The sequence below is a fragment of the Streptomyces sp. LN549 genome (assembly GCF_043203805.1).
GTDB lineage: Bacteria > Actinomycetota > Actinomycetes > Streptomycetales > Streptomycetaceae > Streptomyces.
Map to the genome: position 1 here is coordinate 6,686,089 of NZ_JAZHRI010000002.1, position 115,343 is coordinate 6,801,431.

At 70.7% G+C, this 115,343-nt stretch carries 95 protein-coding genes, 1 pseudogene and 1 riboswitch (2 of these 97 only partly in view); of the genes and pseudogenes, 64 read left to right on the forward strand and 32 right to left on the reverse strand.

What is annotated here, in order from left to right; translation table 11 throughout:
- On the reverse strand, positions 1-239 hold the start of the coding sequence (locus SH922_RS30040; protein WP_393061312.1) for a DNA-formamidopyrimidine glycosylase family protein. Its footprint begins 586 nt before the window's first position; the window shows 239 of its 825 coding nt (coding positions 1-239); its start codon is at positions 237-239; its stop codon lies off the left edge, out of view.
- A 169-nt stretch (positions 240-408) separates the two neighbouring features.
- Complete coding sequence (locus SH922_RS30045; protein WP_393061314.1) at positions 409-5,076, reverse strand: DEAD/DEAH box helicase; 4,668 nt, start codon at positions 5,074-5,076, stop codon at positions 409-411.
- 134 nt (positions 5,077-5,210) lie between these two features.
- On the opposite strand from SH922_RS30045, the gene SH922_RS30050 reads away from it, so the two are divergent.
- Genes SH922_RS30050 through SH922_RS30060 form a run of 3 tightly spaced genes read left to right on the forward strand, consistent with a single transcriptional unit; the run spans position 5,211 to position 7,193 of the window.
- A complete protein-coding gene (locus tag SH922_RS30050) occupies positions 5,211-6,074 on the forward strand; it encodes an AraC family transcriptional regulator (protein ID WP_393061316.1) in 864 nt (287 codons plus the stop codon).
- Between the two features lie 10 nt (positions 6,075-6,084).
- Positions 6,085-6,891 (forward strand): AzlC family ABC transporter permease, encoded by an 807-nt coding sequence (locus SH922_RS30055; RefSeq protein WP_393061318.1) that lies wholly within the window; start codon positions 6,085-6,087, stop codon positions 6,889-6,891.
- Complete coding sequence (locus tag SH922_RS30060) at positions 6,888-7,193, forward strand: AzlD domain-containing protein (protein ID WP_393061320.1); 306 nt, start codon at positions 6,888-6,890, stop codon at positions 7,191-7,193. The genes SH922_RS30055 and SH922_RS30060 overlap by 4 nt, the downstream gene beginning before the upstream one ends.
- Positions 7,194-7,226: 33 nt before the next feature.
- On the opposite strand, the gene SH922_RS30065 is transcribed toward SH922_RS30060, so the two are convergent.
- On the reverse strand, positions 7,227-8,141 hold the full coding sequence (locus SH922_RS30065) for a hypothetical protein (protein WP_393061322.1): 915 nt from the start codon (positions 8,139-8,141) through the stop codon (positions 7,227-7,229).
- Positions 8,142-8,220: 79 nt separating this feature from the next.
- Between SH922_RS30065 and SH922_RS30070 the strand changes: the two genes are divergently transcribed.
- From SH922_RS30070 to recX, 4 genes are all read left to right on the forward strand, one after another.
- Positions 8,221-8,415, forward strand: coding sequence for a DUF3046 domain-containing protein (locus tag SH922_RS30070; protein WP_327708537.1), 195 nt, complete (start codon positions 8,221-8,223; stop codon positions 8,413-8,415).
- 184 nt (positions 8,416-8,599) lie between these two features.
- Positions 8,600-9,781 (forward strand): AI-2E family transporter, encoded by a 1,182-nt coding sequence (locus tag SH922_RS30075; RefSeq protein WP_393063732.1) that lies wholly within the window; start codon positions 8,600-8,602, stop codon positions 9,779-9,781.
- Positions 9,782-10,100: 319 nt separating this feature from the next.
- A complete protein-coding gene (recA, locus tag SH922_RS30080; RefSeq protein WP_393061324.1) occupies positions 10,101-11,231 on the forward strand; it encodes a recombinase RecA in 1,131 nt (376 codons plus the stop codon).
- A gap of 3 nt (positions 11,232-11,234) precedes the next feature.
- Positions 11,235-11,972, forward strand: a complete 738-nt coding sequence (gene recX, locus SH922_RS30085; protein ID WP_393061326.1) for a recombination regulator RecX — start codon at positions 11,235-11,237, stop codon at positions 11,970-11,972.
- Between the two features lie 138 nt (positions 11,973-12,110).
- On the opposite strand, the gene SH922_RS30090 is transcribed toward recX, so the two are convergent.
- A complete protein-coding gene (locus SH922_RS30090; protein WP_393061328.1) occupies positions 12,111-12,764 on the reverse strand; it encodes a hypothetical protein in 654 nt (217 codons plus the stop codon).
- A 372-nt stretch (positions 12,765-13,136) separates the two neighbouring features.
- Here SH922_RS30090 and SH922_RS30095 point away from each other — a divergent pair, with 372 nt between their 5' ends.
- Both SH922_RS30095 and SH922_RS30100 read left to right on the forward strand, forming a co-directional pair.
- Complete coding sequence (locus SH922_RS30095) at positions 13,137-13,790, forward strand: ArsR/SmtB family transcription factor (RefSeq protein WP_393061330.1); 654 nt, start codon at positions 13,137-13,139, stop codon at positions 13,788-13,790.
- On the forward strand, positions 13,787-16,342 hold the full coding sequence (locus tag SH922_RS30100; RefSeq protein ID WP_393061332.1) for an FtsX-like permease family protein: 2,556 nt from the start codon (positions 13,787-13,789) through the stop codon (positions 16,340-16,342). Before SH922_RS30095 ends, SH922_RS30100 begins: the two co-directional genes overlap by 4 nt.
- Positions 16,343-16,373: 31 nt before the next feature.
- Here the strand turns inward: SH922_RS30100 and SH922_RS30105 are convergent, their stop codons facing one another.
- The 8 genes from SH922_RS30105 to SH922_RS30140 all read right to left on the reverse strand — a co-directional run bounded on the left by SH922_RS30105 (position 16,374) and on the right by SH922_RS30140 (position 22,709).
- Positions 16,374-16,784 carry a rhodanese-like domain-containing protein gene (locus SH922_RS30105; protein WP_393061334.1) on the reverse strand — a complete coding sequence of 137 codons (411 nt, stop codon included), beginning with the start codon at positions 16,782-16,784 and terminating at the stop codon, positions 16,374-16,376.
- Positions 16,781-17,317 carry a cysteine dioxygenase gene (locus SH922_RS30110; RefSeq protein WP_393061336.1) on the reverse strand — a complete coding sequence of 179 codons (537 nt, stop codon included), beginning with the start codon at positions 17,315-17,317 and terminating at the stop codon, positions 16,781-16,783. Before SH922_RS30110 ends, SH922_RS30105 begins: the two co-directional genes overlap by 4 nt.
- Positions 17,318-17,391: 74 nt before the next feature.
- Complete coding sequence (locus SH922_RS30115) at positions 17,392-17,478, reverse strand: putative leader peptide (protein WP_362549525.1); 87 nt, start codon at positions 17,476-17,478, stop codon at positions 17,392-17,394.
- 32 nt (positions 17,479-17,510) lie between these two features.
- Positions 17,511-19,124, reverse strand: coding sequence for an FAD-dependent monooxygenase (locus tag SH922_RS30120; RefSeq protein ID WP_393061338.1), 1,614 nt, complete (start codon positions 19,122-19,124; stop codon positions 17,511-17,513).
- A gap of 239 nt (positions 19,125-19,363) precedes the next feature.
- Entirely contained in the window at positions 19,364-20,272 is a 909-nt protein-coding gene (locus SH922_RS30125; RefSeq protein WP_393061340.1) for an amino acid ABC transporter permease, read from the reverse strand.
- Entirely contained in the window at positions 20,269-20,934 is a 666-nt protein-coding gene (locus SH922_RS30130; protein WP_393061342.1) for an amino acid ABC transporter permease, read from the reverse strand. The genes SH922_RS30125 and SH922_RS30130 overlap by 4 nt, the downstream gene beginning before the upstream one ends.
- A gap of 74 nt (positions 20,935-21,008) precedes the next feature.
- Entirely contained in the window at positions 21,009-21,851 is an 843-nt protein-coding gene (locus SH922_RS30135) for a glutamate ABC transporter substrate-binding protein (protein WP_393061343.1), read from the reverse strand.
- A gap of 69 nt (positions 21,852-21,920) precedes the next feature.
- The gene (locus SH922_RS30140) at positions 21,921-22,709 is read right to left on the reverse strand and encodes an amino acid ABC transporter ATP-binding protein (protein WP_350997293.1); all 789 of its coding nucleotides are present in this window, start codon (positions 22,707-22,709) and stop codon (positions 21,921-21,923) included.
- A 316-nt stretch (positions 22,710-23,025) separates the two neighbouring features.
- Here SH922_RS30140 and SH922_RS30145 point away from each other — a divergent pair, with 316 nt between their 5' ends.
- Positions 23,026-23,718, forward strand: coding sequence for a response regulator transcription factor (locus SH922_RS30145; protein WP_393061346.1), 693 nt, complete (start codon positions 23,026-23,028; stop codon positions 23,716-23,718).
- 15 nt (positions 23,719-23,733) lie between these two features.
- Positions 23,734-25,128, forward strand: coding sequence for an ATP-binding protein (locus SH922_RS30150; RefSeq protein ID WP_393061348.1), 1,395 nt, complete (start codon positions 23,734-23,736; stop codon positions 25,126-25,128).
- Between the two features lie 25 nt (positions 25,129-25,153).
- Here the strand turns inward: SH922_RS30150 and SH922_RS30155 are convergent, their stop codons facing one another.
- On the reverse strand, positions 25,154-26,152 hold the full coding sequence (locus tag SH922_RS30155) for a TAXI family TRAP transporter solute-binding subunit (RefSeq protein ID WP_393061350.1): 999 nt from the start codon (positions 26,150-26,152) through the stop codon (positions 25,154-25,156).
- Between the two features lie 134 nt (positions 26,153-26,286).
- On the opposite strand from SH922_RS30155, the gene miaB reads away from it, so the two are divergent.
- Entirely contained in the window at positions 26,287-27,807 is a 1,521-nt protein-coding gene (gene miaB / locus SH922_RS30160) for a tRNA (N6-isopentenyl adenosine(37)-C2)-methylthiotransferase MiaB (RefSeq protein ID WP_393061352.1), read from the forward strand.
- A 50-nt stretch (positions 27,808-27,857) separates the two neighbouring features.
- The gene (locus SH922_RS30165) at positions 27,858-28,571 is read left to right on the forward strand and encodes a class III extradiol dioxygenase subunit B-like domain-containing protein (RefSeq protein ID WP_393061354.1); all 714 of its coding nucleotides are present in this window, start codon (positions 27,858-27,860) and stop codon (positions 28,569-28,571) included.
- 78 nt (positions 28,572-28,649) lie between these two features.
- Here SH922_RS30165 and SH922_RS30170 read toward each other — a convergent pair whose 3' ends face one another.
- Positions 28,650-28,913, reverse strand: coding sequence for an antitoxin (locus SH922_RS30170; protein WP_393061356.1), 264 nt, complete (start codon positions 28,911-28,913; stop codon positions 28,650-28,652).
- A gap of 238 nt (positions 28,914-29,151) precedes the next feature.
- On the opposite strand from SH922_RS30170, the gene miaA reads away from it, so the two are divergent.
- The 6 genes from miaA (at position 29,152) to hflX (ending at position 37,091) form a co-directional block, all read left to right on the forward strand.
- Positions 29,152-30,090 (forward strand): tRNA (adenosine(37)-N6)-dimethylallyltransferase MiaA, encoded by a 939-nt coding sequence (gene miaA, locus SH922_RS30175; RefSeq protein ID WP_393061358.1) that lies wholly within the window; start codon positions 29,152-29,154, stop codon positions 30,088-30,090.
- A 102-nt stretch (positions 30,091-30,192) separates the two neighbouring features.
- Positions 30,193-30,633 carry a hypothetical protein gene (locus SH922_RS30180; protein ID WP_393063733.1) on the forward strand — a complete coding sequence of 147 codons (441 nt, stop codon included), beginning with the start codon at positions 30,193-30,195 and terminating at the stop codon, positions 30,631-30,633.
- 95 nt (positions 30,634-30,728) lie between these two features.
- Positions 30,729-31,601, forward strand: coding sequence for a diaminopimelate epimerase (gene dapF, locus SH922_RS30185; protein ID WP_393061360.1), 873 nt, complete (start codon positions 30,729-30,731; stop codon positions 31,599-31,601).
- Between the two features lie 140 nt (positions 31,602-31,741).
- Complete coding sequence (locus SH922_RS30190) at positions 31,742-33,874, forward strand: RelA/SpoT family protein (protein WP_393061361.1); 2,133 nt, start codon at positions 31,742-31,744, stop codon at positions 33,872-33,874.
- Positions 33,875-33,969: 95 nt separating this feature from the next.
- Positions 33,970-35,424: a M1 family metallopeptidase gene (locus tag SH922_RS30195; protein WP_393061362.1), complete on the forward strand. Its 1,455-nt coding sequence runs from the start codon at positions 33,970-33,972 to the stop codon at positions 35,422-35,424.
- Positions 35,425-35,567: 143 nt separating this feature from the next.
- Positions 35,568-37,091, forward strand: a complete 1,524-nt coding sequence (hflX, locus tag SH922_RS30200; RefSeq protein ID WP_393061363.1) for a GTPase HflX — start codon at positions 35,568-35,570, stop codon at positions 37,089-37,091.
- Between the two features lie 298 nt (positions 37,092-37,389).
- Here hflX and SH922_RS30205 read toward each other — a convergent pair whose 3' ends face one another.
- Positions 37,390-38,619: a trypsin-like serine peptidase gene (locus SH922_RS30205; protein ID WP_393061365.1), complete on the reverse strand. Its 1,230-nt coding sequence runs from the start codon at positions 38,617-38,619 to the stop codon at positions 37,390-37,392.
- 374 nt (positions 38,620-38,993) lie between these two features.
- Here SH922_RS30205 and SH922_RS30210 point away from each other — a divergent pair, with 374 nt between their 5' ends.
- From SH922_RS30210 to SH922_RS30230, 5 genes are all read left to right on the forward strand, one after another.
- Complete coding sequence (locus tag SH922_RS30210; RefSeq protein WP_393061367.1) at positions 38,994-40,373, forward strand: diaminobutyrate--2-oxoglutarate transaminase family protein; 1,380 nt, start codon at positions 38,994-38,996, stop codon at positions 40,371-40,373.
- 29 nt (positions 40,374-40,402) lie between these two features.
- Positions 40,403-42,313 (forward strand): IucA/IucC family protein, encoded by a 1,911-nt coding sequence (locus SH922_RS30215; protein WP_393061369.1) that lies wholly within the window; start codon positions 40,403-40,405, stop codon positions 42,311-42,313.
- Positions 42,314-42,398: 85 nt separating this feature from the next.
- Positions 42,399-43,124 (forward strand): GNAT family N-acetyltransferase, encoded by a 726-nt coding sequence (locus SH922_RS30220; RefSeq protein WP_393061371.1) that lies wholly within the window; start codon positions 42,399-42,401, stop codon positions 43,122-43,124.
- A 60-nt stretch (positions 43,125-43,184) separates the two neighbouring features.
- Positions 43,185-45,125, forward strand: a complete 1,941-nt coding sequence (locus SH922_RS30225) for an IucA/IucC family protein (RefSeq protein ID WP_393061373.1) — start codon at positions 43,185-43,187, stop codon at positions 45,123-45,125.
- 50 nt (positions 45,126-45,175) lie between these two features.
- On the forward strand, positions 45,176-47,146 hold the full coding sequence (locus SH922_RS30230; protein WP_393061375.1) for an ATP-dependent DNA helicase: 1,971 nt from the start codon (positions 45,176-45,178) through the stop codon (positions 47,144-47,146).
- A gap of 73 nt (positions 47,147-47,219) precedes the next feature.
- On the opposite strand, the gene lexA is transcribed toward SH922_RS30230, so the two are convergent.
- A complete protein-coding gene (gene lexA, locus SH922_RS30235) occupies positions 47,220-48,014 on the reverse strand; it encodes a transcriptional repressor LexA (RefSeq protein WP_219573501.1) in 795 nt (264 codons plus the stop codon).
- A 556-nt stretch (positions 48,015-48,570) separates the two neighbouring features.
- Between lexA and nrdR the strand changes: the two genes are divergently transcribed.
- Both nrdR and SH922_RS30245 read left to right on the forward strand, forming a co-directional pair.
- Positions 48,571-49,083: a transcriptional regulator NrdR gene (nrdR, locus tag SH922_RS30240; protein ID WP_148021323.1), complete on the forward strand. Its 513-nt coding sequence runs from the start codon at positions 48,571-48,573 to the stop codon at positions 49,081-49,083.
- A 158-nt stretch (positions 49,084-49,241) separates the two neighbouring features.
- The gene (locus tag SH922_RS30245) at positions 49,242-52,145 is read left to right on the forward strand and encodes a vitamin B12-dependent ribonucleotide reductase (protein WP_393061378.1); all 2,904 of its coding nucleotides are present in this window, start codon (positions 49,242-49,244) and stop codon (positions 52,143-52,145) included.
- Between the two features lie 104 nt (positions 52,146-52,249).
- On the opposite strand, the gene SH922_RS30250 is transcribed toward SH922_RS30245, so the two are convergent.
- The gene (locus tag SH922_RS30250; RefSeq protein ID WP_393061380.1) at positions 52,250-52,786 is read right to left on the reverse strand and encodes a TerD family protein; all 537 of its coding nucleotides are present in this window, start codon (positions 52,784-52,786) and stop codon (positions 52,250-52,252) included.
- Between the two features lie 128 nt (positions 52,787-52,914).
- Positions 52,915-53,871, reverse strand: coding sequence for a DUF1152 domain-containing protein (locus tag SH922_RS30255; RefSeq protein ID WP_393061382.1), 957 nt, complete (start codon positions 53,869-53,871; stop codon positions 52,915-52,917).
- Positions 53,872-53,961: 90 nt separating this feature from the next.
- Here SH922_RS30255 and SH922_RS30260 point away from each other — a divergent pair, with 90 nt between their 5' ends.
- The 4 genes from SH922_RS30260 (at position 53,962) to SH922_RS30275 (ending at position 58,312) form a co-directional block, all read left to right on the forward strand.
- Positions 53,962-54,567 carry a YdbC family protein gene (locus tag SH922_RS30260; protein ID WP_393061384.1) on the forward strand — a complete coding sequence of 202 codons (606 nt, stop codon included), beginning with the start codon at positions 53,962-53,964 and terminating at the stop codon, positions 54,565-54,567.
- A 92-nt stretch (positions 54,568-54,659) separates the two neighbouring features.
- The gene (locus SH922_RS30265; protein ID WP_393061386.1) at positions 54,660-55,319 is read left to right on the forward strand and encodes a histidine phosphatase family protein; all 660 of its coding nucleotides are present in this window, start codon (positions 54,660-54,662) and stop codon (positions 55,317-55,319) included.
- 10 nt (positions 55,320-55,329) lie between these two features.
- Positions 55,330-56,226: an ADP-ribosylglycohydrolase family protein gene (locus SH922_RS30270; RefSeq protein WP_393061388.1), complete on the forward strand. Its 897-nt coding sequence runs from the start codon at positions 55,330-55,332 to the stop codon at positions 56,224-56,226.
- A 193-nt stretch (positions 56,227-56,419) separates the two neighbouring features.
- Positions 56,420-58,312 carry a DUF4153 domain-containing protein gene (locus tag SH922_RS30275; RefSeq protein WP_393061390.1) on the forward strand — a complete coding sequence of 631 codons (1,893 nt, stop codon included), beginning with the start codon at positions 56,420-56,422 and terminating at the stop codon, positions 58,310-58,312.
- A 211-nt stretch (positions 58,313-58,523) separates the two neighbouring features.
- On the opposite strand, the gene SH922_RS30280 is transcribed toward SH922_RS30275, so the two are convergent.
- A complete protein-coding gene (locus tag SH922_RS30280) occupies positions 58,524-60,077 on the reverse strand; it encodes an MFS transporter (RefSeq protein WP_393061392.1) in 1,554 nt (517 codons plus the stop codon).
- Between the two features lie 246 nt (positions 60,078-60,323).
- On the opposite strand from SH922_RS30280, the gene SH922_RS30285 reads away from it, so the two are divergent.
- From SH922_RS30285 to SH922_RS30295, 3 genes are all read left to right on the forward strand, one after another.
- Positions 60,324-60,950: a TetR/AcrR family transcriptional regulator gene (locus tag SH922_RS30285; protein ID WP_393061394.1), complete on the forward strand. Its 627-nt coding sequence runs from the start codon at positions 60,324-60,326 to the stop codon at positions 60,948-60,950.
- Positions 60,951-61,748: 798 nt separating this feature from the next.
- Positions 61,749-62,459, forward strand: coding sequence for a ribonuclease HII (locus tag SH922_RS30290; protein ID WP_393061396.1), 711 nt, complete (start codon positions 61,749-61,751; stop codon positions 62,457-62,459).
- A 60-nt stretch (positions 62,460-62,519) separates the two neighbouring features.
- Positions 62,520-63,140: a hypothetical protein gene (locus SH922_RS30295; RefSeq protein WP_393061398.1), complete on the forward strand. Its 621-nt coding sequence runs from the start codon at positions 62,520-62,522 to the stop codon at positions 63,138-63,140.
- 146 nt (positions 63,141-63,286) lie between these two features.
- Here the strand turns inward: SH922_RS30295 and SH922_RS30300 are convergent.
- Positions 63,287-63,923, reverse strand: a pseudogene (locus SH922_RS30300) (hypothetical protein).
- 585 nt (positions 63,924-64,508) lie between these two features.
- Here SH922_RS30300 and SH922_RS30305 point away from each other — a divergent pair.
- The 8 genes from SH922_RS30305 to SH922_RS30340 all read left to right on the forward strand — a co-directional run bounded on the left by SH922_RS30305 (position 64,509) and on the right by SH922_RS30340 (position 75,131).
- The gene (locus SH922_RS30305; protein ID WP_393061400.1) at positions 64,509-66,668 is read left to right on the forward strand and encodes a RecQ family ATP-dependent DNA helicase; all 2,160 of its coding nucleotides are present in this window, start codon (positions 64,509-64,511) and stop codon (positions 66,666-66,668) included.
- A gap of 118 nt (positions 66,669-66,786) precedes the next feature.
- Positions 66,787-66,909 carry a hypothetical protein gene (locus SH922_RS30310; protein WP_393063734.1) on the forward strand — a complete coding sequence of 41 codons (123 nt, stop codon included), beginning with the start codon at positions 66,787-66,789 and terminating at the stop codon, positions 66,907-66,909.
- A gap of 151 nt (positions 66,910-67,060) precedes the next feature.
- Positions 67,061-68,362, forward strand: a complete 1,302-nt coding sequence (locus SH922_RS30315) for a DUF4192 domain-containing protein (RefSeq protein ID WP_393061402.1) — start codon at positions 67,061-67,063, stop codon at positions 68,360-68,362.
- Between the two features lie 115 nt (positions 68,363-68,477).
- Positions 68,478-69,242 carry an NUDIX domain-containing protein gene (locus SH922_RS30320; RefSeq protein ID WP_393061404.1) on the forward strand — a complete coding sequence of 255 codons (765 nt, stop codon included), beginning with the start codon at positions 68,478-68,480 and terminating at the stop codon, positions 69,240-69,242.
- A 187-nt stretch (positions 69,243-69,429) separates the two neighbouring features.
- On the forward strand, positions 69,430-71,262 hold the full coding sequence (locus SH922_RS30325) for an ATP-binding cassette domain-containing protein (RefSeq protein WP_393061406.1): 1,833 nt from the start codon (positions 69,430-69,432) through the stop codon (positions 71,260-71,262).
- A gap of 181 nt (positions 71,263-71,443) precedes the next feature.
- Positions 71,444-72,304, forward strand: a complete 861-nt coding sequence (locus tag SH922_RS30330) for a FadR/GntR family transcriptional regulator (protein WP_393061408.1) — start codon at positions 71,444-71,446, stop codon at positions 72,302-72,304.
- Between the two features lie 323 nt (positions 72,305-72,627).
- Positions 72,628-74,169: an RNA polymerase sigma factor gene (locus tag SH922_RS30335; RefSeq protein ID WP_351003579.1), complete on the forward strand. Its 1,542-nt coding sequence runs from the start codon at positions 72,628-72,630 to the stop codon at positions 74,167-74,169.
- 131 nt (positions 74,170-74,300) lie between these two features.
- Positions 74,301-75,131 carry a S1 family peptidase gene (locus SH922_RS30340; RefSeq protein WP_393061410.1) on the forward strand — a complete coding sequence of 277 codons (831 nt, stop codon included), beginning with the start codon at positions 74,301-74,303 and terminating at the stop codon, positions 75,129-75,131.
- A gap of 105 nt (positions 75,132-75,236) precedes the next feature.
- Here the strand turns inward: SH922_RS30340 and SH922_RS30345 are convergent, their stop codons facing one another.
- Positions 75,237-75,470 carry a hypothetical protein gene (locus SH922_RS30345; protein WP_024489001.1) on the reverse strand — a complete coding sequence of 78 codons (234 nt, stop codon included), beginning with the start codon at positions 75,468-75,470 and terminating at the stop codon, positions 75,237-75,239.
- A 431-nt stretch (positions 75,471-75,901) separates the two neighbouring features.
- Here SH922_RS30345 and SH922_RS30350 point away from each other — a divergent pair, with 431 nt between their 5' ends.
- The 6 genes from SH922_RS30350 (at position 75,902) to SH922_RS30375 (ending at position 82,696) form a co-directional block, all read left to right on the forward strand.
- Positions 75,902-78,022, forward strand: coding sequence for a type IIA DNA topoisomerase subunit B (locus tag SH922_RS30350; protein ID WP_393061412.1), 2,121 nt, complete (start codon positions 75,902-75,904; stop codon positions 78,020-78,022).
- A 157-nt stretch (positions 78,023-78,179) separates the two neighbouring features.
- On the forward strand, positions 78,180-78,698 hold the full coding sequence (locus SH922_RS30355) for a DUF1453 domain-containing protein (protein WP_393061414.1): 519 nt from the start codon (positions 78,180-78,182) through the stop codon (positions 78,696-78,698).
- Positions 78,695-79,858, forward strand: a complete 1,164-nt coding sequence (locus tag SH922_RS30360) for a sensor histidine kinase (protein ID WP_393061416.1) — start codon at positions 78,695-78,697, stop codon at positions 79,856-79,858. The genes SH922_RS30355 and SH922_RS30360 overlap by 4 nt, the downstream gene beginning before the upstream one ends.
- Positions 79,855-80,532 (forward strand): response regulator, encoded by a 678-nt coding sequence (locus tag SH922_RS30365; RefSeq protein ID WP_393061418.1) that lies wholly within the window; start codon positions 79,855-79,857, stop codon positions 80,530-80,532. Before SH922_RS30360 ends, SH922_RS30365 begins: the two co-directional genes overlap by 4 nt.
- Before the next feature lie 131 nt (positions 80,533-80,663).
- Positions 80,664-81,107 carry a DUF485 domain-containing protein gene (locus tag SH922_RS30370; protein ID WP_393063735.1) on the forward strand — a complete coding sequence of 148 codons (444 nt, stop codon included), beginning with the start codon at positions 80,664-80,666 and terminating at the stop codon, positions 81,105-81,107.
- Positions 81,104-82,696 carry a cation acetate symporter gene (locus tag SH922_RS30375; RefSeq protein WP_393061420.1) on the forward strand — a complete coding sequence of 531 codons (1,593 nt, stop codon included), beginning with the start codon at positions 81,104-81,106 and terminating at the stop codon, positions 82,694-82,696. The genes SH922_RS30370 and SH922_RS30375 overlap by 4 nt, the downstream gene beginning before the upstream one ends.
- 32 nt (positions 82,697-82,728) lie before the next feature.
- On the opposite strand, the gene SH922_RS30380 is transcribed toward SH922_RS30375, so the two are convergent.
- The gene (locus SH922_RS30380) at positions 82,729-83,091 is read right to left on the reverse strand and encodes a DoxX family protein (RefSeq protein ID WP_393061422.1); all 363 of its coding nucleotides are present in this window, start codon (positions 83,089-83,091) and stop codon (positions 82,729-82,731) included.
- Positions 83,092-83,196: 105 nt separating this feature from the next.
- Here SH922_RS30380 and SH922_RS30385 point away from each other — a divergent pair, with 105 nt between their 5' ends.
- Positions 83,197-83,580, forward strand: coding sequence for a winged helix-turn-helix transcriptional regulator (locus SH922_RS30385; RefSeq protein WP_393061424.1), 384 nt, complete (start codon positions 83,197-83,199; stop codon positions 83,578-83,580).
- Between the two features lie 16 nt (positions 83,581-83,596).
- Here the strand turns inward: SH922_RS30385 and SH922_RS30390 are convergent, their stop codons facing one another.
- The gene (locus SH922_RS30390; protein WP_393061426.1) at positions 83,597-84,277 is read right to left on the reverse strand and encodes a response regulator; all 681 of its coding nucleotides are present in this window, start codon (positions 84,275-84,277) and stop codon (positions 83,597-83,599) included.
- Entirely contained in the window at positions 84,274-85,920 is a 1,647-nt protein-coding gene (locus SH922_RS30395) for an ATP-binding protein (RefSeq protein WP_393061428.1), read from the reverse strand. The genes SH922_RS30390 and SH922_RS30395 overlap by 4 nt, the downstream gene beginning before the upstream one ends.
- A 97-nt stretch (positions 85,921-86,017) precedes the next feature.
- Between SH922_RS30395 and SH922_RS30400 the strand changes: the two genes are divergently transcribed.
- Positions 86,018-87,037 carry a LacI family DNA-binding transcriptional regulator gene (locus SH922_RS30400; protein ID WP_393061430.1) on the forward strand — a complete coding sequence of 340 codons (1,020 nt, stop codon included), beginning with the start codon at positions 86,018-86,020 and terminating at the stop codon, positions 87,035-87,037.
- Positions 87,038-87,066: 29 nt separating this feature from the next.
- Here the strand turns inward: SH922_RS30400 and SH922_RS30405 are convergent, their stop codons facing one another.
- Positions 87,067-88,356: a citrate/2-methylcitrate synthase gene (locus SH922_RS30405; protein WP_393061432.1), complete on the reverse strand. Its 1,290-nt coding sequence runs from the start codon at positions 88,354-88,356 to the stop codon at positions 87,067-87,069.
- A 107-nt stretch (positions 88,357-88,463) separates the two neighbouring features.
- Between SH922_RS30405 and SH922_RS30410 the strand changes: the two genes are divergently transcribed.
- Positions 88,464-89,621, forward strand: a complete 1,158-nt coding sequence (locus tag SH922_RS30410; RefSeq protein ID WP_393061434.1) for a citrate/2-methylcitrate synthase — start codon at positions 88,464-88,466, stop codon at positions 89,619-89,621.
- Between the two features lie 41 nt (positions 89,622-89,662).
- On the forward strand, positions 89,663-90,775 hold the full coding sequence (locus SH922_RS30415) for a CobW family GTP-binding protein (protein WP_393061436.1): 1,113 nt from the start codon (positions 89,663-89,665) through the stop codon (positions 90,773-90,775).
- 15 nt (positions 90,776-90,790) lie between these two features.
- On the opposite strand, the gene SH922_RS30420 is transcribed toward SH922_RS30415, so the two are convergent.
- Entirely contained in the window at positions 90,791-93,241 is a 2,451-nt protein-coding gene (locus SH922_RS30420; protein ID WP_393061438.1) for a DNA topoisomerase (ATP-hydrolyzing) subunit A, read from the reverse strand.
- A gap of 247 nt (positions 93,242-93,488) precedes the next feature.
- Between SH922_RS30420 and SH922_RS30425 the strand changes: the two genes are divergently transcribed.
- The 4 genes from SH922_RS30425 to SH922_RS30440 all read left to right on the forward strand — a co-directional run bounded on the left by SH922_RS30425 (position 93,489) and on the right by SH922_RS30440 (position 98,444).
- On the forward strand, positions 93,489-94,862 hold the full coding sequence (locus tag SH922_RS30425; RefSeq protein WP_393061440.1) for a M16 family metallopeptidase: 1,374 nt from the start codon (positions 93,489-93,491) through the stop codon (positions 94,860-94,862).
- 26 nt (positions 94,863-94,888) lie between these two features.
- On the forward strand, positions 94,889-96,271 hold the full coding sequence (locus tag SH922_RS30430) for a M16 family metallopeptidase (RefSeq protein WP_393063736.1): 1,383 nt from the start codon (positions 94,889-94,891) through the stop codon (positions 96,269-96,271).
- A 216-nt stretch (positions 96,272-96,487) separates the two neighbouring features.
- Positions 96,488-96,655: riboswitch (cyclic di-AMP (ydaO/yuaA leader) on the forward strand.
- A gap of 13 nt (positions 96,656-96,668) precedes the next feature.
- Entirely contained in the window at positions 96,669-97,505 is an 837-nt protein-coding gene (locus SH922_RS30435) for a M23 family metallopeptidase (protein ID WP_393061442.1), read from the forward strand.
- Positions 97,506-97,736: 231 nt separating this feature from the next.
- Complete coding sequence (locus SH922_RS30440) at positions 97,737-98,444, forward strand: GntR family transcriptional regulator (RefSeq protein WP_393061444.1); 708 nt, start codon at positions 97,737-97,739, stop codon at positions 98,442-98,444.
- A gap of 219 nt (positions 98,445-98,663) precedes the next feature.
- Here the strand turns inward: SH922_RS30440 and SH922_RS30445 are convergent, their stop codons facing one another.
- Positions 98,664-98,945 (reverse strand): HPr family phosphocarrier protein, encoded by a 282-nt coding sequence (locus tag SH922_RS30445; RefSeq protein ID WP_123462851.1) that lies wholly within the window; start codon positions 98,943-98,945, stop codon positions 98,664-98,666.
- Between the two features lie 175 nt (positions 98,946-99,120).
- Here SH922_RS30445 and SH922_RS30450 point away from each other — a divergent pair, with 175 nt between their 5' ends.
- The 4 genes from SH922_RS30450 (at position 99,121) to SH922_RS30465 (ending at position 104,683) form a co-directional block, all read left to right on the forward strand.
- Complete coding sequence (locus SH922_RS30450; protein WP_393061446.1) at positions 99,121-102,111, forward strand: GNAT family N-acetyltransferase; 2,991 nt, start codon at positions 99,121-99,123, stop codon at positions 102,109-102,111.
- A gap of 79 nt (positions 102,112-102,190) precedes the next feature.
- Entirely contained in the window at positions 102,191-102,787 is a 597-nt protein-coding gene (locus tag SH922_RS30455; RefSeq protein WP_393061448.1) for a DUF5998 family protein, read from the forward strand.
- The gene (locus SH922_RS30460; protein WP_393061450.1) at positions 102,787-103,974 is read left to right on the forward strand and encodes an alkaline phosphatase family protein; all 1,188 of its coding nucleotides are present in this window, start codon (positions 102,787-102,789) and stop codon (positions 103,972-103,974) included. The genes SH922_RS30455 and SH922_RS30460 overlap by 1 nt, the downstream gene beginning before the upstream one ends.
- Before the next feature lie 58 nt (positions 103,975-104,032).
- Positions 104,033-104,683, forward strand: a complete 651-nt coding sequence (locus SH922_RS30465; protein WP_393061452.1) for a thymidine kinase — start codon at positions 104,033-104,035, stop codon at positions 104,681-104,683.
- A gap of 160 nt (positions 104,684-104,843) precedes the next feature.
- Here the strand turns inward: SH922_RS30465 and SH922_RS30470 are convergent, their stop codons facing one another.
- Positions 104,844-104,972: a hypothetical protein gene (locus tag SH922_RS30470; RefSeq protein WP_393061456.1), complete on the reverse strand. Its 129-nt coding sequence runs from the start codon at positions 104,970-104,972 to the stop codon at positions 104,844-104,846.
- A 170-nt stretch (positions 104,973-105,142) separates the two neighbouring features.
- Here SH922_RS30470 and SH922_RS30475 point away from each other — a divergent pair, with 170 nt between their 5' ends.
- Together SH922_RS30475 and SH922_RS30480 are read left to right on the forward strand one after the other, a co-directional pair.
- Positions 105,143-105,379, forward strand: a complete 237-nt coding sequence (locus tag SH922_RS30475; RefSeq protein ID WP_393061458.1) for a hypothetical protein — start codon at positions 105,143-105,145, stop codon at positions 105,377-105,379.
- 90 nt (positions 105,380-105,469) lie between these two features.
- Positions 105,470-107,323 carry a serine/threonine-protein kinase gene (locus SH922_RS30480; RefSeq protein WP_393061460.1) on the forward strand — a complete coding sequence of 618 codons (1,854 nt, stop codon included), beginning with the start codon at positions 105,470-105,472 and terminating at the stop codon, positions 107,321-107,323.
- A gap of 24 nt (positions 107,324-107,347) precedes the next feature.
- On the opposite strand, the gene SH922_RS30485 is transcribed toward SH922_RS30480, so the two are convergent.
- Positions 107,348-108,124 carry a VOC family protein gene (locus SH922_RS30485; RefSeq protein WP_393061462.1) on the reverse strand — a complete coding sequence of 259 codons (777 nt, stop codon included), beginning with the start codon at positions 108,122-108,124 and terminating at the stop codon, positions 107,348-107,350.
- A gap of 232 nt (positions 108,125-108,356) precedes the next feature.
- Between SH922_RS30485 and SH922_RS30490 the strand changes: the two genes are divergently transcribed.
- The gene (locus SH922_RS30490; protein WP_393061464.1) at positions 108,357-109,190 is read left to right on the forward strand and encodes a sulfurtransferase; all 834 of its coding nucleotides are present in this window, start codon (positions 108,357-108,359) and stop codon (positions 109,188-109,190) included.
- Between the two features lie 99 nt (positions 109,191-109,289).
- On the opposite strand, the gene sepH is transcribed toward SH922_RS30490, so the two are convergent.
- On the reverse strand, positions 109,290-110,354 hold the full coding sequence (gene sepH, locus SH922_RS30495; protein WP_393061466.1) for a septation protein SepH: 1,065 nt from the start codon (positions 110,352-110,354) through the stop codon (positions 109,290-109,292).
- A gap of 497 nt (positions 110,355-110,851) precedes the next feature.
- On the opposite strand from sepH, the gene SH922_RS30500 reads away from it, so the two are divergent.
- Complete coding sequence (locus tag SH922_RS30500; RefSeq protein WP_393061468.1) at positions 110,852-111,970, forward strand: hypothetical protein; 1,119 nt, start codon at positions 110,852-110,854, stop codon at positions 111,968-111,970.
- Between the two features lie 88 nt (positions 111,971-112,058).
- On the opposite strand, the gene SH922_RS30505 is transcribed toward SH922_RS30500, so the two are convergent.
- Positions 112,059-113,381: a D-arabinono-1,4-lactone oxidase gene (locus SH922_RS30505; protein WP_393061470.1), complete on the reverse strand. Its 1,323-nt coding sequence runs from the start codon at positions 113,379-113,381 to the stop codon at positions 112,059-112,061.
- Positions 113,338-114,585: an MFS transporter gene (locus tag SH922_RS30510; RefSeq protein WP_393061472.1), complete on the reverse strand. Its 1,248-nt coding sequence runs from the start codon at positions 114,583-114,585 to the stop codon at positions 113,338-113,340. The genes SH922_RS30505 and SH922_RS30510 overlap by 44 nt, the downstream gene beginning before the upstream one ends.
- A gap of 180 nt (positions 114,586-114,765) precedes the next feature.
- Between SH922_RS30510 and SH922_RS30515 the strand changes: the two genes are divergently transcribed.
- On the forward strand, positions 114,766-115,343 hold the 5' portion of the coding sequence (locus SH922_RS30515; RefSeq protein WP_393061474.1) for a ferrochelatase. It continues 550 nt past the right edge of the window; only the first 578 of its 1,128 coding nucleotides appear in the window; the start codon lies at positions 114,766-114,768; the stop codon falls past the right edge of the window.

Sequence of the window (115,343 nt, forward strand, 5' to 3'; positions counted from 1 at the left end):
TCGTCAGGGGCGTAGACACGCCAGGAGCCGTTCATCCTCAGATGGCTGTGGAGGGTGAGGCCGCCCTCGATACGGGTCAGCAGGTGCTTGCCGCGCGCGGAGAAGTCGAGAACGATCCGGCCGGTGAGATCGGCGGTGGCGAACCGGGGGACGCGCAGGTCGGACCGGGTGAGGACCTGACCGGCCAGCGCGCTGTGCAGCCGTTTCGCCGTCTGCAGGACGGTGTCTCCTTCGGGCATACGTCCATGATGCGCGGGGATGGCGGGTGAGGGCGGGGCGACCCTGCGATCTGTGGGAGTGGTGGCTGTGGCGCGTGAGCCCTGAGGCCATGAACGCGTGGGTGTGGTGTGCGGCCCGACGTGCCGGCGTGGAGCGGCGCTCTCGGTGTGGTGGCGTAGGAGCGGGGGCTCAGGCGCGCAGGCGCAGGCCTCTCGGGGTGGCGAGGAAACCCGCCGACTCCAGGGTGCGGCCGAGGGGTGAGGTCAAGGACGAGGCGCCGTTGGTGCGCTCGACCGTGACCGTGCCGAGGGCTCCGGCGCGGGCAGCGGCGGCCAGGGCAGCCGCTGCCGCCCGGAGCGCGGGGTCGTCCGGATCGGTCGGCCAGGCCAGCAGCGTCTTGCCGCCGCGCTCCATGTACAGCGTCAGCTCACCGTCGACCAGGACCACGAGGGAACCTGCCTTGCGGCCGGGTTTGTGCCCGGCCCCGGCCGGCGGCTCCGGCCACGGCAGGGCCGCGCCGTAGGCGTTGGCGGGGTCGGCTGCGGCGAGGACCAGAGCATGGGGATCCGCGCCCGGTTCCGTGCGGTCGCGGGCGGTGGCGGCCGCACGGAGCCGGTCGACCGCGCCGTCCATGGCGAACTGCGCCGCCCCCAGACCCTCCACGACATACCCGCGGCGCGCCTGCCCGTTGTCCTCGAAGGCGGACAGCACTCGGTACGCAGCAGAGAAGCCGCCCTCGACGCCCTCGGCCTGTACCGCGCCGCGGGTCACCACGCCGTGCCGGTCCAGGAGGGTGCGCGCGAGGGCGTGGGCCCGGTGCGTGGGCTCGGGTTCGGCGGGCGGCAGCAGGGACCAGCGGCCCGAGACCGTGGGCGGACCGGTGCGCGAGACGGGGCGTGCCGAGGCGCTCAGAGAGCCGTAACGGCCGCGCGGAACACTGCGTTTGGCGCGGTGCGCGGTCGACCCGGCCGTGCGTCCGGAGCCGAGCAGTGCACGCAGCGGGGCGAGCGTGTCGTTGGTGAGCCGACCCGACCAGGCGAGATCCCAGAGGGCGTCCGCCAGCTGCGGGTCGGTGGAGTCCGGGTGGGTGGTGGCGCGGACCTGATCGGCGATCTGGCGGAAGAAGAGCCCGTACCCACCGCTCAGCGTGGTCAGCACGGATTCGTGCAGCGCGCTGAGTTCGAGCGGACGAGGGGGAGGCAGGAGCAGGGGAGCGCTGTCGGCCGGATACAGGGAGAGCCAGCCGTCCTTGCCGGGGAGGGCGCCCGCACCGGCCCACACGACCTCGCCGGTGGTGGTGAGTTCGTCCAGGAGCGCGGGGGAGTAGCCGCTGACGCGGCTCGGCAGGATGAGCTTCTCCAGAGCGGACGCGGGGACGGGTGCGCCCTGCAACTGCTCGATGGCGCGCGCCAGTCCGTCGATTCCGCGCAGGCCGTTGCTGCCGAGATGCTGCCACTGGGGGAGGAACCCCGCCAGCGCGGCGGGAGGCACCGGCTCCAGCTCATGGCGGAGCGCGGCGAGCGAGCGGCGTCGCAGCCGCCGCAACACCGTGGCGTCGCACCACTCCTGGCCGATGCCGGCGGGGTGGAACTCGCCCTGGACGAGCCGGCCGGAGGCCGCGAGCCGTTGCAGCGCCCCGTCGGTGACGGCGGTGCCGAGGCCGAACCGGGCGGCTGCCGCGGTGGAGGTGAACGGGCCGTGCGTACGGGCGTAGCGGGCGAGGAGGTCGCCGAGGGGATCCTTCACCGGTTCGGTGAACGCCTCGGGGACGCCGACCGGGAGTGCCGTGCCCAGGGCGTCGCGCAGTCGGCCCGCGTCCTCGATGGCCGCCCAGTGATCGCCGCCGGCGATCCGGACCCGGATGGCGCGGCGCGCCGCTGACAGCTCCTGCGCCCACTGAGGCTCGGCGCCGCGCTCGGCCAGTTCCGAATCGGTGAGCGGGCCGAGGACCCGCAGCAGATCGGCGACCCCTTCGATGTCCTTGATGCGGCGGTCCTCGGCCAGCCACTGGAGCTCCTGCTCCAGCTCGGTCAGGACCTCGGCGTCGAGCAGCTCGCGCAACTCCGCGCGGCCGAGCAGTTCGGCCAGGAGATGGGAGTCGAGCGAGAGGGCGGCGGCCCGTCGCTCGGCCAGGGGCGAGTCGCCCTCGTACAGGAACTGTGCGACGTAGCCGAACAGGAGCGAGCGGGCGAACGGGGAGGGTTCCGGGGTGGTCACCTCGACCAGACGGATCCGCCGGGCTTCCAGGTCACTCATCACTTCGGTGAGCCCGGGGACGTCGAAGACGTCCTGGAGGCATTCGCGGACTGCTTCGAGAACGATGGGGAACGAGCCGAACTCGGAGGCGACCTGGAGGAGCTGGGCCGCCCGCTGGCGCTGTTGCCACAGCGGTGTGCGCTTGCCGGGGCTGCGCCGGGGCAGCAGCAGCGCGCGGGCCGCGCACTCGCGGAACCGGGAGGCGAACAGGGCGGAACCGCCGACCTGGTCCGTGACGATCTGCTCGATCTCGCCCTTGTCGAAGGCCACGTCGGCGGCGCCGACCGGGGGCTGGTCGCTGTCGAGGGCGGTGTTGGCCGGGGGGAGCGGCGCGGCGCCGGGATCCTGGGCCGAGTCCTGCGCCGGGTCGAAGTCGAGGAGATCCAGACCCATCATGTCCGCGTCCGGGAGCCTCAGCACGATGCCGTCGTCGGCATGCATGACCTGGGCGTCCATGCCGTACCGCTCGGCGAGGCGGGCACTGAGGGCGAGCGCCCACGGGGCGTGCACCTGGGCGCCGAAGGGGGAGTGCACGACGACGCGCCAGTCGCCCAGCTCGTCGCGGAAACGCTCGACGAGGATGGTCCGGTCGTCCGGCACATGGCCGCAGGCCCGGCGCTGCTCGTCGATGTACGACAGCACGTTGTCCACGGCCCAGGTGTCCAGGCCCGCGGCCAGCAGCCGCTGCCGGACCTCCTCGGGAGACAGCCCGCCGAGCTCGCGCAGGAAGGCGCCCAGCGCACGCCCCAGCTCCAGCGGGCGGCCCAGCTGGTCGCCCTTCCAGAACGGCAGCCGTCCCGGAACGCCGGGGGCAGGCGACACCAGGACCCGGTCGCGGGTGATGTCCTCGATCCGCCACGACGTGGTGCCCAGCGTGAAGACGTCACCGACCCGGGACTCGTAGACCATCTCCTCGTCCAGCTCGCCGACCCGGCCGCCGCCCTTCTTGGGGTCGGCGCCCGCCAGGAAGACCCCGAAGAGTCCGCGGTCGGGGATGGTGCCGCCGGAGGTGACGGCGAGCCGCTGGGCGCCGGGGCGGCCCGTGACAGTACCGGCGACCCGGTCCCAGACGACGCGTGGACGCAGCTCGGCGAAGGCGTCGGACGGATAGCGGCCGGCGAGCATGTCGAGCACGGCGGTGAAGGCCGATTCGGGGAGCGAGGCGAAGGGGGCGGCCCGGCGGGTCACCGCCAGCAGGTCGTCCACCTGCCAGCTGTCCAGGGCGACCATCGCGACCAGCTGCTGGGCCAGCACATCCAGCGGATTGGACGGGATCCGCAGCGCCTCGATGGACCCCTCGCGCATCCGCTCGGTGACCACGGCCGCCTGCACCAGATCGCCCCGGTACTTCGGGAAGACGACCCCGGTGGAGACCGCGCCCACCTGATGCCCGGCACGGCCGACCCGCTGCAGTCCGGAGGCGACCGAGGGCGGTGACTCCACCTGGATCACCAGGTCGACCGCTCCCATGTCGATGCCCAGCTCCAGGCTGGAGGTGGCGACCACTGCGGGCAGCCGGCCCGCCTTGAGGTCCTCCTCGACCTGGGCGCGCTGCTCCTTGGAGACCGATCCGTGGTGGGCCCGGGCGAGCAGCGGAGGCGCGCCCTTCGCCGCGCCGGACTCCGCCATGATCTCGGCGGGGGAGTGGGCCTCGGGCATCGTCTCGCCGGTGGCCCGCTCGTACGCGATCTCGTTGAGCCGGTTGCAGAGTCTCTCGGCGAGACGGCGGGAGTTGGCGAAGACGATCGTGGAGCGGTGGGCCTGGACGAGATCGGCGATCCGCTCCTCCACATGCGGCCAGATCGACGGTTTGTCCGCCTGCCCGGAGGAGTCCGGGTCGGTGGCGGGGGAACCGCCGAGCTCCCCCAGATCCTCGACCGGCACGACGACCGACAGATCGAACTGTTTGGTGGACGGCGGCTGGACGATCTCCACCTTCCGCCGGGGCGAGAGGAAACGCGCGACCTCGTCGACCGGACGGACCGTGGCCGACAGGCCGATCCGCCGGGCCGGCCGGGGCAGCAGCTCGTCGAGCCGCTCGAGCGACACGGCGAGGTGGGCGCCCCGCTTGGTGCCTGCGACCGCGTGCACCTCGTCGAGAATCACCGTTTCGATGCCGGCCAGTGCCTCCCGCGCCGAGGACGTCAGCATCAGGAAGAGGGATTCGGGAGTGGTGATCAGGATGTCCGGCGGCCGCGTCGCCATCGAGCGGCGCTCGGCGGGCGGGGTGTCGCCGGAGCGGATCCCCACCCGGACCTCGGGTTCGGGCAGTCCAAGGCGCGCCGATTCCTGGCGGATTCCGGTCAGCGGCGAGCGGAGATTGCGCTCCACGTCGACGGCGAGGGCCTTGAGGGGCGATACGTAGAGCACACGGCAGCGCTTCTTCGCCTCGGCGGGCGGCGGGACCGCGGTCAGCTGGTCCAGGGCGGCGAGGAAGGCGGCCAGGGTTTTGCCCGATCCGGTCGGCGCGACGACCAGGACGTCCGACCCCTCGCCGATCGCCCGCCAGGCACCTTCCTGCGCGGCCGTGGGCGCGCTGAAGGCACCCGTGAACCAGCTGCGGGTCGCGGGGGAGAACGAATCGAGTGCGGAGCCGGTCATGCCCCCCATCGTGCACCCCGCCACTGACAACGGCTGCGGCAACCGCTGAGGCGGTCGCTGCGCCGATGTACCCGGAATCCGCGGCGGTCGCTGCGCCGATGTCCCCGGGACCTGCGAACTGCGAGAATTCGACCATGGCTGCTGCATCGGGACCGAGGGAGTGGGCGAGGCACTGGCAGTACGCGGAACTGCCCGACCTCGACCTGCTGCGGGCCCGCTACATCCGCCACACCTTCCCGCGCCACAGCCACGAGGGTTATGTGTTCGGAACCATCACCCAGGGTGTCGAGGATGTCGGGCTGCCCGGCGGCACCGTCCACGCGGGGCCCGGCACCGTCGTCATGATCAATCCGGAGGTCCCGCACACCGCCCGCGCCGGTGTGCCCGAAGGGTGGGTGTACGCCACGCTCTACCCGTCCTCCCAGGTGATCAACGACATCGCGGCCGATACGACGAACCTGCGCGGCACGGTCGGCTTCACGGAGACCGGAGTCGTCGATCCGTACGCAGCCCGGCTGATCGGGGAGGTCCACCGCGCGGCGGAGGAGGGCAACGCGCTCGCGGCGGACAGTGTGCTGCGGGTCATGGTCACGCGGCTGCTCACCCGGCACGGCAGTGCCCTGCCCGCCCGTACGGCCGGGGCTGCGGGCGCGCGGGACGCGGCGCGTGCCCGTGCCGTACTGGAGAGCCGGATGACCGAGCCGCCCACACTGGAGGCACTGGCCACCGAGCTCGGCACGAGCCCGTTCGCCCTGCTCCGTGCCTTCAAGAAGCAGTACGGGATGCCGCCGCACACCTGGCTCACCGACGCCCGGGTCCGGCGTGCGCGGCGGATGCTCGACTCTGGCACCGCCCCCGCCGCGGCCGCCGCCGCGGTCGGCTTCACCGACCAGCCGCATCTCAACCGCCACTTCACCCGGATCGTGGGGGTGCCACCCGGCGCCTACCAGCGCGAACGCGCAAGAACGTACAAGACCGGCCCCGACCTGCCCGGGTAGCTTTCCGGACGTGGCAGAACAGACAGCACCCCTTCAGAGCGCGGCCGGCCCGCCCGACGACAGTGTGATCACCGCCGAGGCCAAGCCGGACGCGGCCGTCGTACGTGACGCTCTCGGCGTCGGCATAGCCGTCGGCCTCTCCGGCTTCGCCTTCGGCGTCACCTCGGCCGGTTCGGGACTGAGCCTGCTGCAGACCTGCGCGCTCAGCCTCCTCGTCTTCACCGGCGCCTCCCAGTTCGCTCTGGTGGGCGCCCTTGCCGCCGGCGGCAACCCGTACACAGCGGCGGCCGGCGCCTTCTTCCTCGGCGTACGCAACTCCTTCTACGGCCTGCGGCTGTCGCAGCTCCTCGCGCTCCCGCGTGCCGTGCGCCCCCTCGCCGCTCAGTGGATCATCGACGAGACGACCGCCGTGACCTTGCCCCAGCCCACCCGGCGAGCCGCCCGGATCGGCTTCACCGTCACCGGGCTCACTCTCTACGTGCTGTGGAACCTCACCACGCTGGTCGGCGCGCTGGGTGCCGAGGCGCTCGGCGACACCGCCGCCTGGGGGCTGGACGCGGCAGGCCCCGCCGCCTTCCTCGCCCTGCTCGCACCGATGCTGAAGAGCACGACGGACCGGGTCACCGCCGCGCTCTCCGTTCTGCTCGCCCTCGGTCTGCTGCCGGTACTGCCCGCCGGGCTGCCCGTCCTGCTGTCCGCGCTCGCGGCGCCCGTCGTCCTCTTCCTGACGGGACGCGGCAAGGACATGGCGCCGAGCCCGAAGGAAGCCCGGGAAGGCGGGGCACCGCGCACCACCGTGTCGGAGGACGCCCGATGAACGTCTGGATCGCCATCGCGCTGACCGCCGTCGGCTGCTACCTCGCCAAGCTCGTCGGCCTCCTGGTGCCCGCCGGCGCCCTGGAACGCCCCCTCGTGCAACGTCTCGCCGCCCTTCTGCCGGTGGCTCTGCTGGCTGCCCTGACCGCGCAGCAGACCTTCGGCGTCGGACAGCAGCTGGTGCTCGACGCCAGGGGTGCGGGCCTCGCCGCCGCGGCACTCGCCCTCGTCCTGCGCGCACCCTTCCTCGTCGTCGTGGGTGTGGCCGTGGCCGTCACCGCCGGCGTGCGCGCGCTCGGCTAGCCGGCGCGCACGGACGGCCCTGCGAGGCCGCGGTCATCCCAGGTCACGTCCGTACGCCCGCAGGGTCTGCAGGGCTCTGAGCGTGACCAGGGGGCGTCCCTCCAGGGCGGTTCCCGGGGCCCACTGCCGCCAGGTCACCGGCCAGCCGCCGTCCGTCTCCTGCCCGGCCGCCAGGTGGTCCAGTGCGCGATCCATCTCCGCGTCGGTGAACCAACGCAGGGCGAGGGATTCGGGCGCGCGGGCGTAGTCGTACGGAAAGTGCTGCTCACCCGGTGCGTACCCGGGCGCCACCGGATACTCCGCGCGGCGTTCCGGGTCCAGGACGGCGAGCCGCTGGTCGCGCACCAGGCGTCCGAGCCGGTCGGCCGCGGCCTCGGCCCGCTGCCGGTCCGGCGCACCGTCGAGGAAGGCGACCGCGGCTTCGATCTCGTAGGGGTGGGACACCTCCAGGGCATCGACGGCCGCCCAGCAGAAGTCCGTGGCCCGGAACAGCCAGGCGTGCCACACCGAATTGCGGTGGAGCAGCCCGACGACGGGCCCGGTGACCAGGAGCTCGGCAGGGGGGTGGTCGACGATCGGGATGAACGGCGCGGCCGGGTAGCCGCGTTGCGAGGGAAGCAGGGCGGGTAAGGCTCCCTCCTTGGTGGACACGTCGGTGAGGAATCGGCAGATGCGCTCCACCCGGAGCCCGCCGCAGCGGTCGATGGAGTCGAGGACGCTCAGCGCGTGTGCTGTGTGCAGCGGCTGACTGACGGGGCCGCGCAGATCGGGTTCGAGCGCGTGCCCGTACCCGCCGTCCTCGTTGAGATAGGCGGCGAGCGCCGTTTCCACGGCGTCCGCACCTCCCTTCAGGAAGTGATGGGCGAATCTCCGCTGTTCGAGGACACGGGCCGTGAGCCAGATGAACTGCTCGGCACGGTTGAGGGGGCTTGTTCCGGTTCCAGCCATGGACCGACCGTAGGCCGGTGAGCGCTCCCGGCAGGGCCGGGCGGCCCGGCTGCACTCTCAGGAGCGGGATACTGGTGGCATGCGGTTGACGATTTTCTGGGAACGGATGGCGGACCACTTCGGCGCGGGGTACGCCGATTCCTTCGCGCGTGACCACGTGATGGCGGAGCTCGGCGGGCGTACGGTGTGGCAGGCCCTTGACGAGGGGTGGGAGGCCAAGGACGTCTGGCGCGGGGTCTGCACGGCGGTCGGCATCCCCGCGGACAAACGCTGAGGCGCAGCCCGGCGCGGCACGGCGGCGGGACCTCCTCCGGGGCGCGCGTCCGATCGGCTCAGCAGTAGGCGAGACTTGTTTCGTGGCACCGACAGACGAGACCGCTCAGACCCAACCGCCCTCCACCCCGCCCGTCCCGCCGGCCGCGCCACCCGCCCCGCCGTCCGGCACCGGGACTGGCCGCATGCCCGGCTGGCTGCCGCGTGCCATGGTGCTGGCGCTGGCGCTGTACGCCTGCTTCCGGCTCGGCAGCTGGGCGTTCGACCAGCTCATCGGCCTGTTGATCAATGTGCTGATCGCCTTCTTCCTGGCGCTCGCGATCGAGCCCGCGGTGAGCCGGATGTCGGCTCGCGGCATGCGCCGGGGCTTCGCCACCTTCCTGGTCTTCCTCGGCGTGCTGATCGCCGGCGCCGGTTTCATCGTGCTGCTCGGTTCGATGCTCGCGGGCCAGATCGTCGACATGGTGGAGGATTTCCCGAAGTACCTCGACTCGGTGATCAACTGGGTCAACCAGACCTTCCACACGGAGCTCTCCCGTGTCGAGGTGCAGGACAGCCTGCTGCACTCCGACTGGCTGCAGAAGTACGTCCAGAACAGTGCGACCGGCGTACTCGACGTGTCCACCACGGTCCTCGGCGGCCTGTTCCGACTGCTGACGATCTTCCTGTTCTCGTTCTACTTCGCGGCCGACGGCCCCCGGCTGCGCCGCGCACTGTGCTCCGTCCTGCCTCCCGCCCGCCAAGCGGAAGTGCTGCGGGCCTGGGAGATCGCGGTGGACAAGACGGGCGGATATCTCTACTCGCGTGGCCTGATGGCGCTCATCTCAGGCATCGCGCACTACATCCTGCTGGCTGCCCTCGGCGTGCCGTATGCGCCGGCGCTCGCGGTCTGGGTCGGACTCGTCTCGCAGTTCATCCCCACGATCGGTACGTATCTGGCGGGCGCCCTGCCGATGCTGATCGCGTTCACCGTCGACCCCTGGTACGCGTTGTGGGTCCTCGGATTCGTCGTGGTGTACCAGCAGTTCGAGAACTACATGCTGCAGCCCAAGCTGACATCGAAGACCGTCGACATCCACCCGGCGGTGGCCTTCGGCTCGGTCATCGCCGGTACGGCACTGATGGGGGCCGTCGGTGCGCTGATCGCCATCCCGGCCGTGGCCACGCTGCAGGCCTTCCTCGGCGCCTACGTGAAGCGCTACGACGTCACGGACGACCCCCGGGTGCACGGACGCCATCAGTGGCGGCGCGGTGAGTCGGTGTCCGTGCGGCTGCGTCGGCTCTGGCATGCCCCCGAGACCGAGGATGAGGCCGAGGGCGGGCAGGGCGAGGGCGAGGAAGGGCAGGGCCCTCAGGCGCGCTCCTGAGGCGTGGGGTGCTTCCGGTCCCCGACATCCCCGTTGTCCCTGCTGTCCCTGTGCGGTCGGTATTCGGTATGGCGTCACTCACGTGTCATTGACTCCCCGTGTCTCTGATGCTAGGGCGCTATCCTGGGGGCGAGTCGGTGCGGCGTGGTGCGCTTGACACCAAAATCGAACATCCGTTCTCATGGGATTCCGGCCGGGTTTTCCCGCGCTCGACCGTGGAGTTGTCCACAGGCCGGGAGGACGTCGAGGCCCATTGTCAGTGGCAGGGGTTAGCGTCTTTGACGTGAAGCGATCGACTCAAGCAAATCGGGTGGAACCCATGGCAGGAAACGACCGCGAGAAGGCGCTGGACGCCGCACTCGCACAGATTGAACGGCAATTCGGCAAGGGCGCGGTGATGCGCCTCGGCGAGCGGCCGAACGAGCCCATCGAAGTGATCCCCACCGGCTCGACCGCGCTCGACGTCGCGCTCGGCGTCGGCGGCCTGCCGCGCGGCCGTGTGGTGGAGGTGTACGGGCCGGAGTCCTCCGGCAAGACGACGCTGACGCTGCACGCCGTGGCGAACGCGCAGAAGCTCGGCGGCACGGTGGCCTTCATCGACGCGGAGCACGCCCTCGACCCCGAGTACGCGAAGAGGCTCGGGGTCGACATCGACAACCTCATCCTGTCCCAGCCGGACAACGGTGAGCAGGCTCTCGAGATCGTGGACATGCTGATCCGCTCGGGCGCCCTCGACCTGATCGTCATCGACTCCGTCGCGGCCTTGGTGCCTCGTGCGGAGATCGAGGGCGAGATGGGCGACTCGCACGTCGGTCTGCAGGCCCGCCTGATGAGCCAGGCGCTCCGGAAGATCACCAGCGCGCTCAACCAGTCCAAGACCACTGCGATCTTCATCAACCAGCTCCGCGAGAAGATCGGTGTGATGTTCGGCTCGCCGGAGACCACCACCGGTGGTCGTGCGCTCAAGTTCTACGCCTCGGTGCGCCTCGACATCCGACGGATCGAGACGCTCAAGGACGGCACCGACGCCGTCGGCAACCGCACCCGCGTCAAGGTCGTCAAGAACAAGGTCGCCCCGCCCTTCAAGCAGGCCGAGTTCGACATCCTCTACGGCCACGGGATCAGCCGCGAGGGCGGCCTGATCGACATGGGCGTGGACAACGGCTTCGTACGCAAGGCCGGCGCCTGGTACACGTACGAGGGCGACCAGCTCGGCCAGGGCAAGGAGAACGCCCGCAACTTCCTCAAGGACAACCCCGATCTCGCCAACGAGATCGAGAAGAAGATCTTGGAGAAGCTGGGCGTCGGTGTGCGGCCCGAGGCGACGCCGGCCGAGCCCGGAGCGGACGCGGCCGGAGCCGCGGCGGCTCCGGCAGACGGTGCGGCGAAGTCGGTGCCCGCTCCGGTTGGCAAGACCAAGCCGGCCAAGACGGCGGCGGCCAAGAGCTAGGCCGTGACGCGTCGTACGGAGTGGCCGGGCAGCGGCGCGGGTCCCGGCCCCGAATCCGCCGCCGGACACACCACCGGATCCGATGGCGAACCCGACCTCTTCCATGAGCCGGCAACGGGGGCCGGCTATGGCAGAGGCGCGGGTTCGGGTACGGGATTCGGCGAGGGGGCCGGGCGCCGTTCCCGCTCCCGCTCCAGAAGCAGCGGCTCCCCTTCCTCGTCGAGGGCCGAGAAGGGGGAGCCGCGAGACCCGGCCGAGCAGGCGCGCAACATCTGCCTGCGGCTGCTCACCGGGACCGCACGCACCCGCCGGCAACTTGCGGATGCCTTGCGTAAGCGGGAGATCCCGGACGAGGTGGCCGAAGAAGTGCTGTCGCGCTTCGAGGACGTCGGGCTGATCGACGACGCCGCGTTCGCCGATGCCTGGGTGGAATCCCGGCACCACGGCCGCGGTCTGGCCCGCCGCGCGCTCGTCCGTGAGCTGCGGACCAAGGGCGTGGACGCCTCCGTGATCGACGAGGCCGTCGGTCAGCTCGACTCCGAGCAGGAGGAGGAGACGGCGCATGAGCTCGTCGCACGCAAGCTCCGGTCCACCCGGGGCCTGGAACGCGACAAACGGATTCGCCGGCTTGCGGGCATGCTCGCCCGCAAGGGGTACGGGGAGGGAATGGCCCTGCGCGTGGTGCGCCGGGCCCTGGAGGAGGAGGGTGAGGACATCGAAGGGCTGGACGAACCCTTCTGAGCGTCGGCGTCACTGGTAGCTCGTTCAGCGCGTTGTGGTGCGGCCGGTCCGGACTCGGCGTGCCCGCTCGGGCCGTTCACTCCTTCCGGTTCGACTCGTTGTCTCCCCTCACCGCGTCCCCTCGCCGTTGTCCGGCCGTTACTGCCCGGCGTGGGCCGCACGGCGGATGGTGGCGTCGATCAGGGCTAGGGCGTCTGCGGCTGTGCGCCCCGGGTAGCGGTTCCAGGGCCCGATCAGCCCGGTCCAGCCCTGGGAGCGGAGTTCGGAGATCAGCCAGGCGCCGGCGCGGTCGACGGTGTGCACCGATCCGTGGCCCAGACGGTGCGCAGTGAGCATGGCGCCGCAGATGCACCGGGCCCCCCGGGCGTTGCGGAGCCGGTAGGGGGTGTTCTGCCAGCCCCATTCGGTGAGGATCTGCCGTGCATGGGCGAGATGGACGGAGGGCCGCACCTCCGGCTGTCCGATGCGCCGCCAGGCATGGAGCCGGTCGGGCAGTACCGCACCGAGACGCCCGGGAAGCGGACGCTCGCGTGGCAGGGGCGCGGGCAGTGCGCGCACCGTGTCGGCGATGAGCTGATCCACCGGTACGGACAGCAGACTGCGCCAGTCGCCGGGCGGGGAGGGTTGCTCCTGCACGGCGCCGGGTGAGTCGGGGCGCGGAGGTTCGGGGACGGCGAGGGGTCCGGAGTAGGTGAGCTCCCAGCCTGTGACGATCTGCTGCCAGGCCTCCGTGTCGTGGAGGCGCGCGGCCTGGGCGTCGAGTTCGTCGGGTGTGAGGGCGATGATCGGCATGGGTGCGGGGCTCCCCGTCGTAGCGGTGACAAGGCGATGCCGTCGCGGTGTGGTGGCGATGCCGTGGCGCGCCTTGGTGTTGAGCCGAATGTCCGTCCGCTTCGCGGTTCGCTCCACCGGAGCGAGGCCATACGGGTGTGTCGCCACGGATTCCGGTGATTCCCTCCGGCGATTCGCAGCGGGCGGATCAGGGCTGGGCCCCGAGCCGGGACCACGAGTCGGCAGATCAGGGCCTGGGCCCCGGGCCGGGACCACGAGCCGGGCGGGTCAGGGCCGGGGCGTGCCCGGACGTGGCACGGGGGAAAGCCCCCCTACGAAGACGCCGGAACGCTCCAGTGCACAGGTATCTGTGCACAGAGCAGTGTGTGACGCATGCCAGAGAAGCCCGGTGGTACCGAGATCACGGAGCTGGCCGCCCTCAAGGCCCTCGCCCAGCCGCGACGCCAGCAGATCCTTCAGCACCTCACCCTGCACGGCCCCGCGACGTCGGCGATCCTCGCCCGCGCCCTGGGCCTGAACACCGGAGCCACCAGCTACCACCTGCGTGAACTGGCCCGGTACGGCTTCGTCGCCGACACCGTGGCGCTGGAGCCGGGTGCGCGCAGGGCGCGATGGTGGCGGGCCGTTCCCGGAGACCGCCGGTTTCCGCCGCCGTCCCGCCGGACGCCCGGGATGCGGGTCGTCATGGACGAGCTGAACCGCCATGCGCACGCCGCCGATCTCGCACTGTTCGAGCGGCTCCAGCGCGAAAGCGGTGCTAGGGCGGACGGCCCGGGTGCCGACGAGTGGGGCGACGGTCATGCCTACTCACGCGGCTCGCTGCGGCTCACGCTCCCCGAACTCCACGAGTTCTTCGAGGAGTACATCGCGTTGATGAACCGCTACAAGCGCCCCGACACAGAGACCCCGCCCGGCGCCCGCACGGTCCACACCCGCCTGCTCGCCTTCCCCGGGCCGGGCGATGACGCTCATGGACGTGAGGGCGCCTCCACGGACGACACCAGCAGAGAGACGGACGCATCATGATGCTGCGCTATGCCCTGCGGACGATCCGCCACCGCAAAGGGGGATTCCTCGGAGCGCTGCTCGCCCTCATGTGCGCAGCCGCCCTCGTCACCGCCTGCGGCACCCTTCTCGAGACCGGCCTGCGCGGACGGATCGCCACTGAGCGCTACGCCGCGACACCCCTCGTCGTCTCCGCGGACCAGAACGTCCACCGGACCACCGTGAAGCACAAGGGCAACGGGACGACGAAGGTCAAGCACAGGGCCAAGCCGGTTGCCGAACGTGCCTGGCTCCCCGCCACCGCAGCCGACCGGATCCGCACCCTGGAGGGTGTGCGCGCGGTCGTCCCCGAACTCACCTTCCTCGCCGAGCCCCTGGGCCTGCGCGACCACGAGGGAGGCAGTGCCCTGCCCTCGTACGGCCACTCCTGGGACTCCGCCCCGCTCACCCCGTTCGCCCTCGCCGCAGGCCGCGCCCCGGCTTCCGCCGATGACGTCGTGATCGACCGGGGACTCGCCGAGCGGGCAGGCCTCACGACCGGCGACCGGCTCACCGTGCAGTCGACCCGGGCCCCTCGCACCTACCGCGTCAGCGGCATCGCGGCCCCGGGCGGGCGCAGTGAACTCCGTCGGCAGACCTCACTGTTCTTCTCCACGGCGGAGGCCGAGCGCCTCGCCGCCCGCCCCGGCCAGGTCTCCGCACTGGGGGTGCTGCCCACAGCCGGTACGGACACCGACCGGCTGAAGCAGCAGGTCGCGCAAGCCCTCAAGGGCACCACCGCCCGGGTCTCGACGGGAGACGGGCGCGGCCCGGTCGAGTTCCTGGATGCCGCGGGCGCGCGGATCGAACTGGTCTCCATGGGCGGAGCCATGGGCGGTACCTCGCTGCTGGTCGCGGTACTCGTGGTCGTCGGAACCTTCGCACTCTCCATCCAGCAACGTCATCGCGAGCTGGCCCTGCTGCGTGCCATCGCCGCCACGTCACGGCAGATCCGCCGCCTGCTCGGTCGCGAGGCGTTGGTGGTCGGTGCCGTTGCCGGGGTGCTGGGCGCTCTTGCCGGGCTTCCGCTGGCCGGGTGGCTGCACAGTCGATTCATCGACATGGGTGTGGTTCCGGCGACGCTGGAGCGGACGGTCGGGATCCTTCCCGCGTGCGTCGCCCTTGCCGTCACTCTCCTCGGCGCCTGGGCCGCCGCCCGTATCTCCGGCCGCCGTATCGCCCGCCTCCGGCCTGCCGAGGCCATGGCCGAGTCCGCGGTCGAGCGTCGCCGCCCGGCCCGGGGCCGCATCGCGGCCGGCCTGGTCCTGCTCATCGGCGGCGGGGTGCTCGTCGCCGTACTGGGCATCCTGCACACCGAGGCCGCCTCGACACCGGTCACCTTCCTGGCCGTGGTGGTGCTGGCCACGGCGGTGTCTCTGCTCGGCCCGCTCCTTGTCCGGGCGGCCGCCGTGCTGCTGGCGGGAGTGCTCCGGGCGACCGGCCACGTCGGCGTCCTGGCCACCGCGAACATGCGCGGGAACTCCACCCGGATGGCCTCCGTCGTCACCCCGCTCACCTTGCTCATCGGCATGACCTGCACGGTTCTCTTCGTCCAGCCGACCCTCGGCGACGCCGCCCTCGCCCAGGCCCGTGAGGGCACCCGCGCCACCTGGGTGCTGGGCGCGCAGGGCCCCGGCGTCCCGTCGGAAGCCGCCGAGGCCGTCCGCGCGACGCCCGGGGTCACCGCCGCCACGGAGGTGGTCCGCACCACTGTCCGGGTCGGACTCGCCAAGTACCCGGCCCAGGGAGTCACGACGGCAGGTCTCGCCCGTACCTGGGACCCGGATGTGACGCGGGGGTCGCTCGCCGCGTTCAGTGCGGACTCCCGTACCGCCGCCATCAGCGAACTGGCCGCCGGCCAGCTCGGGCTGCGTCCCGGCGGCGAACTGAAACTGCACCTGGGCGACGGCACCCCCGCCACCCTCACGGTCGCGGCCGTCTACCGCCGCGGGCTGGGCTTCGGCGACCTGACGCTGCCGCACGACCTGCTCGCCCGGCACATGGACAACCCACTCGCGGCGACCGTCCTGGTCGCAGGTGACGCGAGCCGCGGCGAACTGACGGCCGCGGTAAGGAAGTTCCCTGGAGTCGCGGTTGTCCCGCCGGCTGCCGCCGACCGGCTCCAGGCGGACCGGCAGCAGGAGAACGCCGAGGTCAACCTGCTTGCCATGGGCCTGGTCCTGGCCTTCACCGCCATCGCCGTCGTCAACACGCTCGCCATGTCGGTCTCCGAGCGCCTCAAGGAGTTCGCTCTCCTCCGGCTGGCCGGGGCGACCCGCCGCCAGGTGCTGCGGATGCTCCGTATCGAGGCCCTGTCGGTCCTGCTCGTCGCGGCCGCACTCGGCACGGCTGTCGCGATCGCCGTACTGACCGCCTTCAGCATCGGCATGACGGGCGGACCGGCGCCCACCGTGCGGCCGCTGGTGTACGCGGCCGTGGTGGGCGCCGCCGCCCTGCTCGCCCTGATCGCGACGGCACTGCCCGGCCGGCTGGCCCTGAGGGCCAGCCCGGTGGAGGCCGTCACGAGCCGGTGACGGACAGCCTGGCCCCGTGCGGGGTCCCCGGTCACACCTCGACCGGGAACCCCGCAGCGCGCCAGGCCTGGAAGCCGCCGATCAGGTCCGTCGCCCGGTACAGCCCGAGCCGGTGCAGCGACTCGGCGGCGAGGCTCGACGCGTACCCCTCGTTGCAGATCACCACCACCTGCAGACCGTGGCTCACGGCCTCCGCCGCGCGATGGCTGCCCAGCGGGTCCAGCCGCCATTCCAGTTCGTTGCGCTCGACGACCAGCGCCCCCGGAATCAGCCCGTCCCGCGCCCGCAGTTCCGCGTAGCGGATGTCCACGAGCAGGGCGCCCTCCTCGGCCGCAGCCCTCGCCTCCTCGGTGCCGAGCCGCTCGTATCCGTCCCGGACCCGCTCCAGGAGCTCGTCGATCCCGACCCGGTCGTCCCCACCCTCGTGTCGTACGTCGCTCACTGCCAGTCCTCCGGGCGCTCGGTCTGCTCCAGGCGGAGCACCGCGCCGGTACGGCTGTAGCGCCGGATCTGAGGCAGCGGCGGGTAGTACGCGTGGACGGAGACGGCGTGCTCCGTCGTGGACTCGTTCAGCACCTCGTGGACGTGGTGCCGGCCGAACGCCTTGCCCTGACCTGCCGTCAACTCCCTCGACCGGTCGATGTCCTCGGCCAGTTCGAGGGTCTTCCAGCCGTCGGTGGGCAGCCGCGCCGCGAGCGAGTGCTCCTTCAGCGTGCCGGCCGCGGTGAGGAAGGCGCCGATCGAGTCGGCGTGGTCGTGCCAGCCGGTTCCGGTGCCCGGCGGCCATCCGATCAGCCAGGCCTCGCTTCCGCCGGGGCCGTCGAGCCGGATCCAGGTACGGCCCTCGGGGTCGAGGGGCAGTGAGGCGATGAGTGCGGTGTCCGCGGCGGTGCGGCGGGCGAAGTCGAGCAGTTCCGCAGCGGTCGGACCGGGGTCGGACGTACGTACGGGAACAGGGGAGGGGGAGGCAGACACAGGGACCGTCCTGAGAGTTCGCGTGGACGCCCCGGCCGCACGCCACAGCGCGCGACGGAGCAGGAGAAGGCGATTCAGCAGGACGGGCGACAGACACAGCCCGCATAGCGGAGCAGGTCCACATGGACCCTCCGCCACAGGCGCACATCGGTGTCGGTCATGTTCCGGAGTAGACCATGTGCGCCTGCGTCGGTCAATTGACGTCTGCGGTCCGGCCGGAGCGTACGGAGGTGAGGGCCGCGCCGCCGCGCGCCGCGTCCGCTGCCGCGAGGAGGTCCGCCGGCCTGACTCCGCCGAACGACTCCACGAGATGGCCGTCCGGCCGGACCAGCAGGACGGTGTGGGCCGAAGCCCCCGGATAGCTCTCGGTCACCAGGAGTTCGGCCTTCACGGGGAGGGCGTCGACCGTCTCCACGAGCCGCGGCATGATCCCCGCCCGCATCCAGTGCCGCCGGTCCCAGACCCCGGTCCCCGGCGCCACGAGCACCACCAGCAGATGCCCCTGCCCGAGCCGTTCCCTGAGCCGTACGGGCGTTCCGTCGGGCGCGGTGACCCGCACATCCGCGACCGGCGCACCGGGGGGCGTGCCCACGGCGGTGTGCGCCTCGGCGCGTGGGGGCGCAAGGGGGGAATGGGAGTAGGAAGGGGGCGCACCGAGGGGGCCACAACCCAGATGTCCGTCGGTGAGCAGCGAATCGTGCCCCCGTGCGCTCCCCGGGACCAGGGTCCGCAGACCCCCGCCGCCCCGCAGTATCGGCAGCGACTGATCGGCGGCGCGCAGCCGAGAGGCGACCGCCGCCCGGCGCTCGGCCTGGTAGCTGTCGAGGAGCACATCGGACGCGCCGTGATGCCAGGCCAGCGCCAGCTTCCACGCCAGGTTCTCGGCGTCCCGGAGCCCCTCGTCGAGCCCCTGGGTGCCGAGGGCGCCCAGCAGATGCGCGGCGTCCCCGGCGAGGAACGCCCTCTTCACCCGCCACCTCCGGGCCAGCCGGTGGTGGAGCGTGTAGACGCCGGTGTCCAGCAGTTCGTAAGGGGGTGTCTCGCCGCACCAGCCCGCCAGGGTGTCCCGGACCCGGGTGACGAGGGCGTCCGGCGTGACGAGTTCGCCGCGCGGCGGCAGCAGCCAGTCCAGCCGCCAGACACCGTCCGGCAGCGGCCGCGCGGTGACCTCGGCGCCGCCGGTGCGCCAGGGCGGCAGCCGGTGCAGCACGGCTTCGCCGGGCCAGGGCAGTTCGGTGCGCAACGCGGCGACGGCATGCCGCTCCACCGCCGTACGCCCGGGGAACCGAATGTCGAGGAGCTTGCGCACGGTGGAGCGCGCCCCGTCGCAGCCGACCAGGTAACTCCCGCGCCACCAGGTGGAACCGGGCTCACGCGTGTGCACCGTGACCCCGTCGGGGTCCTGCTCCAGGGTGTCGACGCGGCTGAGCCGCGCCGTCTGTACGAGTTCCTGCGCGGCCACCGCGTCCCGCAGTCCACGTACGAGCGCGTGCTGCGGTACGTGGACGGGGGCGGCCGGCGGGTCGCCACCGGGCGCGCCCTCGCCGAGCGGGAGCTCGCGTACCAGCTGCCGGCGCCGCACGGACCGCCAGCCTGTCCAGCGGAGGCCCTCGTCCTGGAGCCTCTTGCAGCCGAGCCGTTCCACCAGGTCGGCGGTGCCCTCGCGCAGCACGACCGAGCGGGCGGGACGTGTCTCGTCCTTGCCGGGGTCCTCGTCGAGGAGCACGGAGGGCACACCCTGCGCTGCGAGGGCGAGCGACAGCACCAGGCCGACGGGCCCGGCACCGACGATGATCACCGGGTCCACGGCGCGGCCCCCGGAACACCTGCGGTCGGACGCGCGGAGGCGCACGGGAGGAGCGAGGAGGCCGGGACGGCCCCAGAGGCGGAGGGCGGTGTCGAAGGAGATGCGGCAGCGGAGGCTCGGGGCGCGATCACAGAACGTATGCAACCTACTGCCGGTGCGCGCGTCAAGTGACACCGGAACGCGGCGAGGGGCGGTGGCGCATGCGCCACCGCCCCTCGCGGACGTCAGTAGACGAGCCGTCAGGTGGAGGACGAGTCCATGACGACCACCGGCGCACCGACCGTCTCCGGCGCGCCCCCCGGGCCGGTGCCCACGACGGTGCCGGTGCTCTTCTTCCTCTGTCGCAGCCGCCGCTCCAGCCAGCTCGCGAACGACGTGAGAGTGAAGTTCAGCGCGATGTAGATCACGGCGATGATCGTGAAGCACGCGATGGTGTTCGAGCCGTAGTTCGCGGCCATCGGCCGGACCGACGCCAGCAGCTCAGGGAAGGTCATCACCGCGCCGCCCAGTGCGGTGTCCTTCACGATCACCACGAGCTGGCTGACGATCGCGGGGAGCATGGCGGTGACCGCCTGCGGCAGCAGCACGAAGACCATGGTCTGGCCCTTGCGCATACCGATGGCCTTCGCTGCGTCGGTCTGCCCCTGGGGGAGGGTCAGGATGCCGGCGCGCACGATCTCGGCGAGCACCGAGGCGTTGTAGAGCACCAGTCCTGTGACCACGGCGTACAGAGGACGGGTTTCGGTGTCGATGTTCGTGTACTCGGAGTACACCGCATTCGCGATGATCATCAGGATCAGCACCGGAATGGCCCGGAAGAACTCCACGACCACGCCGGACGGCACCCGCATCCACCGGTGGTCCGAGAGCCGGCCGATTCCGAACAGGGCGCCGAGGGGCAGCGCGATGATCAGCGCGAAGAACGCCGCCTTGAGCGTGTTCTGGACCCCGGGCCAGATGAACGTCTCCCACGGCTGGGGGCTGGTGAAGAAGGGCTTCCACTTGATCCAGTCGAGCTGGTGCTTCGAGGCGAGACCGTCGTACACCCACCACACCACGGTTGCGGCGACGAGTACGAACAGGACGGTGTAGAGGATGTTCCGCCGCTTGGCGCGCGGTCCCTGGGCGTCGTAGAGGACCGAGGTCATCGCTTCACCGCCACCTTCTTGCTCACCCAGCCGAGGACGAGGCCGGTCGGGAGGGTCAGAACGATGAAGCCGAAGGCGAAGACCGCCGAGATCAGGATCAGTTGCGCTTCCTTCTCGATCATGCCCTTCATCAGGTACGAGGCCTCCGCCACACCGATCGCGGAAGCGACAGTGGTGTTCTTCGTCAGCGCGATCAGCACGTTGGAGAGCGGATTGACGACCGAGCGGAAGGCCTGCGGGAGGATGATCAGCCGCAGGACCTGGGCGAAGCTCAGGCCGAGGGCGCGTGCCGCCTCGGCCTGACCGACCGGCACCGTGTTGATACCCGACCGCAGTGCTTCGCACACGAACGCGGCGGTGTAGGCGCTCAGAGCGAGTACCGCGAGCCGGAAGTTGATACTCGTGAAGCCGTCGCCGCCGAGCTTGACGCCGAGCGTCGAGAACAGACCCAGCGACGAGAAGAGAATGATCACGGTCAACGGAATGTTCCGGACCACGTTCACATAGCCGGTCGCGAAACCGCGCATCAGGGGGACCGGGCTGACCTTCATGCCGGCCAGGAGCGTTCCCCATATGAGGGAGCCGAGGGCGGAGTAGACGGTGAGTTGCACCGTCACCCAGAAGGCCCCCAGCAGGTCGTAACCTTCAAGAAAGTCGAACACGATCTCCCGCGCTTCCGCGTGTAGGAGGGCACGGCGCGCCGCCGTCAGTGGCGGCGCGCCCGGTCAGCCCTGCTTCACTTGACGACGTTGCCGATCTTCGGAGCGGCCTCGTTCTTGTAGCCCGCCGGGCCGAAGTTGGCCTTCACGGCCTTGTCCCACGAACCGTCCGAGACCATCTTGGTGAGCGCGTCGTTGATCTTCTTCTTGAGGTCGGCGTCGCCCTTCTTCAGGCCGATGCCGTAGTTCTCGTTGGTCATCTTGAAGCCGGCCAGCTTGAACTTGCCCTTGTTGGCGTCCTGCGAGGCGTAGCCGGCCAGGATGCTGTCATCGGTGGTCAGCGCGTCAACAGCCTTGTTCTCCAGGCCGGTCAGGCACTCCGAGTAGCCGCCGTACTCCTGGAGCTCAGCCTTCGGGGCCAGCTTGTCGTGGACGTTCTGCGCCGAGGTCGAGCCGGTGACCGAGCAGAGGTTCTTGTTGTTCAGATCCTCGGGCGACTTGATGGAGTTGTCGTCCGCGCGGACCAGGATGTCCTGGTGGGCGAGGAGGTACGGGCCCGCGAAGTCGACCTTCTGCAGCCGCTCGTCGTTGATCGAGTAGGAGGCGGCGATGAACTTCACGTCACCGCGCTCGATCGACGTCTCACGGTCGGCGCTCTTGGTCTCCTTGAAGTTGATGTCCTTGGCGTCGTAGCCCAGTTCCTTGGCTACGTACGTGGCGACATCGACGTCGAAGCCGGTGTACTTGCCGTCCGGGGTCTTCAGGCCGATACCCGGCTGGTCGATCTTGATGCCGATCGTGATCTTCTTGCCGCCGCCCGAACCGGACGCGTCGTCCTTGTCGTCGGAACCACAGGCGGTGGCGGTCAGGGCGAGGGCGAGCACGGCGGCCGAGGCGGCGGTGACCTTACGAAGCTGCATGGTGAAATTCCCTAGAGTTGACGCGATGTGAGTGATCAGCCGGTCCGGAGACCGGCGCTGAAGGCTCCATCAGTGGTGAAGGATCTTCGACAGGAAGTCCTTGGCACGGTCACTGCGCGGGTTGCTGAAGAACTGGTCGGGCGTGGCTTCTTCGACGATCTTCCCGTCCGCCATGAAGACGACCCGGTTGGCCGCGGAACGCGCGAAGCCCATCTCGTGGGTGACGACGACCATGGTCATGCCGTCGCGGGCGAGCTGCTGCATGACCTCCAGCACCTCGTTGATCATCTCCGGGTCGAGCGCGGAGGTCGGCTCGTCGAAGAGCATGACCTTCGGGTCCATCGCCAACGCCCGCGCGATCGCCACACGTTGCTGCTGGCCGCCGGAGAGCTGGGACGGGTACTTGTCGGCCTGGGTCCCGACGCCCACCCGGTCGAGCAGCGAACGCGCCTTGTCCTCGGCCGCCTTCTTGTCCGCCTTGCGGACCTTGAGCTGGCCGAGCGTCACGTTCTCGAGCACCGTCTTGTGCGCGAAGAGATTGAACGACTGGAAGACCATGCCGACATCGGCACGCAGCCTCGCCAGCTCCTTGCCCTCTTCGGGCAGAGGCTTTCCGTCGATCGAGATCGCGCCCGAGTCGATCGTCTCCAAGCGGTTGATCGTGCGGCACAGCGTGGACTTACCGGACCCGGAGGGTCCGATGACGACCACGACCTCGCCACGGGCGATCGTCAGGTCGATGTCCTGGAGCACATGCAGCGCGCCGAAGTGCTTGTTGACGTTGCTCAGCACAACCAGGTCGCCGCCGGGCGCGGGTGCAGCGTCCTCGGCGCCCTTGGTCACTGAAACTCCGCTCATCGGCTTCTTGCTCCGTCCTCCTCGGTTGGGAAGGACCTTAGTGACGCAGTGCGACCAGCGTCATTACATCTGAGCGGAAATTGAGCATAACGATCCGGCGGCAACCGGACACTCCGCGTGAACAGGGCGCCTTGCGGGGCCCCGGGGCGTACCGGGTGCATAACGGAAACCCGGATGTAACGGGCGGGCACTTGACTGGCCCACCGGTCATCGGAGTGGATGCCCTGATACACCCTGACGTGAAACGCCCCGGTACGGGGAAGTGACCGGGGGTGAACGTGACCGTACAGACACCGGACCTTCGGAGAGGGGGGCCATGAGACTGCTGCTCGTCGAGGACGACAACCACGTCGCAGCCGCCCTGTCCGCGATCCTCGCGCGGCACGGATTCCAGGTGGTGCACGCCCGCAGCGGCGAGGAGGCCCTGCAGGCGCTCCTTCCCACCGATACGGAACCCTTCGGTGTCGTGCTCCTCGACCTCGGCCTGCCCGACCAGGACGGGTACGAGGTCTGCGGGAAGATCCGCAAGCGCAGCTCCGTGCCCGTGATCATGGTGACGGCGCGGGCCGATGTCCGCTCACGGATCCACGGACTCAACCTCGGCGCCGACGACTACGTGACCAAGCCGTACGACACCGGTGAGCTGCTCGCCCGTATCCACGCCGTCAGCCGGCGCAAGACGGGTCCCGAGGACACCGTTCCCACGCCCGTAGCGGCGCTGCGGCTGGGGCATGTGCACATCGAGCTGCCGACGCGCCGGGTCAGTGTCGACGGGAGCGAAGTGCAGCTCACCCGCAAGGAGTTCGACCTGCTCGCGCTGCTCGCCCAGCGCCCCGGGGTGGTGTTCCGCCGGGAGCAGATCATCAGCGAGGTGTGGCGTACGAGCTGGGAGGGGACGGGGCGCACCCTGGAGGTGCATGTCGCCTCCCTGCGCTCCAAGCTGCGGCTGCCCGCCCTGATCGAGACCGTGCGCGGGGTCGGCTACCGCCTCGTCGCGCCGTCCGCGTAGAAGGCGTACGTCCTGTTGCGTACCCGGCTGCTTCCACTCCTCATCGTCCTCATGGCGGCGGTCCTGCTCGCGCTCGGCTTCCCGCTGGCCGTCAGCGTGGCGGCGGCCCGGCAACAGGGCGTCGTGATCGACCGCATCGACGACACGGCGCGCTTCGCCGCACTCGCCCAGTTCATCACCGAGCGCACGAGCGGCCACGACGAGCGGCGCCGCACGCTCCAGGGCGAGCTGGAGACGTACGACTCCGTGTACGGCATACGGGCCGGCGTCTTCTACCGTGACGACTCCGCGATGGCCAAGGCGCCAGGGTCCTGGCGGCTGCCCGTCGAGGGAGAGGGCCGCGAGGCGTTCAACGAGGCGCTGCTCGGCCGCCGCAGCCACGATCCGCCCCAGGTCTGGCCCTGGCAGGACGGCCGGGTGGTCGTCGCCTCGCCCGTCGTGCGGGACGGCGATGTGATCGCCGTCGTCGTCATCGACTCGCCCACCGACCAGATGCGCGCCGCCACGCTCCGCGGCTGGCTGCTGATCGCCGCGGGAGAGGTGATCGCGATGCTGGTGGCCGTCGGCGCCGCCAACCGGCTCACCGGATGGGTCCTGCTCCCCGTGCAGACGCTGGACGCGGCCGCCCACGACATCGCCAGCGGCCGGATGCGGTCCCGGGTGGCGGCGTCGGGCGGACCCCCCGAACTCAGGCGCCTGGCCCGTTCGTTCAACGAGATGGCCGACAACGTCGAGGACGTGCTGGAGCAGCAGCGCGCCTTTGTCGCGGACGCCTCGCACCAGCTGCGCAATCCGCTGGCAGCGCTGCTGCTGCGGATCGAACTGCTCGCCCTCGAACTGCCCGAGGGAAACCAGGAGATCGCCTCCGTGCGTACGGAGGGCAAGCGCCTCGGCCAGGTTCTCGACGACCTGCTCGACCTGGCGCTGGCCGAGCACGCCGGTGCCGATCTGCAGCTCACGGACATAGGCGCACTCAGCTCCGAACGGGTCGCCTCCTGGCGGCCGGTGGCCGAGGAGAAGGGCGTACGGCTGCGGGCGGACGGCATATCGGCCGTCACCGCCTGGGCGGATCCCGTCGCCCTGTCCAGCGCGCTCGACGCCATCATCGACAACGCCCTCAAGTTCACCCCCGAGGACGAGGAGGTCCGGGTCACGGTCGCCTCCGACAGCACGTGCGTCACCGTTGTCGTGGCGGACGGCGGACCGGGGCTCACCGAGCAGGAGATGGAGCGCGTCGGTGACCGGTTCTGGCGCAGTTCCCAGCATCAGAACGTACGGGGGTCCGGCCTCGGCCTCTCCATCTCCAAGGCGCTCCTCGCCGCGAGCGCCGGCTCGCTCTCCTGCGCGCGGAACGAACCGCACGGGCTGCGCGTGACGGTCTCGGTGCCGCGCAACGGGCCGCAGGGCTGAGGCTCCGGGCCACTGGGGCGGGGTCTCAGGGCTTGACCGAGCGGTAGTAGCGCTTGGCCCCTTCGTGGAGCGGCAGCGGATCGGTGTAGATCGCCGTCCGCAGGTCCACCAGCTGCGCGGCGTGCACCTCGCGCCCGATCCGGTCCCGGCTGTCGATCACGGTCCGGGTGAACGCCTCCGTCATCGCCGCGTCGGTGCGGTCCGTGGTCACCAGCACGTTGGCGACCGCCACCGTGGGGACGGCCTGTCCCTGCTGCGCGGTCGCGTAGGCGTCGGCGGGCATCACAGCCGAGCGGTAGTAGCGGGTGGAGCCGCCGGCCGCCTGGAGCTCCTTGATGAGCGGGTCCTCCAGCGGGACCAGCCGGATCGAGAACCGGTCCGAGAGATCCGCCACCGCTGTGGTGGGCAGCCCGCCGGACCAGAAGAACGCGTCGAGCCGGCCGCCCTCCAGCAGTTCCGGCATGGTGTCGATACCGGCCGGCACCGCCGTCACGTCGGCCACGGGGTCCAGGCCCGCTGCCGTCATCAGCCGGTCGGCGACCAGCCGCACCCCCGACCCAGGCTGTCCGACCGCGACCGTCTTGCCGCGCAGATCCGCGACCTTGCGGATGTCCGAGTCCCGCTTCACGACAAGCTGGATGTAGTCGTCGTACAGCCGGACGCAGCCGCGCAGCCGGTCGGCGCCCGGCTTGCGGTCGCGGAGATAGGTGGCGACGGCGTCAGTGGTGGCGATGGTGAAGTCGGCCTTGCCCGTCGCGACCCGGGCGATGTTCTGCTGCGAGCCCTCGCTGGTCTGCAGCTGTATCGACACCTCGGGCAGGTCCTTGGCGAGCGCACCCCTGAGCCGCTCGCCGTAGCGCTCGTAGACGCCGCTGCGGACCCCGGTACTGAACTTCAGCGTCCCGGTCGGCGCCGGGTCGCCGAGGGGGAGCAGCCACCAGAGAAGCAGTCCGAGCACGACGACGAGGGCGGCGCCCGCCCGCAGCGAGCGACGCCGGCCGATTGTGGACAGTGCCGGGAGCATGGCGGCGATCCTGCCAGGTGTTTCCCGGCCCTGGCCAGGGGTGCCCGCGGATCTCACGGCCGCCTCGGCTGCCGGTGCGGGGTCCGGACACCGCCCGCGGCGGGAGGTGTCCGCGCAGCGCCTACCCTTGTCGCATGAGCAGCGGCAACCGGAGCGAAGCAGTGGACGTCAGAAAAAGCTATGAGGTGCGCACCTACGGGTGCCAGATGAACGTCCACGACTCCGAGCGGCTGTCGGGGCTGCTGGAGGACGCCGGCTATGTGCGGGCGCCCGAGGGCTGTGACGGTGACGCCGACGTCGTCGTCTTCAACACCTGCGCGGTGCGGGAGAACGCCGACAACAAGCTCTACGGCAACCTCGGCCGGCTCGCCCCGATGAAGACGAAGCGCCCCGGGATGCAGATCGCCGTCGGCGGCTGCCTCGCGCAGAAGGACCGCGACACCATCGTCGAGCGGGCCCCCTGGGTCGACGTCGTATTCGGTACGCACAACATCGGCAAGCTGCCCGTGCTGCTGGAGCGCGCCCGGATCCAGGAGGAGGCGCAGATCGAGATCGCCGAATCCCTTGAGGCGTTCCCCTCGACGCTGCCCACGCGCCGCGAGTCCGCGTACGCCGCCTGGGTCTCGATCTCCGTCGGCTGCAACAACACCTGCACCTTCTGCATCGTCCCGGCGCTGCGCGGCAAGGAGAAGGACCGCCGTACCGGCGACATCCTGGCCGAGATCGAGGCCCTGGTCGCCGAGGGCGTCTCCGAGATCACCCTGCTCGGCCAGAACGTGAACGCGTACGGCTCCGACATCGGCGACCGCGAGGCCTTCTCCAAGCTGCTGCGCGCCTGCGGACGGATCGAGGGCCTGGAGCGGGTCCGCTTCACCTCGCCGCACCCGCGCGACTTCACCGACGACGTGATCGCCGCCATGGCCGAGACGCCGAACGTGATGCCGCAGCTGCACATGCCCATGCAGTCCGGCTCGGACACGATCCTCAAGGCGATGCGCCGCTCGTACCGGCAGGAACGCTTCCTCGGCATCATCGACAAGGTGCGGGCGGCGATGCCGGACGCGGCGATCTCCACCGACATCATCGTCGGCTTCCCCGGTGAGACCGAGGAGGACTTCGAGCAGACCATGCACGCGGTCCGTGAGGCGCGCTTCGCCAACGCCTTCACCTTCCAGTACTCCAAGCGCCCCGGAACCCCCGCCGCCGACATGGACGGGCAGATCCCCAAGGAGGTCGTCCAGGAGCGGTACATGCGCCTGTCCGTCCTCCAGGAGGAGATCTCCTGGTCGGAGAACAAGAAGCAGGTCGGCCGCACGCTGGACGTCATGGTCGCGGAGGGCGAGGGCCGCAAGGACGGCGCCACCCACCGGCTGTCCGGCCGCGCCCCCGACAACCGCCTGGTCCACTTCACCAAGCCGGACCAGGACGTACGGCCGGGCGACGTGGTGACCGTCGAGATCAGCTACGCGGCCCCGCACCACCTCCTCGCCGAGGGCGCGCCGCTCGGGGTGCGGCGGACCCGTTCGGGCGACGCCTGGGAGAAGCGCACCGCCGCCGCGGCCGCCAAGCCGGCCGGCGTCATGCTGGGCCTGCCGGGGATCGGCGCCCCGGCGCCGCTGCCCGCCGCCTCGGCACCGGGCTGCGGCTGCGACTGACGGGCGTACCGCTCCCGGAGCGGCCGAGCCCAGCCAGTACGCTGCCCACCATGCTTGTCGCCGCCGCTGTCTGCCCCTGTCCGCCGCTGCTGGTCCCCGATGTCGCCGCCGGTGCCGCGCCCGAGCTCGATGCCGCCAGGACCGCGTGCACCGACGCCCTGGGCGTGCTCGCGGCCTCCCGTCCCGATCTGCTGATCGTGATCGGCCCGGCGGACCTCGCGGGCCGGGGCCCTCACCCCGAGGGCGCCACCGGTGGCTTCCAGGAGTTCGGTGTGGACCTCGACGTGCGACTGGGGCGGGACCTGGGCACGGTCGCCGAGCGCCCGCTCGCCCCGTCGCTCGCGGTCGGCGCGTGGCTGCTGTCGCGCACCGGATGGGCGGGCACCCCGGTCGAGGCGCTCGGTGTGGGGGAGCCGCTGGAGACCGCCCGCTGCACGGAGACGGGGCGTGCGCTGGCCGCCCGCGCGGACCGGGTCGCGCTGCTGGTGATGGGCGACGGCAGTGCCTGCCGCACCCTGAAGGCGCCCGGCTACCTCGACGAGCGCGCCGCCGGGTTCGACGCGGCGGCATCGCGCGCGCTGGGGGCGGCGGACACGGGTGCGCTGATCGCGCTGGACGAGGCGCTGGCGTACGAACTCAAGGCTGCGGGCCGCGCCCCCTGGCAGGTGCTCGCGGGGGCGGGCGAGGCAGCGGGACTGGACGGCCGGCTGCTGTACGACGACGCGCCGTACGGCGTGGGCTACATGGTCGCCGCCTGGTCCTGACCGTCGTAAGCGCCGCACGCACGACGGCCGTGGAGCGATGCCGCTCCACGGCCGTCGTGCTGTTCTGCCGGCCCGGTGTCAGGAAGCGGGCGGCGGCGGAGTGCTGCCCGGAGCGGGCGGCGTACCGCCCCCGTCCTTCTGGGCCAGCCGGTCCACGGCTCCCTTGGCCTTCTGCGTGCCGGACACGATCTTGTCGCTGTACTTGCCCTTGGTCTTCGCGTCCACCGTCCGCGCGGCCTTGTCGAGCCCCTGGTCGATCTTGTCCCCGTGCTGCTGCGCGAGGCCGCTCACCTTGTCCTTCGCGGGGCTCAGCTTCGCCTTCAAATTGTCCATGAAGCCCATCGGACACCTTCTCTGCTGGGGGCTGCGTGCGCGTGCTCTCTCCGGCCCCGGTACCCGCCCTGCTGCCCCGTACTCTCCCGGTCGCGGCATCGGCGGTTCTGGAGGACAAACGGCGGAACCATGAGAAACCACCCATATATAGACATCACTTTACTCGGCGGTGCGTGACTGGGCGGCCACCCCACGGCCCGCGCATCGCCCATTCGGGAACGGCCCCGAGGTTTGCGAGACTGTGGCAGTGAGAAGTCCAGCTCCCGCACCGCGGGTCATCGCCGTCGTCGGTCCCACCGCAGCCGGAAAGTCCGACCTGGGGGTGTTCCTCGCCCAGCAGCTCGGGGGCGAAGTGGTCAATGCCGACTCCATGCAGCTCTACCGGGGAATGGACATCGGCACCGCCAAGCTGACGCTCGACGAGCGCGGGTCCGTACCCCACCGATTGCTGGACATCTGGGACGTCACCGAGACCGCCAGTGTCGCGGAGTACCAGCGCCTGGCCCGGAACGAGATCGACCGGCTGCTCGCCGAGGGCCGCACGCCCGTCCTGGTGGGCGGTTCCGGTCTGTATGTGAAGGGTGCGATCGACGCACTGGAGTTCCCCGGGACGGACCCCGGCGTCCGCGCCGCGCTGGAGGCGGAGCTGGCCGAGCACGGCTCCGGAGCGCTGCACGAGCGGCTCTCCGCGGCCGACCCCGAGGCGGGCCGTGCCATCCTGCCGAGCAACGGCCGGCGCATCGTGCGGGCCCTTGAGGTCATCGCGATCACCGGCAAGCCCTTCACCGCCAACCTCCCGGGTAACGATGCGGTCTACGACGCCGTCCAGATCGGCGTCGACGTGGCGCGCCCGGAGCTCGACGAGCGCATCGCGGTGCGAGTCGACCGGATGTGGGAGGCCGGACTCGTGGACGAGGTGCGCACCCTGGAGGCGCGGGGTCTACGGGAAGGGCGCACCGCATCCCGGGCGCTCGGCTATCAACAGGTGCTCACCGCCCTGGCAGGGGAGTGCACCGAGGACGAGGCGCGCACCGAGACCGTGCGCGCCACCAAGCGCTTCGCGCGTCGCCAGGACTCCTGGTTCCGCCGCGACCCGCGCGTCCAGTGGCTGAACGGTGCCGTGGAGCATCGCGGGGAACTCCCGGGCCGGGCGCTGGCGTTGGTCGAACGAGCGGTTACAGCCTGATCACGTGATGGCATCGGGAAGCCCCGCCCGTCAATTCGGCGACCTGCGGCGTGCCATCATCGAGCTTCGATCGACCAGTCCGAGTTGGGAGGGCGCGTGGCGATGGAGGCCGGCCCTCGCGACACAGAGCAAGACGCACCGGACACGCAGCACGAAGCAGGAGGCCTGAGCCCCGACGGGCCCGATGAGCTCGCCGTGACCCCCGAGGTCGAGGTGGAGCTGCGTCCCGCCCGGCGGATGCGTATCTGGCAGCTCGCGCCGATCATCATGCTCGCCGCGCTGGGATCGCTGATGTTCGCCTTCCCGCTCGCCTTCGAGGTGGGCGACGGCGGCCCGGTGGTCGCGATGCTGGGACTCCTGATCAGCTGCTGCGCCGCGGGCTGGGGCATGATGGCGGCCCGCCGCGTCGGGTACACCTGGCCGGGACTGCCGTCCCGGGGTTCCGGGGAGCGGGCCGACTGGCGGGTGATCGCGCTGTACGTGGCGGTGTGCGCCGCACTGGTCGCGCTGGCCGTCTGGCGCGTGGCACGACTTCAGAACTGAGGACCGGGCCGGGCCGTGCGTGACGGCCGGGGCGACCCTCGCCTTCCGGCGGGCCGGTTCCCCGAGCTGTCGGAGCGGGCTCGTACAGTTGTCCTGTGACCATCTCGCAGATCGCCTTCCTCAAGGGCCACGGCACCGAGAACGACTTCGTGATCGTTCCCGACCCGGACAACGCCCTCGACCTGCCCGCGTCCCTCGTCGCAGGGCTGTGCGACCGCCGCGCCGGCATCGGCGGTGACGGTCTGCTGCACGTCGTGAGGTCCGCCGCGCACCCCGAGGCGCAGGCCATGGCCGGCGAGGCCGAGTGGTTCATGGACTACCGCAACGCCGACGGCTCCATCGCCGAGATGTGCGGCAACGGCGTGCGGGTCTTCGCGCGCTACCTGCAGCGCGTCGGTGCCGTGGAGGAGGGCGACCTCGCGGTCGCCACCCGCGGCGGCGTGAAGAAGGTGCACCTCGCCAAGAACGGCGACGTCACGGTCTCGATGGGCCGCGCCCTGCTTCCCGCCGACGGAGTCACCGTCACCGTCGGAGGCCGCAGCTGGGACGCCCTCAACGTGAACATGGGCAATCCGCACGCGATCGCGTTCGTCGACGATCTGGCTCACGCCGGGGACCTCTTCCGCGAGCCGTCCTTCGCACCCGCCGCCGTCTACCCCGACGGGGTCAACATCGAGTTCGTCGTGGACCGCGGGCCCCGGCACGTCGCGATGAGGGTCCACGAGCGGGGCTCGGGCGAGACCCGTTCCTGCGGAACCGGCGCCTGCGCCGTGGCCGTCGCCGCGGCCCGCCGGGACGCGGCGGACCCGGCGGAGACCGGGGCCCCGGTCACGTACACCGTCGACCTGCCGGGTGGCACCCTGGTGATCACCGAGCACCCGGACGGTGAGATCGAGATGACCGGAGCGGCCGTGATCGTCGCCGAGGGCATGATCGATCCGGTCTGGCTCGAAACGCTCAGGGGATAGAGCTTCGCTCGAATGGGTGATCCGTTTCACGCTGGGCGAGAGCCGGACTCCGCCACGTGGTGGGGTCGGTAGCATCAAGCACCGGCCCGGAGGCGCGACCGCACCTCCCCACCGCCGGTCGACGTTGCCGGAGGTGCCCCATGAGCGCAGAGGCCACCAACCCAGGTGCTCCCATCCGCAGGCGGGGCCGTCCCCGGATCGATCTCCGCAGGCTCGGCCGGGTCGCCCTGCTCGGCCCGGTATCCCGGGACCGGCTGCCGGACGCCATCGGCCATGTCGCCGAGGCGCACCGGGCCCACCATCCCGACGCCGATCTCGCCGTGCTGCACCGGGCCTACGTCCTCGCGGAGAGCTCGCACCGCGGACAGATGCGCAAGAGCGGCGAGCCCTACATCACGCACCCGCTCGCGGTCACCCTCATCCTCGCCGAGCTCGGCGCCGAGACCACCACCCTGACCGCCTCCCTCCTCCACGACACGGTCGAGGACACCGAGGTGACCCTCGACCAGGTACGGGACCAGTTCGGCGAGGAGGTCTGCTACCTCGTCGACGGCGTGACCAAGCTGGAGAAGGTCGACTACGGGGCCGCCGCCGAGCCGGAGACCTTCCGCAAGATGCTCGTCGCCACCGGCGACGACGTCCGCGTGATGTCGATCAAGCTCGCCGACCGGCTGCACAACATGCGCACGCTCGGCGTGATGCGCCCCGAGAAACAGGCCAGGATCGCCAAGGTCACCCGCGACGTACTGATCCCCCTCGCCGAACGGCTCGGTGTCCAGGCGCTCAAGACCGAGCTGGAGGATCTCGTCTTCGCCATCCTCCACCCCGAGGAGTACGTGCACACCCGCGCCGTGATCTCCGCCGCGACCGCCGCGGCGGACCCGCTCACCGCCATCGCGGGCAACGTGGCCGCGGTGCTCCGGGATGCCGACATCACCGCCGAAGTGGTCGTCAGACCACGCCACTTCGTCTCCGTGCACCGCGTCCGGATCAAACGCGGCGAACTGCGCGGCAGCGACTTCGGACGCCTGTTGGTGCTCGTGGGCGAGGACGCCGACTGCTACGCCGTCCTCGGCGAGCTCCACACCTGTTTCACCCCGGTGATCTCCGAGTTCAAGGACTTCATCGCCTCACCCAAGTTCAACCTGTACCAGTCGCTGCACACCGCGGTGGTGGGCCCGGACGGCGAGGTCGCCGAAGTCCTCATCCGCACCCACCGCATGCACAGGGTCGCCGAGGCCGGCGTCATCGCGCTCGGCAATCCGTACACCGCGGACGGCACGGCACCGAACGCCGAACCCGCCGACGGCGAACGGGCCGACCCGACCCGCCCCGGCTGGCTCTCCCGGCTCCTCCAGTGGCAGCAGTCCGCCCCCGACCCCGACACCTTCTGGACCACCCTGCGCGCCGACCTCGCCCAGGACCGCGAGATCACCGTCTTCCGCACCGACGGCGGCACGCTCGGCCTGCCCGCCGGCGCCACCTGCGTCGACGCCGCCTACGCGCAGTACGGGGACGCCGCGCACAGCTGTATCGGGGCCCGGGTCAACGGCCGGCTGGCCACGCTCAGCACCGTGCTCGGCGACGGTGACACGGTCCAGCCGCTCCTCGCCGAGGACGCCGCGTCCGGGCCCTCGCCCGACTGGCTCGACCACGCACGGACGCCCACCGCCCGCATCGCCATCACCGGCTGGCTCGACGCCCACCCACAGGACCCGGAAACCGCCGCCGCAACCCCGCCCGACGGCCGCAGGACCGGTCCGCAACCGGCCCGGTACTCCCGGCCAGCGCGACCGGGATCCGCCGGGCCGGCCGGCCGCACCGTGAGCGCAGTGGTCGAGCGGCCCGACACCACCGTGCGGCTCGCGGGCTGCTGCACCCCCGTACCCCCCGACGACGTCACCGGATTCACGGTGCGCGGAGGCGCCGTCACCGTCCACCGGCTGGAGTGTCCCGTCGTGGCCAGGATGGAGGCCGTCGGCCGGGTGCCGGTCGTCGTGAGCTGGGGCGACGCGGCCGAATGCCGGGTGACCCTGGTCGCGGAGTCGTTCGGAAGGCCCCGGCTGTTCGCCGACCTCACCGAGGCGATCGCCGGTGCGGACGCGGCGGTCATTTCCGCCACCGTCGAACCCCCCAGCGAACAGCGCGTACGCCACACGTACACCCTGCAACTCCCCGACGCCGCCGGGCTGCCCGCGCTGATGCGCGCCATGCGTGACGTACCGGGGGTCTACGACGTGAGCCGCGCCCAGCAGCCGGCCGCCGCATTCTGACCGAGGCACGGCACCCTCCGCCACGGCGGATCTCGTTCGGGTGGCGCGGCGCGCGCCGCCCCGTTGCGGCGGGACGGCGCTGGTAGCCGTAGTCCATGCCGTTCCTCTCCCGCCGTCTCCGAGCCGCACTGCTGGCCACCGCATCGGCCACCCTCGTTGCCGCCACCCTGCCCGCACCGGTGCCCCTCGGCATCGGGGACCCGCTCTTCCCGCATCTCGGCAACCCCGGATACGACGTACTCGCCTACGACATCGGCCTCAGCTACGAAGGCCGCAACAGCGAACCGCTGGACGCCGTCACCACGATCGACGCGCGGACGACCGAGCCGCTGGAGCGGATCAACCTCGACTTCACCCGCGGCACCGTGCGCTCCGTCGAAGTCAACGGTCTGCGCGCCGACTTCGCGACCCAGGACGAGGACCTGATCATCGAGCCACGGGGCAGCATCCCCGCAGGAGTGCCCCTGCGCATCACCGTCCGCCACACCAGTGACCCCTCGGGCGAGCGGGACAGCGGGGGCTGGGTGCGGACCGCCGACGGTCTCGCCATGGCCAACCAGGCCGACGCCGGCCACCGGGTCTTCCCCAGCAACGACCACCCCGCCGACAAGGCGTACTTCACCTTCCGCATCACGGCCCCGCAGGATCTGACGGTGGTGGCCAACGGTCTGCGCACCGGGCGGACCAGCCATGGTGACCGCACCACCTGGACCTACCGCACCGGCCACCCCATGGCCACCGAACTGGCCCAGGTCAGCATCGGCCGGTCCGCCGTCGTCGAGCGCACCGGCCCGCACGGGCTGCCCGTGCGCGATGTCGTCCCGGCCGCCGACCGGGAGAAGCTCGAACCCTGGCTGAAGAAGACCCCGGGCCAGCTGGAATGGATGGAACAGCAGGTCGGCCGCTACCCCTTCGAGAACTACGGCGTGCTGGTCGCCGACACCGAGACCGGGTTCGAGCTGGAGACGCAGACCCTCTCCCTCTTCGAGCGGCGCCTGTTCACCGAGGGCGGCTTCCCCGCGTGGTACGTCGACTCGGTCATGGTCCACGAGCTGGCCCACCAGTGGTTCGGCAACAGCGTCTCCCCGCGGACCTGGTCCGATCTCTGGCTCAACGAGGGGCACGCCAGCTGGTACGAGGCGCGCTACGCCGAGGAGCACGCGGACAAGCCGCTGGAGCGCCGGATGCGCGACGCCTACACCGCCTCGGACGGCTGGCGCGCCGAGGGCGGCCCGCCGGCCAGGCCCGCCGCGCCGGCACCGGGCGAGAAGATCAGCCTGTTCCGGCCGGTGGTGTACGACGGAAGCGCGCTGGTCCTGTACGCGCTCCGCCAGGAGATCGGCAGTGGGGCCTTCGACCGGCTGGAGAGGCTCTGGGTGAGGAAGCACCGCGACTCCGACGCCGCCACGGCCGACTTCACCGCTCTGGCGTCCCGGGTGGCCGGACGCGACCTGACCGCGTTCTTCGACGGCTGGCTGTACGGGCGGAAGACGCCGTCCATGCCGGGGCACCCGGACTGGCGCAGTACGACACCGGCGCGGCAGCGGTAAACCCGCGTGACGGGCCGGGCCCGCCGTGCCACTATCGACGAGTCGCCACGGCGGCCGGACCGGAGAATTCCCCCCGAGGGAATCATCCCGGGAGGTCACGCGTTGTGACTGATGCAACCGACTTCTATCGACGTAAGGATCCAATGACCTCCTCTTCTTCCCTTCCCCAGGACGCGCAGGACGCGCAGAGTGCCACGGAGAACGTCACCGAGAGCCTCACCGAAAGCCCCCTTCGGGCCGACGCCCTGATGGAAGAGGACGTCGCCTGGAGCCACGAGATCGACGGAGCGCGGGACGGCGACCAGCTGGATCGCTCCGACCGTGCCGCCCTGCGGCGTGTGGCCGGACTCTCCACCGAGCTCGAGGACGTTACCGAGGTCGAGTACCGGCAGCTGCGCCTGGAGCGCGTGGTGCTGGTCGGTGTCTGGACCTCGGGCACGGTGCACGACGCGGAGATCTCCCTCGCAGAGCTTGCGGCACTCGCCGAGACGGCCGGAGCACAGGTGCTCGACGCCGTCTTCCAGCGTCGCGACAAGCCCGACCCGGCCACCTACATCGGTTCCGGCAAGGCGCTCGAGCTGCGCGACATCGTTCTCGAAACAGGGGCGGACACCGTCGTGTGCGACGGTGAGCTCAGCCCCGGCCAGCTGATCCACCTGGAAGACGTCGTCAAGGTCAAGGTGGTCGACAGGACCGCCCTGATCCTCGACATCTTCGCCCAGCACGCCAAGTCCCGTGAGGGCAAGGCGCAGGTCTCGCTGGCACAGATGCAGTACATGCTGCCGCGCCTGCGCGGCTGGGGTCAGTCGCTCTCCCGTCAGATGGGCGGCGGCGGTTCCAGCGGCGGTGGCGGCATGGCGACCCGTGGTCCCGGTGAGACCAAGATCGAGACCGACCGGCGACGGATCCGCGAGAAGATGGCGAAGATGCGCCGGGAGATCGCGGAGATGAAGACCGGCCGCGAGATCAAGCGCCAGGAACGCAAGCGCAACAAGGTGCCTTCGGTCGCCATCGCGGGCTACACCAACGCGGGTAAGTCCTCGCTGCTCAACCGGCTGACCGGTGCGGGTGTGCTGGTGGAGAACGCACTGTTCGCCACCCTCGACCCGACCGTGCGCCGGGCCGAGACACCGAGCGGACGGATCTACACGCTCGCCGACACCGTCGGGTTCGTACGGCACCTGCCGCACCACCTGGTCGAGGCGTTCCGCTCCACCATGGAGGAGGTCGGCGAGTCCGATCTCATTCTGCACGTGGTGGACGGCTCGCACCCGGTGCCGGAGGAGCAGCTCGCCGCGGTGCGCGAGGTGATCCGCGAGGTGGGCGCGCTGGACGTGCCCGAGATCGTGGTGATCAACAAGGCCGACGCGGCCGACCCGCTGGTCCTCCAGCGGCTGCTGCGCAACGAGAAGCACGCGATCGCGGTGTCGGCACGGACCGGCGCCGGTATCGACGAGCTGCTCGCGCTCATCGACAGTGAGCTGCCGAGGCCGTCGGTCGAGATCGAGGCGCTCGTGCCGTACACCCAGGGTGGACTGGTCTCCCGGGTGCACGCCGAGGGCGAGGTGATCTCCGAGGAGCACACGCCGGAGGGCACGCTGCTCAAGGCGCGGGTCCACGAGGAGCTTGCTTCGGACCTCGCCGCGTTCGTACCCGCGGTGCACTGACCGCGGCACCCACAGACGGACGGCCCGCTCCCCCCTCGGGGGAGCGGGCCGTCCGCCGTTGTCCGGGGGCGTGGGGCGCCACCGGGCGCCGGACTCGTCGCTCGTCATCGTGATGATCTGCTGGGCGCCCCCGGCCCTGACCCCAGGTACGGTCCGGCAGGCCCGCCGGCACCGGTCCGGTGCCGCCGTACGGCTCAGGGGCCCTCGGCGGAAGGTGTCCCGCCGAAGGCCCCTGATATGCAGTCATCCGCACCCGGGTGAAAGACGATCCGTTCCTACCCGGGCGGACGATGACCCGTCACTGTCCCGCGTACTTCTTGCTGACCGAGTCGTAGACGCCCTTGGCCTCCTTGCCGAGGCGGGGTCCGGCCAGCCAGCCGGCCGCCACCGGTCCGATGGAGGTGTTGGAGACCAGCGCGGGCTTGCCGTCCTGCCCCGCCGCGACCCAGCCGCCACCGGAGGAACCGCCGGTCATCGTGCAGCCGATGCGGTACATCGTCGGGTCGTCCTTGGTGAGCGAGAGCCGGCCCGGCTTGTCCTTGCACTGGAAGAGCTTCTGGCCGTCGTACGGCGGAGCGGCCGGGAAGCCGGTGGCCGTCATGTCAGCGATCTTGGGTACGGCCGGGGCGTTGAATTCGACCGGCAGTGCCGAACCGACCGTCTCCTCCAGGGACTTCCCGGTCGAGCCCTTCTCCGGCGTCACGTGCAGCACGGCGAAGTCGTAGGGGGCGCCCAGACCGCCGACCGATGCGCCCTGGTCGATCCACTGCTCGGACGTCTGCGCCCACGAGCCCCACCACACGCCGTACGGGGCGACCTTCTCCTTGGGCGGGTTGTTCCGGAGCTCGTCGGTCGACAGGCCGCTGTTGTTGTACGACGGCACGAAGGCGATGTTGCGGTACCAGCCGCCCTTCTTGCCCGCGTGCACGCAGTGGCCGGCGGTCCACACCATGTTGGACTTGCCGGGGTGCGCCGGGTCCTTCACCACGGTCGCCGAGCAGACCATCGAGCCCTCGGGGCCGTCGAAGAACAGCTTCCCCGACTCGGCGGCGTTGTCGTGGTACGGCGTCTGGACGCCAACGGCCCGGACCGGGGCGGGTGTCGGGTCCGTCACGCCCTCGTCGCCGGAGATGTCGTTGTCGACCGGCTGCTCGGGCGCCTTGTCGGCGTCCCGCATCCGGTCCGGGTCCCAGAGGTCCTCGATGATGGGGTTGATGTAGTCCTTGGCCTCACGCAGCCACTTGTCCTTGTCCCAGTTCTTCCACTCGCCGCTCTTCCACTGGTCGAGGTCGATCCCGTGTTCCTTGAGCCGGTCCTTCAGATCATCCGGAATGGTGATCTTGCCGTCCGACGTCTGGCCCGCGGAACTGCTGCTCGGCTCGGTGCTCGCGTCGTCCTCGCTGGGCCCGCAGGCCGTCGCGGTGAGGGCGAGGACGGCGGTGACCGCCGCGGCGGCAAGCACGGGGGAGGGGAAGCGGCGAGCGCTCCCCCCACGGCGTGCGGTGAATCCTGGTCGAATGAGTCGCATCTGGTGATCCCCCTGGGACTTCGTAACTCAACTTCGTAACTCAACGCTTCTGTACTGCACTTCTGCACTGCCGTACGGCACCCGGGCCGGCTCCGCCGGACGGCGGACCGTGTGCCTTTCCGGGCATGCCGCAGTGGCCGGGATCTTGTCCCGGAGCCACGGCACGGTCCCCCACTATGCCGGTGCGGTTGTGGACGGCGTGCGGCAGGGCCTGGTTCCGGCCCGCAAGGATCTTCGGATTTACCCGTGATCCTCCGCGCCCCGCGTCGTTGGTACATACGGGGGACACGGAGACAGCGTTCACCCCCGCAGTCCGTCCTTGCGGAATCGTGCTGACGTGCAACGCAACTGTTACAGCAGGAGGATCAACAGCCGTGGCCGTGACCGAACCAGCTCCGGCACCACCACTCGCGCCGCACGAAGGCATCCTGCGCCGCCAGTCGCTGCGTGAATCGGCCGCCCGTACCTACGCGCGTTCGCTGCCGATCGTGCCGGTACGGGCCCGGGGACTGACCATCGAGGGAGCGGACGGGCGGCGTTATCTCGACTGCCTGTCCGGAGCCGGGACGCTGGCTCTCGGGCACAACCATCCGGTCGTCCTGGAAGCGATCAAGAAGGTCCTCGACTCGGGTGCACCGCTGCACGTGCTCGATCTGGCCACGCCGGTCAAGGACGCCTTCACCACGGAGCTGTTCGCCACCCTGCCACGGGAGTTCGCGGACAACGCCCGGATCCAGTTCTGCGGGCCGGCCGGCACCGACGCGGTCGAGGCGGCGTTCACCCTGGTCCGCGCCGCCACCGGGCGCAGCGGTCTGCTCGCCTTCACCGGCGCCTACCACGGCATGACGGCGGGCGCCCTCGCCGCTTCGGGCGGTGCCGAGGACGTACGGGTGACCCGGCTTCCCTTCCCGCAGGACTACCGCTGCCCCTTCGGTACCGGCGGCGACCACGGTGCCGAACTCGCCGCACGCTGGACCGAGAGCGTGCTGGACGACCCCAAGAGCGGAACCCCCGCACCGGCCGGCATGATCCTCGAACCCGTCCAGGGCGAAGGCGGGGTCAACCCCGCCCCGGACGCCTGGATGCGCCGCATGCGGGAGATCACCGCAGCCCGGTCCGTCCCCCTGATCGCCGACGAGGTCCAGACGGGTGTCGGCCGGACCGGTGCCTTCTGGGCCGTCGAGCACAGTGGCATCGTGCCCGATGTGATGGTGCTGTCCAAGGCCATCGGGGGCTCCCTTCCGCTCGCAGTGATCGTCTACCGCTCCGAACTCGACACCTGGCAGCCAGGTGCCCACGCCGGCACCTTCCGGGGCAATCAGCTCGCCATGGCCGCAGGCACCGCCACCCTCGCGTACGTGCGGGAGAACCGGCTCGCCGATCGGGCCGCCGACCTCGGCGCCCGGATGCTCGCGAGCCTGCGGGCACTGGCCAGCCACCACCCGAGCATCGGTGACGTCCGCGGGCGGGGCCTGATGATCGGCGTGGAACTCGTCGACCCCGAGGCCGCTCCGGTGGGCGTGGGCGGCGAGGCACCACCGGATCCCGTCCTTGCCACGGCCGTCCAGCAGGAGTGTCTGCGCCGCGGACTCATCGTCGAACTCGGCGGCCGGCATTCCACGGTCGTACGCCTGCTCCCACCCCTCACGCTCACCGACGAACAGGCGACAGCGGTCGTCGACCGCCTCGCCGACGCCCTGGCAGCCGCCGAGCGTTCACCGCACCGACGGACCGCGACCGGGTCGATCCGCTGACCCCGGAAACCATCACAGGAAAGACCGCCGTGAACCCCACCCCCGCGCCCGAGGCCGACGGCCCTCCCTCCAGCCACCACCGGGGAGAGGCCGGGACCTCCGGCCACCTCGCCGTCGAGGCGTCGACCGTGCCACGCCAGAAGGAGGTGCCGCACGGTCAGTGGCACGCCCACCGGACGGCGACCGCCTGTCCCGCACCGGCGCCCGGCCCGCTGGCCCACCCCGATCCCCTGGACCACCCCGACCCGCTTCGCGCCGCCGATGTGGCGGGCATCGAGAACCTGCTGCGCTGCTGGGTCCGCGAATGCGACCTGCCCCGCCCGGAGGGGGAGACCCTCCGCATCCCGCTCCCCGCGAGCGGCACCGCCCTGCTCGTCCCCGTCCGCCACTGGTCCGCCACCGGCTGGCACCGTTTCGGACCGCCCCTCCTGGAGCAGGCCCCCGAGGACGCTCCGGCCGCCGACGCCGTCACCGTCGCCGCCCTCCTGGGCCGCGAGGCAGGCCACCACGAGGGCGCCGACATGGTCGCCAGGGTGGCCGACTCGGTACGGCGGACGGCCGGGTTCATCGACGAACAACGGCGCCGGCCCGCCGCGCCCGCCGGGGCGGACCTCTTCCTCACCGCGGAGCAGTCACTCCTTCTCGGCCACCCGCTCCACCCTTCGCCCAAGAGCCGGGAAGGCATCTCCGACTCCGAGTCCCGTCGCTACTCACCCGAGTCGCACGGCTCCTTCCCGCTCCACTGGATGGCCGTCGACCGGTCCGTACTGGCCACCGACTCCGCCTGGACCGACCACGGCCGACCGGTCCCGGCCGTGGAACTGGTGGCCCGTCACGCCGAAGGCCTCCGGCTGCCCGCGCACACCGCGCCGATCCCGCTCCACCCCTGGCAGGCCCGCGAACTGGCGATGCGGCCCGAAGTCGCCGCCCTGGCCGACTCCGGACTGCTGCACGACCTCGGTCCGTACGGCGAGCGCTGGCACCCCACCTCCTCGGTGCGCACCGTGCAAAGGCCCGGCGTCGACCTCATGCTGAAGCTCTCCCTCGGCGTACGCATCACCAACTCCCGCCGGGAGAACCTCCGCAAGGAACTCCACCGGGGCGTGGAGGTCCACCGGCTGCTGCGCAGCGGACTGGCCCGGCAGTGGCACGCGGTCCACCCCGGATTCGACATCGTCCGTGACCCCGCATGGCTCGCGGTCGACACCCCCGAGGGCGAACACATCCCCGGCTTCGACGTCATGCTGCGCCACAACCCCTTCGACCGGTACGACGACGCGGTCTGCATCGCCGGGCTCACCGCGCCGCGCCCCTGGCCCGACCGGGCGGGCATGCGGTCCCGCCTCGCCGACATCGTCCGCCGCCTCGGTGCTGCCACCGGCCGGACCACGACCGCCGTCGCGGCCGAGTGGTTCCTGCGCTACCTGGACCGTGTGGTGCGGCCGGTCCTCTGGCTCGACGGCAACGCGGGGGTCGCCCTCGAAGCCCATCAGCAGAACACCCTGGTCCTGCTCGACGCCGAGGGCTGGCCGGTCGGCGGCCGCTACCGCGACAATCAGGGCTACTACTTCCGTGAGTCCCACCGCGCCGCTCTCGACCGCAGGCTCCCCGGCATCGGATCGGTCAGCGACACCTTCGTCTCCGACGCCGTCACCGACGAACGCTTCGCGTACTACCTCGGCATCAACAACGTGTTCGGACTGATCGGGGCGTTCGGCGCCCAGCAGCTCGCCGACGAACAGGTGCTCCTCGCCGCCTTCCGGCGGTTCCTGGGATCGGCCACCGCGCTGGGATCCCCGCTCCCCGAGCAGCTGCTGGAAACCCCCCGCCTGCGCTGCAAGGCCAACATGCTGACGCGCCTGCGCGGCCTCGACGAACTCGTCGGGCCGGTGGACACCCAGTCCGTCTACGTCACCATCACCAACCCCCTGTGCGGCTGAGGAACCCACCTCGTCCCAGCCGGGACACCGACTGTCGAGCCCGTCCCGGCCGGGACGCCGACCGACGAGAGAGGAGAGCGTCACCGTGCCTCCCGCCGATGCGCCCACCGACCCCGGGCCCGGCCCCGCTCCACAGGCCGGCCCGGGCAACGAGGACACGCTGGATCTGCGGCTCACCGCCGAACTGCTCGTGCTCCTGGGGGAGGAGGCCCTCGCACACGGGTACGGACCGGAGCCCTCCGGTCTGCTCGACCGGCCGGCGGAGTGGAAGCCCGTCACCACCCCGCTCGGGGTGTTCCAGCTCGTCCCCGTGCGGCTGGAGCGCGACCTCGCCGTGATCAGCCGCTGGATGAACGATCCCGCCGTCGCGGCCTTCTGGGAACTCGCCGGGGCCGAGACCGTCACCGCGGCGCACCTGATGCCCCAGCTCGAAGGCGACGGACGCAGCATTCCCTGTCTGGGAGTGCTCTCCGGCGTCCCGATGAGCTACTGGGAGATCTACCGGGCCGACCTCGACCCCCTGGCCCGACATTGCCGGGTCCGGCCGCACGACACCGGGATCCACCTCCTCATCGGCGACGTGGAACAGCGGGGCCACGGGATCGGGACGACGCTGCTCCGGGCCGTCTCCGATCTCGTCCTCGACAACCGCCCTCGGTGCACGCGGGTCGTCGCCGAGCCCGACCTCCGTAACACCCCGTCCGTCTCCGCCTTCCTGAGCGCCGGATTCCGCTACTCCGCCGAGGTCGAACTCCCGGAGAAGCGGGCCGCGCTGATGGTCCGCGACCGAGCCCACCGTGCCCAGCTGTGAACGATCCGCTGTCCTGCCCCCGCCGCTCGAACCCCGTCGGTTCCCTCCCGAGGAGTCCCTGTGCCGAAATATCCCGCGAGCAGTGATGCAGCCCAGTCGCCCGCGCTGCTCAGCACCCCGGAACTGAACCGTGCGGTCTGGGACCGGGCCGCTGCCCGGCTGCTCGCCAAGATGCTCGGCGAATTCGCCTACGAGGAAGTGGTCCAGCCCGTTCCACGATGCGCCGGGGGCGACACGTACATCCTCGTGCTCGACGACGGCGGCAGCCTGATCTTCACCGCCCGGCGGGGGGTCTACGGCAGCTGGCGCGTCGCCCCCGACTCGATCCGCGAGGCGAGCAGCGCGGCGACGGAGGCGGACGAGACCGCCCGTGGGGCGGACAGCGCGGCGGCGACGGATGCGACCGCCGGGTCCGGCAGCGAGGCGGGGACAGCGGCGCCGGCTCCGGACCAGGTCGTGGGCAGCGTCCCCTTCCGCGACCCGCTGCTGTTCCTCGCCCGCGCCCGCCGCCTGCTCGGGCTGGACGGTGCCACCCTCGGCCACCTAGTCCGCGAACTCACCACCACGCTCACCGCCGACGCCCGCCTCGACCACGGCGCACTCAGCGCCGCGGAGCTGGCCGATCTCGACTACGCCGAACTCGAGGGCCACCAGACGGGCCACCCCTGGATCGTCGCCAACAAGGGGCGGCTCGGCTTCTCCGCCAGTGACGCCGCCCGCTTCACCCCCGAGGCCCGCACACCGGTCACGCTGCCGTGGATCGCCGTGTCCTCCCGGATCGCCGCCTACCGGGGAGTGGGTGCGCTCGCCGACGCCGGCCGGCTCTACGCCCAGGAGCTGGACCCCGCCGTTCGCGCGTCCTTCGCCGCCACTCTGCGCGGCCGGGGCCTCGACCCGGACGACTACTACTGCCTGCCCGTCCACCCCTGGCAGTGGGACGAGTGGATCGTGCCCCTGTTCGCCCCGGCCATCGCCGCCGGCGACATCGTCCCCCTGCACGCCGACCCGGACCTGCGGCTGCCGCAGCAGTCCATCCGTACCTTCGCCAACCTGGCACGGCCCGACCGGCACACGGTCAAGCTCCCGCTGTCCATCCTCAACACGCTGGTCTGGCGGGGCCTGCCGACCGAACGGACCCTCGCCGCACCCGCCGTCACCAGCTGGGTGCAGGGGATGCGCGACAACGATCCGTTCCTGCGCGACACCTGCGGCGTCATCCTTCTCGGCGAGGTCGCCTCGGTCACGGTCGAGCATCCGCTCTACGACCACCTTCCGGAGACGCCGTACCAGTTCAAGGAGATCCTCGGAGCGATCTGGCGCGAGCCCCTCCTGCCGCGCCTCGCGCCCCGTGAGCGGGCCCGCACCCTCGCCTCGCTCCTCCACACCGATCCGCAGGGCCGCGCCTTCACCGCCGAGCTGGTCGCCCGCTCCGGACTGACGCCCACCGCCTGGCTCACCCGGCTCTTCGCCGCGCTGCTCCCGCCGCTGCTGCACTTCCTGTACCGCTACGGCACCGTCTTCTCCCCGCACGGCGAGAACGCCATCGTCGTCTTCGACGACCACGACGTCCCGGTACGCCTGGCGATCAAGGACTTCGTCGACGACGTGAACGTCAGCGCCCGCCCGCTGCCCGAGCACGACACGATGCCGCAGGACGTGCGTCGCGTCCTGCTCACCGAGGAGCCCGCCTTCCTCACCCAGTTCATCCACTCCGGTCTCTTCACCGGAGTCTTCCGCTTCCTGTCCCCGCTCTGCGAGGAACAGCTCGGGGTCCCGGAGAGCGAATTCTGGTCACTCGTCCGGGCGGAGATCCTGCGCCACCACGTCCGGTTCCCGGAGCTGAAGGAGCGGTTCGAGATGTTCGACATGCTGACGCCCCGCATCGAACGCCTCTGTCTGAACCGCAACCGCCTGCACCTGGACGGCTACCGTGACCGGCCCGAGCGCCCGCACGCGGCGGTCCACGGCACGGTGGCCAATCCGCTCCACGCCTCCGCCTGAGTCCGGGAGTGACCGTCGTTGTCAGTGGCGCCCCGTAGGCTGGTCGGGCTATGACGAAGCCATCCCTCCCCGAGCTCCTGCACGCCGCCGTGACCGCCGTCGGCGGTACGGAGCGACCCGGCCAGGCCGCCATGGCCGACGCCGTCGCCGAGGCGGTAGACGACCACTCCCACCTGCTCGTCCAGGCGGGCACCGGCACGGGCAAATCGCTCGGCTACCTGGTGCCCGCCCTGGCACACGGCGAGCGCGTCGTGGTGGCCACGGCGACCCTGGCCCTCCAGCGCCAGCTCGTGGAGCGCGATCTTCCGCGTACGGTCGACGCCCTGCATCCGCTGCTGCGCCGCCGCCCGCAGTTCGCCATGCTCAAGGGCCGGTCGAACTACCTCTGTCTGCACCGCCTCCACGAAGGCGTGCCGCAGGAGGAGGAAGAGGGGCTCTTCGACCAGTTCGAGGCGGCCGCCCCGTCCAGCAAGCTCGGCCAGGACCTGCTGCGCATGCGGGACTGGGCGGACGAGACGGAGACGGGCGACCGGGACGACCTCACCCCCGGTGTCTCGGACCGGGCCTGGGCACAGATCTCCGTCTCCTCCCGGGAGTGCCTGGGCGCCACCAAGTGCGCGTACGGGGCCGAGTGCTTCGCCGAGCAGGCCCGGGAGCGTGCCAAGCTCGCCGACGTGGTGGTGACGAACCACGCGCTCCTGGCCATCGACGCCATCGAGGGCGCCCCGGTGCTCCCGCAGCACGAGGTACTCATCGTCGACGAGGCGCACGAGCTGGTCTCCCGGGTCACCGGAGTGGCCACAGGCGAGCTCACCCCCGGCCAGGTCAACCGTGCCGTGCGCCGCGCGGCGAAGCTGGTCAACGAGAAGGCCGCCGACGCCCTGCAGACGGCTTCGGAGGGTTTCGAGCGGGTGATGGAGCTGGCACTGCCCGGCCGTCTGGAGGAGGTGCCGGAGGACCTCGGGTATGCCCTGATGGCGCTGCGCGACGCCGCTCGTACGGTGATCACCGCACTCGGCTCCACCCGCGACAAGTCCGTCCAGGACGAGGACGCGGTCCGTAAGCAGGCGATGGCCTCGATCGAGACGATCCACGGTGTCGCCGAGCGCATCACGCAGGGCTCCGAGTACGACGTCGTCTGGTTCGAGCGCCACGACCGCTTCGGTGCCTCCGTGCGGGTCGCCCCGCTCTCGGTCTCCGGGCTGCTGCGCGAGAAGCTCTTCGCCGACCGCTCCGTGGTCCTCACCTCGGCGACGCTCAAGCTCGGCGGGGACTTCAACGGGGTGGGGGCGTCCCTCGGGCTCTCTCCGGAGGGCATCGCGGGCGATGACGTCCCGCAGTGGAAGGGCCTCGACGTCGGCTCGCCCTTCGACTACCCGAAGCAGGGGATCCTGTACGTCGCCCGGCATCTGGCGACCCCCGGCCGGGAGGGGTCCCGCACCGACATGCTGGACGAGCTCGCCGAGCTGGTGGAGGCCGCCGGCGGGCGCACGCTCGGACTGTTCTCCTCCATGCGGGCGGCCCAGGCCGCCGCCGAGGAGCTGCGGGGCCGGCTGGAGAAGCCGATCCTGCTCCAGGGCGAAGAGACCCTGGGGGAACTGATCAAGAATTTCGCGGCCGACCCGGAGACCTGTCTCTTCGGCACGCTCTCGCTCTGGCAGGGCGTCGACGTTCCGGGCGCGAGCTGCCAGCTGGTGATCATGGACCGGATTCCGTTCCCGCGGCCCGACGATCCATTGATGAGCGCACGCCAGAAGGCGGTCGAGGAGGCCGGGGGCAACGGCTTCATGGCCGTGGCCGCCACGCATGCGGCACTGCTGATGGCCCAGGGAGCCGGCCGTCTCGTCCGTGCCACCGGGGACAAGGGTGTCGTCGCGGTCCTCGACCCGCGCCTGGCCAATGCCAGGTACGGCAGCTATCTGCGCGCCTCGCTCCCCGACTTCTGGTACACGACCGACCCGAACCAGGCACGGCGCTCGCTCGCCGCGATCGACGCGGCGGCCAGGGCCGACGCGAAGTAGTCCCGGGGAAACGGTCAGGGCCCCTGGTATCCGTACAGCGGATACCAGGGGCCCTGTAGGACCGAGCGGGGCTTCACACCCGCCGGAGCACCGCCACGACCTTGCCGAGGATCGTCGCCTCGTCGCCGGGGATCGGCTGGTACGCGGAGTTGTGCGGGAGCAGCCACACATGGCCGTCCTCGCGCTTGAAGCGCTTGACCGTGGCCTCGCCGTCCAGCATGGCGGCCACGATGTCGCCGTTCTCCGCCACGGGCTGGCGTCGCACGGTGACCCAGTCCCCGTCACAGATCGCCGCTTCGATCATCGAGTCACCGACGACCTTCAGCACGAAGAGCTCTCCGTCCCCGACCAGCTGGCGGGGGAGGGGGAACACGTCCTCGACCGATTCCTCGGCGAGGATCGGACCACCGGCGGCGATCCGGCCGACCAGCGGCACGTAGGACGCCGCGGGCTTCCCCGTGGTGTCCGTGGGCTGCGTGCTGGGCTGGTCCGAGCCGCGCACCTCGTACGCCCGCGGGCGATGGGGGTCGCGGCGCAGGAAGCCCTTGCGCTCCAGGGCCATCAGCTGATGTGCGACGGAGGACGTGCTGGAAAGGCCCACCGCCTGACCGATCTCCCGCATCGACGGGGGGTAACCCCGCCGTTGTACGGAGTCCCGGATGACCTCGATCACTCGCCGCTGCCGGTCCGTGAGCCCCGAGCTGTCCGCCCGGATTCCGGGAGGTCGTCCGGGCAGCGAGCGCGCTGGGCGCGCGGGCTCCGGCCCCTCCGTGTTCGTGACTGAGTCATTCATGGCATGCACCGGCTCGAGTCGGCTCTGGGAGCGGTCCTGGGCAGTGATGATGGCACTGTCTGCGGTGGTGGTCACGTCGGCCCCTCTCGAATGGTCTCCCTAGCTGGACAACGGTAGTAGCTTTCGAAAGGTTGCGCCAAACACACGTTCGAGTGAAAAACGAATAAAAGTCTGTTGAGTGCTCAGTGCCGGGTGTATGAGCGAAGTCGGGAGGGGTGTTCCGTCGCCGCGTCGGGCTCTCGCCTTCGCGCGCGAACCGTCCGGCATTTCGGACCATTACGGTAGCGTCCGCACCTGCGACGCCGGTGCGCGGGGTGGCCTTGCGTGCGCCCGTGCGGTCGCTCGTGCGTCCCTGGGGCGGCCGCCCCCGCACTCGGTGGCGCCGTCCGCTTCCCGTACCCTCTTGGTCGGCCGTACGCTGCCTTCCGGCCGCCCGGGGCGCGCGACACGCGCTAGGGCCAAATGCGCGGCCAAACCCAAGATCTAGTGGTTGGATTGCTACAGCCGCCCAGAAGTTGTGGTCCCCGTCCATCGGGGGTGTGGTCATCGCCTATGCTTGAGACCGCTTCGAAGGCCCCTCACCGGGCCTGAAGAGGCTATTCAGTCGTGCTGTGAAGGAGGGTTGGGAGCCATGCACTGCCCCTTCTGCAGGCACCCCGACAGCCGGGTCGTCGACAGTCGCACCACCGACGACGGGACCTCGATCCGCCGGCGTCGCCAGTGCCCCGACTGCTCCCGCCGTTTCACGACGGTGGAGACCTGCTCGCTCATGGTGGTCAAGCGCAGCGGTGTCACCGAGCCCTTCAGCCGCACCAAGGTCATCTCCGGCGTGCGCAAGGCGTGTCAGGGGCGGCCGGTCACCGAGGACGCCCTCGCCAAACTCGGCCAGCGGGTCGAGGAGGCGGTGCGCGCCACCGGCAGCGCCGAGCTGACCACCCACGACGTGGGTCTGGCCATCCTCGGCCCCCTGCAGGAACTCGACCTCGTCGCGTACCTGCGGTTCGCGTCCGTCTACCGGGCGTTCGACAGCCTCGAAGACTTCGAGGCCGCCATCGTGGAACTCCGCGAGCGGCGGCCTCCCGTACAAGGATGCGGGACCGGCGAGACCCTTGAGGTCCCCGTTCCCGCCGTCGCCGCCGACTGAGCGGCACTCGTCGGCCCCGCTGATCCGAAGATCGGCTGCGGGCCGGCACCTGGACCTGCTCCGGACGATGTACGTGGCGTCCGAAGCATCAGACACACACTGTGCCCGGGGAAGTTCTCGGCACTTCAGGGCGTTTTTGCCCACATATGGGAGGCGGCATGACAGAGACGGCGAGCGGCCCGGCACGAGGTTCCCGCACCAAGGGGACCAAGTCGACTGCGACCAAGCAGGGCCTGCGTATCGAGCGCATCCACACCACCCCCGGCGTGCATCCGTACGACGAGGTGGCGTGGGAGCGCCGTGACGTCGTCATGACCAACTGGCGCGACGGCTCGATCAACTTCGAGCAGCGTGGCGTCGAGTTCCCCGACTTCTGGTCGGTGAACGCGGTCAACATCGTCACCAGCAAGTACTTCCGCGGGGCTGTCGGCACCCCCCAGCGCGAGACCGGTCTGCGACAGCTGATCGACCGGATCGTGAAGACGTACCGGAAGGCCGGCGAGGACTACAACTACTTCGCCTCTCCCGCGGACGCCGAGATCTTCGAGCACGAGCTGGCGTACGCCCTCCTGCACCAGGTCTTCAGCTTCAACTCCCCGGTCTGGTTCAACGTCGGCACCCCCCAGCCGCAGCAGGTCTCCGCCTGCTTCATCCTGGCCGTCGACGACTCCATGGAGTCGATCCTCGACTGGTACAAGGAAGAGGGGATGATCTTCAAGGGCGGCTCAGGTGCCGGCCTGAACCTCTCCCGCATCCGCTCCTCCAAGGAGCTCCTCTCCTCCGGCGGCAACGCTTCCGGACCGGTCTCCTTCATGCGCGGCGCCGACGCGTCCGCCGGGACGATCAAGTCCGGTGGCGCCACCCGCCGTGCGGCCAAGATGGTCATTCTCGACGTCGACCACCCCGACATCGAGAACTTCATCGAGACCAAGGTGAAGGAGGAGGAGAAGATCCGGGCCCTGCGTGACGCGGGCTTCGACATGGACCTGGGCGGCGACGACATCACGTCCGTCCAGTACCAGAACGCCAACAACTCGGTCCGCGTGAACGACGAGTTCATGAAGGCCGTCGAGTCCGGCGGCAAGTTCGGGCTGCGCGCCCGAATGACCGGCGACGTCATCGAAGAGGTCGAGGCCAAGTCCCTCTTCCGCAAGATGGCCGAGGCGGCCTGGGCCTGTGCCGACCCCGGCATCCAGTACGACGACACGATCAACCAGTGGCACACCTGCCCCGAGTCCGGCCGGATCAACGGCTCGAACCCGTGCAGCGAGTACATGCACCTGGACAACACCTCGTGCAACCTCGCCTCGCTGAACCTGATGAAGTTCCTCAAGGACGACGGCAAGGGCAACCAGTCCTTCGAGTCCGAGCGCTTCGCCAAGGTCGTCGAGCTGGTCATCACCGCGATGGACATCTCCATCTGCTTCGCCGACTTCCCGACCGAGAAGATCGGCGAGAACACCCGCGCCTTCCGTCAGCTGGGCATCGGTTACGCCAACCTCGGCGCCCTGCTGATGGCGACCGGCCACGCGTACGACAGCGACGGCGGCCGCGCGCTCGCCGGTGCCATCACCTCGCTGATGACCGGCACCTCGTACAAGCGCTCCGCCGAGCTGGCCGCCGTCGTCGGCCCGTACGACGGCTACGCCCGCAACGCCGAGCCGCACCAGCGCGTCATGAAGCAGCACGCCGACGCCAACGCCGTGGCCGTGCACGCCGACGACCTGGACAACCCGATCTGGGCCGCCGCGACGGAGGCCTGGCAGGACGTCATCCGCCTCGGCGCGAAGAACGGTTTCCGCAACGCGCAGGCCTCGGTCATCGCGCCCACCGGCACCATCGGTCTCGCGATGTCCTGCGACACCACCGGCCTTGAGCCCGACCTCGCCCTGGTCAAGTTCAAGAAGCTGGTCGGCGGCGGCTCGATGCAGATCGTCAACGGCACCGTCCCGCAGGCCCTGCGCCGCCTGGGCTACCAGGAGGAGCAGATCGAGGCGGTCGTCGCCCACATCGCCGAGAACGGCAACGTGATCGACGCCCCCGGTCTGAAGACCGAGCACTACGAGGTCTTCGACTGCGCGATGGGCGAGCGTTCCATCTCCGCGATGGGCCACGTGCGCATGATGGCGGCCATCCAGCCGTGGATCTCCGGCGCGCTCTCCAAGACGGTGAACCTGCCGGAGACGGCCACCGTCGAGGACGTCGAAGAGGTCTACTTCGAGGCGTGGAAGATGGGCGTCAAGGCGCTCGCGATCTACCGCGACAACTGCAAGGTCGGCCAGCCCCTCTCCGCGAAGACCAAGGAGAAGGAGAAGGAGGCCGTCACGGCCAAGGCCGAGGACACCATCCGTACCGCGGTCGAGAAGGTCGTCGAGTACCGCCCGGTCCGCAAGCGTCTGCCCAAGGGCCGTCCCGGCATCACCACCTCGTTCACGGTGGGTGGCGCCGAGGGTTACATGACCGCCAACTCCTACCCGGACGACGGTCTCGGCGAGGTCTTCCTGAAGATGTCCAAGCAGGGCTCGACCCTCGCGGGCATGATGGACGCCTTCTCCATCGCCGTCTCGGTCGGCCTGCAGTACGGCGTTCCGCTGGAGACGTACGTCTCGAAGTTCACCAACATGCGCTTCGAGCCGGCCGGTATGACGGACGACCCGGACGTGCGGATGGCGCAGTCGATCGTCGACTACATCTTCCGCCGCCTGGCGCTGGACTTCCTGCCCTTCGAGACCCGCTCCGCCCTCGGCATCCACTCCGCCGAGGAGCGTCAGCGCCACCTCGACACCGGCTCCTACGAGCCGACGTTCGAGGAGGAGCAGCTGGAGGCCGAGAGCCTGGCCCAGTCCGCTCCCGTACGGACGGAGCCGCTGAAGGCGGTCGCCCCCGTCCAGGCGGCCGAGAAGGCCGAGCCGAAGACGGCGCACACCTCGGCCGAGCTCGTCGAGATGCAGCTCGGCATCAGCGCCGACGCCCCGCTCTGCTTCTCCTGCGGTACGAAGATGCAGCGCGCCGGTTCCTGCTACATCTGCGAGGGCTGCGGCTCGACCAGCGGCTGCAGCTGACCGAACCGGGTGCCCCGAGAGGGGCTACGGCCTTGCCGAAGGGGGCGGGCAGGACTCCGATCGAGGAGTTCCTGCCCGCCCCCTTCGCTTGTCCGCCCGCCGCGTCACGCTCCGGGCGGACGGCTTCCCATGGCCGCGGCGAACGAGTCGGCGTCCCCGTCGAATCCACGCACCGTGTCGTGGAAGTTCCAGACACCGGAGGAGTCCCGCACGAACTCGGCGACGACGGCCGCCGTCGCCGCGCCGACCGCCGTGAAGTCGTCCTCGGAGAGGATGGTGTACCCCTCACGGATCTGCACGGCGGTGTTCTCTATCGCCCCGAACGTCTTGCGGCCGTCGCGCTGCTGAATGGCGACACCGACGACGACCCGGGAGTACGTCTCCGAGAGCCGGTCCAGCTCCAGCGTCATGACCTCGTCGTACCCCAGGCCCTGGCCGGTCCTGCTGTCGCGGTTGAGCGTGATGGTGCCGTCGGGCGCGCGACTGTCGAAGTGCACGAGATACGCGGGGCTGCCGTACGGCTCCTCGGCCGGATAGGTCGCCGCGATGATGTCGAGGTCGTTGGCGGGCTCGCCGTGCGGACTGGGATCCCACTTGACCCTGACCTCGATCTTCTCGATGTCCTTGTTGGGAGTGCTCATCGGACTTCGCTCCTTCGCGCGGGGCCGTCGGTCCGGTTCTATCACCCGATCGTGTCCGTAACGGCCCCTGGAACCAACCGGCTTCAGGGCGAGGGGCGTAATCGGGCCACCGTGGGGGACCAGGTGTCTCAATGCGGGATCCGACGGGGTGGGCGCTGCCGCACCTCGTCCCGGAACAACTCGATCGCGCTGCTGACCTGACGTATGAGGTGGGTGTGCTCGATGCGGTCGAGATAGAGGCAGTTGCGGGCGATGCCCTCCAGCTCGAAGGCGAAGTACAGCGACATCAGAGGATTGATGAAGAGTTCGCTGTTGATGGTGCGTGAGGTGAACCGGACGTCCCCGAACTCTCCCCGGACCGCCGCGGCGATGGATCCGTTGACGATGCTCGGATGATCGGGCGTGTGCTCCTGGGCGTGGGCCACCGCGTCGACGAACAGGTCGCCCTCGCGGGTCGTGCGAGGCACGGAGAACGCTCCCAGATACGCGCCGTCGCGTTCGAGCGCGGCGATGTTCTCCAGGACGAGGCCGTGGCTCACGCCGTGGTAGGCGTCGACGCCGAAGCCGATCGAGACGACCAGGCGGTCCGGTCCCTCGATCGCGGCGAGTGCCGCGACGCTGGTCAGGTCCTCCTCCGGGGTGCCCAGGCCGGATTCGTCGCCCCGCATCAGGATGTCCGTACCGCCGTCGACGAGGACGACGGCGTCGATGGCGTACTGCTCGATCAGCGCGCGATAGGCGTCGCGCAGCGGCTGGACGCCCGTACGGGACAGGGCATGGACGCGGCCCGGGTAGCCGTGCAGGGCGAGCCACTGCGCGAGGGTCCGTTCCGGGAAGTACGTCTGGTGGAGCGACGTTTCGGGGGTGATGACGGCGAGGCCGGGTGCGAGCCAGGAGTCGAGGGGGAGCCCTTCGAGCGCGCTGAAGGACAGATTGGCGAACTGCACCCGCTTGTTCCGGTGGATCAGGGAGAGCGCGAGGGGGAGCCCGGCGTAGATGTCGAAGCCCCCGCCCGCACCGGCGACGAGGATCCGCTCCGCCGAATCGAGGCGTTCGAACAGCGGGTTGGTGTGCAGCGAGGTCATGGCGATCATTGTGCGATCACCCGTGACCGGTTCTGATGCACTCCGTCGGAGCGTGACCCACGCCACGTCCATCACCCGTACGATGATGCGGTGCTGGTCAAGTGGATTCGCTGCAGTGTGGGGGACCGTCGCGGTTTCGAGCGGGGGCAGCGGAAGTGGGCGGGGCTGCTGGGTGAGCCGGGGTTCAGGGGGCAGGGCGGTGGCTGGAGCCGCAGCCGGCCCGACGTGGCCCATGTCTTCGCTTTCTGGGAGAACAGGGTCTTCTACGACTCGTTCATGGCGCGTGGGCACGACGCCCTGGCCGCTGCGCAGGCCGGTACGTGCAGCGACATCCAGGTCAAGCTGTTCGAGTACCGCTTCGACGTGAAGACCGGCTTCGAACCCCACTTCGGGGACGCGGATGTGGTCAGGGTGGCGCACAGCAGGGTGCACGAGGACCGTGTCGAGCACTTCGCGCTGATGCAGCAGAGGGTGTGGAATCCGGCGATGGCCGGATCGCCCGGGATGCTGCGCGGCGTGTTCGGCGAGGCGCCCGGGCACGAGTTCCTGGTCCTGTCGATGTGGCAGTCGAGCGCTGAGCGCGGGAAGTACCGGCCGGCGAGTGTCGAACGGCTCTCGCAGCGGGCGCAGACCGAGGACGACGTGGCCTCGCTCGCCGGCGATGTCGTCCAGCTCGAATCGGGATGGACCGTGTGACCGGCCGGTACGGCCGCGGTTTCACCAGCGACATGCACCGTCGGGTTCCGGACAATTGCTCGAACGGACGCGACTCGATCTAGGGTCGGTACATGGCAAGACCGCAACGCATTGTCCTCGTCAGGCACGGCGAGTCCGAGGGCAACGCCGACGACACCGTGTACGAGCGCGAGCCCGACCACGCACTGAGGCTCACCCCGACCGGACTGCGGCAGTCCCGCGAGACGGGGGTGCGGCTGCGCGAGCTCTTCGACGGTGAGCGGGTGAGTGTGTACGTATCGCCCTACCGCCGTACGCACGAGACGTTCAGCTCCCTCGGGCTGGATCTCGGTCTTGTCCGGGTCCGCGAGGAGCCCCGGCTGCGCGAGCAGGACTGGGGGAACTGGCAGGACCGGGACGACGTGCGCCTCCAGAAGGCGTACCGGGACGCTTACGGGCACTTCTTCTACCGCTTCGCGCAGGGCGAGTCCGGTGCGGACGTGTACGACCGGGTGGGTGCCTTCCTGGAGAGTCTGTACCGGAGCTTCGAGGACCCCGACCACCCGCAGAACGTCCTGCTCGTCACCCACGGGCTGACGATGCGGCTGTTCTGCATGCGCTGGTTCCACTGGTCCGTGGCCGAATTCGAATCACTCTCCAACCCCGGCAACGGCGAATCCCGGACGCTGGTGCTCGGGAAGGACGGGCGCTACACGCTGGACAGGCCGTTCGAGCGCTGGCGCACTCCTGAGCCGTACGGCATCACCGGATAGAGTGGAAGCGATGACCGAATCCGCTTCCGACCAGCGCTTCGAACGCGCCCTTGCCAGCCTGCGTGGCCTCTCCGTGGGAGACGCCCTGGGCTCCCAGTTCTTTGTGCCCGCCAACTATCCGCTCCTGAAGGACCGCGCCCTGCCCCCCGGGCCCTGGCAGTGGACCGACGACACCGAGATGGCCGCCTCGGTGCTGGCCGTGCTGTCGAAGCACGGCCGTGTCGACCAGGACGCGCTCGCCCGCTCCTTCGCGGTGCACCATGACTTCGACCGGGGATACGGCCCCGCCGTGAACCGCCTGCTCAGGCTCGTACGGGAGGGTGGCGACTGGCGCGAGCTGGCCTCCTCGCTCTTCCAGGGCCAGGGCTCGTGGGGCAACGGCTCGTCGATGCGCATCGCGCCGCTCGGCGCCTGGTACGCGGACGACCCCGAGCAGGCCACGCACCAGGCCGAGATCTCCTCGTACACCACGCACCAGCACCGGGAAGCCGTCGTCGGAGCGATGGCGGTCGCTGCGGCCGCCTCACTCGCGGCCTCGCCCACCGGGCCGCCGACGCCGGCGGACCTCCTGGACGGCGTGATCGCGCTCGTGCCCCGCAGCGCGGTCGGGGCCGGACTGCGCCGGGCCCGCGACATGCTGGACTACAAGGACGCGGGCACGGTCGCCGCGGTCCTCGGCAACGGGCGCCGCACGAGCGCGCACGACACCGTCCCCTTCGCTCTCTGGTCCGCGGCACGCAGTCTCGGCGATTTCGAGCAGGCCTTCTGGGTGACCGCGCAGGCCGGTGGCGACGTCGACACGACGTGCGCGATCGTCGGCGGGGTGGTCGCGGCGGGCACGGCGGGCGAGCCACCGGCGGAGTGGACGGCGCAGACGGAGGAGCTGCCCGACTGGATGACGCGGTAGGCCGCCTTCGGCTCCCGACTGTCACGGAACTGCCACAGCGTTGCCCCGTCCGGCTGACGGCCGTCACGGGGGGTTTACTCTTTCGGCCACGCCGCCCTAGGTGATCATCACGACGGGTGTGCACCGAATGAGACGCCGGGGGGCTGCGCTGCCCAGGGCTCGCGTGAGCGGACCTCGGTGGGGGAGGGGTCCCGTGTCAGATCACACGTCAGAATCACCCCGGCCGGAGTCTGCGCCGGGCATACCAGAGGCGGCGGAGCCGTCGGGAGCCGTCCAGCCGGCGCCGGATCCTGCAAGGGCTCCGGCATCCGGGGAGGCCCGGGCGCCGGAGGCGTCGACCGAGCCGGCAGGTACGTCCCGGCCGGAGAACGTCGCCGGGGCGTCGTCGGCCGGTACGGCGAGCTCGCCCGCCGTGGCCCCGCAGCCGCGGGGCCACGTGCAGGAGCCCGGGACCGCCGCCGCCCCGCAGCCACGCGACACCGCACCGCAGCCTCCGAGGATTCCGGCCTACGCGCAGCAGGCGCGGCCGCCGCAGCCCAACCCGTGGGGGCAGCCCGGACGGACGTCTCCGGAGCGCTCGCCACTCCGCCCGGTCAAGCCGGGAACCATCCCGGGCGCCACGCTCTGGGCCGTACTCGCGACGGGACTGCTCAGCGCCCTGCTGCTCGGCGACGGCATCGGCCTGAACCTGCTCCTCGTGGCGGTCCCCGCGGCGCTTGCGGCGCATTTCGCCGCCCGTGCGGCGGCTCGCCGGCTGCGCCCCTGGACCGCTGTGTGGGCGGTCGGCGGGCTTGCCCTGCTCGTCATCCCCGCACTCCGAGACGCCGGCTGGCCGAGCTTCCTCGCCATCGTGTCCGCTTTCGCGCTCGGCTCGCTCGCGCTGCACGGCAGCCGCAGCTGGCTCGGGATGTTCCTCGGCTCGCTGGGCCTGCTCACATCCGTCGCCGAATCACTGGGCTGGGGCGCCCGCGGCGTACGCGACCGGATGGCGGGTTCCCGCGGCCGCTGGGGTGTGGCCTTCCGGTCCACGGTCGTGGCAGTCGTCCTGCTCGTCGTGTTCGGGGCACTCTTCGCGAGCGCCGACGCAGCGTTCGCCGATGTGCTCGGCAGCCTGATGCCCGATGTGTCCGTCGGTGACAGCCCGTGGCGGCTGTTCCTCGGCGCGCTCGGCCTCGTCGGCGCGCTCGCCGCCGCGTACACCGCCGCCGCCCCCGTGCGCTGGGACGGACTGACCGTGCGCCCGGGCAAGGCGCGCGGGCGACTGGAATGGGCGCTGCCGCTGGTCGTCCTGAACCTGCTCTTCGCCGCCTTCCTCGCCATTCAGCTCACGGTGCTGCTCGGCGGGTACGACAAGGTGATGGCCGAGACCGATCTCAGCTACTCCCAGTACGCCCGTGAGGGATTCTGGCAGCTGCTCTGGGCCACCCTCCTCACCCTGTTGGTGATCGCGCTCGCTCTCCGCTGGGCGCCGCGCGGCGGAGCACGCGACCGTACGCTCGTACGCGGCGTCCTCGGCACGTTGTGCCTGCTCACGCTTGTCGTCGTCGCCTCCGCGCTGCGACGCATGGACCTCTATGTCGATGCGTACGGCCTGACCAGGCTGCGGATCTCCGTGGCGGGGGTCGAGCTGTGGCTGGGCGTGGTCCTCGTACTGATCATGGCTGCCGGTGCCTTCGGCGCGAAGCTGCTGCCGCGCGCCGTCGCTGCGAGCGCGGCCGTCGGCGTCCTGGTGTTCGGACTCATCTCGCCCGACGGGCTGATCGCGCAACAGAACGTCGAGCGCTACAGCCGCCATCACTCGATCGACATCGAGTACCTGCGTGGCCTCTCGGCCGATGCCGTACCGGCCCTCGACACCCTCCCGGAGCCCCTGCGCTCCTGCGCCCTGGAGGAGATCCAGCGGTCACTGCGGAACTCGGACGAACCCTGGTACGCCACGAGTTGGGGAGAGGCGAGGGCTCGGGACATCCTCGGGGACTGGGACCCCGGTTACCGTACGCGCGACTGCCGCGGTCTCGGGTCGGGGGACAACGGGAGCGAACGCGGCGACGTGGACGATCCGTACGACCCCTACGACCCGTACTGATCGCCTTGACACGTATCGCACCGGAAGCGGGTCGTCCCCTCAGGGGCGGCCCGCTTCCGTTCGTACGTACTGCTTCCGTCGGTGCTGCTTCCCGTCACCGGCAGGGACTCGTCCGCACCCGCAAGCCTCTGCACGGCGACCGTCCGCGCTAGGGTTTTTCGTTTGGATCAGGCCGGAGCCCGCGAGCCCGGCATGATCCAAACGAGAGGCCCTAGGCGGCGGGTCCTCCCGCCGACGCCTTTCCGCTCAGTGCCTCGAGATCGCTCTTGCGTACCCGGATCACCAGCAGTGCCGTGAGCAGGGCGAGGCCCGCCATGGCCACCGCGGCGAGGAACGCGGTCGAGATGCCCTGGGAGAGCACCGCGTGGCCCCAGCTCCCGGGCAGCTCCTGCGTCTTGGCGAATTCCGCCTTCTGCTCCGGTGACGCCTGCGCCAGGAACTGCGGAACCTGTTTCTCCGCCTCGTTGCGGCTCGCCGTACCGAAGACCGTGACCAGAATGGAGAGTCCCAGCGAACCGCCCACCTGCTGGCTCGCGTTGAGCAGGCTGGAGGCGGCCCCGGCCTCGTGCTGGGCGACTCCGGAGACCGCAGTCAACGTGAGGGTCACGAAGTTCAGCCCCATGCCGAAGCCGAACACGAGCATCGGGCCCAGGACCCCGGACACGTAGGAACTGTCGGGGGAGATGAACGTGAGCCAGATCAGACCCACGCCGGTGAACGCCGAGCCCGTGACCATGAACGGCTTCGGCCCCAGGACCGGCAGGAACCGCTGCGAGAGCCCCGCTCCCACGATGATCGCGACGGTCACGGGCAGGAACGCCAGGCCCGACTCGATGGGGCTGTACGCCAGTACGTTCTGCACGAAGAGGACGATGAAGAAGAACATGCCGAACATGGCCGCTGCCAGGCTGAGCATGATCACGTACGTTCCGGAACGGTTGCGGTCGGCGAACATCCGCAGCGGAGTGATCGGCTCCCTGGCACGCATCTCGATGAGGACGAACGACGCGAGGAGGATCACCGCGGCGCCGAACGAACCCAGGGTCAGGGAGTCCCGCCAGCCCTCCTCGGACGCGCGGATGAACCCGTACACGAGCGAGGCCATGCCGAGCGTCGAGGTCAGGGCGCCCGAGATGTCGAAGCGGCCCGGATGCTTCTCGGACTCGTTGATGTACAGCGGCGCCAGGACGGCGATCAGCACACCGATCGGCACGTTGACGAAGAAGACCCAGCGCCAGTCGAGCCATTCGGTGAGCAGCCCGCCGGCCAGCAGGCCGATGGCTCCGCCGCCCGCGGACACCGCGGCGAAGACGCCGAACGCGCGGTTGCGTTCGGGACCTTCCGGGAATGTGGTCGTGATCAGGGCCAGCGAAGTCGGTGAGGCGATTGCGCCACCGATGCCCTGGAGGGCGCGGGCCGCGAGCAACTGCCAGGGTTCCTGGGCGAATCCGCCCAGCAGCGAGGCCAGGGTGAAGACCAGGATGCCCGTCATGAAGACGCGGCGGCGGCCCAGAATGTCCCCGGCCCGGCCGCCGAGCAGCAGCAGACCGCCGAAGGTGAGCGTGTAGGCGCTGAGGACCCAGGAGAGATCGGTGGTCGAGAAGCTGAGTGCATCCTGGATGTGCGGGAGGGCGATGTTGACGATCGTGGAGTCGAGCACAACCATCAACTGGCAGGCGGCGATGACAGCCAGGGCGATCCCCGGGCGGCCCTGCCGTCGTGCCGCCCCCGGTGCGCTCTGTGCTTCTAACTGAGAGGTTGTCACTATGGGTCCCCCACAAGTGAATTAGTGAACGGATCCGTTCACTGTTGCGTCAACGTTAGTGAGTCCCCTTCAGTGAACGCAAGCGTTCACTGAATCCTCGTTGTCGTACCGCGTCCGGATCCACCGTCCCGGCCGGGACCTGCTCAGTCCCGCGCCGCCCCGTTACGACGCCCGTCCTGTCACTGCCCACCCGGTTCCGAGCCGGCCGGCGCGGGCGTACCGATCTGTTCCGATGGAGAGAAGCTCATGGTTACTTCGCGATCGGCAGCCGCCGCCCGGCAGCCGGTGGTGTCCCTGCGCCGCCGCGGACCCGTGCTGGAGCGCGCGATCCTCGACGCCGCACTGGAGCGACTGAGTACGGTCGGCTGGAGCGGGCTGACGATGGAGGGTGTCGCGGCCGGTGCCCAGACCGGCAAGGCCGCGATCTACCGGCGATGGCCTTCCAAGGAGGACCTGGTCGCGGACGCGCTGCGCAGCGCCCTGCCGGCGATCGGCGATGCGCCGGACCACGGGAACATCCGCGAGGACCTCTATCAGCTGTGCTGCGGGCTCCGTGACGCCATGCTCTCCAAGTCGGGCTCCGCGCTGCGTGCGGTCCTTCACGAATGTGATTCGGACACGGCCGAACGGTTCCAGTCGGTGATCCTCAGTGGCGTGATCGGGCCGACGACCGCTCTCATCAGAGAAGTGGTGAGCAGGGGGGTCGACCGCGGCGAGGTGCGCGCCGACGCGCTGCGCGGGCTGGCCTTCGACGTCATCCCCGCGATGATGATGTATCGCAGCAAGGTGTGCGGTAGCGAATGGACCGATGGGGACATCGCCGACCTGATCGATCAGGTCGCGGTCCCGTTCTTCCGTGCCGACCCCCGCTGAGGCACCCATGAGGACCTTCCTGTCGCTCTCGGTCAGCAGGTGCTCGACCAGTTGCCGCGGACGCACGTCACAGCCGGCGAGGGGAAGTTCGCCCTCGCCGTACTGCCGGGCCAGGCAGTCGACGACGACATGGTGCAGTGCGGCGTGGCCGCCATGAATTGCAGGGCCCGCGGCGTCGGGATCCGTCAGTGCCTCCCGGAGCGCGTGCGGGAGGGAACGGCGGCCAGCGTGGACGTTTCGAGTGGACCCGAACAGTGCCCAGCCCACGGTCGGATGGGAGGGCGGCTGATGCCGGTGCAGAGCACCGGCCTGGGGTCGTCGAACCCGCTGGTCTCGTACAGTCCGGCCTCGGCGTGGCCGCGTCGGGCATCCGGGGGAGGGCCGTCGGCCAGCCCCGGAACAGGTGCTCCATCGACGGGAGCGCTGTTTGGCGGTCTCGATCGCGGCCTGGTGTCTTCCCCTGTGGGGGGCATGGAGGACGGTCCTTTCTCCCGGCCCTTCAGACGGTGAGCGGGCGGATGCGGTGAGGGCGACGACGCTGATGTTCCGCATGAAGGTGCGGGACTGGAAGACGGAGGCCGCCGAGCCGCTCTTCCGGGCCGAGCCGGGGCATCTCCCCCTGGAAGGGCATCAAGCCCCGGCGTGCCTCGGGGCGGCCTGCGCCTACGGTGTGGTCGGCCCCGCGAGGAGGCCGACGACGCGGTGTTCGGGTGCGGGAGGGCCTGGCCTCGGTGGAGACGGCCCAGGTGCGCCCCGGGGTGTTCTGGACGCGCCCATCGGCGTACGCTTACTGGCGCCATGCCGTACGAACCACCCACGCACACCGTCGAGCGCTCACTGCGCGCCACCACCGGTGCCAGGACCGTCGCCGGTGTCGACGAGGTCGGACGCGGAGCGTGGGCCGGACCGGTCACCGTGTGTGCCGCAGTCACCGGTCTCCGCAAGCCTCCCGCCGGACTCACCGACTCCAAGCTGATCAGCCCGAAGCGCCGCGCGGAGCTCGCGCCGCTGCTGGAGAGCTGGGTCACCGCGTACGCCCTCGGTGACGCCTCACCGCAGGAGATCGACGAGCTCGGCATGACCGCCGCGCTCCGGCTCGCCGCCGTGCGGGCCCTGGAGGCGCTGCCGGTGCGACCCGACGCGGTGATCCTGGACGGCAAGCACGACTACCTGGGCAGGCCCTGGCAGGTGCGTACGGTCATCAAGGGCGACCAGTCCTGCATCGCGGTCGCCGCGGCATCGGTGATCGCGAAGGTCCGCCGGGATGCCGTGATGGCCGAACTCGGCGCGGATTCCGGTGAGTACGCGGACTTCGCATTCGGGGCCAACGCCGGCTACCCGTCGCCTGTGCACAGGGCCGCACTGGAGGAGCGGGGCCCCACGGCCCACCACCGGCTCTCGTGGTCCTACCTCGACGCGCTGCCCAGGTGGCAGCACCTCAAGAAGGTCCGCTTCTCCGCCGAGGCGGCCGCACTGGAAAGCGGGGGCCAGCTCGGCTTCGACTTCTGATCGCGCACATGTGCCCACCCGCTGATGCCTCGCGCGTCGGCGTTTGATAGACAACCACCCATGCCTCTCATCCCCGAGGAGCCTCAGATTCACGAGAGCGCCCAGGGTCCCCGCGCCACGTCGGCCACCGGCCGTACCGCGTCGACCCCTCGTCCCGTACCCGGTCCGCGTTCCGCGGCCATGCCGCGCCCCGGTCGTCCGGGCCCCGGCCCCGCGAGGCCCGCGCCCCCGGCGCCGCGCCCGCACTCCACCTCCGGCCAGTCCCACGCGGCCCGGCCGGAGAATCGTTCCGCACCCCAGCTCCAGGTGATCCCCGCCGCGGCCGACGGTGCGCTCGACGCCGCCGACGAGGCGGTGGACCTGCTGCTCGACTCCGGCCGCGCACCCGGCGACATCCTGGTGCTCACCACCGGTGAGCAGCACCCGTGGGCGACGCACGAGCTCTCCTTCGGCGAAGCCGCGTACTGGGCCCAGCACGAAGCGGGCGACGACGTGTTCTTCGCCGGTGCCGCAGCCGCGGACCGGGTGGCATCACGTCCGGTGGTGATCGTCGCGGTCAACGGTGCCGTCGACGACGCCGCCGCGCGTGCGCTGTCTGAGGCGCAAGGTCGTGCCGGAGCGCTGCTCATCGTCTGTGGCGACCCGCAGCGGATCAACGCCGTGCTCGGCGCGGGTGTCTGAGCCGCGGCGGATGTCACCGTGCTCGGCGTGGACGTCTGAGCTGCGGCGAACCAACGCCGTGCTCGGCGTGGGCGTTTGAGTCGCACTGCCTGCCGGCCCGTGGTGACCCGGCTGCCCGTGAGGGCGGCCGGGGCCCACGGCCCGGGTCAGCGAGCCGCGGTGCGGTGCAGTGCGTGGACCGCACCGCCGCCGGTACGCAGCGGGGCAGGATGCTGGTCCAGTGCGGTGTCGGCGAGAGCGGGCGGCTGCGAGGTGGAGCTGGGGCGACGGCCGCCGCGGCCCTCCCCGAGCACCTGCCATCCACCGCTGGTCAGCGTGATGTACGCGCCACAACGCAGTCCGTGCAGCGTGCAGGCGTCCCGCAGCCCCCACATCCAGGCCCCGTCCTCCTCCGTCCAGCGCTCGTCCCCCTCGCGGCAGTAGAGCAGTACCGCGGTACGGACCGGAGTGCGGCGACGGAGATCGTGCGGGATGACCCGGCGCAGGTGTGCCAGCAGCGAGTTGCGGAATTCCCAGCCGTCCGCCGTCCGCCGTCACCGAACGACGGGCGAAGGAGGCGCTGGCCGTCAGGCGCTCCTCGTGGTCGAGCACGGCGACGACTGCGGTTTGCGGGGTCGGCCGGTGCCTGGCGTGCAGGCCGCTGACCACCTCGCGGGGGCTGCGCAGCAGCGGTATGCCCGCTGCCGCCCATTCGGCCGGTTCGAGCATTCTGGCAAGGCGGTTGGCGGAGTCGGCGGCTGCCGACATCGAAGTGGCTGCGGACGGAGCGAATCCGAAGGTCACGGTCCTCCCTTCGCATACGCGCCCACGATGCGGGCAGGGTCGGGTGAGGGCGCGCCGCGGCACAGCCCTTCCGGGCCCGCGAAAAGACCGTGCGGGGAGCGAGTCCAATTCTTCCTGGCGTATCGGCAGGCGGCAACGAGCAATTGGCTCGGCTGACGGTAATCAGCCGGAATGACGCGGATATCCCTGCCCAGTCCTGCACCGGATGACGCCTTCTGTCACGCCTGAACAGCTAGGACCAGCGGAAACACCTGTCCGCTCCGGCCTGCCGCGGAAACCGGTGCCGGGCAGTCGGCCGCGGGAATCCGGGGTTCTGAGGTCGACAGCCACCGCGGTGAGCCCCGGGTCGGCTCCTGCCCCGGTGATCTAGATGGTTGAGCTACTTGGGCAACCCAACAGGGGAGCCGTGCGAGTTCCTGTTGAGTCACCACTCTGACCTGCGTGAATGTGCGGTCCGGGGTGGTCGCGCCCGGAGAACCTGGCTCTTCTGTTCGCGATCGGTGCGCGCCCTGCCGGCCGTTCGTGAGTCGGTTGTCACGCGAGGTGAAGTCGTCGATTGTCCGAGCCATCGGGTTGCATGGGGGCATGGACAACGTGGAGCTCCGCACTGAAGCCGATGCCGTTCTCGCTGAACTCGTCGGTGACCCCGGGGGCTCGGCGCGGCTGCGGGAGGACCAGTGGCAGGCAGTGGCGGCTCTGGTGCAGGAGCGCCGTCGTGCCCTGGTGGTGCAGCGGACCGGGTGGGGCAAGTCGGCTGTCTACTTCGTGGCCACCGCTCTGCTGCGGCGGCGTGGCTCGGGTCCCACGGTGATCATCTCGCCGCTGCTGGCGCTGATGCGCAACCAGGTCGAGTCGGCGGCGCGGGCGGGGATTCAGGCACGCACGATCAACTCGGCCAACCCCGAGGAGTGGGAAACGATCTACGGGGAGGTGGAACGGGGTGAGACGGACGTTCTCCTGGTGAGCCCGGAGCGTCTCAATTCTGTCGATTTCCGCGATCAGGTGCTGCCGAGGCTTGCCGCTACGACCGGTCTGCTGGTGGTCGACGAGGCGCACTGTATTTCCGACTGGGGTCACGACTTCCGCCCTGACTACCGCCGGTTGCGGGCGATGCTGGCCGAGCTGCCGGCCGGCGTGCCGGTCCTGGCCACCACGGCGACAGCCAACGCGCGTGTGACGGCGGACGTGGCCGAACAGCTGGGCACCGGTGCGGGTGAGGCTCTGGTGCTGCGCGGTCCGCTGGACAGGGAGAGCCTGCGGCTCGGAGTGGTCCAGCTGCCCGACGCCGCCCACCGCCTGGCCTGGCTGGCTGAGCACCTGGACGATCTGCAGGGCTCGGGGATCATCTACACCCTCACTGTCGCTGCGGCCGAGGAGGCCACGGCCTTTCTGCGGCAGCGGGGTTTCCGCGTGGCCTCGTACACGGGAAAGACGGAGAACGCGGACAGGCTGCAGGCCGAGGTCGATCTGCAGGAGAACCGCGTGAAAGCTGTGGTCGCGACTTCGGCGCTGGGCATGGGGTACGACAAGCCGGACCTCGGATTTGTCGTGCACCTGGGTTCGCCCTCCTCGCCCATCGCCTACTACCAGCAGGTGGGGCGTGCGGGGCGTGGTGTGGCCCATGCCGATGTGCTGCTGCTTCCGGGCAAGGAGGACGAGGCCATCTGGCGCTATTTCGCCGATACGGCGTTCCCGCCCGAGGTGCAGGTTCGCCAGACTCTCTCGGCCCTCGCCGGCGCGGGACGACCGCTGTCGGTGCCGGCCCTGGAAGCGGCTGTGGACCTTCGGCGCAGCCGGCTGGAGTCGATGCTGAAAGTGCTGGATGTCGACGGAGCGGTCAAGCGGGTGAAGGGTGGCTGGACAGCCACGGGAGCCGAGTGGGTGTACGAGGCGGAACGCTACGCGTGGGTGGCCAAGCAGCGGGCGGCAGAGCAGCAGGCCATGCGCGAATACGCGAGCACGGACCAGTGCCGGATGGAGTTCCTGCGCCGGCAGCTGGACGACGAGGGAGCGATTCCTTGCGGCCGTTGCGACAACTGCGCGGGAGCCTGGGCCGATTCCTCCGTCTCGACGGACGCGTTGACGGGGGCGACGAAGGAACTGGACCGCCCTGGTGTGGAGGTCGAGCCGCGCCGTATGTGGCCGACGGGGATGCCCGCGCTGGGCATCGAGCTCAAGGGACGCATCCCGGCCAAGGACCAGTGCGCCACCGGGCGGGCGCTGGGCCGGCTCTCAGACATCGGCTGGGGCAACCGGCTGCGCCCGCTGCTGGCCGAGAACGCACCCGACGGACCGGTCCCCGACGATGTCCTTCAGGCCGCGGTGGCCGTCCTCGCCGACTGGGCGCGCTCCTCGGGCGGCTGGGCACCGAATGTCCCGGACGCCATCGCCCGGCCGGTGGGAGTCGTCGCCGTACCGTCCCTGACCCGTCCGCAGCTGGTCGGCTCCCTGGCCGAGGGCATCGCCGCTATCGGCCGCCTCCCCTTCCTGGGCACGCTGACGCACACGGGACCGGACGGCACGCACGCGGCTCGCCGCAGCAACTCCGCCCAGCGCCTCAAGGCGCTGTCCGGCGCCTTCGCCGTCTCGGAGGACCTGGCCGGCGCCCTGGCAGCCGCTCCCGGCCCGGTCCTGCTCGTGGACGACTCCACAGACTCCGGCTGGACCCTCGCGGTCGCAGCCCGTCTGCTCCGCCAGGCAGGCAGCACGCAGGTGCTTCCCCTGGTCCTCGCCGCGGCGGGCTGATCCCGTGGGTGGCTCCCGATGCCTCCCTCGGGGTGACTCCCGACCCGTCTGCCCGGGGTGGTTCCTCAAGTCCGTCCCTGCGGGCCGGCCCGGCCTCCCCGAGGAGGTCGCGGAGTTGGTGCTCTTCCTGCTGTCCGCCAAGGCCGGGTACTGCGTGGGCACGTTGATGTACTGCGACGGCGGCCTGGACGCCCAACTGCGCGGCCTGGATTGGCCCAAGGTACGGACCCCGCAGGCCTGAGCTGAGAGGGTCCGCGGACCCGGTGGGCATGGCTGCCGCGTACCGCCCGCGAATCGGTGGCATCGCGGGCAGACCGCCAGTCCGCGACCCCCTGTGGATAACTTATCCACAGGGGGTCGCGGAATTTCTCCCACTGCGGGACGGTCATCCCATGAACAAGCACCACGAATCCACCGGCCCGTCCGACGAGCAGCAGATCACCTTGCGGGGGCCCGCGGAGTTGGCCGACGCCCTCCCGTATCTCATGGGATTCCATCCGAACGACAGCGTGGTCATGGTCGCCCTGCACGGCGGCCGGGGCCGTTTCGGCGGGCGGCTGAGGCTCGGTATTCCGCAGTCCGCGCACGAGTGGCCATCGGTGGCAGAGCAGTTGGCCGAGTGCCTGATCAAGGGGAGCGAGCGGCGCGGCGGCCGACCCGACGCGATCGTCGTCTTCCTCTGCCAGGATCCGGCCCGAGGAGAAACCGGCAATCAGACCATGGAGCGGCTGCGGCCCTTGGCTCAGCGGCTGCGGACCGCCTGCGGGGCGCTGGACGTGCCCGTGCTCGAAGCTCTCTGCATCTCCGGCAACAGGTTCTGGTCCTACGTCTGCCCCGACGCCCGCTGCTGCCCGGCCGAGGGAAATCCGTTGGCGATGCCCGGCACCTCGGTGATGGCGGCGGCAGCGACGTACGCCGGTGTCCAGGTGCGGGGATCGCTGCGTGAGATGGAAGCCAGGCTGACGCCACAATCGGGCGTGGCAGGCCGGGAGCAGCAACTGGCCCTGGACTCGGCCGGGGCCGCCCTGGTGCCGAAACTCCTCGACGAGGAGAGCCGCAGGGAGGTCAGCGGCACCACCCTGAACCTGGCCCGACGGCTCATGAAGCGCCTCGGCGGGGCCCCGGCGGCAACGCCTTCGCTGTCCGATCTCAACGACGACCGGCTGATCAGCCATGAGGAGGCTGCCGGGGTGATCCTGGGCCTCCAGGACCGGGAGACCCGGGACAGGGCTGCGGAGTGGATGGAAGGGCCCGAGGCGGAGTCCGCGCTGAGACTGTGGCGGGCGCTGGCGCGCCGTTGCGTCGCGCCGTACGAGGAGCATGCGGCGGCTCCGCTCACCCTGGCGGGCTGGGTCTCGTGGTCGACCGGTGACGAGCCGGCGGCAAGGGTGGCACTGGGCCTCGCTCTGCGGCTGGATCCTGGATACACCTTTGCCCAGTTGCTGCACGAGGCCTGCAACCAGGGCCTTGATCCGGAGACGCTGCGACGCTGCCTGCGCGGTGAGCGCAGCACACGGACGGTGCGGCGCGGTCACGGTACGGGACGGGCCGCGGGGGCCCGTTCGGTACGGGCACGGACAGCCGGGCAGCGCCGGGCGCGGACCGGTTCCGCCCGGCCTGGCACGGCGTCCGGCCGGCGCCGCGGCGGACAGCCGCGCACCCAGGACCGTCGCGGGACCAGGACCGGGCGCTGAGTGCGGTGCGGTGCCGGATCCCGGCGCCGCACCGTCGGTCCGGCCAGGCGCGGTGACCGATGAAGAGCAACACGAAGGGAGTGTTTATCGTCAGGCAGACGACTATGATCACGGCATGCCGCCCTACGACCCGTCGACCTTCCCGCCCTTCGCTGTCACCGTCGACCTGGTCGTGCTCACGGTGCGCCGTCACGCGCTCTGCGCCCTGGTCGTGCGCCGAGGCGAGACGCCGTTCCAGGGCAGATGGGCACTGCCCGGCGGTTTCGTCAGGGCCGATGAGGACCTCGGCGCCGCGGCGGCACGCGAACTGGTCGAGGAGACCGGGCTGTGTGCACACGACCCGGCTACTCCCGCGGTCGGCAACGGAGCTCATCTCGAACAGCTCGCCACATACGGGGACCCCGCCCGCGATCCGCGTATGAGGGTCGTCAGCGTCGCCCATCTCGCGTTGGCCCCCGATCTGCCCGCCCCGCGGGCGGGCGGTGACGCCAACAGTGCGCGCTGGGCGCCCGTCGAGGACCTGCTCGGACCGGAGGGGGGTTACGGACGGGACGGTGAGCGCCAGGCGCCTTTGGCCTTCGATCACGCCCGGATCCTCGCCGACGGCGTGGAGCGGGCCCGTTCCAAGATCGAATACTCCTCGCTGGCCACCGCGTTCTGCCCGCCCGAGTTCACCGTCGGCGAGCTGCGCCGGGTGTACGAGGCGGTGTGGGGGGTGGTGCTCGATCCGAGGAACTTCCATCGCAAGGTGACGGGTACGCCCGGCTTCCTGGTGCCCGCCGGCGGCACGACCACCAGGCAGGGGGGCCGCCCCGCCCAGTTGTTCCGGTCGGGTTCGGCCACGGTGCTGAATCCGCCGATGCTGCGGCCTGAGGTCTGACCCTTGAGGTTGGGCGCCCGGGTGACCTTGGCGTAGTTCCTGCCGGGCTGCGCGGGTCCACTCGGACTGCTTGGGTGGTCCGCCGGAACGCCGTGGACTCGGCGTTGCGCAAAAAGTCCGATATGTCGGGTTATCTTGCTGCAGTACCTTCTGCCGTCGAGCGGCCTCACCTCCTGCGAGAGAAGCGATGCTCCAGGCCATCGGACTCACCAGCGCCCGCCACCGCGGACTTCCGCCCGCCGTGGACGACCTCACGTTCGAAGCAGGATCCGGCTGCGTCACCGCACTGCTGGGCCCTCCCGGTTCCGGCAAGACCTCGGCCCTGCGACTGATGCTCGAACTCGAACCGGGACGCGGCATCACCTACTTCCGGGGCAGACCGCTGCACCGCGTGGCCCATCCGGCCCGGGAAGTGGGCGTGCTGCTGGGGGACGTGCCGGGGCACCCCGCCCGCACCGCCCGGGGACAGCTCCGCATGCTCTGCGCCGCTGCCGGAGTACCCGCGTCCCGGGCCGATGCCCTGCTCGACACCGTCGGGCTCGCCGAGCTGGGGGACCAGCGCATCGGCATGCTCTCCCCAGGCATGGACCGCAGACTGGCGCTCGCATCCGCTCTGCTCGGCGACCCGCACACGCTGATCCTCGACGAACCCGTGGAAGGGCTCGCCACGCGGGAGGCCGACTGGCTGCACGGGATGCTCAGGTCCCATGCGGATCAGGGCGGCACGGTTCTGTACACCACGCAGGATCCCAAGGAGGCCGCTCGGTCGGCCGGTCACGTGGTGACCATCGACGCCGGACGTCTTGTCGCCGATCAGGCCGTCGCCGACTTCTCCCGCACCCGCCTGCGTCCTCGTGTCGCGGTCCGTTCCCCGCATGCCGCCCGCCTCGCTGCGATCGTCACCCGCGAGGCGCGAGCTGCCCGGCGCTCCGTCGAAGTCGTCACCGAGGCCAGCAGCAGCCGCCTCTCCGTCTATGGCAGCAGCTGCGCGGAGATCGGAGACGCGGCGTTCCGCCACGGGCTTCCCGTTCATCAGCTCGCAGACGAGGTCGGCGACGACCGGCCCGACGGCGGCCCCGGCCCCGTTGGCCCCGTCGACACGCCCCGACCCCTCCGTGACGGTCCGGGCGCCGCTGTGGGAGCCGGTGCGGCCCCCATCGCCGCTGCCGACGTTCCCGAGCCCGACGCACGCCCGGCCGCGAACTCGGGCGCGGCGCACCTGCCGCCGCCGATCAGGCGGCGACCGGCCCGTGGCCCGCTGCGCCCGGTGCGATATGAACTGCGCCGCCTCTTCGGCGTCAGGACGACGACGCTGATCGTTGTCGTCGGCCTCGTGGCCTCGGCCGTGCTCTCCGTCCTGCTCGCCCGCGACGGCCGTACCCCGCTGCCGAACGTACTGGCCGCCTGGCCTTCGTTGTTGCCGCTGCCCCCCGCCGCGCTGGGTGCCGGGCTGCTCGGCGCCCTCTCCTTCGGCGACGAGTTCCGCTATCCCGCACTCGCCGCCGGGCGCGGAACCGTCCCCCGCCGGCTAGGGCTGCTGCTCGCCAAACTGGCCGTCTCGGCGGGCGTCGCGCTGCTGCTGGCACTGCTTGCCGTGCTGGTCTCGGCCGAGTCTCTCCGCCTCGTGTACGGCGGGGAATTGGTCCGGGTCCCCCCGAATGCGGTGCCATTGGCCGTGAGTTGGTCGGGCCTGACAGTCGGCTGCGCCTGGGCCGGGTTGCTGGCTGCCGGGATCTTCCGTGTGACGGCGGCCGGCGTCGCCGCGGTACTTGCCGTTCCGGTGCTGATGGTTCCGCTTCTCCAGGCGATGCCGAAGGCGCCGACCGCCCGTTCGGTGAGCGGACTTCCGGCCCGGCTCAGGGAACTGACATGGCTGCAGTGGCCGCACGAGGTGGACCGCTGGGTGCTGGCCGTGGTGAAGGTCGTGGCGCACCCCGTGGGAACCGCGCTGACCCTGTCGTTGTCGGTCCTTGTCTGCGCGTATCTGTTCACGAGCCTCCGCGGCAGAGTGCGTTGGTGATCGCCGAAGAGACTCTGGACGTACCGGGAACCACAACTCCATTTAAAATGCCCGTTTTATACCAATAAGGCGTCAATTGCGAGGCGAGTGCCGATCACCCTTTCGTGTGCTTTTCACCAAAGACCTCAAGGGGTGGCTGAGACGCGCCGACAAAGGATGCGTGAGTACCCTTGCGCACACCATGATGACCGCCGCCCGCACCGCCGACACCGGCATCACCGGCCCGGGCGAACTCGACCGTTACACCTATGCGGAGGCGCCGGCCGGCGAACGTGCCGCCGTCCGGCCCTGGGACGGCCCGGATACCGAGCTCGGCCGCATGAGCCGACGGGGATCGGCCAGCCGGGGCCGCGGCCTGCATGGCCAACTTGTTCAGCAGCTGGGTCAGATGATCGTTTCCGGTGACCTCGGCGCCGACCGGCCCCTGGTTCCGGAGGAGATCGGTCAGCGGTTCGAGGTCTCTCGCACCGTTGTCCGGGAATCACTGCGTGTACTGGAGGCCAAGGGCCTGGTCAGCGCCCGGCCCAATGTGGGCACCCGGGTCCGGCCGGTCAGTGACTGGAATCTGCTCGATCCCGACATCATCGAATGGCGCGCGTTCGGCCCGCAGCGCGACGACCAGCGTCGTGAGCTTGGCGAGCTCCGGTGGACGATCGAACCTCTGGCCGCCCGGCTGGCCGCCGGTCACGGACGTGAGGATCTTCAGCAGCGGCTCGGGGACATGGTCGAGATCATGGGGCACGCCCTTGGGCAGGGTGACGCGATCACCTGTGCGCGCGCCGACGCGGAATTCCACTCCCTGCTCATCCAGGCCGCCGGCAATCGCATGCTGGAGCACCTTTCCGGCATCGTTTCCGCCGCTCTGCAGGTCTCGGGCGGTCCCGTCACTGGTTGTGACCGGCCCAACGAGGCGTCTCTCGGCCACCACGCGCGCATCGTCGAGGCCCTGGCGACAGGCGACTCCGCGGGCGCCGAGGCGGCCATGCGGCAGCTGCTCGTGGTCCACCCCGACCGAGTGGTGCCGGCGCCGCGCGAGCACTGACTGCGGCGCGGTCAGGGTGTACGAACCATGTGTCGTCGGACCCCCGCGGTCCGGCGGCACAATTGTGGAGGGATGTCACCCCTGGTCTGGTTCGCCGTAAATGAGGTGTGACTCGGGCCACGCGGATTGGGCGTAACACTCCTCGAAACAGCGCGATGACTTAAGAGGTGACCGCCGCGGAAGGAATACAGCAGCCATTGAGGGCGCTGTGCAGTTCTGAGGCCTAGCCCGCGCCGTCGGTACATACCCAGCCCGACGGTCGTCGGTTCCAGCCCTCTCCGGGCCGGGCCGGAAGCCGTTTCCATCGTTCCGAGAGGTTGTTCGTGTCGGCCAGCACATCCCGTACGCTCCCGCCGGAGATCGCCGAGTCCGAATCTGTCATGGCGCTCATCGAGCGGGGAAAGGCTGATGGGCAGATCGCCGGCGATGACGTGCGTCGGGCCTTCGAGGCTGACCAGATTCCGCCAACCCAGTGGAAGAACGTTCTGCGCAGCCTCAACCAGATCCTCGAGGAAGAGGGTGTGACGCTGATGGTCAGTGCCGCGGAGCCGTCAAAGCGCGCCCGCAAGAGCGTCGCAGCGAAGAGCCCGGTCAAGCGCACCGCCACCAAGACCGTCGCGGCCAAGACGACCGTGACACGGACCGTCGCGGCCACTGCCGCCCCGTCGGCCGAGACCGTGGACGCGGTGGCTGATGACGCCGCCGCGCCTGCGAAGAAGGCGGCAGCCAAGAAGACGGCTGCCAAGAAGACCGCCGTGAAGAAGACGGCGGCGAAGAAGACCGCGTCGAAGAAGGCCGGCAAGCAGGACGACGAGATCCTCGACGGCGACGACGCCGCCGAGGAAGTCAAGGCCGGCAAGGGTGAGGAAGAGGAGGGCGAGGGCGAGAACAAGGGCTTCGTCCTCTCCGACGACGACGAGGACGACGCACCTGCGCAGCAGGTCGCCGTCGCCGGCGCCACGGCCGACCCGGTCAAGGACTACCTGAAGCAGATCGGCAAGGTCCCGCTCCTCAACGCCGAGCAGGAGGTCGAGCTCGCCAAGCGCATCGAGGCGGGCCTGTTCGCCGAGGACAAGCTGGCGAATTCCGACAAGCTCGCTCCCAAGCTCAAGCGTGAGCTGGAGATCATCGCCGAGGACGGCCGCCGCGCCAAGAACCACCTGCTGGAGGCCAACCTCCGGCTCGTGGTCTCGCTGGCCAAGCGTTACACCGGCCGCGGCATGCTCTTCCTGGACCTGATCCAGGAGGGCAACCTCGGTCTGATCCGTGCCGTCGAGAAGTTCGACTACACCAAGGGCTACAAGTTCTCCACGTACGCCACCTGGTGGATCCGTCAGGCGATCACCCGCGCCATGGCCGACCAGGCCCGCACCATCCGTATCCCGGTGCACATGGTCGAGGTCATCAACAAGCTCGCGCGCGTGCAGCGTCAGATGCTCCAGGACCTGGGCCGTGAGCCCACCCCGGAGGAGCTGGCCAAGGAACTCGACATGACCCCCGAGAAGGTCATCGAGGTCCAGAAGTACGGCCGCGAGCCGATCTCCCTCCACACCCCGCTGGGTGAGGACGGAGACAGTGAGTTCGGTGACCTGATCGAGGACTCCGAGGCGGTCGTCCCGGCCGACGCGGTCAGCTTCACGCTCCTCCAGGAGCAGCTGCACTCGGTGCTCGACACCCTGTCCGAGCGTGAGGCGGGCGTGGTCTCCATGCGCTTCGGTCTCACCGACGGACAGCCGAAGACGCTGGACGAGATCGGCAAGGTCTACGGCGTGACGCGTGAGCGCATCCGTCAGATCGAGTCCAAGACGATGTCCAAGCTGCGCCACCCGTCGCGTTCGCAGGTGCTGCGCGACTATCTCGACTAGGTCGCGAAGACACGTCGGCCGAGGGCCCGGATCCCATGGGGGATCCGGGCCCTCGGTTCTGTGCGGGTGCGGGTTGGGGGCCGCGGAATGACTCTGGGTGGGCATGGTCCATCACAGAGTCAGGAGTACGCATGTCCCGTACCGTCGTCCGCACCATGACCGGGGCGCTCGCCCTCACTGCCGCAATGGCAGTGATACCGCTGGCTTCCCCCGCCTCGGCAGTCGCGGACAGCATCGTCATCGGCGGCCAGCCCGCTCATGTCAAGGACAGTCCGTGGGTGGTGGCGCTCTCCAGCCGTGACCGGTTCGGAGGTACCCGGGCCGGCCAGTTCTGCGGCGCCGTCGTGGTCGGGCCGAAGAAGGTACTGACGGCCGCGCACTGTCTGACCCGGGAGGCGCTGGGTGTCGATGTCACCCAGGTGCGTGATCTGCGGATCATCTCGGGCCGCGACGAGCTGAACGGCACCGGCGGCGAGGAGATCGCGGTGAGCGGGACGTGGGTCAACCCCGGGTTCGACGCCGCTACCAACAGCGGTGACGTCGCCGTGCTCACCCTCGCCGAGGCGCTGCCCGAACAGAGCGTGATCCCCATGGCGCAGGCCGGTGACTCCGCGTACGCCTCGGGAACACCCGCAGCCGTCTACGGATGGGGCGATACGACCGGCAACGGTGACTACGCGACGTCGCTCCGCTCCGCGAAAGTGACCGTGCTGCCGGACAGCTCGTGCGAGCAGGCCTACCCGGGGGGCAGGGGCGGCACTTACGACGCCTCCGCGATGCTCTGCGCGGGCGAACCCCAAGGCGGCTACGACGCCTGCCAGGGGGACAGTGGAGGGCCTCTGGTGGCCCAGGGGAGGCTCGTCGGCCTCGTGTCCTGGGGGAACGGCTGCGGCCTCGCCGACAGCCCGGGCGTCTACACGCGGATCTCCGCCGCCATCGAGTGGATGGACGGAGCCGCCTGACCGGCACCGGTCAGTCGGGTACGAGAACGGGCGGCTCCCCTCACGTGGGGAGCCGCCCGTCGGCCGGTGCGGGACCGGCCCCTGGCTCGTCGTGGATGCGAGGTGTCAGTGTTGTTCCTCTTCGGCGGCTTGGGCCTGCACGGCCGTCAGCCGGTCCGTCTCATCCTGTATTTCCGCGGCGATCTTCTTGAGTTCCGGCTCGAACTTGCGACCATGGTGGGCGCAGAAGAGCAGTTCACCGCCGCTGATCAGGACGACGCGCAGGTATGCCTGGGCGCCGCAACGGTCACAGCGGTCTGCTGCGGTCAGCGGGCTCGCGGGGGTCAGAACAGTAGTCACGTCGCCTCTTCTCTAGCTCGACGAGCTGTCGTACCAGGGTCAACATCCAACCAGGCCGAAAACGTTCCCGCTCGTGGCATTTCTTCGAAACTTCTTCTCAGGATGGCTGTCTGTTGCCGGTTCGCGGCGAATGTGCCGTATTGCGTAGCGCTACGGTTTCGCGTTGCTTGTGGGTCGGTCCCGCCGGCTGGCTTGCCGGTTGTTCATGAGGACGTGCCCGGAGCCTAAATGGTTCATGCCTGGAAGGGAACGTGATGTACGCGTCACTCCAAGAAGGGATCGAACGTGTATGCGAGGCTGGACTAGTGTGAGGGTTCTCCGAGGGTGGCGGTACACCCGCTCTACCAGGCCTCGGTACCCTCTCAGCGGCGACCGAAGCCGAGCCCGTTACCCACTGGGCCCCAAATGAAATTCAGCGAGGAGCGAACCGCGTGACCGCCGATACGTCCGTGCCGTCCACTGCGCTGCTGACCGGAGCAGACCGAGACGGTTCCAACTACACCGCGCGGCACCTGCTCGTACTCGAGGGGCTCGAAGCGGTTCGCAAGCGCCCCGGCATGTACATCGGGTCCACCGACAGCCGCGGCCTCATGCACTGTCTCTGGGAGATCATCGACAATTCCGTCGACGAGGCCCTCGGCGGGTACTGCGACCACATCGAGGTCATCCTCCACGACGACACCTCCGTCGAGGTCCGCGACAACGGCCGTGGCATCCCCGTCGACGTGGAGCCCAAGACCGGCCTGTCCGGCGTCGAGGTCGTGATGACCAAGCTGCACGCCGGAGGCAAGTTCGGAGGCGGCTCCTACGCGGCCTCCGGCGGTCTGCACGGCGTCGGCGCCTCCGTCGTCAACGCCCTCTCCGCCCGGCTCGACGTCGAGGTCGACCGCAACAGCGCGACCCACTCGATCAGCTTCCGGCGCGGGGTGCCCGGCATGTTCACCGAGCAGGGGCCGGACAGCCCCTTCGACCCGGCGAACGGACTGCTCAAGGGCAAGCGGGTCCCGAAGGCGCGTACTGGTACGAGGGTGCGGTACTGGGCCGACCGGCAGATCTTCCTCAAGGACGCGAAGCTCAACCTGGAGACGCTCTACCAGCGGGCCCGCCAGACGGCCTTCCTCGTCCCCGGCCTCACCATCGTCGTGCGCGACGAGCGGGGCCTGGACGGCGAGGGCAAGACGGAGGAGACGTTCCGCTTCGACGGCGGGATCAGCGAGTTCTGCGAGTACCTCGCCCAGGACAAGGCCGTCTGCGACGTCCTGCGCCTGACCGGTCAGGGCACGTTCAAGGAGACCGTGCCCGTGCTCGACGACCGTGGCCACATGACGGCGACCGAGGTCACCCGCGAGCTGGTCGTCGACATCGCCATGCGTTGGGGCACGGGGTACGACACCAACCTGAAGTCCTTCGTCAACATCATCGCCACCCCCAAGGGCGGCACCCATGTGTCCGGTTTCGAACGCTCCGTGACCAAGACGGTCAACGAGGTCCTCCGGTCCGCGAAGATGCTGCGCGTCGCCGAGGACGACATCGTCAAGGACGACGCACTGGAGGGCCTCACCGCGGTCGTGACCGTACGACTGGCGGAGCCGCAGTTCGAGGGGCAGACCAAGGAGGTGCTGGGCACCTCGGCGGCCAACCGGATCGTCGCGAACGTCGTGGCCAAGGAGCTCAAGGCGTTCCTGACCTCCACCAAGCGGGACGCGAAGGCCCAGGCCAGAGCGGTCCTGGAGAAGGCGGTGGCGGCGGCCCGGACCCGGATCGCCGCTCGTCAGCACAAGGACGCGCAGCGTCGCAAGACGGCTCTGGAGTCCTCCTCCCTGCCGGCGAAGCTCGCCGACTGCCGCAGCGACGACGTGGAGCGCAGCGAGCTGTTCATCGTGGAGGGCGACTCCGCGCTCGGCACCGCCAAGCTGGCACGGAACAGCGAGTTCCAGGCACTGCTGCCGATCCGCGGCAAGATCCTCAACGTTCAGAAGGCATCCGTCTCCGACATGCTGAAGAACGCCGAGTGCGGGGCGATCATCCAGGTCATAGGAGCAGGGTCGGGCCGGACCTTCGACATCGACGCCGCCCGCTACGGCAAGATCGTGCTGCTGGTCGACGCCGACGTGGACGGTGCCCACATCCGCATCCTGCTGCTGACGCTCTTCCAGCGGTACATGCGGCCCATGGTCGAGGCGGGACGGGTCTTCGCCGCTGTTCCCCCGCTGCACCGGATCGAGCTCGTCCAGCCGAAGAAGGGGCAGGACAAGTACATCTACACGTATTCGGACAACGAGCTGCGCCAGCGGCTGCTGGAGCTCCAGCGGAAGAACGTCCGGTACAAGGACTCGATCCAGCGATACAAGGGTCTGGGCGAGATGGACGCCGACCAGCTGGCTGAAACGACGATGGATCCGCGTCACCGCACACTGCGGCGGATCAACATCGGCGATCTGGAATCGTCCGAGAAGGTCTTCGATCTGCTGATGGGCAACGAGGTGGCGCCCCGCAAGGAGTTCATCACCAGCTCGGCGGCCACACTGGACCGCTCTCGCATCGACGTCTGAGCCGCGTCGTGCCCGGCATTCCGCCGGACCGAGCCGTTGTCTCCACCCTTGGGTGGAGACAACGGCTCCACCCTTGATCCACCCCTGAGCCGATCCCTTGAACGGGCTGTTTCCGTAGCGTCGAAGTGGCAGAACTTCCCGCACCTCGGAGGCGCCCATGCCCGGCCTCGTCAATGTCCTGGTGATCATCGCGGTCATCGCTCTCGTCGTCGTCCGCCAGTGCTCGGCGCAGCAGCTCTCGGGCGACCGCCGCTGGTGGATCCTGCCGGGCGTGCTGCTCGTCATGGCTCTGCGCGGGCCCGGACTCGTGGATCCGCGTCACGAGGCGCTGTCGGTCGTCGTCCTGGGGGCCGAACTGGCCGTGGGGGTGGTCACCGGGGCCGGCTGGGCGTGGACCACCCGCCTCTGGCGCGCGGAGGACGGGTCTCTGTGGAGCAAGGGCACCAGGGCGACCGTCTGCGTCTGGACCGGTGGTCTGATACTGCGGGCGGCTCTGTACGGGCTCGCCGTGGCACTGGGCGTACATCAGGACGCCCCCGCCCTGCTGGCGGCTCTCGCGGCCACTTTGCTGGTGCGTAGCGGCGTGCTGGCGCGGCGGGCCGCGGAGATACCTCAGCCGTACCGTGGTCCTGCCGAAGGAGTGCCGTTCCGGCCGGCCGGGAAGGACCGTGTGTGACCCCCGCTGCCTGGACGAGCTGGCCGTCGAGAGAAGCCCTCGCACGGGAGACCCGCACACGGTCACGGACAGTGATCGGGTGGTCGGTGCGGGCCGGGCTGCTCACTCTGATGCTCTGGGGGACCTTCACGGGCGGCCGGTTCGGCCCGTGGGAGATTGTGGTCGGGCTGACCGGGGTGGCTGGATGCGCGGCGGTCGCCGTGGCCTTCTTCCGGACCAGCCTGGAGAACCGACTGTGGCCCTCGCTCGGCCTGCTGTTCCTGCTGATGCTCGCGGCGCTCGGGGCGCAGCAGGCCGGGGCCGACGTGCCGGCGGCGGTTCTCTGGTGCGGCTGCGCCGTCACGGCCCTGGAGCGGTTGCCCCTCTCGGCCGGTGTCCCGTCCACGGCCGTGGCGCTGGGCGCGTACGCCGTGGTGGGCACCGACGACTGGAGGACCACGGCGATGACCACGGCCGGGCTCTGCCTCGCGGGGTATGTGCTGCGTCTGGACGCCGAGGCCCGTGGAAGCGCGCAGCGGCTCCTGGCCCAGGAGCGGGCTGCCCGGGTGGCGGAAGCCGAAACGGCGGCGCTGGACGAACGCTCCAGGATCGCCCGGGAAATCCATGACGTGCTCGCGCACAGCCTGTCCGCGCAGTTGGTGCACCTGGAGGCGGCGCGGCTGCTGATCGAGAGGGAGCCTGCGGGGGAGTTCCGGGACCAGGTCCTGCAGCGGGTGGTCGGGGCCCGCTCCATGGCCCGTGAGGGGCTTGCGGAGACCCGGCAGGCGCTCTCCGCCCTGCGTGGCGAGGTGTCGCCCGTGGAGGATTTCCTGCGGCTGCTGGTGGTGGCCGAGCCGGCCGAGGTCAGAGTGGTGGGGGAGCGGCGGGTGCTGACCGCCGAGGCTTCGCAGACGGTCCGGCGCGTGGCGCAGGAGGCGCTGACCAATGTGCGCAAGCATGCGCCGGGGGCCAGGGTGCTGATCAGGCTGGAGTATCAACCGGACGCAATCGCCCTGGAAGTCAGCGATTCGGGTGGAGACGGTGCCGGGGGAGAGCTCGCTGTCAGTGGATCCGGTTACGGTCTGCTGGGGATGAGGGAGCGTGCCGAACTGCTGGGCGGCAGCCTGGAGGCCGGTCCCGGCGAGGAGGGGTTCGTGGTGAGTCTGCGGGTACCCGCGTGACCGCGCGGGTGGTGGTCGCCGACGACCAGTCGGTGGTGCGTGAGGGAATCGTGATGCTGCTGGGGCTGCTGCCCGGGATCGAGGTGGTCGGATCGGCGAAGGACGGCGAGGAGGCCGTCGCTCTCGTGGCCGAGCACGCCCCGGACGTCGTCCTGATGGACCTGAGGATGCCCCGCTGCGACGGGGTGGAGGCAACGCGCCGCATTCGCACGGATTTCCCTGGCACGCAGGTCGTGGTGCTGACGACCTTCGCCGACGACGACTCGCTCTTTCCGGCACTCAGGGCGGGGGCCCGGGGCTACTTGACGAAGGACGCCGGGGGCGACGAGATCGTAAGGGCCATCCAGGCCGTGCTCTCGGGTGAGGCAGGGCTCTCACCCACGATTCAGCGCCGTCTGCTGGAGCAGGTCACGGCAGGTCCCCTTTCGCGCGCAGTGAGCGGTGAGCCGGAGCTGCCCGACGGGATGACTCCCCGTGAGGCCGAGGTGCTCGTCCTGATCGCCGAGGGGATGTCCAACACGGAGATCGCCCGCAGGCTCCACATCTCGCAGGCCACCGTGAAGAGTCACATCAACAACCTGTTCGCCAAGGCGGGGCTCCGCGATCGAGCCCAGGCGGTTCGCTACGCGTACGTTCGAGGGCTCGCACAGCCGCCCGGGACATCCTTCACCTGAAGAGGTGAAGTCTGGCGAATGAAGTGCCCGGGATCTTCCCGATCTGCCCATTCTTGGGTACGCGGCCGAAGTGGTCCGTGGACAAGGGGAGTTGTTCGGTGGAGAAGGAAGCAGGGCGCGAAGCCGCAGGGATGCGGCTCGACGACCCGTGGTACGACGCACTGGCCTCCGGATGGGGGGAGCTGGACGGTACGGGGAGCTTCGCGCCCGCCGCGGTGCCCGGCCCCGCCGCACCTCGGAGTGGTCACAGCGCGGCGGAGGTCTATCTGGAGGTGCAGCGCAGCGAGGCCTTCCAGGAGGTGCGCCGGCGGTACCGGCGGTTCGTCGTCCCCGCCACCCTCGCCTTCCTCGTCTGGTACCTCGCCTACGTCGTCACGGCGGTCACCGCCCCTGGTCTGATGGCCCGTCCGGTGGCCGGGGCGGTCAACGTCGCCATGGTCGCGGGACTGGGACAGTTCCTCACCACGTTCCTGCTCACCGGGGCGTACGCACGGCATGCGCGGCTGCGCAGGGACCGGGCCGCGCTCGATCTGCGCTGGGACACCCAGGAGATGACACGGGGGATCGGGCGTTGAGCGGGAACCACCAGACCCTGGCGCTCCTGCTGTTCAGCGCCTTCATCGCCGTCACGCTGGGCATCACGACCTGGGTGAGCCGCAACCGGCAGGGTTCGGCCGAGGAGTTCTACGCGGGCGGCCGGCTGTTCTCGCCCATGGAGAACGGTTTCGCGATCGCAGGCGACTACATGTCGGCCGCGTCGTTCCTCGGAATCTCCGGAGTGATCGCCCTCTACGGCTACGACGGCATGCTCTACTCGGTCGGCTTCCTGGTCGCCTGGCTCGTCGTCCTGCTCCTGGTGGCGGAACTCGTACGCAACTGCGGGCGGTTCACCCTCGCCGACGTGGTGGCGGCCCGCATGGCGGAGCGCCCGGTCCGGATCGCTGCCGGGACCTCCTCCGTCACCGTCTCCGTGCTCTACCTGGTGGCACAGATGGTGGGGGCGGGCAGTCTCGTCGCCCTGCTCCTCGGCGGGACGAGCGGAGCCGCGCGGTCATGGACAGTCATCGGTGTGGGCGCGCTCATGGTGGTCTACGTGTCGCTCGGCGGAATGCGCGCCACCACCTGGATCCAGATCGTCAAGGCCGTTCTGCTGATGGCGGGCACCGTGGTCCTCACCGTCCTGGTCCTGGTCCACTTCCACGGCAACATCAATGAGCTGCTCAACTCCGCCGCCGACCGCAGCGGGTACGGCAAGGAGTTCCTCTCGCCCGGACTGCGTTACGGCGGGAGCTGGACGGCCCGCGTCGACTTCATCAGCCTGGGGCTGGCACTGGTGCTCGGCACGGCGGGCCTTCCGCACATCCTGTCGCGCTTCTACACCGTGCCCACGGCCCGTGCCGCCCGCCGGTCGGTCGTCTGGTCCATCGGCCTCATCGGCAGCTTCTACCTGATGACGATCGTGCTCGGCTTCGGGGCGGCGGCACTGGTCGGCTCGGCCGAGGTGCGGGAGTCGAATCCCGCCGGGAACACGGCCGTTCCGCTGCTCGCCCTGGTCCTCGGCGGCGGCGAGGGCTCGACGGGGGGAACGATTCTGTTCGCCGTGGTCGCCGCGGTGGCCTTCGCGACCATCCTCGCCGTCGTCGCCGGCATCACTCTCGCTTCGTCCGCGTCCGTCGCCCACGATCTCTATGCCTCGCTCAGGCGGCCGGGCTCCCGGCAGTACAGCGAAGTCGCCGTGGCCCGGGTTGCCGCGGCCGGGATCGGGCTGGCCGCCATCGGGCTGGGGCTGGTCGCCCAGGACCTGAACGTGGCATTCCTGGTGGGCCTGGCCTTCGCGGTCGCAGCATCGGCGAACCTGCCGGTGCTGCTCTTCTCCCTGTTCTGGCGGAAGTTCACCACCCGCGGGGCGGTCTGGTCGGTCTACGGCGGCCTGATCCCCGCGGTCCTGCTCGTCCTGCTCTCCCCGGTCGTCTCGGGCAGCCCCACCGCTCTGTTCCCCGGGGTGGACTTCCAGCTCTTCCCGTTGGAGAACCCCGGTCTGGTCTCCATCCCGCTGGGCTTCCTCGCCGGCTGGATCGGCACGGTCACCTCGACCGAGCCGTCCGATGACGCCAAGCACGCGGAGACCGAGGTGCGTGCGCTGACCGGAGCCGGCGCGGTGTGACAGGACCGGGGCTCACGGCCTCCGGCGGCGCCTCACCAGGTCGTGGCCAGCCATGCCGTCACCGCGGCGAGCGCGATGAGGGCGGCGTTCAGGCCGGTCTCCCTGACCTCGCCCCGGGACAGGTGCAGGGCAGCTGCCAGCACCTGGAGCACGAGCAGGCCCAGCGCTGTCGCCATCGCGAGGGCGGGCGCGATCCCCGTGAGCGGCGGCAGCACCAGACCGGCAGCGCCAAGGATCTCGACGACGCCGATGACCCGGACCAGCCACATCGGAACCGTGTCCACCCAGCCCATCATGGGCGCCAGCTGCTCCTGGCTCCGGACGGCCTTCTTGCCACCCGCGTACAGGTAGAAGGCCGCCAGGAGCCCGGCGACGATCCAGTAGGCGATCTCCATCTTCGTCCTCCGTCATGGTTACGACTTGTAAGCAGGCACATGATCGGTGACTATCGGAACGCTTACAAAAGGCACACAGGTGTGCCTTGCGAACAGGGGACGCCGATGTCGAAGTACCGCCACAGCTGCCTCATCCGTGGCGACGGAGGCCGGGCGATCCGCGGCATCCTCGACCGCATCGGCGACAAGTGGACCCTGCTGGTGGTTGCCACCCTCGACGGCGAACGCATGCGCTTCACCGAGCTCCAGCAGCGCATCCCCGGCATTTCACAGCGCATGCTCACCCGCACGGTCCGCCACCTGGAGCGCGACGGCCTGGTGTCCCGCACGGTGTTCCCCGAGGTTCCGCCGCGGGTGGAGTACGAACTCACCGCGAGGGGACGCACCCTGATCGAGCCTGCTGTGAAGCTGGCCGAGTGGGCCGTCGACAACAACCCCGGCATCGAGCTGAGCCAGACAACCTACGACTCGGAGCATCCCCGGACGTAGGGCCCGGATGCCGCGGTCATCGACCGCCGGCGACCCACGCATAGCGGTGCTCGGGGCGCCCGGTCTCGCCGTACCGCAGGGTCAGCCGGACGCGCCCGGACCGTTCCAGCAGCTTCAGGTAGCGCTGGGCCGTCTGCCGGCTCATCCCGGCGCTCTCCGCGATCTCCTGGGCGGAGAGCGGGCCGTCCGCGCCGCGGAGTGCCTTGCGGACGAGTTCGGCCGTCGTGGTCGAGTGACCCTTGGGCAGATCGGGCTCGCTCGCCGTCCACAAGGCACCGAAGAGCCGGTCCACCTCGCCCTGCTCGGCCTCGCCGCCGCTCTCCAGGGTGCGGCGCAGTGCGGCGTAGGCCTCCAGCTTGGTCCGCAGTCCCGCGTACGTGAACGGCTTGACCAGGTACTGGAGGGCGCCCTGACGCATGGCCTCCTGGACCGTGGCGATGTCGCGCGCAGCCGTCACCATGATCACGTCGGTGCGATGGCCGAGACCGCGCAGCTCCCGCACCACGGCGAGACCACTGCGGTCGGGCATGTAGTGGTCCAGCAGGATCAGGTCCACGTGGCCCTCCTCGACCGCGGCGATCGCGTCGGCGGCGCAGTGGGCCTGAGCGGCCACCCGGAAACCGGGCACCTTCGAGACGTAGGCCGCATTGATCCGCGCGACACGGACGTCGTCGTCGACGACCAGGACCTCGATCACTGCGCCGCTCCCGCCTTGTCTGATTCCGCTTCGGTCATGGCCTCGGGGAGTACGACGGCGAATTCCGCCCCGCCCTCGTCCGCCGTGTCCACCGCCACGTTCCCGCCCTGCCGCTCGGCCAGCCGCCGCACCAGCGCGAGGCCGAGGCCCCGCTTGCCGTGCGCCGGAAGTTCCTTGGTCGACCAGCCCTCCGTGAAGATCGATTCATGCTGCCCGGGCGGGACGCCGGGGCCGCTGTCGCGGACCCGCAGAACCACCGTACGGCCCTCGGCCCGCAGACCCACCTCGATCAGGGCGCCCTCCGATCCGGCGGCGGCGTCCAGTGCGTTGTCGACCAGGTTGCCGACGATCGTCACGAGCCCGCGCGGGTCGACGAGCCGGTCCGGGAGCAGGGTGCCGGGCGCCATGCGCAGGGCGACGCCGCGTTCAGCGGCGACCGTCGCTTTGCCGACCAGCAACGCGGCGAGCAGCGGGTCACGGACCTTCTCGGTGATCTGTTCCGCGGTGGCCCGGTGAATGCCGACGACCTCGGTGACGAACTCCCTCGCGTCCTCGTGCAGCTCCAGCTCCAGCAGCCCGAGGAGCGTGTGCAGCCGGTTGGCGTGCTCGTGGTCCTGGGCGCGCAGGGCGTCGATCAGTCCCCGGGTGGAGTCGAGCTCCCGGCCGAGGTGTTCGAGCTCCGTGCGGTCGCGGAGGGTGACGACGGCTCCTCCGTCGGCTGTCGGCATTCGGTTGGCGAGCAGCACCCGGCTGCCGCGCACGGTCAGCAGATCCTCGCCCGCGACATCGCCGGCCAGCACATCGGCGGTCCGCCCGGTACCGAACACCTCGCCCAGCGGACGGCCCGACACCTCGGGCCCGACCCCGAGCAGCCGCTGCGCCTCGTCGTTCAGAAGTCGGATGCGGCCGCTGCGGTCGAGCGCGACCACCCCCTCCCGGATGCTGTGCAGCATCGCCTCGCGCTCCGTCAGCAGCGCGGCGATATCGGAGAACGCCAGGTCGTGGGTCTGCCGTTGCAGGCGCCGGGAGATCAGGTAGGCGGCCAGCGCTCCCACGGCGAGCGCTCCGCCCGCGTAGGCGAGCAAGCCGGGAATCGCCCCGAGGAGCCGGGCGCGAACGCTGTCGTACGCGATGCCGACGGAGACCGCACCGGCGATGTGCCCCGACCCGTCGCGCAACGGCACCTTGCCCCGGGCCGAGCGTCCGAGCGTGCCGCTGTCGATCTCCATCACGTCCCGGCCCGCGAGCGCCTTGCCGGGATCGGTGGAGACGACCCGCCCGATCCGGGCAAGGTCGGGATGCGACCAGCGCACCCCGTGGCGGTCCATCACGACGACATACTCGGCGCCCGTGGCACGCCGGATCTGCTCCGCGGCGGTCTGGACGGGGCCCTGGGGCGCCGGGTCCGTGGTGAGCAACGCCTCGGCGATCTGCGGCTGGGCAGCCGTGCTCTGGGCGATGGACAGGGCCCGGCGCATCGCCTGGTCGTCGAGTTGGGCGCTGAGGGGTGCCAGAAAGAGGCCGGTGGCGAGTACGGTGACGCCGGTGGCGATGGCCAGCTGCATCAGCAGCACCTGCGAGAAGACGCGCTGGGGCCAGCCGAGTCGACGCGGTCTCCTGGCCGTGGGCGGTGGGGCGCTCATCGTAGAGACGGTAGAGGGCATTCCGGTGCTTTCCGAAATTCGTCTCGTTTCCAGACCCACGCAATCGGCTTGCGCTTCTTGCGCTAATCTTGCGCGCATGACGCGACGACTTGCTCAGGTGGCACAGAAGGTTGGAGTCAGCGAGGCCACGGTCAGCCGGGTACTCAACGGCAAGCCGGGCGTTTCCGACGCCACGCGGCAGGCCGTCCTGTCCGCGCTGGACGTCCTCGGCTACGAGCGCCCGACCCAGCTCCGCGGTGAACGGGCCAGGCTGGTCGGGCTGGTCCTGCCCGAGCTGCAGAACCCGATCTTCCCCGCCTTCGCCGAGGTGGTCGGCGGTGCGCTCGCGCAGCAGGGCCTGACCCCGGTCCTGTGTACCCAGACCAAGGGCGGGGTCTCCGAGGCGGACTACGTGGAGCTGCTTCTGCAGCAGCAGGTCTCGGGCGTGGTCTTCGCCGGTGGTCTGTACGCCCAGGCCGACGCCCCGCACGATCACTACAAGGTGCTGGCCGACCGCAAGATCCCTGTCGTCCTGATCAACGCGGCCATCGCCCACCTCGGCTTCCCCTGCGTCTCCTGCGACGACTCCGTGGCCGTCGAACAGGCCTGGCGCCACCTGGTCTCGCTCGGCCACGAGCGCATCGGTCTGGTGCTCGGCCCCTCGGACCACATGCCCTCGCAGCGCAAGCTGGCCGCCGCCCGGGTGCTCGCCGAGGCGTCCGGCACCACGATTCCGGACGAGTGGGTGGCCAGGGCGATGTTCTCGCTGGAGGGCGGGCAGGCGGCCGCCACGCGACTGCTGGACGAGGGTGTCACCGGCTTCATCTGCGCCAGTGACCCGCTCGCTCTGGGCGCGGTCCGCGCGGCACGCCGCCGGGGCCTCTCGGTCCCCACGGACGTCTCGGTCGTCGGATACGACGACTCGGCGTTCATGAACTGCACCGAGCCGCCGCTCACCACCGTCCGTCAGCCGATCGAGGCCATGGGGCGGGCCGCCGTCGAGTTGCTCTCCGTGCAGATCGGCGGCCGTACGGTGCCGTCCGACGAGCTGCTCTTCGAGCCTGAGCTCGTGGTGCGGGGTTCGACGGCCCAGCCCCCGCGTGGCGCTTCCCGCTGACCGTCGCTAATTTGCGCTGCGGGAATCGCCTATTGCGATACGACGGTGGGCAGCGGCTGGGGCGGCTGCGGGCCGGTGTACTGCCCGCTGGGACGCATCCGCAGCGGACGCTCCCCGTACTCCTCCAGGGCGTGCGCGATCCAGCCCGCCGTGCGGGCGATCGCGAACACCGTCTCTCCCGCCTCCACGGCCATGCCCGAGGAGACGGAGAGCACGGCGAGCGCCAGATCGACATTGGCGTGCAGCGGGGTGTGGCGGGCGGTCGTGGCGACGACGTCACGGGCGGCGGCCAGGGCCGGTGCGGCATGCGGGATCTCGGCGAGCAGCTCGAAGAGGGTGCGGGCCCGAGGGTCCTCGCCGGTGTAGAGCCGGTGGCCGAGCCCCGGCACCCGGCGTCCGGTACGCAGATGGTCCGCGACCACCGGAGCTGCCCCGCCCCGTTCCAGGACCTCGGTCAGCATGCGGTGCGCCAGCCCGCTCGCGGCGCCGTGCAGGGGGCCCTCCAGTACCCCGAGCCCGGCCGAGACCACGGCGTACGGATGGGCGCGGGCGGAGGCGGCGACCCGTGCCGCCAGGGTGGAGGCGGCCAGATCGTGGTCGATCAGCAGCCCCAGCGCGGTGTCCAGTACGGCCAGTGACGCCTCGTCGGCCGGGCGGCCGGTGAGTTTCGGCCACAGTTGACGGGCCAGGCGGGGAGGCGCCGCCCCGTCCGTCGACTCCCCGTCGTCCTCCGTGGCCGTCGGCAGTGCCGCGACCAGGGTGGGGATCAGGCTCCGGGCGCCACCGAGCACCGCCTCGCGCGACAGGTCGAAGCGCAGTGGATCGGCCGTGGCCGCCGCGACCACCGCCACCCGCAGCCGGTCGGTCGCACCGCAGTGCGACGGCAGCGCACCGACTGCCCGGCGGGCCGAGGCGAGCGCCTCGGCCGGCGCTGTGAAGCGGACGCCGGGCCGCAGCTCCCCGGTCCAGAGCCACTCCGCGACCTCCTCGTACGCATGGCGCCGGGCCAGCTCCGTGGCGTCGACGCCGCGGAAGAAGTACCGGTCGCCCCCGATGAGCGTGATGCCGGTGGGGAAGGACAGCGCGCCGGCCGGGGCGGCAGGCTCCCGGCGTCCCGTACGCCTGGCCAGGGCGTCGACCTCCCCCGCGTCGAAGGTGCTTCCGCGCCCGCCCGGGGCGCGGTTGCTGCTGAGCTGGCCCCGGCTCACGTACGCGTACACCGTCTCGGGCTTCACGCCCAGGCGTTCGGCCGTCTCGCGCGTGGTGAGCCGCTGGGGCGGGGGCTCGGTGAAGCCGGCCTCGCCTGATTGATCCGTCATGCTGTCCACCGTATCCATATTGATTCAATCAACATTGACAGAACTTAAGTCAAGCATGGACAGTCGAATCAATGTCAACAGCAACGGCAATGTCCATGGAGGAAGCAATGACGACCACCACCGGAACACCGCTCGACGTCCCCCGGGGCCTCGCGGGTGTCGTCGTCACGGATACCGCCCTCGGCGATGTCCGGGGCCGCGAGGGCTTCTACCACTACCGGCAGTACTCGGCGATCGAACTGGCGCAGACCCGCAGCTTCGAGGATGTCTGGTACCTGATGACGGAGGGCGAACTGCCCGGCCCGGCCGCCCGCGCCGACTTCGCCACCCGTACCGCCGGGCTGCGCCGGCTGCCCGCCGAGGTCCGCGACGCCCTGCCCGCCATAGCCCGCGCGGGTGCCGCCGCCGGTCCGCTCGCGGGGCTGCGCACGGCGCTCTCCCTGCTCGGCGCCTCGGCCGGTTTCCGGCCGGTGTACGACATCGACGCGGAACGGCGCCGCAGCGACGCACTGACCGCGTGCGCCGCCGTCCCCACGGTGCTGACCGCCCTGTACCGGCTCGGCCAGGGGCTCGAACCCGTGGAGCCGCGCGACGACCTGCCCTACGCGGCCAACTACCTCTACATGCTGACCGGTTCCGTACCGGAGGCCGGCCGGGTCAGGGCCGTCGAGCAGTATCTGATCTCCACCGTCGACCACGGCTTCAACGCCTCGACCTTCACCGGCCGCGTCGTCGCCTCCACCGGAGCGGACATCGCCGCCTGCCTGGTGGCCGCCGTCGGCGCGCTCTCCGGTCCACTGCACGGGGGCGCCCCCAGCCGCGCCCTCGACACCCTGGACGCCATCGGCACCCCCGACCGCATCGACGGCTGGATCCGCGAGCGGGTCCTGGCCGGCGACCGGATCATGGGCTTCGGGCACCCGGTCTACCGCACCGAGGACCCGCGTTCACGCATGCTGCGCTCCATCGCCCAGGGCTTCGGCGGCCCGCTCGTCGACTTCGCCGTGGAGGTGGAACAGCAGGTCGAGGCGATCCTCGCCGAGCTCAAGCCGGGGCGCGAACTGCACACCAACGTGGAGTTCTACGCCGGAGTGGTCATGGAGCTGTGCGGGCTGCCGCGCGAGATGTTCACCCCGACCTTCTGCGCGGCGCGGGTCGTCGGCTGGAGCGCCAATATCCTGGAGCAGGCGGAGGACTCGAAGATCATCCGCCCGGCGGCCCGCTACGCAGGTCCGCCCCCGCCGCAGCCGGTCCCGGCAGTCTGAGAGGCTGCCGGGTCGCCTCTGACACCGCAGGAAGGCCCCCGTTGAACGCGTCGCCCCCGCCCCGAAGCCGGCAGATCCCCGTCATCGTCCTCGCGGGATTTCTGGGATCCGGAAAAACGACGCTGCTCAACCACCTCCTGCGCCATCGCGCGGGAAACCGCATCGGTGTGATCGTCAACGACTTCGGTTCCATCGAGATCGACGCCATGACCGTCTCCGGGCAGGTCGGCTCGACCGTCTCGCTGGGCGGCGGCTGTCTGTGCTGCGCGGTCGACGCGAGCGAACTGGACACCTACCTGGAGACCCTGACCCGGCCCGCCGCCCGCCTCGACGTGATCGTCATCGAGGCGAGCGGGCTCGCGGAGCCCCAGGAACTCGTACGCATGCTCCTGGCCAGCGACAACCCACACATCGTCTACGGGGGACTGATCGAGGTGGTCGATGCCGCCGAGTTCGCCGCCACCGTCGATCGCCACCCGGAGATCGGCCGCCATCTCGCCGTGGCCGACCTCGTCGTGCTGAACAAGACGGACCGGGCCGGGGAGGAGGAACGGGCACTTGTCCGGGAGGCCGTCGCGGCGACCGGCAGCACGGCGGCTGTCATCCCCGCCACGTACGGACGCATCGACCCGGAACTGCTCTTCGACCCGGCGCTGCGGCCCGACGGCGAGGAGAAGGCGCGTCAGCTCACCTTCGAGGACCTGTACCTGGAGGAGCGGGCGCGGGAGACCGGCGAGGAGCACGGGGAGCATCTGCACACGGCGTACGAGAGCCTCGATCACACCTCCGACGTGCCGATGGACCCCCGTCGGCTGATGGAGTTCCTCGACTCCCGGCCCGAGGGCCTCTACCGGATCAAGGGCTACGTCGACTTCGGCGCGGGCGACGCGGACAACGCGTACGCGGTGCACGCCGTCGGCAGGTTCCTGCGGTTCGCCCCCAGGCCCTGGACGCGCGGCGAGCCGCGGCTGACCCGGCTCGTACTGATCGGTTCCGGCATCGACGCACAGGCCCTGCGCAAGGAGCTCGAAGGCTGTCGCGCATCGGGGGAGCCATCAGGGGAGACGGCGCGGGAAACAGCGCAGGACGCCGCACACGAGCGATCCATGTGGGGCGTCCTGCGGTACGTGCAACAGCCCGGCGACGAGACGTAGCGCCGGGCCCGCGGCCTACACGGGGCCGGCGATCACCGCGACCGGGCTCTCCAGCGGTGTCCCCGAACCGTCACGCCGCGGATCGGGCTCGGGCAGCGTGGCCGGTGTGCCGTTCTTCTGCGCGGCCCTGGCCGGCGTCGCACCCGCCCAGGCGAACACCAGCACGTCCTCGCCCTTCAGGAACCGCTGGCAACGCACCCCGCCGGTGGCCCGGCCCTTGCGCGGGTACTGGTCGAACGGGGTGAGCTTGCACGTCAGCACCGAATCGTCCAGCGTGCCGTGCGAACCGGCGACCGTGAACACCATGGCGTCCACCGCCGGATCCACCGCGGCGAACGAGAGCACCTCCGCCCCCGCGGTGATCTTGACGCCCGCCATGCCGCCGGCCGCACGTCCCTGCGGGCGCACCTGCGCCGCCGGGTAGCGCAGCAACTGCGCGTCCGAGGTGATGAAGACCAGGTCCTCCTCACCGGTACGCAGCTCCGCCGCACCGACGATGCGGTCGCCGTCCTTGAGGGTGATGACCTCCAGCTCGTCCTTGTTGGCGGGATAGTCGGGCACCACGCGCTTCACGACGCCCTGCAAGGTGCCGATCGCCAGCCCCGGTGAGGACTCGTCGAGCGTGGTGAGGCAGACGACCTCCTCGTCCGCCTCCAGAGTGAGGAACTCGCCGACCATGGCCCCGCCCGAAAGGCTGGGTGCCGCATGGGTGTCCGGCAGCTGCGGCAGATCGATCACCGCGAGCCGCAACAGCCGCCCGGTGGACGTCACCACGCCGACATCGCCGCGCGCCGTGGCCGGCACTGCCGACACGATGACGTCGTGCTTGGCCCGCTTGGCGTCCTCGGCGAAGGCGATCGGGTCGTCGTTGGCCGTACGTGCCAGCAGACCGGTCGAGGACAGCAGCACCCGGCACGGGTCGTCCGCCACTTCCAGCGGCACCGAGGCGACCTGCGAACCGGCCGACTCCAGCAGCACCGTGCGCCGGTCGGTGCCGAACTTCTTCGCGACCGACGCCAGTTCCGTGGAAACGAGCTTGCGCAGCTCGGTGTCCGACTCGAGGATCGCGGTCAGCTCGGCGATCTCGGCGTTGAGCCGGTCGCGCTCGCTCTCCAGCTCGATCCGGTCGAACCGGGTCAGCCGGCGCAGCGGGGTGTCCAGGATGTACTGGGTCTGGATCTCGCTCAGCGAGAAGTGCTCGATGAGCCGCTCCTTGGCCTGCGCCGAGTTGTCGCTGGAGCGGATGAGGCGGATGACCTCGTCGATGTCGATCAGCGCGACGAGGAGGCCCTCGACCAGGTGGAGCCGGTTGCGGCGCTTGGTCCGGCGGAACTCGCTGCGCCGGCGCACCACGTCGAAGCGGTGGTCGAGATAGACCTCCAGGAGCTCCTTGAGGCCCAGTGTGAGCGGCTGTCCGTCGACCAGTGCCACGTTGTTGATGCCGAAGGACTCCTCCATCGGCGTCAGCTTGTAGAGCTGCTCCAGCACGGCCTCGGGAACGAAGCCGTTCTTGATCTCGATGACCAGACGCAGTCCGTGCGAGCGGTCCGTGAGGTCCTTGACGTCGGCGATGCCCTGCAGCTTCTTCGCCGAGACCAGGTCCTTGATCTTGGCGATCACCTTCTCCGGACCGACGGTGAAAGGAAGTTCGGTGACGACCAGGCCCTTGCGGCGCGGCGTGACGTTCTCCACGGCGACGGTGGAACGGATCTTGAACGAGCCGCGGCCGGCCGTGTAGGCGTCCTTGATGCCGCCCAGGCCCACGATCCGGCCGCCGGTCGGCAGGTCGGGACCGGGGACGAACCGCATCAGGGTCTCCAGGTCCGCACCCGGATGCTTGATGAGATGGCGGGCGGCGGCGATGACCTCGCCCAGGTTGTGCGGCGGCATGTTGGTCGCCATGCCGACCGCGATCCCGGTCGTGCCGTTGACCAGGAGGTTCGGATAGGCGGCCGGGAGGACGACCGGTTCCTGCTCCTGGCCGTCGTAGTTCGACTGGAAGGAGACGGTTTCCTCGTCGATCGACTCCGTCATCAACGACGTCGCGTCGGCCATCCGGCATTCGGTGTACCGCATGGCGGCCGGCGGGTCGTCGTTGCCGAGCGAGCCGAAGTTCCCGTGCCCGTCGACGAGGGGGAGCCGCATGGAGAACGGCTGCGCCATCCGCACCAGCGCGTCGTAGATCGACGCGTCTCCGTGCGGGTGCAACTTACCCATGACCTCGCCGACCACACGGGCGCACTTCACGAAGCCGCGTTCCGGGCGCAGGCCCATCTCGTTCATCTGGTAGACGATGCGGCGGTGCACCGGCTTCAGGCCGTCACGGGCGTCAGGCAGGGCCCGTGAGTAGATCACCGAGTACGCGTACTCGAGGAAGGAGCCCTGCATTTCGTCGACGACGTCGATGTCGAGGATCTTCTCCTCGAAGTCGACCGGCGGCGGGGTCTTCGTGCTGCGGCGGGCCATCGCTGCTGCGACTCCTTCACGGATTCTGTTCGGGCAACCTCAGGTTCTGACGCGCACCATTGTGGACCGCCCCACTGACAACCCGGACCTCGACCCGTCCCAAAGGCCGTTCTCCACCCGTCCCGAAGCGGTCGGGACGCTCTTTTCCGCGAACTTTCGCGGCACGGGAACTTCGCCAGGTGTCGGTGCGCTTGCTTACAGTGGCAGGTCTCGCACCAAATCCAGTATCGCGATCGAAGGGACGTACATGCCCATGGGTCACACGGCCACAGCCCAGGCCGGCTCCGGCGGCTTGACAGCGACCGAGCACCGTCTGGCCAACGGCCTGCGCGTGGTGCTCTCCGAGGACCATCTGACCCCGGTCGCCGCGGTGTGCCTCTGGTACGACGTCGGTTCGCGCCACGAGGTCAAGGGACGCACCGGTCTGGCTCACCTCTTCGAGCACCTGATGTTCCAGGGCTCCGGCCAGGTCAAGGGGAACGGACACTTCGAGCTGGTACAGGGCGCCGGCGGCTCCCTCAACGGGACCACCAGCTTCGAGCGGACCAACTACTTCGAGACGATGCCGACGCACCAGCTGGAGCTGGCTCTGTGGCTCGAGGCCGACCGGATGGGCTCGCTGCTCGCCGCGCTCGACGAGGAGTCCATGGAGAACCAGCGCGACGTCGTCAAGAACGAGCGCCGCCAGCGCTACGACAACGTTCCGTACGGCACCGCGTTCGAGAAACTGACCGCGCTCGCCTACCCCGAGGGCCACCCGTACCACCACACCCCGATCGGTTCCATGGCCGACCTGGATGCCGCGACGCTGGAAGACGCGCAGACCTTCTTCCGTACGTACTACGCGCCGAACAACGCAGTGCTCTCCGTCGTCGGCGACATCGACCCCGAGCAGACGCTCGCCTGGATCGAGAAGTACTTCGGCACCATCCCCTCGCACGACGGCAAGCAGGCGCCGCGCGACGGCGCGCTTCCCGAGGTCATCGGCGGTCAGCTGCGCGAGGAGATCCGCGAGGAGGTCCCGGCGCGTGCGCTGATGGCCGCCTACCGGCTGCCGCACGACGGCACCCGCGAGTGCGACGCCGCGGACCTCGCTCTGACGGTGCTGGGCGGCGGCGAGTCGTCCCGGCTGCACAACCGCCTGGTCCGCCGCGACCGGACGGCCGTCGCGGCCGGATTCGGGCTGCTGCGGCTCGCGGGTGCGCCCTCGCTCGGCTGGCTGGACGTCAAGACGTCCGGTGGTGTCGAGGTGGCGCAGATCGAGACCGCGGTCGACGAGGAGCTGGCCCGGTTCGCCGAGGAAGGCCCCACGCCTGAGGAAATGGAGCGCGCTCAGGCCCAGTTGGAGCGCGAGTGGCTGGATCGTCTCGGTACGGTCGCGGGCCGTGCCGATGAACTGTGCCGGTTCGCCGTGCTGTTCGGTGACCCGCAGCTCGCCCTTACCGCCGTGCACCGGGTGCTCGATGTCACCGCGGAGGAGGTCAAGGCTGCCGCCAGGGCCCAGCTGCGGCCCGACAACAGGGCGGTGCTGGTCTACGAGCCGGTCGAGCCCGCCGAGGCCGCCGAAGAGGCAGATGCCGCCGACACCGACACCGACGCGCACGAAGGAGCGGACAAGTGACCGACGCTGCCGCGACTGGAGTTTCGATGGAGTACCACCCGCAGCCCGTCCCCGGCGTGGCCAGGCCCTGGGCCTTCCCCGCGCCCGAGCGCGGCTCCCTGCCCAACGGGCTCACCGTGCTGCGCTGCCACCGCCCCGGCCAGCAGGTCGTGGCAGTCGAGATCTTCCTCCACGCCCCGCTGGACGCCGAGCCCGAGGGCCTGGACGGGGTCGCCACGATCATGTCGCGCGCCCTGTCCGAGGGCACCGACAAGCACAGCGCCGAGGAGTTCGCCGCCGAGCTGGAACGGTGCGGCGCCACGCTGGACGCCCACGCCGATCACCCCGGTGTCCGGGTCTCCCTGGAGGTTCCGGCCTCCCGGCTGGCCAAGGCGCTCGGCCTGGTCTCCGAGGCGCTGCGGGCGCCGGCCTTCGCCGACAGCGAGATCGAGCGGCTGGTGGGCAACCGGCTGGACGAGATTCCGCACGAGCAGGCCAACCCGGCCCGGCGTGCCGCCAAGCAGCTCTCGAAGGAGCTCTTCCCGGCCACGGCCCGCATGTCGCGCCCCCGCCAGGGCACCGAGGAGACCGTGGCCCGGATCGACTCCGCGGCCGTGCGCGCCTTCTACGACGCCCATGTCCGCCCGTCGACCGCGACCGCCGTGGTCGTCGGCGACCTCACGGGCATCGACCTGGACGCCCTGCTCGCCGACACTGTCGGCGACTGGTCGGGCAACACCGCAGAGCCCCGCCCCGTCCCGCCGATCACCGCCGACGACGCGGGCCGTGTGGTGATCGTGGACCGCCCCGGCGCGGTGCAGACGCAGCTGCTGATCGGCCGCATCGGCGCCGACAGGCACGACAGCGTCTGGCCGGCGCAGGTGCTCGGCACGTACTGCCTGGGCGGCACTCTCACCTCCCGGCTCGACCGGGTGCTGCGCGAGGAGAAGGGCTACACCTACGGCGTGCGGGCCTTCGCCCAGGTGCTGCGCTCCTCGGCCCCGGACTCCGCCTCCGGGGCCACGGGTGCCGCGATGCTCGCCATCAGCGGTTCGGTGGACACGGAGTCCACCGGCCCGGCGCTGGACGACCTGTGGAAGGTCCTGCGGACCCTGGCGGCCGAAGGACTGACGGACGCCGAGCGCGAGACGGCCGTGCAGAACCTCGTGGGTGTCGCCCCGCTCAAGTTCGAGACGGCCGCCTCGGTCGCGGGCACGCTCGCCGACCAGGTCGAGCAGCATCTTCCGGACGACTACCAGGCGCACCTGTACGCACGCCTCGCGGAGACCGGCACGGTCGAGGCGACCGCGGCCGTGGTCAACGCCTTCCCGCAGGACCGGCTGGTCACGGTCCTGGTCGGTGACGCGGCGCAGATCGCCGACCCGGTCAGGGCGCTCGGCATCGGTGAGGTATCGGTCGTGGCCGGCTGAGCCGACCCGCTACTTCACTCGATATCGGGGCAAACGGAAGGTCCTGGCGGAGACGTCTCCGCCAGGACCTTCCGTTTTGTCCGCTTTATGGGGGAGGTTGCCTGTCTGCCCTGTGGGATGTGCTACAAAACGGCCTGTCCGTTTGGTGCAGGGAAGTGCCCCCGTTTAGCGTCGGCTCCGCTGTCCGTCACTCGTATGCCGCATCCGCGACGTACCGGGCAGTCATCGCCGAGTCCCCGTCAGGCGCGAGCCTGGGGAGCCGGGGACCCACGCAGTCCCTGGGGTGAATCGGACGCCCGCGCCTCGTGCGAGGCCGGGGGATCCGTAGGAGACCTTCCTGCTCCGAACCCGTCAGCTAACCCGGTAGGCGAGAAGGAAGGAAAGGACCAGCCACTTCATGGCGTTCACCCGTGCCACCGGGAAGCACCGTGCCCCGGGCCGTCTGACGCGCAGCGGCGCGAAGGCCGTCGGCATCGCGACTCTGGCCACCACCGGCGTCATCGGCGGACTGGCCTCCCCGGCCCTCGCCGCGGGCACCGAGACCCCCGCCGTCAGCGAGACCGGCCTCACCCAGGTCATCGCCATCGAGAACGTCCTCGCCGACCGGATCGGCGCACAGGCGGACGCGCAGCGGCACCAGGCCGACGTCGCGGAGCAGAAGGCCAAGGCCGAGGCGGCCAAGAAGAAGGCCGAGGCGAAGAAGAAGGCGGAGCTCAAGGCGAAGGCGAAGGCCAAGGCGGCCGCGAAGGCGAAGGCCGCCGCCCGCGCCGAGGAGGCCCGCGAGAGCGCCGCCCGCGCCGCCCGTTCCGCCGAGCGCACCCGGCTCGGCTCCTTCCAGCTCCCCGTCGCCGGTTCGTACGTGAGCACCGGCTACAAGTCCAGCGGCTCGCTCTGGTCCTCCGGCAGCCACTCCGGCATCGACTTCCACGCCGCGTCCGGCAGCTCCGTCGTCGCCGTCGGCGCCGGCACGGTCGTCGAGGCCGGCTGGGGCGGCGCGTACGGCAACAACATCGTGCTGCGGATGACGGACGGCACGTACACCCAGTACGGCCACCTCTCCTCGATCGGCGTGTCCGTCGGCCAGAGCGTCGGCGCCGGACAGCAGATCGGCCTCTCCGGCTCCACCGGGAACTCGACCGGCCCGCACCTCCACTTCGAGGCCCGGACCACACCCTCGTACGGCTCCGACGTGGACCCGGTCGCCTACCTGCGCGCCCACGGCGTCACCGTCTGACCAACCCCCAGACACCCGGCGAAGGCCCCGGCACCACGCCGGGGCCTTCGCCGTGCCGCCATGCGGCACCAAGTCCGCGCCGGGTCCGCACCGGTCGTTCCCGAACGGCCGGTGACCAAAAGATATTCATGAATTTCCACCCGCCGTCGGAAATGCGACCGCATTGCAATAGAGTCGCAGGACAGGCGTCGATCGGCCGTGTTTCGCGGGGATTAAGGCGGAGGTTCGGACATGCGCATTCCGGCGCATTCGGTATGCACGGCAATCCGTGAAGACATCGTCTCGGGTGTCTTCGAGCGCGGCAGCCGACTCACCGAGGAGGTGCTCGCGCGCCGTTACGGGGTCTCCCGCGTCCCGGTGCGGGAGGCGCTGCGCACCCTGGAGTCCGAGGGGTTCGTGGTCACTCGCAGGCACGCCGGAGCCTGCGTCGCCGAGCCCACCGAGCAGGAGGCCGCCGACCTCCTGGAGGTCCGGATGCTCCTGGAGCCGCTCGGTGCGGCCCGAGCCGCTCACCGCCGCACGGACGCGCACCTCAGAGTGCTGCGCGGCCTGGTCAGGCTCGGCCAGGAGCGTGCCCGCAGAGGGGAGGGCGACGATCTGCGCTCCCTGGGCGGCTGGTTCCACGAGACACTCGCGCAGGCCTCCGGCAGCCCCGGCCTGATCGCGATGCTCACCCAGCTCCGCCACAAGACCGCCTGGATGTACGTGGTCGAGCACCCGGCCCGTCCGTCCGATTCGTGGGCCGAGCACGGAGCGATCGTGGACGCCGTGGCGCGTGGTGACGCGGAGAGGGCGAGGTCCCTGGCCACCCAGCATGCCGAGCGGGCCACCGCCGCGTACCGGCTGCGCCGCCCCGGCCGGCCGGATGCCGCCGTGGCCCGCCCCGCCCGGGTGAGGACCTCGCAACATGCCGTAAACACACCGAGCGGCCGGCATTAACAATTGCGCCGTATACAAAGAATAGGCATTCCGCAGGGCTTTCTTTCTGCTGCCCGAAGCACCGTCGGCGCAGCCGATTTCCGGGCGCGTTCCTTTGTCGGGTGAGGGCCGTTCACGTTGTTGGGTGAAGGCCCTTCGCGCAAACGAAAGAGCCGCGGCTCCCGGTTTAGGGTGCAGCGGCTCTCTCGCAGGAATACCTGCTGTCGTGACCCGGCGGGATCAGACGGTCTCCGGAAGCTCGTCGAGCCCCTCGGCGACCAGCTTGGACAGACGGTCCAGGGCGGCTTCGGCGTTGTCGGCCTCGGACGCGAGGACGATCTCCTCGCCGCCCTGCGCGCCGAGCCCGAGCACGGCGAGCATGGAGGCCGCGTTCACCGGGTTGCCGTCGGCCTTGGCGATGGTCACGGGGATGCCGGAAGCCGTGGCGGCACGGACGAAGATGGAAGCGGGGCGGGCGTGCAGGCCCTCGGCCCAACCGACGTTGACGCGGCGCTCAGCCATGGTTCTGCCCTTCACGAATCAATGGTTGTCTAGACCAGTCTCTCATGCAGTGCGCGATGCTCCGGCCGACCCGCGCGGGCCGTTCCCGGCCCACGCCGACCGTCGCCCGGCCAACCCTCAGACTGCCCCGGCCCCGGCCCCCACGCGACCGCTGACGGAGCCGTAGGCTTTGCCCATGCAGCCCTCTCCGGAGCAGAGTCCGCATCACGCCTATCCCGATCACTGGGAGGCGGACGTGGTGCTCCGCGACGGCGGCACCGCACGCATCAGGCCCATCACCACGGACGATGCCGACCGCCTGGTCAGCTTCTACGAGCAGGTCTCCGACGAGTCGAAGTACTACCGCTTCTTCGCTCCCTACCCCCGGCTCTCCGCCAAGGACGTCCACCGCTTCACCCATCACGACTACGTCGACCGGGTGGGACTGGCCGTCACGGTGGGCGGCGAGTTCATCGCCACCGTTCGCTACGACCGGATCAACGAGCAGGGCAGGCCCGCCTCGGCCCCGGCCGACGAGGCCGAGGTCGCCTTCCTCGTCCAGGACGCGCATCAGGGCCGCGGAGTCGCCTCGGCCCTGCTCGAACACATCGCGGCCGTCGCCCGCGAACGCGGCATCCGCCGCTTCGCCGCCGAGGTGCTGCCCGCCAACAACAAAATGATCAAGGTGTTCCGGGATGCCGGGTACACCCAGCAGCGCAGCTTCGAGGACGGCTCCGTCCACCTCACCCTGGACCTGGAACCGACCGCCGAGTCGATGGCCGTCCAGCGCGCCCGGGAACACCGGGCGGAGGCCCGCTCCGTGCAGCGGCTGCTCGCCCCCGGCTCCGTCGCCGTCATCGGCGCGGGCCGCACCCCCGGCGGCGTGGGCCGTACGGTCCTGCGCAACCTTCTGGGCGCCGGCTTCACCGGCCGCACCTACGCCGTGAACAGCGCGTTCGCCGCCGACCAGACCACGATCGACGGCGTGCCCGCCCACCGCTCCCTCGGAGAGATCGGGGAACCGGTCGACCTCGCCGTCGTCGCCGTCCCCGCCGGCCGGGTGCCGGAGGCCGTCGCGGACTGCGGGGAACACGGCGTCCAGGGGCTCGTCGTCCTGTCCGCCGGATACGCGGAGTGGGGCGCCGAAGGCCGCGAACGCCAGCGCGAACTGGTGCGCCAGGCCCGCTCGTACGGCATGCGGATCATTGGCCCGAACGCCTTCGGCATCATCAACAACTCCGAGGCCGTCCGGCTCAACGCCTCCCTCGCACCCGAACGGCCCGCCTCCGGACGCATCGGCCTGTTCACCCAGTCCGGCGCGATCGGCATCGCCCTGCTCTCCGGGCTCTACCGGCGCGGTGCGGGGCTCTCCACCTTCATCTCGGCCGGCAACCGCGCCGACATCTCCGGCAACGACTTCCTCCAGTACTGGTACGAGGACCCGGACACCGACGTCGCCCTGCTGTACCTGGAGTCGCTCGGCAACCCCCGCAAGTTCACCCGCCTCGCCCGGCGGATCGCGGCCGTGAAGCCGGTGGTCGTGGTGAAGGGCGCCCGGCACAGCGGCTCCACCCCGCCCGGCCACGCGGTCCCCGTCAGCCGGATCCCTGACGCGACGGTCTCCGCGCTGATGCGCCAGGCCGGCGTGATCCGCGTCGACACGGTGACGGAGATGGTCGACGCGGGCCTGCTCCTGGCCGACCAGCCGCTCCCCGCCGGCGGACGGGTCGCGATCCTCGGCAACTCGGAGTCCCTCGGGCTCCTCACGTACGACGCCTGCCTGGCGGAGGGGCTGCGCCCGCGCCCGCCCATCGACCTCACCACGGCCGCCACCCCCCAGGACTTCAGGGACGCGCTGGCCGAGGCGCTGGCCGACGACGGCTGCGACGCGGTCGTCGTGACGGCGATCCCCTGGGTGGGGGAGAACGGCGAGGCGGAGTCGGGCGACGGAGAGGTCCTGGCCACCGCCCTGCACGCGGCAGCCGCCGCCGGCCCGGCCAAGCCGGTGACCGTGGTCCATGTGGAGATCGGCGGCCTGGCGGAGGCCCTGGCCGCCGCGACCAGCACGGTGGCGCAGCAGCGCCCGGCCCCGGCCTCGCCCGGCGTGGCGGCGGCGGGACGACCGGCAGGGGCTCCGTCCGGTCACCGGGCGGCCGGATCAGCTGCCGACCCGGCCCTCGCCCCCGGCACGGAAACCCCCGGCACGCGAACCCGCGGCACGGGAGCCCCCGGCACCGTAGTCACAGGAACCGTCGGCACAGCCGCCGGCGACCAGGCCCTCGCCCCCGAAGCCCCAGCCCCCCGTGCCGTCGGCCGGATCCCGGCCTACCCTGCTGCCGAACGCGCGGTCCGGGCGCTCGCCGAAGCCGTGCGCTACGCCCAGTGGCGACGCCAGGCCGCCGTACCCGGCAAGGTGCCCGAGTTCCTCGACGACACCATCGACGAGCCGGCCGCGGCCGCCCTCATCGACGCCCTGCTCGGCCCGGACCCCGATCCGCGCGGCAGGCCCCTGGAGCACGACGAGGCCCGCGAGCTCCTTGCCTGCTACGGCATCACCGTCCGGCCCACCCTCCCGGCTACCGGGCCGGACGAGGCCGTGGCCGCGGCGGCGCAGCTCGGCTACCCCGTGGCGCTGAAGACGACCGCGCCCCATCTGCGTCACCGGGCCGATCTCGGCGGAGTCCGCCTGGACCTCGCCGGCGAGAGCGCGCTGCGCCGGGCGTACGGCGAACTGACCGACCTGCTCGGCAAGCCCGCCGAGCTCCGGCCCGTCGTGCAGTCGATGGCCCCGCGCGGCGTCGACACCGTCGTGCGGGCCGCCATCGACCCGGCGGCCGGCGCCGTCCTCTCCTTCGGCCTGGCGGGCGCACCCTCCGAACTCCTCGGCGACACCGCGCACCGCCTGGTGCCCGCCACCGACCGCGACGCCGCCGAACTGATCCGGTCCATCCGGGCGGCCCCGGTCCTCTTCGGCTGGCGTGGTTCGGCGCCCGTGGACACCGCCGCGCTGGAGGAACTGCTGCTGCGGGTCTCGCGGCTGGTCGACGACCACCCCGAGGTGGTCTCCATCGCCCTGGAACCGGTCGTGGTCGCCACCCACGGGCTGACCGTCCTCGGAGCGAGCGTCCGGCTCTCGCCGCCCCCGGCCCGAACCGACCTCGGCCCCCGCCGCCTGTCCAACTACTGACCCCCGCCGCCTCCCGCCCCCGTCCGGTGGGGTGGCGGGACGTCCCCGGCAGTCATCAGCCCCCCGTAAGATGGTGCGTATGGCTAAGACCGGTACGACGACCCAGGGGCTGCGCGCGGCGATCGAGCGCAGCGGCTACTACCCGGCCCTCGTGGCCGAGGCGGTGGAGGCCGCCGTGGGCGGTGAGCCGGTCGCTTCGTACCTGGTGCACCAGGAGACGACCTTCGACTCCAACGAGGTGCGCAGGCACGTCACGGTACTGGTGCTCACGGACACCCGTTTCATCGTCAGCCACACCGACGAGCAGAACGCCGACACCAGTTCCCCGACGCCGTACGCCACCACCTCCACCGAGTCGGTCAAGCTCGACCGGATCTCCTCGGTCGTGGTCAGCAGGGTCGTGGCCAACCCGGAGAAGTACGTCCCGGGCACGCTGCCCCGCGAGGTCGTCCTGACCATCGGCTGGGGTGCGGTCTCCCGGATCGACCTGGAACCCGCCGCCTGCGGTGACACCAACTGCGAGGCCGACCACGGCTACACCGGCAGCTCGACCGCCGACGACCTGAGCCTGCGGGTCAGCGAGGCCGGCGACGGCCCCGACACCGTCCGCCAGACCCTCGCGTTCGCCCAGGCGCTCTCCGAGGCCACGGCCGCGACCGCGGCGGCCGGCCACTGATGGTCCAGCCTGCCTGGCAGGACCCGGTACTGCTCCCCGTCGACACGGCCCCCGTGCCGGAGTACGGCAGTGGCTCGCTCGCCGATCTGCTGCCGACGCTCGTCGCGGGACAGGACGTCCCCGGTTTCGCTGCGGCGATCCCCGAGCTCACCCCCGCCGACCGCAACTGCGTCTTCCTGATCGACGGTCTCGGCTGGGAGCAGATCAAGGCGCACCCGGACGAGGCACCGTTCCTGCACTCTCTCCTGCCCACGTCGCGCGGTGGCACGGGCCGCCCGATCACCGCGGGTTTCCCGGCCACCACCGCGACCTCGCTGGCCTCGGTCGGCACCGGGCTCCCGCCGGGCGAACACGGCCTGCCCGGGTACACGGCGCGCAATCCGGAGACCGGCGCGCTGATGAACCAGCTCCGCTGGAAGCCGTGGACAGCGCCGAAGGTCTGGCAGCCGTACCCCACCGTCTTCCAGCTGGCCGACGCGGCCGGAGTGCGTACCGCCCAGGTCTCCGCCCCCACCTTCGAGCAGACCCCGCTGACCAAGGTCGCGCTCAGCGGCGGCTCGTTCCTGGGCCGGCTCACCGGTGAGGAACGGATGGACGTCGCCGCCGAGCGGCTGGCAGCAGGTGACCGGTCCCTGGTCTACACGTACTACAGCGAGGTCGACGGCAAGGGCCACCGCTTCGGCGTCGATTCCGACGCCTGGCGTGGCCAGCTGATGTACGTCGACGGTCTGGCCCGGCGCCTCGCCGAGCAGCTTCCGCCGCGCTCGGCTCTGTACATCACCGCCGACCACGGAATGATCGACATCCCGTTCGACGAACAGTCCAGGATCGACTTCGACGAGGACTGGGAGCTGCGCGCCGGCGTCGCCCTGCTCGGCGGCGAGGGCCGTGCCCGTCATGTCTACGCCGTCCCGGGTGCCGAGGCCGATGTGCTGACCGTCTGGCGCGAGGTGCTCGGCGAACAGTTCTGGGTGGCGAGCCGTGACGAGGCCGTCGAGGCCGGCTGGTTCGGTCCGCGGATCGACGAGCGGGTGCGTGGCAGAATCGGCGACGTGGTCGCGGCGGCGCACGACGACGTGGTGATCACCGCCTCCGTCAACGAGCCGCACGAGTCCGCGATGGTCGGCATGCACGGCTCGATGACCCCCGTCGAGCAGCTCGTCCCGCTCCTCGAAGTACGTACCTAGACCTCACTGTCCCGCTCCGCCCTCCTCCCCGTCTGTCCCGAAAGGTGCTCAACCCCTCATGCCCGAGCTTGTGTTCTTCTCCGGAACGATGGACTGCGGAAAGAGCACGCTGGCCCTCCAGATCGGACACAACCGGTCGGCGCGAGGGCTCCAGGGCGTGATCTTCACCCGTGACGACCGGGCGGGGGAGGGGAAGCTGTCCTCCCGGCTGGGCCTGGTCACGGAGGCGGTCGAGGCCTCCGAGGGCATGGACCTGTACGCGCACCTCGTCGATCAGCTCTCCCAGGGCGGCAGGGTGGACTACGTGATCGTCGACGAGGCGCAGTTCCTCGCCCCGGAACAGATCGACCAGCTGGCCCGCGTCGTGGACGATCTGGGTCTGGACGTCTTCGCCTTCGGCATCACCACGGACTTCCGCACCAGGCTCTTCCCCGGCTCCCAGCGGCTGATCGAGCTCGCCGACCGCATAGAGGCCCTCCAGGTGGAGGCGCTGTGCTGGTGCGGCGCCCGCGCCACCCACAACGCCCGGACGGTGGGTGGCGAGATGGTGGTGGAGGGCGAGCAGGTCGTCGTCGGTGACGTGAGCAGTCCCGCTGCGGACGTCGGCTACGAGGTGTTGTGCCGGCGTCACCACTGTCGCCGTATGACGAGCGGTTCCGTCCGCGCCGGCGCGCTCTCGCCGGACGTCCTGCCGGTCGCCTCCAGCTGAGGGCGCCGGCCGAACAGGCCGTGGTTCACTGTGGCCGGCGGACGTCTCCGGGGGTCCTGAACGCCTTGACCGCGGCCGGCCGGAACGTGCACCACCAGTCTTCGGTACACCCCGGGGAGAGTTGGGCGACAGCCCGGCACGAGGAGTTCGAGGTCAAGGTCTATGAAGGCAACGGGCCCGGATTCTTGACGTTCACCGGCTGGACGCCGGTCATCCACACCGAACGGCGGTTGGGCCAGCCGCCCTTCACGCTCAGCAGGCCTGCGGCGTCCTGCGCGACGACTGTCACGGCTGGGGGGTGTGCCCGCTCTGCGAAGGCAGGGCCTACAGCGGCGGCAGCGGCGGCTACGGGCGTGCTGGTGTGTCGCGAACAACGCGGGGCCCGGCACGCGTGTGGAGTGTGCCGGGCGGGGTCCTCTCACCGCCGATGCGGTGTCGTGGAAGCGGAGGCTGTACGGAGTGCCTGATGCCGACAGCGGCAGCGTCCTCCCGCAGCCGCCGGCGGAGGACGGTCACGACTCCGACACCAGCGCATTCACCGATGCCGGCCAACGAGCCTGCGCATGCGGGGAGTTCCGCTGTCTCTGGCGCAACGTCCTCTCCGAAGTCGACGATCACCTCCTCTCCCGGTTCGCCGGCACCTGCCAGGGTTGCGCCGCGCCGCGCGCCTACGCGTTCACGCTCCCCTTGCCGTAAGACCTCACGCGCGCGGCCGAGCCGACCGCGACCGATGCGAATCCTGGAGTCGATCTGTGCGCACCGTACGGTTGTGCGAGGATCCGACCCATGCAGCCTCTGGCCCCCGATGAGCCGTCCCGCATCGGCTCCTATCGTCTGCTCGGCCGACTCGGTGCCGGCGGCATGGGACGGGTCTATCTGGCCCGTTCCCTGTCGGGTTCGCAGGAGCCGGTGGCTGTGAAGGTCGTGCGGGCCGATATCGCCGAACGCACCGAGTTCCGACGCCGGTTCGTACGCGAGGTCGCTGCCGCGCGCCGAGTGGGAGGGCCGTGCACGGCCGCGGTGCTGGACGCGGACACGGATGCGGCCATCCCGTGGGTGGCCACGGAGTATGTCGCGGGTCCCACCCTGCGGGCCGTCGTGCAGGGGGAGTTCGGCGCGCTGCCCTCGGCATCCACCCATGTCCTCGCCCACCGGCTCGCCTCGGCCCTTGCGGCCATCCACGCCGCGGGACTGGTCCACCGCGATCTGAAGCCGTCCAACATCCTGCTCACGGTCGACGGACCACGCGTGATCGACTTCGGCGTGGCGCACGTTCTCGACGTGCCCCTGGACTCCACCATCACCCCCGAGGGGATGCTCGTCGGGTCTCCCGAGTTCATGGCCCCTGAACAGATCCGCGGGCAGCGGGTCAGCCCGGCGAGCGATGTCTTCGCCCTGGGGTGCGTCCTCACGTACGCGGCGACCGCCCGCTCCCCGTTCGAGGCCGAGGAACGCGGACTGCACGCCCTGATGTTCCGCATCGCCTACGAGGAGCCGGACCTCACCGGCCTGCCGGAATCGGTCTCCGAGGTGGTGAGGGACTGCCTGGCGAAGGAGCCGGAGGACCGGCCGTCGGTCGCGGAGGTGCTCGACCGTACGCGGAACGCCCCGGCGGGGGCGTGGCTGCCGGGCACCCTGCTGGAGCGGCTGGACAGGGCCGCCGCGCAGCCGTTGCCGCACACTCCCCGGCGCGCGGAGCGGAACGCCCCCGAACCGGCCGGGATCCCGGACTTTCCCGAGCCTGTCGGACGCGACCTTCTGGACGTACCGGAGGCGGGCATCGCGCCGCCACGGGTGCTGCTGGCCGCGGTGGCACCGCCCCGGCGGAGGGCCGCGCGATGGACTGCGACCGCAGCCGTGGTCGTGGTGACGGGAAGCCTGTTGGCCCTGTTGTCACCCTGGCCCGACTTGTCGTCCGGTGGGAAGGACGACCTCGTGTCCGTCGCGGAACCGGAGCCTGAGCCCGCGATCCGGTTCACCGGAGCATGGCACTGGAGAGGGGCCGTGCGGCTGGAGTTCCATGGGGCTTCGCGGCCCGGAAGCAAGGGGGCCGACTTCGTCGTGGGGTCGCCCGGAGCCGTGTGCAGGGGCGAGGCGCGCACCGCCGAGTTGTCCCAGGGTGACCGCAGCCTGGTCCTCAGCGGTTACCGGTTGACCTCCACCGAGCCCAAGGGCAGCAACTGGAGGCAGTGCGGGCTGCCTTCCCGGATCACGCTGTGGCTCGATGACGAGTTCGTCCTCTGGCAGGCCCCGGACACCAGTGGTGAGGTGTTGGATCGCGCTGCACCATCCACCACATCGGTCGGGGAGTACCGGGGCACGTGGCGATCGGTGGACGGCCGCACCCTGGTCGTGCAGGGCAGGACCATCGGCAATGCTGTGATCCGGACGACCGGGACGGAATCGGGCCGGCTGTGCGACTACCGGGCCCTTGCCGTGGACGTGGCCGAGGAGCCCACGGTCCTGGGCCAGCTGGGTCTCCTCACCACGTATGCCGCACCCGTCCGTGCCAAGGGCTGCGGGCAGAACGCCGGACCGTACGCGTACAGCCTCATGGACGGTGACCCGGGCCGGCCCGCCACCCTCGTGCGCACCGGCCTCGACGACGAGACGGTCGTCGAGTTCCGCAAGGCGCACTGACGGCACCGCAGCTCGCCGGCCTCCTCAGCGCCCCGCCGACCGCACGATCGTGAACGCCGCGCCCTCCGGGTCCGCCACCGTGGCCACCCTGCCGCTGGATCCCTCCCTGGGGGGCTGCAGGATGTGTCCGCCGAGCTCCACCACGCGCTGCGCGGCCTCGTCCGTGTCGGTGACCTCGAAGTACGTCATCCAGTGCGGGCCCCGGTCGCGCGGCAGGGCGTGGCCGACGCCGTGCAGCGAGGCCACCGGGCGACCGTCGAGGTGGAGGGTCTGGTAGTCGAAGTCGGCCGAGACGACCGCCTCGGTCTCGTAGCCGAAGACCGCTTGGTAGAACTTGGCGACCGTCGATGTCTCCCGGGTCACCAGCTCGTTCCAGACCGGGGTGCCGGGCGCGCCGGCCAGCGTGGTGCCGACGTGCGCGGCCGCCTGCCAGATCCCGAATACGGCTCCCCCAGGATCCGAGGCGATGGCCATCCGGCCCGCCTCCCCGGCGTCGAGCGGTCCGACACCGACCGTGCCGCCGCAGGCGCGGATCGTCTCAGCCGTGAGGTCGGCGTCGTCGGTGGCCAGATAGGTCGTCCAGGCGATCGGGAGGTGCCGGTCGGGCGGCAGCTGTCCGATGCCCGCGACCTCCTTCCCGTCGATCAGCGCCCGGACGTACGGGCCGAGCTGCTCGGGGCCGGGGCCGAACTCCCAGCCGAACAGTTCGGCGTAGAAGTTCTGGGTCGTGTGCAGGCCGTGCACGATCAGGCTCACCCAGCAAGGTGTTCCGGGTGTACGCCGAGCGGCAGCCTCGGTCATCGTCACACTCTCCTCGGACCATCGTGGTGGCCGTACGGGGGAAGGGGGCCGGCGCGCCGTTGTGCGGTACGGGATGTGTACGCCCCGTGCAGATGCTTGCACCACCCGGCGCGTGATGCGCCCCGGCCGCGCCGCTTTTTCCGTGATCTCAACAGAGAAGGTCCGGTTTGTGGCGATATATCCTTCTCGGCGCTGTTACGGGTGAGGCGGCCGCTGCGCGAAGATGGCACGCATGAAGCCCATCATCTCCGCATCCGAATGTGCGAGCGAGTCGGCGGGGCCACGTCCGCCGGTGCTCCTGGACGTACGTTGGCAGCTGGGCGGCCCCCATGGCCGGCCCGACTACGAGGCCGGGCACATCCCCGGCGCGGTCTTCGTCGATCTGGACGCCGAGCTCGCCGGTCCGGCCGGTGACGGCGGCCGCCACCCCCTGCCCGACCCGGTGGAGTTCGGTGCGGTGATGCGCCGCGCGGGGGTCGGCCGGGACAGTTCGGTGGTCGTGTACGACGGCGGCCAGGGCTGGGCGGCGGCCCGTGCCTGGTGGCTGCTGCGCTGGACGGGGCACCGGGACGTCCGGGTGCTGGACGGCGGTCTCGCCGCCTGGACCGGTGAGCTGTCGAAGGAGATCCCGGCCCCCGCGGAGGGAGACTTCGTCCCCGCGCCCGGCGCGCTGCCCCTGGTGGACGCGGACGGCGCGGCCGCCCTGGCCCGCTCGGGTCTGCTGCTCGACGCGCGGGCCGCCGAGCGCTACCGGGGCGACGTGGAGCCGATCGACCGGGTGGGCGGGCACATCCCGGGCGCGGTCTCGGCGCCGACCGTGGAGAACGTCGCCAAGGACGGGCGCTTCCTCCCCGCCGAGCTGCTGGCCTCCCGGTTCTCCGGGCTGGGCGCCTCCGGGGACACCGTGGAGGTCGGCGTCTACTGCGGCTCGGGAGTCTCCGGCGCCCATCAGGTGCTGGCGCTGGAGATCGCCGGATTCGCGGACGCCGCCCTCTATGCGGGCTCCTGGTCGCACTGGACGCGCGACGAGTCCCGCCCGGTCGCCACGGGCCCCGACCCGCAGTAGGGGAGCCGGGCGGGGCCGCGGGTCCCGCCCGGACAGCGCACGAGGGCCCGTACGCGGCTGCGTACGGGCCCTCGTCATGCTGCGGTCACCCGGTTCCGGTCAGTCCTGCTTCTTGCGGCGCGTGCCGAAGACGATCTCGTCCCAGCTCGGCACCGCGGCCCGACGCCCGGGCCGGACCCCGTCCGCCTCGGCCTGCCGGTCCGTCGTCCCGGTGAGCCGGTCGCGGTGGCCTGCGACGGCCCGCGGCATCAGCACGTCCGCATAGGCGGAACCCGCGCCCGCCGAGGCCGCGGGGGCCGGCGGCTCCTCGGCCTCCGGCTCGTGGGCGGCGGGTTCGAGCGCCGGGGGCTCGGGCGGTGCGGGCCGCTCCGGCACGACCATGTCGCCGCGGAAGCTCGGTACCGCCTCCAGCAGGCTGGTGAGCGAATCCCGCTCGCTCGCGGTGACCCCGCCGATACGCTCCTCCGGCTCCGGGGGCGGAGGCGGCGTGGGGCGTTCCATCTGGCGGTCGAGGGCGCGGTCCAGCGGCCGGTCGCGCGGCAGTCGGGCGATCCGGGGCACGAACGGGAAGCTGGGCTCGGGGGCGGCGACGTCGTCGGTCTCGCCGATCAGCGAGCGGGCCTCGTCGTCGACGGCCTGGACCAGCCGGCGCGGGGGGTCGTAGGTCCAGCTCGCCGAGTGCGGCTCGCCGGCGACCCGGTACACCAGGAGGACCTCCCAGGTGCCGTCGTCGCGGCGCCAGGAGTCCCACTGGACGGTTTCCTTGTCGGCTCCGCGCAGCAGCAGGCGCTCCTGCACCGCCTCGCCGAGCTGGGGGCCGGTGTTCTCGCCCGGACGGCGCACGGGAGTCTTCCGGGCCCGCTCGGCCATGAAGGCACGCTCCGCGAGCACAGGGCCCTCGAAGCGGCGGACACGGTCGACCGGAATCCCGGCGAACTGAGCGACCTCCTCCGCGGAGGCACCGGCTCGTATCCGGGCCTGGATGTCGCGGGGGCGGAGGTGACTCTCCACCTCGATCTCGATCTGGCCGAGCCGCGCGCGGTCGTTGCGCACGGCGGCTCGCAGCCGCTCGTCGATCGGAAGCGTGTACTCCGTGCTGTCCGCAGCCTTGAGCACCAGTCGTGTGCCGTCGTTGGAGACGGCCACGACACGCAGTTCGGGCATGGGGACCTCCCGGGTGGTGCCTGCCGACGTCACGTGCGTCGCTGCTTCCGCTAGTCGAGTGTGGCCTGCCCGGGTGCAGCCTGCCACAACATTGCCGTGTTGCCCGGCGTGTCGGGCGTGAGCCCTTGATCGCCGGTATGACACGGTGACCTCTTGCGCAACGCAAAGTAACAGATGGTCACTCCGCGTAGCTGGCCCCCGTGCGATGCCGCGGCGCCGCCGGATCGAGTGCCTCCTTCGGCCCCCTCCCGAAGGTTCCGGACTTCCACGCGGGAGTCCGGCCCCAGGGCTCGCCACAGTACTCCATTCGGGCCATGGGGGTGGACCGCCGCGCCGCCGAAGTTCTCGTGAGGCACGGGAGTTGAGGTACCCAGCTGGAGGCAGGATGCCCGCAATGCGTGTCCTGCTTCACAGAATCCCCGTAAGCGGAACTATCTGCTTCGCTCAAATGTCCCTTGTTGTTGCATGGTGGGAGAGATGTCAATCAAGGGCTGGAAATGGTGCAGAAGCCGGAAAGTGACATAGAACCCAGAGAAAGGCGGATAGATCTGAGCCTGCCCCAGGTGGCGGGCAGTGCTGTGGCAGCGGTCGCGGCGGCAGTGGCGGCCTCTCAACTGGGTGTGTACGGGACGATTCTCGGCGCGGGGGTGATGAGCGTCGTGGCCACCTGCGGCGGCTCGGTCTTCCAGCACTTCTTCCGCCGCACGGGCGAGCAGATCCGCGAGGTGACGGTCCAGGTGAAGCACCCGGGCCGCGAGGTGACGGTTCATACGCGCCAGACGCGTGACGGCGGTGACCCGGATGCGGAATGGGTGACTTCCGGGAGGCGGGTCGCGCTGCGCGAGACGGCCGGATCCGCCGATGCCACCGCGATGCTGCGCCCACTGGATGCCACGACCGTCCTGCGGCAGGTGGACCCTTCCGCGCGGGGCGAGGCCTCCGGGCCGAAGGATGCCGACGCCACAGCCGTCCTGCGGCCGGTGGACGCCACGACCGTGCTGCGCAAGGTGACCGCCGACCCGGACCGCACGCAGCTGATCCAGTCGCCGGCCGGAACCCGGCGGCTCACGGCCGCCACGTCGCCGGACGAGGAGTTCACACAGGCGACCACGCACGGCACCCGGATCCGCGGCTGGAAGCGCTCGGCCCTCGGGGCCGCCTTGGTGTTCGTCGTTTCGATGATCGGGATCACCACGTTCGAGCTGGTCTCCGGGAACGACCTGAGCGGTGGCCAGGGAACCACCGTCGGCTCCGTCGTGCGCGGTGAGCGGGGCTCGGGATCCTCCGACCCGGCACCGTCCCCCAGTTCGGACCAGGACCAGGACCAGGAACAGGACGCCACGGTGCCGGGCCAGGACAACAGCACGGCACCCGGCGCCGACCCGCAGGACGGACAGAGCGCGAACCCCGATCCGGACCGGGACGGCTCCGCGACGGCCGACCCGACGCCCACGCCGACCCCGTCGGACACCGCCGGGGACAGTACGGCCCCGGCGCCCGCGCCCAGCCCGGCGACCACCGGCGACGGAAACAGCTCCGCCCCCGATCCGACGGGTACGGCCGGCGCTCCGGCGCAGGAGGACCGCGCACCCGTCGGCACGGACACCCAGGAGTGAGCGGACGCGGCCGGTCTCCGGCCGTGACGCAGTCGGCCTCCGCCCATGACCCGGGCGGAGGCCGACTGCGTCACGGTGAGGGCCGGGGTCAGTCGCCCAGGACCCGGCGCAGGTAGTCGTTGGCGAAGAGCCGGTCCGGGTCCAGCCGGTCCCGTACGGCGGTGAACTCGCCGAAGCGCGGGTACACGCCCGCCAGGTACTCGGCGTCACGGGTGTTGACCTTGCCCCAGTGCGGACGCCCGCCGTGCGCGGCCATGATCCGCTCGACCGCCGTGAAGTACGCCTGGTAGGGCGTGCCCCGGTACAGGTGGACGGCGATGTACGCGCTGTCCCGGCCCGAGGCCGTGGAGAGCGCGATGTCGTCCGCGGGGGCGGTGCGCACCTCCACCGGGAAGCTGATCCGCAGCGGGGAACGGTCCACCATCGCCTTGACCTCGCGCAGCGCCTGGACTGCAGCCTCGCGCGGCAGGGCGTACTCCATCTCCACGAACCGGACCCGGCGCGGGCTGGTGAAGACCTTGTACGGGATGTCGGTGTACGTACGCGCCGACAGGGCCCGGCTGGAAAGCTTCGCGACCGAGGGGATCGTGGCGGGGACCGCCCGGCCGAGCGAGCAGGCCACCTGGAAGATGCCGTTGGAGAGGAGCTCGTCCTCGATCCAGCCGCTGACCTTTCCGGGCGGGGCCGCGGGGCCCGCGCTCCGGTTGTTGCGCTTGGTGTTGCAGTTGCCCGTGTGCGGGAACCAGTAGAACTCGAAGTGTTCGTTCTCGGTCACCAGCTGATCGAAGTCCGCCGTGACCTTGTCGAAGGCCATCGGCTCCTCACGGGCCGTCAGCAGGAAGACAGGCTCCACGGCGAAGGTGATGGCGGTGATGACGCCCAGCGCGCCGAGCCCGATCCGGGCGACGGCGAAGATCTCGGGGTTCTCGGTCTCCGAACAGGTCAGCACCGTGCCGTCCGCGGTGACCAGTTCCAGGGCGCGGATCTGCGCGGATATCGACGCCGAGTCGCGGCCGGTGCCGTGGGTGCCGGTCGAGGTGGCCCCGGCGACCGTCTGCTCCATGATGTCGCCCATGTTGGTGAGCGAGAGACCCTCGCGGGCCAGCGCGGTGTTGAGCCGCTTCAGCGGGGTGCCGGCCTCGACGGTCACCGTCATCGCCGCCCGGTCGATCTCACGGATGCCGGTGAGCAGATCGGGCCGGATCAGCAGCCCGTCGGTGGCCGCGGTCGCGGTGAACGAGTGGCCGGTACCGACCGGCTTCACCTTCAGACCGTCCTCGGACGCCCTGCGCAGCGCCTCGGCGAGTTCGTCCACGGAGGCGGGGGACACGGTCCGTACCGGACGGGCGGTGACGTTCCCCGCCCAGTTACGCCACGCGCTCGTCGTCGTCCGTGCGTAGGTGTCGGTCATCTTCCCCGCGCCCTTCCGTAGGAACCGGCCCTCTGAGCCGGCGGTACCCCAGGAACGCCACCGCGGCCGCGAGCGCTCCCGCCACGGCGGGCACCGCGTACCCCGCCTTCGCCCCGGACGCGTCGACCACCCAGCCGGCGGCCGAGGAGCCGAGCGCCACGCCTACGGCGAGCCCGGTGCTGGTCCAGGTCATGCCCTCGGTCAGTCTGGTGCGCGGTACGTGCTGTTCGACGAGGGCCATGGTGGTGACCATCGTCGGTGCGATGGCGAGACCCGCGACAAAGAGCGCCACGGCCAGAAACGGAAGGCTCCCGGCCAGTTGGAGGGGGATCATACTCACGGCCATCGCACAGACTCCCACCAGCCACCGGGTGGACGGCCTGCCCTTGAGATGCAGCAGGCCGAAGACCGCTCCGGCGAGGCACGACCCGAGCGCGTACACGGCCAGTACGAGGCTCGCCGCGGCCTTGTGGCCCTGCTCCTCGGCGAAGGCCACCGTCACCACGTCGACCGCTCCGAAGACCGCCCCGGTGGCCACGAAGGTGACCACGAGCACCTGCAGCCCGCGCGAACCCAGCGCGGAGCCGGTGGTGTGCCGGGCGTGCGGGTGCGGGACCGGCTCGGTGGCCCGCTGTGCGGTCAGCCAGAAGACTCCGACCAGCAGGAACCCGGCGGCGAGCAGCGGGCCGGCCTCCGGGAACCAGGCGGTGGAGAGCCCGATGGAGATGATCGGGCCGAAGATGAAGCAGACCTCGTCGACGATCGACTCCCACGCGTACGCGGTGTGCAGCTGCTGGGCCGAACCGCGGTAGATCTCCGCCCAGCGGGCCCGGACCATCGACCCGACACTGGGCACGCAGCCCGCGCCCGCGGCGAAGACGAACAGGGTCCAGTCGGGAAGCCGCTGCTGAGCGCAGACCAGCAGCCCGGCCACGGCCGCCAGCGCGACGAGCGTCACCGGACGCAGCACCCGGCGCTGTCCGTGCCGGTCGACCAGCCTGGACACCTGCGGTCCGACCACCGCGGCCGACATCGCCAGCGTCGCGGAGAGCGCGCCTGCCAGCCCGTAGCGGCCGGTCAGCTGGGAAACCATCGTCACCACGCCGATGCCCATCATGGACAGGGGCATCCGGCCGAAGAAGCCGGCCGAGGAGAAACCCTTGGAGCCGGGGGCGGCGAAGATCGCGCGGTAGGGACTGGGCACGGGGGACTCCGGTACGGCGTGGTCACACGCGGTGTCAGGGGTGAATGCGGCCGATACAGCTTACGGGTGCGCCTGAGGGTCCGACAGCGGGATTCCGGGCGGGCGCCGGTGAACCCGCGGTGCCGGGCGGGTCAGGTGTCGGTGGGAGCCGGGCCGTGGGTGGGTGGCAGGATCGAGGTCATGTCCGATCTGCGCGATCCTGCTCCCTACGACGCCCTGCTGCTGCTCTCCTTCGGAGGCCCCGAAGGCCCGGACGACGTGGTTCCGTTCCTGGCGAACGTGACCCGCGGCCGGGGAATCCCCGAGGAGCGGCTGAAGGAAGTCGGCAAGCACTACTTCCTCTTCGGCGGCGTCAGCCCGATCAACGCCCAGAACCGGGCGCTGCTCGACGTCCTGCGCAAGGACTTCGCTGAGCACGGACTCGATCTGCCCGTGTACTGGGGCAACCGCAACTGGGCGCCCTACCTGACCGACACCCTGCGCGAGATGACCCAGGCCGGGCACCGCCGCATCGCCGTCCTGGCGACCAGCGCGTACGCCTCGTACTCCGGCTGCCGGCAGTACCGCGAGAACCTCGCCGAGTCACTGGCCGTCCTGGAGGCCGAGGGATTGTCCGTGCCGCGCGTCGACAAGCTGCGGCACTACTTCAACCACCCCGGCTTCGTCGAGCCGATGGTGGAGGGGGTCGTCGCCTCGCTGGCCGAGCTGCCCGCGGACGTACGGGCCGGGGCGCACCTGGCCTTCACGACGCACTCCAT

Excerpts from the sequence above, each read along its gene's own strand:
- SH922_RS30125 (WP_393061340.1), bottom strand. The coding sequence starts at position 20,272 with ATGACCTCGGTCCTCTACGACGCCCAGGGACCGCGCGCCAAGCGGCGG.
- SH922_RS30100 (WP_393061332.1), top strand. The coding sequence starts at position 13,787 with ATGATGCTGCGCTATGCCCTGCGGACGATCCGCCACCGCAAAGGGGGA.
- SH922_RS30190 (WP_393061361.1), top strand. The coding sequence starts at position 31,742 with ATGAGCGCAGAGGCCACCAACCCAGGTGCTCCCATCCGCAGGCGGGGC.
- SH922_RS30145 (WP_393061346.1), top strand. The coding sequence starts at position 23,026 with ATGAGACTGCTGCTCGTCGAGGACGACAACCACGTCGCAGCCGCCCTG.
- SH922_RS30435 (WP_393061442.1), top strand. The coding sequence starts at position 96,669 with ATGGCGTTCACCCGTGCCACCGGGAAGCACCGTGCCCCGGGCCGTCTG.
- SH922_RS30340 (WP_393061410.1), top strand. The coding sequence starts at position 74,301 with ATGTCCCGTACCGTCGTCCGCACCATGACCGGGGCGCTCGCCCTCACT.
- hflX (WP_393061363.1), top strand. The coding sequence starts at position 35,568 with ATGACCTCCTCTTCTTCCCTTCCCCAGGACGCGCAGGACGCGCAGAGT.
- recA (WP_393061324.1), top strand. The coding sequence starts at position 10,101 with ATGGCAGGAAACGACCGCGAGAAGGCGCTGGACGCCGCACTCGCACAG.
- SH922_RS30385 (WP_393061424.1), top strand. The coding sequence starts at position 83,197 with ATGTCGAAGTACCGCCACAGCTGCCTCATCCGTGGCGACGGAGGCCGG.
- SH922_RS30060 (WP_393061320.1), top strand. The coding sequence starts at position 6,888 with ATGAACGTCTGGATCGCCATCGCGCTGACCGCCGTCGGCTGCTACCTC.
- SH922_RS30270 (WP_393061388.1), top strand. The coding sequence starts at position 55,330 with ATGACCGAATCCGCTTCCGACCAGCGCTTCGAACGCGCCCTTGCCAGC.
- SH922_RS30330 (WP_393061408.1), top strand. The coding sequence starts at position 71,444 with ATGATGACCGCCGCCCGCACCGCCGACACCGGCATCACCGGCCCGGGC.
- SH922_RS30490 (WP_393061464.1), top strand. The coding sequence starts at position 108,357 with ATGAAGCCCATCATCTCCGCATCCGAATGTGCGAGCGAGTCGGCGGGG.
- SH922_RS30455 (WP_393061448.1), top strand. The coding sequence starts at position 102,191 with ATGGCTAAGACCGGTACGACGACCCAGGGGCTGCGCGCGGCGATCGAG.
- SH922_RS30305 (WP_393061400.1), top strand. The coding sequence starts at position 64,509 with ATGGACAACGTGGAGCTCCGCACTGAAGCCGATGCCGTTCTCGCTGAA.
- SH922_RS30295 (WP_393061398.1), top strand. The coding sequence starts at position 62,520 with ATGCCTCTCATCCCCGAGGAGCCTCAGATTCACGAGAGCGCCCAGGGT.
- SH922_RS30500 (WP_393061468.1), top strand. The coding sequence starts at position 110,852 with ATGGTGCAGAAGCCGGAAAGTGACATAGAACCCAGAGAAAGGCGGATA.
- SH922_RS30410 (WP_393061434.1), top strand. The coding sequence starts at position 88,464 with ATGACGACCACCACCGGAACACCGCTCGACGTCCCCCGGGGCCTCGCG.
- SH922_RS30115 (WP_362549525.1), bottom strand. The coding sequence starts at position 17,478 with ATGACCGACACCGATGTGCGCCTGTGGCGGAGGGTCCATGTGGACCTG.
- SH922_RS30265 (WP_393061386.1), top strand. The coding sequence starts at position 54,660 with ATGGCAAGACCGCAACGCATTGTCCTCGTCAGGCACGGCGAGTCCGAG.
- SH922_RS30460 (WP_393061450.1), top strand. The coding sequence starts at position 102,787 with ATGGTCCAGCCTGCCTGGCAGGACCCGGTACTGCTCCCCGTCGACACG.
- sepH (WP_393061466.1), bottom strand. The coding sequence starts at position 110,354 with ATGCCCGAACTGCGTGTCGTGGCCGTCTCCAACGACGGCACACGACTG.
- SH922_RS30230 (WP_393061375.1), top strand. The coding sequence starts at position 45,176 with ATGACGAAGCCATCCCTCCCCGAGCTCCTGCACGCCGCCGTGACCGCC.
- SH922_RS30480 (WP_393061460.1), top strand. The coding sequence starts at position 105,470 with ATGCAGCCTCTGGCCCCCGATGAGCCGTCCCGCATCGGCTCCTATCGT.
- SH922_RS30445 (WP_123462851.1), bottom strand. The coding sequence starts at position 98,945 with ATGGCTGAGCGCCGCGTCAACGTCGGTTGGGCCGAGGGCCTGCACGCC.
- SH922_RS30325 (WP_393061406.1), top strand. The coding sequence starts at position 69,430 with ATGCTCCAGGCCATCGGACTCACCAGCGCCCGCCACCGCGGACTTCCG.
- SH922_RS30245 (WP_393061378.1), top strand. The coding sequence starts at position 49,242 with ATGACAGAGACGGCGAGCGGCCCGGCACGAGGTTCCCGCACCAAGGGG.
- SH922_RS30155 (WP_393061350.1), bottom strand. The coding sequence starts at position 26,152 with ATGCTCCCGGCACTGTCCACAATCGGCCGGCGTCGCTCGCTGCGGGCG.
- SH922_RS30180 (WP_393063733.1), top strand. The coding sequence starts at position 30,193 with ATGGAGGCCGGCCCTCGCGACACAGAGCAAGACGCACCGGACACGCAG.
- SH922_RS30440 (WP_393061444.1), top strand. The coding sequence starts at position 97,737 with ATGCGCATTCCGGCGCATTCGGTATGCACGGCAATCCGTGAAGACATC.
- SH922_RS30075 (WP_393063732.1), top strand. The coding sequence starts at position 8,600 with ATGCCCGGCTGGCTGCCGCGTGCCATGGTGCTGGCGCTGGCGCTGTAC.
- SH922_RS30395 (WP_393061428.1), bottom strand. The coding sequence starts at position 85,920 with ATGAGCGCCCCACCGCCCACGGCCAGGAGACCGCGTCGACTCGGCTGG.
- SH922_RS30430 (WP_393063736.1), top strand. The coding sequence starts at position 94,889 with ATGGAGTACCACCCGCAGCCCGTCCCCGGCGTGGCCAGGCCCTGGGCC.
- SH922_RS30400 (WP_393061430.1), top strand. The coding sequence starts at position 86,018 with ATGACGCGACGACTTGCTCAGGTGGCACAGAAGGTTGGAGTCAGCGAG.
- SH922_RS30065 (WP_393061322.1), bottom strand. The coding sequence starts at position 8,141 with ATGGCTGGAACCGGAACAAGCCCCCTCAACCGTGCCGAGCAGTTCATC.
- SH922_RS30165 (WP_393061354.1), top strand. The coding sequence starts at position 27,858 with ATGCTTGTCGCCGCCGCTGTCTGCCCCTGTCCGCCGCTGCTGGTCCCC.
- SH922_RS30050 (WP_393061316.1), top strand. The coding sequence starts at position 5,211 with ATGGCTGCTGCATCGGGACCGAGGGAGTGGGCGAGGCACTGGCAGTAC.
- SH922_RS30465 (WP_393061452.1), top strand. The coding sequence starts at position 104,033 with ATGCCCGAGCTTGTGTTCTTCTCCGGAACGATGGACTGCGGAAAGAGC.
- SH922_RS30255 (WP_393061382.1), bottom strand. The coding sequence starts at position 53,871 with ATGACCTCGCTGCACACCAACCCGCTGTTCGAACGCCTCGATTCGGCG.
- SH922_RS30250 (WP_393061380.1), bottom strand. The coding sequence starts at position 52,786 with ATGAGCACTCCCAACAAGGACATCGAGAAGATCGAGGTCAGGGTCAAG.
- SH922_RS30485 (WP_393061462.1), bottom strand. The coding sequence starts at position 108,124 with ATGACCGAGGCTGCCGCTCGGCGTACACCCGGAACACCTTGCTGGGTG.
- SH922_RS30355 (WP_393061414.1), top strand. The coding sequence starts at position 78,180 with ATGCCCGGCCTCGTCAATGTCCTGGTGATCATCGCGGTCATCGCTCTC.
- SH922_RS30170 (WP_393061356.1), bottom strand. The coding sequence starts at position 28,913 with ATGGGCTTCATGGACAATTTGAAGGCGAAGCTGAGCCCCGCGAAGGAC.
- SH922_RS30505 (WP_393061470.1), bottom strand. The coding sequence starts at position 113,381 with ATGACCGACACCTACGCACGGACGACGACGAGCGCGTGGCGTAACTGG.
- SH922_RS30095 (WP_393061330.1), top strand. The coding sequence starts at position 13,137 with ATGCCAGAGAAGCCCGGTGGTACCGAGATCACGGAGCTGGCCGCCCTC.
- SH922_RS30315 (WP_393061402.1), top strand. The coding sequence starts at position 67,061 with ATGAACAAGCACCACGAATCCACCGGCCCGTCCGACGAGCAGCAGATC.
- SH922_RS30070 (WP_327708537.1), top strand. The coding sequence starts at position 8,221 with ATGCGGTTGACGATTTTCTGGGAACGGATGGCGGACCACTTCGGCGCG.
- SH922_RS30420 (WP_393061438.1), bottom strand. The coding sequence starts at position 93,241 with ATGGCCCGCCGCAGCACGAAGACCCCGCCGCCGGTCGACTTCGAGGAG.
- SH922_RS30405 (WP_393061432.1), bottom strand. The coding sequence starts at position 88,356 with ATGACGGATCAATCAGGCGAGGCCGGCTTCACCGAGCCCCCGCCCCAG.
- nrdR (WP_148021323.1), top strand. The coding sequence starts at position 48,571 with ATGCACTGCCCCTTCTGCAGGCACCCCGACAGCCGGGTCGTCGACAGT.
- SH922_RS30135 (WP_393061343.1), bottom strand. The coding sequence starts at position 21,851 with ATGCAGCTTCGTAAGGTCACCGCCGCCTCGGCCGCCGTGCTCGCCCTC.
- SH922_RS30380 (WP_393061422.1), bottom strand. The coding sequence starts at position 83,091 with ATGGAGATCGCCTACTGGATCGTCGCCGGGCTCCTGGCGGCCTTCTAC.
- SH922_RS30425 (WP_393061440.1), top strand. The coding sequence starts at position 93,489 with ATGCCCATGGGTCACACGGCCACAGCCCAGGCCGGCTCCGGCGGCTTG.
- SH922_RS30285 (WP_393061394.1), top strand. The coding sequence starts at position 60,324 with ATGGTTACTTCGCGATCGGCAGCCGCCGCCCGGCAGCCGGTGGTGTCC.
- SH922_RS30320 (WP_393061404.1), top strand. The coding sequence starts at position 68,478 with ATGCCGCCCTACGACCCGTCGACCTTCCCGCCCTTCGCTGTCACCGTC.
- SH922_RS30370 (WP_393063735.1), top strand. The coding sequence starts at position 80,664 with ATGCGGCTCGACGACCCGTGGTACGACGCACTGGCCTCCGGATGGGGG.
- SH922_RS30140 (WP_350997293.1), bottom strand. The coding sequence starts at position 22,709 with ATGAGCGGAGTTTCAGTGACCAAGGGCGCCGAGGACGCTGCACCCGCG.
- SH922_RS30205 (WP_393061365.1), bottom strand. The coding sequence starts at position 38,619 with ATGCGACTCATTCGACCAGGATTCACCGCACGCCGTGGGGGGAGCGCT.
- SH922_RS30045 (WP_393061314.1), bottom strand. The coding sequence starts at position 5,076 with ATGACCGGCTCCGCACTCGATTCGTTCTCCCCCGCGACCCGCAGCTGG.
- SH922_RS30290 (WP_393061396.1), top strand. The coding sequence starts at position 61,749 with ATGCCGTACGAACCACCCACGCACACCGTCGAGCGCTCACTGCGCGCC.
- miaB (WP_393061352.1), top strand. The coding sequence starts at position 26,287 with ATGAGCAGCGGCAACCGGAGCGAAGCAGTGGACGTCAGAAAAAGCTAT.
- SH922_RS30090 (WP_393061328.1), bottom strand. The coding sequence starts at position 12,764 with ATGCCGATCATCGCCCTCACACCCGACGAACTCGACGCCCAGGCCGCG.
- SH922_RS30450 (WP_393061446.1), top strand. The coding sequence starts at position 99,121 with ATGCAGCCCTCTCCGGAGCAGAGTCCGCATCACGCCTATCCCGATCAC.
- SH922_RS30195 (WP_393061362.1), top strand. The coding sequence starts at position 33,970 with ATGCCGTTCCTCTCCCGCCGTCTCCGAGCCGCACTGCTGGCCACCGCA.